The organism is Pseudoduganella aquatica (assembly GCF_020865585.1).
Taxonomy (GTDB): Bacteria; Pseudomonadota; Gammaproteobacteria; order Burkholderiales; family Burkholderiaceae_D; genus Rugamonas; species Rugamonas aquatica_A.
The window spans coordinates 5301579-5416921 of the sequence record NZ_CP086370.1 but is presented as its reverse complement, the minus strand read 5'-3'; the positions used below and the strand labels follow the sequence as shown (position 1 = coordinate 5416921).

At 64.1% G+C, this 115343-nt stretch carries 96 protein-coding genes and 5 rRNA genes (2 of these 101 cut by a window edge); 72 read left to right on the top strand and 29 right to left on the bottom strand.

The features are described 5' to 3' along the window. On the bottom strand, window positions 1–88 hold the beginning of the coding sequence (gene lexA, locus KT882_RS24190; RefSeq protein ID WP_161072657.1) for a transcriptional repressor LexA. Its footprint begins 569 nt before the window's first position; the window shows 88 of its 657 coding nt (coding positions 1–88); it begins with the start codon at window positions 86–88; its stop codon lies off the left edge, out of view. A 98-nt stretch (window positions 89–186) separates the two neighbouring features. Next, on the bottom strand, window positions 187–1227 hold the full coding sequence (locus KT882_RS24185) for an RpnC/YadD family protein (RefSeq protein WP_228893503.1): 1041 nt from the start codon (window positions 1225–1227) through the stop codon (window positions 187–189). A 163-nt stretch (window positions 1228–1390) separates the two neighbouring features. Here KT882_RS24185 and rpsF point away from each other — a divergent pair, with 163 nt between their 5' ends. The 9 genes from rpsF (at window position 1391) to KT882_RS24140 (ending at window position 7719) form a co-directional block, all read left to right on the top strand. Further along, window positions 1391–1768, top strand: coding sequence for a 30S ribosomal protein S6 (gene rpsF, locus KT882_RS24180; RefSeq protein WP_056394461.1), 378 nt, complete (start codon window positions 1391–1393; stop codon window positions 1766–1768). A gap of 31 nt (window positions 1769–1799) precedes the next feature. Next, window positions 1800–2102, top strand: a complete 303-nt coding sequence (gene priB / locus KT882_RS24175) for a primosomal replication protein N (protein ID WP_161072743.1) — start codon at window positions 1800–1802, stop codon at window positions 2100–2102. Between the two features lies 1 nt (window position 2103). Beyond that, on the top strand, window positions 2104–2394 hold the full coding sequence (rpsR, locus tag KT882_RS24170; protein WP_008450941.1) for a 30S ribosomal protein S18: 291 nt from the start codon (window positions 2104–2106) through the stop codon (window positions 2392–2394). 33 nt (window positions 2395–2427) lie between these two features. Further along, window positions 2428–2880, top strand: coding sequence for a 50S ribosomal protein L9 (gene rplI / locus KT882_RS24165; protein ID WP_161072656.1), 453 nt, complete (start codon window positions 2428–2430; stop codon window positions 2878–2880). Window positions 2881–2990: 110 nt separating this feature from the next. Beyond that, window positions 2991–4376, top strand: a complete 1386-nt coding sequence (locus KT882_RS24160; RefSeq protein WP_161072655.1) for a replicative DNA helicase — start codon at window positions 2991–2993, stop codon at window positions 4374–4376. Between the two features lie 99 nt (window positions 4377–4475). Further along, entirely contained in the window at window positions 4476–5102 is a 627-nt protein-coding gene (locus KT882_RS24155) for a DUF47 domain-containing protein (RefSeq protein WP_056394474.1), read from the top strand. 36 nt (window positions 5103–5138) lie between these two features. Then, window positions 5139–6152 carry an inorganic phosphate transporter gene (locus tag KT882_RS24150; protein ID WP_161072654.1) on the top strand — a complete coding sequence of 338 codons (1014 nt, stop codon included), beginning with the start codon at window positions 5139–5141 and terminating at the stop codon, window positions 6150–6152. Between the two features lie 59 nt (window positions 6153–6211). Next, window positions 6212–7252: a bile acid:sodium symporter family protein gene (locus KT882_RS24145; protein WP_228893502.1), complete on the top strand. Its 1041-nt coding sequence runs from the start codon at window positions 6212–6214 to the stop codon at window positions 7250–7252. After that, window positions 7252–7719 (top strand): GNAT family N-acetyltransferase, encoded by a 468-nt coding sequence (locus KT882_RS24140; protein ID WP_228893501.1) that lies wholly within the window; start codon window positions 7252–7254, stop codon window positions 7717–7719. The genes KT882_RS24145 and KT882_RS24140 overlap by 1 nt, the downstream gene beginning before the upstream one ends. Before the next feature lie 10 nt (window positions 7720–7729). Here the strand turns inward: KT882_RS24140 and KT882_RS24135 are convergent, their stop codons facing one another. Continuing rightward, on the bottom strand, window positions 7730–8623 hold the full coding sequence (locus tag KT882_RS24135; protein ID WP_161072651.1) for an MBL fold metallo-hydrolase: 894 nt from the start codon (window positions 8621–8623) through the stop codon (window positions 7730–7732). A 275-nt stretch (window positions 8624–8898) separates the two neighbouring features. Between KT882_RS24135 and KT882_RS24130 the strand changes: the two genes are divergently transcribed. The 8 genes from KT882_RS24130 to cueR all read left to right on the top strand — a co-directional run bounded on the left by KT882_RS24130 (window position 8899) and on the right by cueR (window position 24892). Beyond that, a complete protein-coding gene (locus KT882_RS24130) occupies window positions 8899–10557 on the top strand; it encodes an HD domain-containing phosphohydrolase (RefSeq protein ID WP_161072650.1) in 1659 nt (552 codons plus the stop codon). 3 nt (window positions 10558–10560) lie between these two features. Beyond that, a complete protein-coding gene (locus KT882_RS24125; RefSeq protein WP_161072649.1) occupies window positions 10561–12813 on the top strand; it encodes a CHASE2 domain-containing protein in 2253 nt (750 codons plus the stop codon). A gap of 125 nt (window positions 12814–12938) precedes the next feature. Further along, entirely contained in the window at window positions 12939–13991 is a 1053-nt protein-coding gene (locus KT882_RS24120; protein WP_228893500.1) for a ShlB/FhaC/HecB family hemolysin secretion/activation protein, read from the top strand. A gap of 33 nt (window positions 13992–14024) precedes the next feature. After that, window positions 14025–21209, top strand: coding sequence for a YDG domain-containing protein (locus tag KT882_RS24115; RefSeq protein WP_228893499.1), 7185 nt, complete (start codon window positions 14025–14027; stop codon window positions 21207–21209). 16 nt (window positions 21210–21225) lie between these two features. After that, entirely contained in the window at window positions 21226–21987 is a 762-nt protein-coding gene (locus KT882_RS24110; protein ID WP_161072647.1) for a FecR family protein, read from the top strand. 49 nt (window positions 21988–22036) lie between these two features. Beyond that, window positions 22037–23614 (top strand): ShlB/FhaC/HecB family hemolysin secretion/activation protein, encoded by a 1578-nt coding sequence (locus KT882_RS24105; protein ID WP_161072646.1) that lies wholly within the window; start codon window positions 22037–22039, stop codon window positions 23612–23614. A 45-nt stretch (window positions 23615–23659) separates the two neighbouring features. Beyond that, window positions 23660–24502 (top strand): FecR family protein, encoded by an 843-nt coding sequence (locus KT882_RS24100; RefSeq protein ID WP_228893498.1) that lies wholly within the window; start codon window positions 23660–23662, stop codon window positions 24500–24502. A gap of 3 nt (window positions 24503–24505) precedes the next feature. Next, complete coding sequence (gene cueR / locus KT882_RS24095; protein ID WP_161072645.1) at window positions 24506–24892, top strand: Cu(I)-responsive transcriptional regulator; 387 nt, start codon at window positions 24506–24508, stop codon at window positions 24890–24892. Here cueR and KT882_RS24090 read toward each other — a convergent pair. Then, on the bottom strand, window positions 24882–25643 hold the full coding sequence (locus tag KT882_RS24090) for a sulfite exporter TauE/SafE family protein (RefSeq protein WP_228893497.1): 762 nt from the start codon (window positions 25641–25643) through the stop codon (window positions 24882–24884). The two genes, cueR and KT882_RS24090, sit on opposite strands and share 11 nt — an antisense overlap. A gap of 121 nt (window positions 25644–25764) precedes the next feature. Between KT882_RS24090 and KT882_RS24085 the strand changes: the two genes are divergently transcribed. Continuing rightward, on the top strand, window positions 25765–26472 hold the full coding sequence (locus KT882_RS24085) for a glutathione S-transferase (RefSeq protein ID WP_161072643.1): 708 nt from the start codon (window positions 25765–25767) through the stop codon (window positions 26470–26472). 15 nt (window positions 26473–26487) lie between these two features. On the opposite strand, the gene KT882_RS24080 is transcribed toward KT882_RS24085, so the two are convergent. Beyond that, window positions 26488–26688, bottom strand: coding sequence for a heavy-metal-associated domain-containing protein (locus KT882_RS24080; RefSeq protein WP_161072642.1), 201 nt, complete (start codon window positions 26686–26688; stop codon window positions 26488–26490). 322 nt (window positions 26689–27010) lie between these two features. On the opposite strand from KT882_RS24080, the gene KT882_RS24075 reads away from it, so the two are divergent. From KT882_RS24075 to KT882_RS23975, 21 genes are all read left to right on the top strand, one after another. Continuing rightward, window positions 27011–27556, top strand: a complete 546-nt coding sequence (locus tag KT882_RS24075) for an FxDxF family PEP-CTERM protein (RefSeq protein ID WP_161072641.1) — start codon at window positions 27011–27013, stop codon at window positions 27554–27556. A 145-nt stretch (window positions 27557–27701) separates the two neighbouring features. After that, the gene (locus tag KT882_RS24070; RefSeq protein ID WP_228893496.1) at window positions 27702–28688 is read left to right on the top strand and encodes a TIGR03790 family protein; all 987 of its coding nucleotides are present in this window, start codon (window positions 27702–27704) and stop codon (window positions 28686–28688) included. Between the two features lie 135 nt (window positions 28689–28823). After that, a complete protein-coding gene (locus tag KT882_RS24065) occupies window positions 28824–31829 on the top strand; it encodes an ExeM/NucH family extracellular endonuclease (protein WP_228893495.1) in 3006 nt (1001 codons plus the stop codon). A gap of 9 nt (window positions 31830–31838) precedes the next feature. Further along, complete coding sequence (locus KT882_RS24060; RefSeq protein ID WP_161072638.1) at window positions 31839–32495, top strand: NF038129 family PEP-CTERM protein; 657 nt, start codon at window positions 31839–31841, stop codon at window positions 32493–32495. A 177-nt stretch (window positions 32496–32672) separates the two neighbouring features. Next, on the top strand, window positions 32673–33407 hold the full coding sequence (locus KT882_RS24055; RefSeq protein ID WP_161072637.1) for a winged helix-turn-helix domain-containing protein: 735 nt from the start codon (window positions 32673–32675) through the stop codon (window positions 33405–33407). A gap of 14 nt (window positions 33408–33421) precedes the next feature. Further along, on the top strand, window positions 33422–34225 hold the full coding sequence (locus tag KT882_RS24050; protein ID WP_161072636.1) for a LuxR C-terminal-related transcriptional regulator: 804 nt from the start codon (window positions 33422–33424) through the stop codon (window positions 34223–34225). A 58-nt stretch (window positions 34226–34283) separates the two neighbouring features. Beyond that, window positions 34284–34727, top strand: a complete 444-nt coding sequence (locus KT882_RS24045) for a hypothetical protein (RefSeq protein WP_161072635.1) — start codon at window positions 34284–34286, stop codon at window positions 34725–34727. Between the two features lie 257 nt (window positions 34728–34984). Continuing rightward, on the top strand, window positions 34985–35710 hold the full coding sequence (locus KT882_RS24040; protein ID WP_161072634.1) for an NF038120 family PEP-CTERM protein: 726 nt from the start codon (window positions 34985–34987) through the stop codon (window positions 35708–35710). A gap of 40 nt (window positions 35711–35750) precedes the next feature. Beyond that, window positions 35751–38930: a S8 family serine peptidase gene (locus tag KT882_RS24035; RefSeq protein ID WP_161072633.1), complete on the top strand. Its 3180-nt coding sequence runs from the start codon at window positions 35751–35753 to the stop codon at window positions 38928–38930. Window positions 38931–39075: 145 nt separating this feature from the next. After that, entirely contained in the window at window positions 39076–39519 is a 444-nt protein-coding gene (gspG, locus tag KT882_RS24030; protein ID WP_161072632.1) for a type II secretion system major pseudopilin GspG, read from the top strand. Between the two features lie 48 nt (window positions 39520–39567). Further along, window positions 39568–40764 carry a type II secretion system F family protein gene (locus KT882_RS24025; RefSeq protein WP_228893494.1) on the top strand — a complete coding sequence of 399 codons (1197 nt, stop codon included), beginning with the start codon at window positions 39568–39570 and terminating at the stop codon, window positions 40762–40764. After that, complete coding sequence (locus tag KT882_RS24020) at window positions 40764–42452, top strand: GspE/PulE family protein (protein ID WP_161072630.1); 1689 nt, start codon at window positions 40764–40766, stop codon at window positions 42450–42452. Before KT882_RS24025 ends, KT882_RS24020 begins: the two co-directional genes overlap by 1 nt. Beyond that, window positions 42445–43293: a hypothetical protein gene (locus KT882_RS24015; RefSeq protein WP_161072629.1), complete on the top strand. Its 849-nt coding sequence runs from the start codon at window positions 42445–42447 to the stop codon at window positions 43291–43293. Before KT882_RS24020 ends, KT882_RS24015 begins: the two co-directional genes overlap by 8 nt. Beyond that, window positions 43290–43883, top strand: a complete 594-nt coding sequence (locus KT882_RS24010) for a PilN domain-containing protein (RefSeq protein WP_161072628.1) — start codon at window positions 43290–43292, stop codon at window positions 43881–43883. The genes KT882_RS24015 and KT882_RS24010 overlap by 4 nt, the downstream gene beginning before the upstream one ends. Next, the gene (locus KT882_RS24005; protein ID WP_228893493.1) at window positions 43880–44485 is read left to right on the top strand and encodes a hypothetical protein; all 606 of its coding nucleotides are present in this window, start codon (window positions 43880–43882) and stop codon (window positions 44483–44485) included. The genes KT882_RS24010 and KT882_RS24005 overlap by 4 nt, the downstream gene beginning before the upstream one ends. Then, window positions 44482–45060 carry a hypothetical protein gene (locus KT882_RS24000; RefSeq protein WP_161075716.1) on the top strand — a complete coding sequence of 193 codons (579 nt, stop codon included), beginning with the start codon at window positions 44482–44484 and terminating at the stop codon, window positions 45058–45060. The genes KT882_RS24005 and KT882_RS24000 overlap by 4 nt, the downstream gene beginning before the upstream one ends. Beyond that, window positions 45060–47072: a secretin N-terminal domain-containing protein gene (locus KT882_RS23995; protein ID WP_161075715.1), complete on the top strand. Its 2013-nt coding sequence runs from the start codon at window positions 45060–45062 to the stop codon at window positions 47070–47072. Before KT882_RS24000 ends, KT882_RS23995 begins: the two co-directional genes overlap by 1 nt. After that, window positions 47069–47545 carry a type II secretion system protein gene (locus KT882_RS23990; RefSeq protein ID WP_161075714.1) on the top strand — a complete coding sequence of 159 codons (477 nt, stop codon included), beginning with the start codon at window positions 47069–47071 and terminating at the stop codon, window positions 47543–47545. Before KT882_RS23995 ends, KT882_RS23990 begins: the two co-directional genes overlap by 4 nt. Beyond that, a complete protein-coding gene (locus KT882_RS23985; RefSeq protein ID WP_161075713.1) occupies window positions 47539–47925 on the top strand; it encodes a type II secretion system protein in 387 nt (128 codons plus the stop codon). The genes KT882_RS23990 and KT882_RS23985 overlap by 7 nt, the downstream gene beginning before the upstream one ends. Next, window positions 47891–48631 (top strand): type II secretion system protein, encoded by a 741-nt coding sequence (locus KT882_RS23980; protein ID WP_228893492.1) that lies wholly within the window; start codon window positions 47891–47893, stop codon window positions 48629–48631. The genes KT882_RS23985 and KT882_RS23980 overlap by 35 nt, the downstream gene beginning before the upstream one ends. A gap of 218 nt (window positions 48632–48849) precedes the next feature. Then, the gene (locus KT882_RS23975; RefSeq protein WP_161074875.1) at window positions 48850–49338 is read left to right on the top strand and encodes an FxDxF family PEP-CTERM protein; all 489 of its coding nucleotides are present in this window, start codon (window positions 48850–48852) and stop codon (window positions 49336–49338) included. 53 nt (window positions 49339–49391) lie between these two features. Here the strand turns inward: KT882_RS23975 and murJ are convergent, their stop codons facing one another. Next, on the bottom strand, window positions 49392–50942 hold the full coding sequence (gene murJ / locus KT882_RS23970; RefSeq protein ID WP_161074876.1) for a murein biosynthesis integral membrane protein MurJ: 1551 nt from the start codon (window positions 50940–50942) through the stop codon (window positions 49392–49394). Window positions 50943–51227: 285 nt separating this feature from the next. Here murJ and rpsT point away from each other — a divergent pair, with 285 nt between their 5' ends. Both rpsT and KT882_RS23960 read left to right on the top strand, forming a co-directional pair. Further along, on the top strand, window positions 51228–51494 hold the full coding sequence (gene rpsT, locus KT882_RS23965; RefSeq protein WP_161074877.1) for a 30S ribosomal protein S20: 267 nt from the start codon (window positions 51228–51230) through the stop codon (window positions 51492–51494). A gap of 112 nt (window positions 51495–51606) precedes the next feature. Next, entirely contained in the window at window positions 51607–51909 is a 303-nt protein-coding gene (locus KT882_RS23960) for a hypothetical protein (protein WP_228893491.1), read from the top strand. 118 nt (window positions 51910–52027) lie between these two features. On the opposite strand, the gene KT882_RS23955 is transcribed toward KT882_RS23960, so the two are convergent. Continuing rightward, window positions 52028–52591 carry a pseudouridine synthase gene (locus KT882_RS23955; protein WP_161074879.1) on the bottom strand — a complete coding sequence of 188 codons (564 nt, stop codon included), beginning with the start codon at window positions 52589–52591 and terminating at the stop codon, window positions 52028–52030. Between the two features lie 101 nt (window positions 52592–52692). Between KT882_RS23955 and icd the strand changes: the two genes are divergently transcribed. The 3 genes from icd to KT882_RS23940 all read left to right on the top strand — a co-directional run bounded on the left by icd (window position 52693) and on the right by KT882_RS23940 (window position 54974). After that, window positions 52693–53946 carry an NADP-dependent isocitrate dehydrogenase gene (gene icd, locus KT882_RS23950; RefSeq protein ID WP_161074880.1) on the top strand — a complete coding sequence of 418 codons (1254 nt, stop codon included), beginning with the start codon at window positions 52693–52695 and terminating at the stop codon, window positions 53944–53946. A gap of 117 nt (window positions 53947–54063) precedes the next feature. Continuing rightward, window positions 54064–54270: a type II toxin-antitoxin system MqsA family antitoxin gene (locus KT882_RS23945; protein WP_161074881.1), complete on the top strand. Its 207-nt coding sequence runs from the start codon at window positions 54064–54066 to the stop codon at window positions 54268–54270. Between the two features lie 77 nt (window positions 54271–54347). Then, window positions 54348–54974: a PEP-CTERM sorting domain-containing protein gene (locus KT882_RS23940; RefSeq protein WP_228893490.1), complete on the top strand. Its 627-nt coding sequence runs from the start codon at window positions 54348–54350 to the stop codon at window positions 54972–54974. A 45-nt stretch (window positions 54975–55019) separates the two neighbouring features. On the opposite strand, the gene KT882_RS30945 is transcribed toward KT882_RS23940, so the two are convergent. Continuing rightward, window positions 55020–55418: an STY0301 family protein gene (locus KT882_RS30945; protein ID WP_407682023.1), complete on the bottom strand. Its 399-nt coding sequence runs from the start codon at window positions 55416–55418 to the stop codon at window positions 55020–55022. A 194-nt stretch (window positions 55419–55612) separates the two neighbouring features. Next, window positions 55613–55816 (bottom strand): transcription antiterminator/RNA stability regulator CspE, encoded by a 204-nt coding sequence (cspE, locus tag KT882_RS23935; RefSeq protein WP_019921881.1) that lies wholly within the window; start codon window positions 55814–55816, stop codon window positions 55613–55615. 333 nt (window positions 55817–56149) lie between these two features. Here cspE and clpS point away from each other — a divergent pair, with 333 nt between their 5' ends. Continuing rightward, the gene (gene clpS, locus KT882_RS23930) at window positions 56150–56452 is read left to right on the top strand and encodes an ATP-dependent Clp protease adapter ClpS (protein WP_161074917.1); all 303 of its coding nucleotides are present in this window, start codon (window positions 56150–56152) and stop codon (window positions 56450–56452) included. After that, window positions 56449–58752: an ATP-dependent Clp protease ATP-binding subunit ClpA gene (gene clpA / locus KT882_RS23925; RefSeq protein WP_161074883.1), complete on the top strand. Its 2304-nt coding sequence runs from the start codon at window positions 56449–56451 to the stop codon at window positions 58750–58752. The genes clpS and clpA overlap by 4 nt, the downstream gene beginning before the upstream one ends. A gap of 46 nt (window positions 58753–58798) precedes the next feature. Here clpA and KT882_RS23920 read toward each other — a convergent pair whose 3' ends face one another. Genes KT882_RS23920 through KT882_RS23905 form a run of 4 tightly spaced genes read right to left on the bottom strand, consistent with a single transcriptional unit; the run spans window position 58799 to window position 62086 of the window. Beyond that, on the bottom strand, window positions 58799–59485 hold the full coding sequence (locus KT882_RS23920; protein ID WP_228893489.1) for an alpha/beta fold hydrolase: 687 nt from the start codon (window positions 59483–59485) through the stop codon (window positions 58799–58801). After that, entirely contained in the window at window positions 59482–60189 is a 708-nt protein-coding gene (locus tag KT882_RS23915; protein ID WP_161074885.1) for a LytR/AlgR family response regulator transcription factor, read from the bottom strand. Before KT882_RS23915 ends, KT882_RS23920 begins: the two co-directional genes overlap by 4 nt. After that, window positions 60189–61226, bottom strand: a complete 1038-nt coding sequence (locus KT882_RS23910) for a sensor histidine kinase (protein ID WP_161074886.1) — start codon at window positions 61224–61226, stop codon at window positions 60189–60191. Before KT882_RS23910 ends, KT882_RS23915 begins: the two co-directional genes overlap by 1 nt. A gap of 5 nt (window positions 61227–61231) precedes the next feature. After that, a complete protein-coding gene (locus tag KT882_RS23905) occupies window positions 61232–62086 on the bottom strand; it encodes an alpha/beta fold hydrolase (protein WP_161074887.1) in 855 nt (284 codons plus the stop codon). A gap of 166 nt (window positions 62087–62252) precedes the next feature. Here KT882_RS23905 and KT882_RS23900 point away from each other — a divergent pair, with 166 nt between their 5' ends. After that, on the top strand, window positions 62253–65612 hold the full coding sequence (locus KT882_RS23900) for a S41 family peptidase (RefSeq protein WP_228893488.1): 3360 nt from the start codon (window positions 62253–62255) through the stop codon (window positions 65610–65612). Here KT882_RS23900 and KT882_RS23895 read toward each other — a convergent pair whose 3' ends face one another. Further along, window positions 65613–66077 carry a DUF6328 family protein gene (locus KT882_RS23895; RefSeq protein WP_228893487.1) on the bottom strand — a complete coding sequence of 155 codons (465 nt, stop codon included), beginning with the start codon at window positions 66075–66077 and terminating at the stop codon, window positions 65613–65615. A 156-nt stretch (window positions 66078–66233) separates the two neighbouring features. Then, a complete protein-coding gene (gene prpR, locus KT882_RS23890; protein WP_161074888.1) occupies window positions 66234–67892 on the bottom strand; it encodes a propionate catabolism operon regulatory protein PrpR in 1659 nt (552 codons plus the stop codon). A gap of 161 nt (window positions 67893–68053) precedes the next feature. Here prpR and prpB point away from each other — a divergent pair, with 161 nt between their 5' ends. From prpB to KT882_RS23865, 5 genes are all read left to right on the top strand, one after another. Continuing rightward, window positions 68054–68941, top strand: a complete 888-nt coding sequence (prpB, locus tag KT882_RS23885) for a methylisocitrate lyase (protein WP_228893486.1) — start codon at window positions 68054–68056, stop codon at window positions 68939–68941. Between the two features lie 120 nt (window positions 68942–69061). Beyond that, window positions 69062–70213, top strand: coding sequence for a bifunctional 2-methylcitrate synthase/citrate synthase (gene prpC / locus KT882_RS23880; RefSeq protein ID WP_161074890.1), 1152 nt, complete (start codon window positions 69062–69064; stop codon window positions 70211–70213). Next, window positions 70213–72807, top strand: coding sequence for a Fe/S-dependent 2-methylisocitrate dehydratase AcnD (gene acnD, locus KT882_RS23875; RefSeq protein WP_161074891.1), 2595 nt, complete (start codon window positions 70213–70215; stop codon window positions 72805–72807). The genes prpC and acnD overlap by 1 nt, the downstream gene beginning before the upstream one ends. 121 nt (window positions 72808–72928) lie before the next feature. Beyond that, window positions 72929–74119, top strand: a complete 1191-nt coding sequence (gene prpF / locus KT882_RS23870; protein WP_228893485.1) for a 2-methylaconitate cis-trans isomerase PrpF — start codon at window positions 72929–72931, stop codon at window positions 74117–74119. Between the two features lie 170 nt (window positions 74120–74289). Beyond that, window positions 74290–77598, top strand: coding sequence for a bifunctional diguanylate cyclase/phosphodiesterase (locus KT882_RS23865; protein WP_228893484.1), 3309 nt, complete (start codon window positions 74290–74292; stop codon window positions 77596–77598). Here KT882_RS23865 and xth read toward each other — a convergent pair. Both xth and KT882_RS23855 read right to left on the bottom strand, forming a co-directional pair. Next, on the bottom strand, window positions 77595–78362 hold the full coding sequence (xth, locus tag KT882_RS23860; protein ID WP_228893483.1) for an exodeoxyribonuclease III: 768 nt from the start codon (window positions 78360–78362) through the stop codon (window positions 77595–77597). The genes KT882_RS23865 and xth overlap by 4 nt on opposite strands. A 39-nt stretch (window positions 78363–78401) precedes the next feature. Next, window positions 78402–79307: a LysR family transcriptional regulator gene (locus KT882_RS23855; protein ID WP_161074895.1), complete on the bottom strand. Its 906-nt coding sequence runs from the start codon at window positions 79305–79307 to the stop codon at window positions 78402–78404. A gap of 129 nt (window positions 79308–79436) precedes the next feature. Between KT882_RS23855 and KT882_RS23850 the strand changes: the two genes are divergently transcribed. The 4 genes from KT882_RS23850 (at window position 79437) to KT882_RS23835 (ending at window position 81742) form a co-directional block, all read left to right on the top strand. Beyond that, entirely contained in the window at window positions 79437–80117 is a 681-nt protein-coding gene (locus tag KT882_RS23850; protein WP_228893482.1) for a type 1 glutamine amidotransferase domain-containing protein, read from the top strand. Continuing rightward, window positions 80114–80413 carry a putative quinol monooxygenase gene (locus KT882_RS23845; protein WP_228893481.1) on the top strand — a complete coding sequence of 100 codons (300 nt, stop codon included), beginning with the start codon at window positions 80114–80116 and terminating at the stop codon, window positions 80411–80413. Before KT882_RS23850 ends, KT882_RS23845 begins: the two co-directional genes overlap by 4 nt. Window positions 80414–80805: 392 nt before the next feature. Continuing rightward, window positions 80806–81219 carry a hypothetical protein gene (locus tag KT882_RS23840; protein WP_161074898.1) on the top strand — a complete coding sequence of 138 codons (414 nt, stop codon included), beginning with the start codon at window positions 80806–80808 and terminating at the stop codon, window positions 81217–81219. Between the two features lie 79 nt (window positions 81220–81298). After that, a complete protein-coding gene (locus KT882_RS23835; protein WP_161074899.1) occupies window positions 81299–81742 on the top strand; it encodes a hypothetical protein in 444 nt (147 codons plus the stop codon). 34 nt (window positions 81743–81776) lie between these two features. On the opposite strand, the gene KT882_RS23830 is transcribed toward KT882_RS23835, so the two are convergent. Further along, the gene (locus KT882_RS23830; RefSeq protein WP_161074900.1) at window positions 81777–83270 is read right to left on the bottom strand and encodes a leucyl aminopeptidase; all 1494 of its coding nucleotides are present in this window, start codon (window positions 83268–83270) and stop codon (window positions 81777–81779) included. A 60-nt stretch (window positions 83271–83330) separates the two neighbouring features. On the opposite strand from KT882_RS23830, the gene lptF reads away from it, so the two are divergent. Genes lptF through KT882_RS23815 form a run of 3 tightly spaced genes read left to right on the top strand, consistent with a single transcriptional unit; the run spans window position 83331 to window position 86034 of the window. Further along, entirely contained in the window at window positions 83331–84467 is a 1137-nt protein-coding gene (gene lptF, locus KT882_RS23825; RefSeq protein ID WP_228893480.1) for an LPS export ABC transporter permease LptF, read from the top strand. Next, the gene (gene lptG / locus KT882_RS23820) at window positions 84464–85633 is read left to right on the top strand and encodes an LPS export ABC transporter permease LptG (protein ID WP_161074902.1); all 1170 of its coding nucleotides are present in this window, start codon (window positions 84464–84466) and stop codon (window positions 85631–85633) included. Before lptF ends, lptG begins: the two co-directional genes overlap by 4 nt. An 11-nt stretch (window positions 85634–85644) precedes the next feature. Next, complete coding sequence (locus KT882_RS23815; RefSeq protein ID WP_161074903.1) at window positions 85645–86034, top strand: sirohydrochlorin chelatase; 390 nt, start codon at window positions 85645–85647, stop codon at window positions 86032–86034. Between the two features lie 3 nt (window positions 86035–86037). Here the strand turns inward: KT882_RS23815 and KT882_RS23810 are convergent, their stop codons facing one another. The 8 genes from KT882_RS23810 to KT882_RS23775 form a co-directional block, all read right to left on the bottom strand. After that, window positions 86038–86778: a hypothetical protein gene (locus KT882_RS23810; protein WP_161074904.1), complete on the bottom strand. Its 741-nt coding sequence runs from the start codon at window positions 86776–86778 to the stop codon at window positions 86038–86040. A gap of 52 nt (window positions 86779–86830) precedes the next feature. Continuing rightward, window positions 86831–88885 carry a M13 family metallopeptidase gene (locus tag KT882_RS23805; RefSeq protein ID WP_161074905.1) on the bottom strand — a complete coding sequence of 685 codons (2055 nt, stop codon included), beginning with the start codon at window positions 88883–88885 and terminating at the stop codon, window positions 86831–86833. A gap of 171 nt (window positions 88886–89056) precedes the next feature. Then, window positions 89057–89791 (bottom strand): uroporphyrinogen-III C-methyltransferase, encoded by a 735-nt coding sequence (gene cobA / locus KT882_RS23800; RefSeq protein ID WP_228893479.1) that lies wholly within the window; start codon window positions 89789–89791, stop codon window positions 89057–89059. A 3-nt stretch (window positions 89792–89794) separates the two neighbouring features. After that, the gene (locus KT882_RS23795) at window positions 89795–91102 is read right to left on the bottom strand and encodes a sulfate adenylyltransferase subunit 1 (RefSeq protein WP_161074907.1); all 1308 of its coding nucleotides are present in this window, start codon (window positions 91100–91102) and stop codon (window positions 89795–89797) included. Beyond that, entirely contained in the window at window positions 91102–92049 is a 948-nt protein-coding gene (gene cysD, locus KT882_RS23790; RefSeq protein ID WP_161074908.1) for a sulfate adenylyltransferase subunit CysD, read from the bottom strand. Before cysD ends, KT882_RS23795 begins: the two co-directional genes overlap by 1 nt. Before the next feature lie 126 nt (window positions 92050–92175). Then, window positions 92176–92892: a phosphoadenylyl-sulfate reductase gene (locus KT882_RS23785; protein WP_161074909.1), complete on the bottom strand. Its 717-nt coding sequence runs from the start codon at window positions 92890–92892 to the stop codon at window positions 92176–92178. Window positions 92893–92907: 15 nt separating this feature from the next. After that, entirely contained in the window at window positions 92908–93495 is a 588-nt protein-coding gene (locus tag KT882_RS23780; protein ID WP_228893478.1) for a DUF934 domain-containing protein, read from the bottom strand. Beyond that, window positions 93488–95179 carry a nitrite/sulfite reductase gene (locus KT882_RS23775; protein WP_161074911.1) on the bottom strand — a complete coding sequence of 564 codons (1692 nt, stop codon included), beginning with the start codon at window positions 95177–95179 and terminating at the stop codon, window positions 93488–93490. Before KT882_RS23775 ends, KT882_RS23780 begins: the two co-directional genes overlap by 8 nt. 176 nt (window positions 95180–95355) lie before the next feature. On the opposite strand from KT882_RS23775, the gene KT882_RS23770 reads away from it, so the two are divergent. The 3 genes from KT882_RS23770 (at window position 95356) to KT882_RS23760 (ending at window position 98247) form a co-directional block, all read left to right on the top strand. Then, window positions 95356–96297 carry a CysB family HTH-type transcriptional regulator gene (locus KT882_RS23770; protein WP_161074912.1) on the top strand — a complete coding sequence of 314 codons (942 nt, stop codon included), beginning with the start codon at window positions 95356–95358 and terminating at the stop codon, window positions 96295–96297. Window positions 96298–96304: 7 nt separating this feature from the next. Continuing rightward, complete coding sequence (locus KT882_RS23765) at window positions 96305–96955, top strand: class I SAM-dependent methyltransferase (protein WP_161074913.1); 651 nt, start codon at window positions 96305–96307, stop codon at window positions 96953–96955. Between the two features lie 203 nt (window positions 96956–97158). After that, the gene (locus KT882_RS23760) at window positions 97159–98247 is read left to right on the top strand and encodes a porin (RefSeq protein ID WP_228893477.1); all 1089 of its coding nucleotides are present in this window, start codon (window positions 97159–97161) and stop codon (window positions 98245–98247) included. 43 nt (window positions 98248–98290) lie between these two features. Here the strand turns inward: KT882_RS23760 and KT882_RS23755 are convergent, their stop codons facing one another. From KT882_RS23755 to KT882_RS23745, 3 genes are all read right to left on the bottom strand, one after another. After that, a complete protein-coding gene (locus KT882_RS23755; RefSeq protein WP_321170292.1) occupies window positions 98291–99061 on the bottom strand; it encodes a sensor histidine kinase in 771 nt (256 codons plus the stop codon). Between the two features lie 100 nt (window positions 99062–99161). Next, entirely contained in the window at window positions 99162–99935 is a 774-nt protein-coding gene (locus KT882_RS23750; RefSeq protein WP_228893476.1) for a LytR/AlgR family response regulator transcription factor, read from the bottom strand. Window positions 99936–100011: 76 nt separating this feature from the next. Further along, window positions 100012–101379 (bottom strand): sensor histidine kinase, encoded by a 1368-nt coding sequence (locus tag KT882_RS23745; RefSeq protein WP_161074916.1) that lies wholly within the window; start codon window positions 101377–101379, stop codon window positions 100012–100014. A gap of 457 nt (window positions 101380–101836) precedes the next feature. Here KT882_RS23745 and KT882_RS23740 point away from each other — a divergent pair. From KT882_RS23740 to KT882_RS23695, 10 genes are all read left to right on the top strand, one after another. Further along, window positions 101837–103367 (top strand): 16S ribosomal RNA (locus KT882_RS23740). Between the two features lie 200 nt (window positions 103368–103567). Further along, window positions 103568–106442 (top strand): 23S ribosomal RNA (locus KT882_RS23735). Window positions 106443–106579: 137 nt separating this feature from the next. Continuing rightward, window positions 106580–106692: ribosomal RNA gene (rrf, locus tag KT882_RS23730) — 5S ribosomal RNA — on the top strand. The 16S, 23S and 5S rRNA genes sit together here, the layout of an rRNA operon. 63 nt (window positions 106693–106755) lie before the next feature. Then, on the top strand, window positions 106756–107787 hold the full coding sequence (locus KT882_RS23725) for a LacI family DNA-binding transcriptional regulator (protein ID WP_228893475.1): 1032 nt from the start codon (window positions 106756–106758) through the stop codon (window positions 107785–107787). A gap of 160 nt (window positions 107788–107947) precedes the next feature. Further along, complete coding sequence (locus tag KT882_RS23720) at window positions 107948–108670, top strand: MFS transporter (RefSeq protein ID WP_228893474.1); 723 nt, start codon at window positions 107948–107950, stop codon at window positions 108668–108670. A 12-nt stretch (window positions 108671–108682) separates the two neighbouring features. Next, window positions 108683–109663 (top strand): carbohydrate kinase family protein, encoded by a 981-nt coding sequence (locus KT882_RS23715; RefSeq protein WP_161075676.1) that lies wholly within the window; start codon window positions 108683–108685, stop codon window positions 109661–109663. Further along, window positions 109660–110856 (top strand): AGE family epimerase/isomerase, encoded by a 1197-nt coding sequence (locus tag KT882_RS23710; RefSeq protein ID WP_228893473.1) that lies wholly within the window; start codon window positions 109660–109662, stop codon window positions 110854–110856. The genes KT882_RS23715 and KT882_RS23710 overlap by 4 nt, the downstream gene beginning before the upstream one ends. Before the next feature lie 64 nt (window positions 110857–110920). Continuing rightward, window positions 110921–112801, top strand: coding sequence for a DUF4214 domain-containing protein (locus KT882_RS23705; protein WP_228893472.1), 1881 nt, complete (start codon window positions 110921–110923; stop codon window positions 112799–112801). A 328-nt stretch (window positions 112802–113129) separates the two neighbouring features. Continuing rightward, window positions 113130–114660, top strand: a 16S ribosomal RNA gene (locus KT882_RS23700). A gap of 200 nt (window positions 114661–114860) precedes the next feature. Next, window positions 114861–115343 (top strand): 23S ribosomal RNA (locus tag KT882_RS23695); it runs 2390 nt beyond the window's last position.

Sequence of the window (115343 nt, the reverse complement as noted above, 5' to 3'; positions counted from 1 at the left end):
CGGCGCGGGTGGGAGGGAAGCCGGTATTGTCGATGGCATCCTTGATCAGATTGAGAATTTGTTCCTGGCGTGCGGTGAGCTTGATCATGGTGCGTTAGCTCTGAGAGCTGTGGATATAGACAGACTGTATTTTTGTACAGTGCGCGAGCTAATGCAAGGGATTTTGTTGATATGTGCGAAATATTTTCATGCAATCGGCCCGATGACCTCCTCCAGCGAGCCTGCCTGCAGTATTTTGTCTTCCCAAGTATTCAATTCTTCCGGTTTGGCGTGGGAGATGCGCAGTTCGGCACTGGCGGAAAGTGGCCCGAAACGCAGCTGCAGCAGCTTGCGCACCACGGCGCGCCGGCCTTCCTCGCGGCCTTCCTCCCGACCCTCCTGCAAACCCACCTCCCGACCCTCCTGCAAACCCACCTCCCGGCCTTCCTGCAAACCCACTTCTCTGCCTTCCTCCAAGCCTTCTTTGCGGGCCCGGTCTTTGGCCATGCGTATCATAAGGTTCTCGAACGGCATTTCCTTGCTCCTGTTGAGTTCGTCAATCCGCACGGCCAGCTGGTCTTGCAAGTCGCCGGGGATCTTCATCATCCAGTCTAGTACATTGAAAAGATCGAGTATGCGTTGCGGGTCCCAATGCCGCGCATACATTAATGAGGTCAGCATTGCCTTGGATTCGAAGCGTTTCCTGGGCTCGTGGCGGGTGCGCAGCGTCATCAGGTGGGCGGCGGTCAGCAGGGCGAAAGCGTTGTTGCTGGCCAGTAGCCGGTCCAGATGCGGCCAGAAGTCCAGCAATTTGACTGTGGGGAAATATATGGCGGCTTCGCAGCCGAACAGTTCGCATTGGAAGCAGTCCGGCCGCCAAGAGGGGGACGGGTCGGCCAGTACCACCAGCGTCGCGATCGGGCAGCGGAAACGGTCGTAGAGGCGGTAGTAGTAGGTAAAGATGCGTTCGGCGAAGTCTTTTTCCCTGGCGCGCTGGATCGCCAGGTGCAGGTAGAGCAGCCTGGCATCGCCGTCCTTGCCGGTGACGCGCACCAGTTTGTCTATCCTGCGCTTGCCGAGCCTGGCGTCGCGCACCACCTGGGCCAGCTCCTGGTCAAGGAAGCTGTAATCCCGGCGCCAGTCGATGGCGTCATGGACGCGCGGGAAGAAGAACGCCATGAATTCGCGGAAATACGCCATCACGGCGTTTTTCCAGGGCGTGTCGTAGTCGTCGGTGGCTGGGCTCATGGGGTCAGCATGCCTGTCGCCGGGGCTGCCGGCCTTGCGCAAGCGCAAGCTGGGCGGCTGCTTGATTTTTCAGCGGAAAGGCGCTATAGTCGCGGGCTTACCTCTTCCCACACCCGTCTTGACGCCGGGGTGGGCTATATTCACAGTCCTTAAGGGAGTTTTCATGCGTCACTATGAAATCGTATTTATCGTCCATCCGGACCAAAGCGAGCAAGTGCCCGCGATGATCGAACGTTACAAAGCCAGCGTGACCTCGCGCGGCGGTAATGTACATCGCGTGGAAGATTGGGGCCGCCGTCAAATGGCTTACTCGATCCAGAAACTGGCTAAAGCACACTACATCTGCATGAACATCGAGTGCGACAACGAGACCCTGGTCGAGCTGGAAACCGCATTCAAATTCAATGATGCTGTTCTGCGTCACCTGACCGTGAAAATGAAGAAAGCGGAAACCGCTCCTTCGCCGATGATGAAATCGGTACAACGTGAAGACGCGGCCAAGAGCCATCGCGCCGAAGCCCAAGCAGCTGCAGCGGCCTAAGGGTCAAGTTTTTCATTGACCAGGAACTGAACTGAACCAGCTACAGGTAAACGCCCTCATCACCGAACGGGACACCATCAGGTACACCCCCGCCGGCATGCCGATCGTGACTGCAGTCTTGCAGCACAGCTCGCAGCAGATGGAGGCAGGCATCGCCCGTTTGACCGAATTCGAGATCCCCGCCCTGGCGGCAGGCGATCTGGCAAAACGGTTCAACGACGCGCCCCTGGGCGGCATTTATCAGTTCACAGGATTCCTGGCCAAGAAAAACCGCAATAGCAGAAGCCTGGTGTTTCACATCATTGATTTTAGTTTATTAGATACAGGAGCCTAAAATGGCATTCGGTAAAAAGTTCGACAAAAACAAGCTCAAGCTGAAAGAAAAGCGCAAGCAACAGAATCCTCTGTTCAAACGTAAGAAGTTCTGCCGCTTCACCGCCGCAAACGTAGAGCAAGTGGACTACAAAGACGTAGACACGCTGAAAGATTTCGTCCAGGAAAACGGCAAGATCATGCCAGCACGCCTGACCGGCACCAAGGCGCACTACCAGCGCCAAGTTGACACCGCAATCAAGCGCGCTCGTTATCTGGCCCTGCTGCCGTACACCGATCTGCACCACGCTTAATTAGCGCCGTCAGATTAGAAACTGGAGAGAACTATGCAAATCATTCTGTTGGAAAAAGTTGTTAACGTCGGCAACCTGGGCGACGTGGTTAAGGTCAAGGACGGCTACGCACGTAACTTCCTGATCCCGCAAAAGCTGGCCCGCCGCGCCACCACCGCCGCTGTTGCTGAATTCGAAGCAAAGCGCGCTGAACTGGAAAAAGCTGCCGCCATCAAGCTGGCCGCTGCCCAAGCCCAAGGCGAGAAACTGAACGGCATGACCGTGACCGTTTCGCAAAAAGCTGGTGTTGACGGCCGTCTGTTCGGTTCCGTGACCAACTTCGACATCGCTGAAGCCCTGACCAAAGCTGGTTTCGCTGTTGAAAAGGCTGCCGTGCGCATGCCTAACGGCCCGCTGAAAGTCACCGGCGAACACGCCGTGTCGGTATCGCTGCACACCGACGTCGTGGTTGACGTGACCGTTGCTGTGGTTGGCGAAGCTGCCTAAGTTTTTGTTGTAGAGAAATCTACGGCGAGACTGTTGTACATGTAAAAAAGCCGGGCTTGCCCGGCTTTTTTATTTTTTGCCCTTGCACCGAAGCAGGTATAATTCGCGCCATGAACACCCCCTCCGATCCACAGGTAGATTCGCTACGCATTCCGCCGCATTCCATCGAAGCAGAACAGTCCGTCATCGGCGGCCTGCTGCGCGACAATGCCGCGTTCGACCGTATCGCGGATTTCATGAATCCCGACGATTTCTACCGCTATGATCACCGCATCATCTTCGAACAGATCGTCCGCCTGATCAACGGCTCCAAGCCGGCCGACGTGCTGACCGTGTTCGAAGCGCTGTCCATGCTGGGCAAGGCGGACGAGGTGGGCGGCATGGCCTATCTGAACGCGATGGCGCAGAACACGCCCTCGGCCGCCAATATCCGGCGCTACGCCGAGATCGTGCGCGACCGCGGCATCCTGCGCCAGCTCATCACCGTGGCCGACGAGATTTCCGGCCAGGCCTTCAGCCCGCAGGGCAAAGAGGTCAAGCAGATGCTGGACGAGGCCGAGTCCAAGATTTTCGCCATCGCCGAGCAGGGCGCCCGCGGCGCCCAGGGCTGGCTGCCGGTGCAGCCGCTGCTGACCCAGGTGGTCGAGCGCATCGACGAGCTGTACAGCCGCGACAATTCCAGCGAAATCACCGGCGTGCCGACCGGCTTCATCGACCTGGACCGCATGACCTCCGGCCTGCAGCCGGGCGACCTGGTCATCGTGGCCGGCCGTCCGTCCATGGGCAAGACCGCGTTCTCGGTCAACATCGGCGAGAACGTGGCGGTCGACGCCGGCCTGCCGGTGGCCATCTTCTCCATGGAGATGGGCGGCACCCAGCTGGCCATGCGTATGCTGGGTTCGGTGGGCATGCTGGACCAGCACCGCCTGCGGACCGGTAAGCTGAATGATGAAGACTGGCCGCGCCTGACCAACGCCATCCAGAAAATGAACGACGCCCAGGTGTTCATCGACGAAACGCCGGCGCTGAATCCGATCGAGATGCGCGCCCGCGCGCGCCGCCTGTCGCGCCAGTGCGGCAAGCTGGGCCTGATCATCGTCGACTACCTGCAGCTGATGCAGGGCAGCAAGCCGGGCGACAACCGCGCCTCCGAGATTTCCGAGATCTCGCGCTCGCTCAAGGGCCTGGCGAAAGAGCTGCACTGTCCCGTCATCGCGCTGTCGCAGCTGAACCGTTCGCTGGAACAGCGGCCCAACAAGCGTCCCGTGATGTCCGACTTGCGCGAATCGGGCGCTATCGAGCAGGATGCCGACGTCATCATCTTCCTGTACCGGGACGAGGTGTACAACCCCGACTCACCCGAAAAAGGCACGGCCGAGATCATTATCGGCAAACAGCGTAACGGCCCGATCGGCGCAATACGTTTGACCTGGATGGGCATGTACACCAAGTTCGGCAACTACAGCGGCTCGCTGACGACCTACCAGGGCGACTAAGTTTTCGAATTTCGCACTACCCCCGCAGTACCCGCAATTTTCTGAGGCCGCCGCGTGGCGGCTGCCTGCAGTAACGATGATTCATGATTGGAGAATAATATGTTTGGACGCTTGATGCCCACCGAGGGCAAGTTTTTTGACCTGTTCAACCAGCACGCCGAGCTGTGCGTCAAAGGCGCCAAAGAAATGCTGGCCCTGATGACCAACTTCGACGACCTGGAAAACCGCGTGCACGCCATCGAAGGCATCGAGAAACAGGCCGACAAGATCACCTACGCCACGGTCGACCTGCTGCACAAGACCTTCATCACCCCGATCGACCGCGACGACATCCACAAGCTGATCACCAAGATGGACGACATCCTGGACCTGATGGAAGACGCCGGCCAGACCGTGTCGCTGTACGACCTGCACTCGGTCACGCCGGAAGCCAAGCGCCTGGCCGAACTGGTGCTGGCCTGCACCGAGAAGGTCAAGGACGCCGTGGCCCTGCTGCACAATATGGACAATTCGCGCCAGATCGTCGCCATCTGCGAAGAGATCGACCGCCTGGAATCGGACGCCGACCACGTGATGCGCGCCGCCATGTCCAAGCTGTTCCGCGACGAACCGGACGTGCGCAACCTGATCAAGATGAAGGCCATCTACGAAATCCTGGAAACGGTGACCGACCGTTGCGAAGACGTGGCCAACATCATCGAAGGCATCATCGTCGAAAACGCGTAATTGCCACCCTTCGCCACTACGAAAAAAGAATAATCCATGAATAGCGTACAAATGAGCATCTATGTGCTGGGAGTGCTGGTCTTCCTGGCGCTGGTGTTTGACTTCATGAACGGCTTCCACGACGCCGCCAACGCGATCGCCACCGTGGTCTCGACCGGCGTGCTCAAGCCGCAGACCGCCGTCGCCATGGCCGCCTGCTTCAACTTCGTCGCCATCTTCGTGTTCCACCAGCTGACCGTGGCCGCCACAGTGGGCAAGGGCACCATCGACCCCGGCGTGGTGGACCAGTACGTCATCTTCGGCGCGCTGATGGGCGCCATCGTCTGGAACCTGGTCACCTGGTACTACGGCATTCCGTCCTCGTCCTCGCACGCGCTGATCGGCGGCCTGGTGGGCGCGGCGGTGGCCAAGTCGGGCACCGGCGCGCTGATTTCCGCCGGCCTGATCAAGACCGTGGTGTTCATTGTGCTGTCGCCGCTGCTGGGCTTCCTGTTCGGTTCGCTGATGATGCTGCTGGTGTCCTGGATCTTCGTGCGCACCACGCCGCGCAAGGTCGACACCTGGTTCCGCCGCCTGCAGCTGGCCTCGGCCGCCGCCTACTCGCTGGGCCACGGCGGCAACGACGCGCAAAAAACCATCGGCATCATCTGGATGCTGCTGATCGCGGCCGGCTACTCCGCCGCCGGCGACACCTCGCCGCCGCTGTGGGTGATCGTCTCCTGCTACACGGCGATCAGTTTCGGCACGCTGTTCGGCGGCTGGCGCATCGTCAAGACCATGGGCCAGAAGATCACCAAGCTCAAACCGGTGGGCGGCTTCTGCGCCGAAACCGGCGGCGCCATCACCCTGTTCACCGCCACCGCCCTGGGCGTGCCGGTGTCCACCACCCACACCATCACCGGCGCCATCGTCGGCGTGGGCTCGGCCCAGAAGATGTCGGCCGTGCGCTGGGGCGTGGCGGGCAACATCGTGTGGGCCTGGATCTTCACCATCCCGGCCTCGGCCTTCGTGGCGGCGATCGCCTGGTGGGTCGGCAAGCACATCATGTAATTCATGCAATAAAAATGCAGTGCAAAGGGAGCTTCGGCTCCCTTTGTTACAATATGGGCATGTCTTCCATCCTCGCTTTCCTGCGCCGCCTGCGGCCCGACAATTTCACGCTGGCCCTGCTGTTCACCGTGGCCGTCGCCAGTCTCCTTCCCTGCACCGGCCGCGTGGCCGAAGCGTTCAGCGCCGTCACGGCGTTCGCCATCGGCGCGCTGTTTTTCCTGCATGGCGCCAAGCTGCCGCGCGAAGCCATCGTGGCCGGACTCACGCACTGGCGCCTGCACTTGCTGGTGCTGTGCTGCACCTTCGTGCTGTTCCCGCTGCTGGGCCTGCTGCTCAAGCCCCTGGCGCTGACGGTGCTGACGCCGGAGCTCTACCTCGGCGTGCTGTTCCTGTGCATGTTGCCATCCACCGTCCAATCGTCCATCGCCTTTACCGCCGTCGCGCGCGGCAATGTGGCTGCCGCCGTATGCAGCGCTTCCGCCTCCAATTTCCTGGGCATCTTCGCCACGCCGCTGCTGGTCAGCGCGCTGGTGGTGCACGGCCCTTCGGCCAAGCCGCCGCTGGACGCGGTCATGTCCATCGTGCTGCAGCTGCTGCTGCCTTTCGTGGCGGGGCAGCTGATGCGGCGCTGGATAGGCGCATGGGTGGACCGTCACAAACCGCTGCTGCGCTTTGTTGACCAGGGCTCCATCCTGCTGGTGGTGTACACCGCCTTCAGCCAGGCGGTGAGCGAAGGGCTGTGGCACAAGGTGGGCGTGCCGTCGCTGCTGGCGCTCGCGCTGCTGTGCTGCCTGCTGCTGGCCGTGGTGCTGATGCTGACCGGCTGGATCAGCCGCAGGCTTGGTTTCAGCAAGGAGGACGAGGTCACCGTGGTCTTCTGCGGCTCCAAGAAGAGTCTGGCCAGCGGCGTGCCCATGGCCAAGGTGCTGTTCGCCACGTCCTCGCTGGGCATGGTCATCCTGCCGCTGATGCTGTTCCACCAGATCCAGCTGATGGTGTGCGCGGTGCTGGCGCAGCGCTTTGCCGCCAGAGCTGAGGGAGCCCGTCAGGCCGGAGCGCAGGCGGCGCCGCAGGGCAGGGCGCAGGGCGGGTTGCAGTGATGCGCGCAGCCTGGCGCGTGGAAGCGGCCGATCCCGGTTCGCCCGACGCGGCGCAGCTGATGGCCGAGCTGTCGGCCGTGCTGGCGGCGCTCACCGGCGACAGCGGCCAGTCCTCCTTCGATCCCGATGATGTGCGCGGCCCGCAGGCCCGCTTCGCCGTGGCGCGCGGCAGGGACGGCGCGGCCGCCGGCTGCGGCGCCTTGCGGCCGCTGGAAGAGGGTGTTGCGGAGATCAAGCGCATGTACGCGCGGCCGGGGCATGCCGGCTGCGGCAGCGCTGTGCTGGCCTTCCTTGAAAGCGAGGCGGCTGCGCTGGGCTACGGCGCGCTGCGCCTGTCCGCGCGGCGCGTGAATGCCCGCGCCGTGGCGTTCTATGCGGCGCGCGGCTACGCGCTGATTCCCAATTTTGGCCGCTACGCAGCCAAACCGGAATCGCTGTGTTTTGAAAAGCGCCTGGAGCCGGCTTAGACATCGAGGCTTAAAGTTCGACTTCCAGCCCTTCGTAGGCCAGCACCACCTCCAGGCCTTCCGGCAGCGGGGCGCGGCGCGCCATCACTTCGGCGAACACCGCTTCCAGCTCGTCGTCGCTCCGGGTCGGTTCGTGGTGGGTGCAGTACAGCCGTTTGGCGCCGGCCTTGATGGCCATGTCGAAGGCCGAATCGAAGGTGCCGTGTCCCCAGCCCTGCTTGGCCGGGTATTCTTCGCGGGTATAGGAACAGTCGACGATGAGCGCCGTCACGCCGCGCACTTTGTCCTCCTGCGCGCGGGCGCGTTCCTGGATATGCTGCTGGTAGGCCGCGTACTCGGGGTGGTCTTCCGGGTAGATGTTGTAATGCGGTTCGTGGTCGCCGGTGAAGAACACCGATTTGCCGTTGCAGTCGATGCGGTAGCCCAAGTCGATCACCGGATGGTTCATGACCACGTTCGACACCACCGCGTCGCCCACTTCAATCGCCTCGTCCACCGCCAGCGTGCGGTATTCGATGGTGGCGTCCATCTGCGTTTCGCTGACCGGGAAATAGCTGTTCTGCAGCTGCACGCCCATCACATGCTCAATGCCGTTGCCGGTGTCCGGATCGGTGGTGCCGTGCAGGCGCACGCGGCTGCCCTTGATGAACAGCGGGGTGAAGAAGGGCAGGCCGTGGATATGGTCCCAGTGGCTATGGGTGATGAAGATATTCGCCTGCACCGGGGTTTTCTTCTGGGCGATCAGCGACTGCGCCAGCGCAAACAGGCCGGTGCCGCCGTCGATAATGATCAAGGTGTCGTCGTCGCTGCGCACCTCGATGCAGGTGGTGTTGCCGCCATAGCGCGCAGTGCGCGGACCGGGGGAGGGAATCGAGCCGCGCACCCCCCAAAATTTGAATTTCATGCTCTCTGCCTTTTAACTCCGCCCACTGGCGTTCCACACTGCCGCCCTTCTGTTGACTATTCAATATGAACCATGATTGAACAGGCAAGTGACGATCCCCCTCCGATGATAGCCTTTTTTTTATCGATTCTGGGCCAAAAGTTGCGAAATTGAGCGATGTGCGCGGCGCACGCCTGTTCGGCGGGGATTTCGGCGCATTTCCAATGTACAGCCGCTTGCACTGAGGCTACACTTCTAATCAATATCGTCTATGCACCAAAGATTGTAAAAACACCATGCAAGAGCTGAACCACATACAAATCGCGCAGCGGCTGGACCAGCTGACGGAACTGAGCGTGGCGCTCGGCGCCAGCCATGACACGGACCAGCTGCTCGAACGCATATTGATGGTGGCCAAGGGCATGACCCATGCGGACGGCGGCACGCTGTACCGCCCCAGCGCCGACGGCGCCAGCTTGTGCTTCCACATTTCCGTCAACGACACCCTGGGCATACGCCAGGGCGGCGCCAGCGGCGACAAGATCGACATTCCGGCCGTGCCCCTGTACGACGAGCAGGGCGACAAAAACCTGTCCTCGGTGGCGGCCTACTCGGCCAACTTCCGGCTCTCGGTGAATATCGAGGACGTGTACCAGGCCGACGTGTTCAACTTCTCCGGCATGCGTTCCTTCGACCAGCAGCGCGGCTACCATTCGCAGTCCTTCCTGACGGTGCCGATGACCGACCACGAAGGCGAGCTGGTGGGCGTGCTGCAGCTGGTCAACGCGAAAGATCCGGGCACCGGCGCCATCTGCGCCTTCTCGCCCACCGACCAGCGCTTTATCGAGGCGCTGGCCGCGCAGGCCGCCGTGGCGCTGACCAACCAGCGCCTGATCCAGCAGCTGGAAGACCTGCTGGAAGCGCTGGTCAACCTGATCAACATCGGCATCGACGAAAAATCGCCCTACACCGGCCGCCACTGCCAGTTCGTGCCCGAACTGACCATGATGCTGGCCGAGGCGGTGCACAACGCCGACAGCGGCCCGCTGGCCGACTTCCGCATGACCGACGGCGACCGCAAGGAACTGTGGCTGGCCGGCCTGCTGCACGACTGCGGCAAGATCACCACGCCGGTCCACGTGGTGGACAAGGGCACCAAGCTGGAAACCATTTTCGACCGCATCCACATGGTCAGCGCCCGCTTCGAAGTGCTGATGCGCGACGCCGAAATCCGCGCGCTGAAGGCCAAGCTGGCCGGCGGCGACCACGCCGCCATCGACGCGGCCCTGGCCGAGGAGCTGGCGCAGCTGGAGCGGGACCGCCAGTTCCTGCGCGTGGCCAATGTGGGCGGCGAGGGCATGAAGCCGGAAGACCAGGAGCGCGTGCGCCAGATCGCCGGCTACCGCTGGACCGGCCCGCGCGTGCAGAAGAAGGAGCCGGGCGCCGAGGAGCGGCCGTTCGTGCGCGAGGAGCAGGACTTCCTCACCGCCGAGGAGACCGAGAACCTGAACATCCGCTTCGGCACGCTGACCGAGCCGGAACGCAAGGAAATCAACAACCACATTTCGGTCACGATACGCATGCTGGAGTCGCTGCCGTGGCCCAAGCACCTGCAGAACGTGCCGGAATACGCCGGCGGCCACCACGAGCGCATGGACGGCAAGGGCTATCCGCGCGGGCTGACCAAGGACCAGATGTCGGTGCAGGCGCGCATCATGGCCATCGCCGATATTTTCGAGGCGCTGACCGCGCGCGACCGGCCGTATAAAAAAGGCAAGCCGCTGTCCGAGTCGCTGCGCATCCTGGGCAATTTCAGCCTGAACGGCCACATCGATCCGGACCTGTTCGACATCTTCATCCGCCAGAAGGTCTACCTGAACTTCGCGCACAAGAACGTGGACGAGCGCCAGCTGGACCATGTGGACGAGTCCAAGATCCCCGGCTACACCCCGTAGCCGATGGCCAGGCTATTGCAAAAATACGGCGCGCGCTGGCTGCTAGGGCTGCTGCTGTGCGCCGCCGCCATCCTGCACACGGCCAACGTGCTGCACGCGGACACGCTGGACCGCATGGATACCTTCGTCTCCGGCCTGCGCATGCGGCTGGAAACGCCGGTGCTCGACCCGCGCGTGGTGATTGTCGACATCGACGAGAAGAGCCTGGCCGAAGTGGGGCGCTTCCCGTGGAGCCGCAACGTGATGGCCAGGCTGGTCGAACAGCTCACCGTGAAATACGAAGTGGCGGCGGTCGGCTTCGACGTCTCCTTCCCCGAGCCGGACACCAGTTCCGGCTATGACGTGCTGAAACAGCTGGCCCAGGGCGAGCTGCAGCAAGTGCCCGGCCTGCAGGGCCAGCTGGCGCGCCTGCAGCCGCAGCTCGACTACGACGGCCTGCTGGCGCAGGCGCTGCAAGGCCAGCCGGTGGTGCTGGGCTACAACCTGTCCGGCAGCCAGGCCAAGGGCATGCTGCCGAAACCGGCGTTCACCGAGGAAGCGCTGAACGGCCGCACCGTGGACGCCTACAAGGTGGCCGGCTACGAGGCCAATATCGCGCGCCTGCAGTCGGCCGCGCTCAGCGCCGGCATCTTCACCGCCATGCCGGACCGCGACGGCGTGGTGCGTTCCACGCCGCTGCTGCAAAAGATCGGCCAGGGCTACTACCCAACGCTCTCGCTGGCCACCGCCGCCGTGGCGCTGCGGGCGCGCGCCATCAACCCCCTGTTCGAGGGCACGGTGGACACCTTGTCCGAGTCCCAACGCGCCAACGGCGGCCTGGAAGCCATCGGCCTGTTCCACGCGGAAGGCAATATCCGCATCCCGGTCGGCGAGGGGCTGACCACCACGGTGCAGTACCGCGGCCCCGGCGGCCCGCAGGGCGGCGGCTACCGCTACGTGTCGGCGGCCGACGTGCTGCGCGGCGCCGTGCCGGCCGAACAGCTGGCCGGCGCCATCGTGCTGGTGGGTACCACCGCGCCCGGCCTGAACGACTTGCGGGCCACCCCGGTCAACGCCCAGTATCCCGGGGTGGAAATCCACGCCAATATGATCAGCTCCATCCTGGACGGCAGCTTCAAGTTCCGGCCCGACTACGCTTCGCAGTTCGAGGCGGTGCAGCTGCTGGTGCTGGGCCTGCTCCTGGCGCTGCTGCTGCCGGTGCTGGCGCCGGCCTGGTCCATCCTGCTGGCGCTGCTGGCGGGCGGCGCGGCGGCGGCCTTCAATTTCTACCTGTACAGCGCGCACGACCTCGTGTTCAACGTCTCGTCCATGCTGGTGCTGGCGCTGGCGCTGTTCATCCTGAACGTGGCCTGGGGCTATTTCTTCGAAGTGCGGCGCGGCCGCGCGCTGGTGTCGCGCTTTGGCGAATACGTGGCGCCCGAACTGGTGGCCGAGATGGCCGAAAATCCGGAAAAGTACAATATGGACGGCGAAAGCCGCGAGCTGACCGTGATGTTCGTCGACGTGCGCGGCTTCACCACCATCTCTGAAGGCCTGACGCCGAAAGTCCTGCGCGAGTACATCAATCTCTACCTGACGGCGATGTCGACCGACATCCGCGACAGCCACCGCGGCACGCTGGACAAATACATAGGCGACGCGGTGATGGCCTTCTGGGGCGCGCCGGTGGCCTTCCCGGACCACGCCAGCCGGGGCGTGGCCACCGCACTGCTGATGCAGGCCAGCGCGCAGCGGCTGAACCAGGACTTCCTGCAGCGCGGCTGGCCGGAGCTGAAAATCGGCATCGGCCTGAACACCGGCCAGATGCACGTGGGCGACATGGGCTCGGAGATCCGCCGCGCCTATACCGTCATGGGCGACGCGGTCAACCTGGGGGCGCGGCTGGAAGGCATCACCAAGGTGTATGGCGTGGGCATCGCCGTGGGCGAGGTCACGCGCGCCGAAGCGCCGGAATTCGCCTACCGCGAGCTGGACCTGGTGCGCGTGAAGGGCAAGAACGAGCCGGTGGCCATTTTCGAGCCGCTGGCGCTGGACAGCGCGCTGGCGCAGCCGGCCCGGGACGAACTGGCGCGCTGGCACGCGGCGCTGGCCCTGGTGCGCAGCCAGCAGTGGGACGCGGCCCAGGCGGCGCTGGAGGCGCTGCAGGCCGGGGCGCCGCACGGCCTGTACCAACTGTATCTGGAGCGTGTGGCGCACCACCGGGCGCACCCGCCGGGCGCCGGCTGGGACGGCGTAACGACTTTCGATACCAAGTAAAAACGACAAAAAGTATCTGTGCGGAAATGCATCAAAGCCGCGAAAAATGCGGACGCCAGCCGTATTTCGGACTAAACTGAGAGAAACATCCATTTCTTTCAAGTCAAGTCCTGGCGGAGGCCATCATGCGATGCCGCGTCGTGCAACTGCTGGCTGGAGCGGCCTTCGCCGCCGCTCCCGGCGCGGCTGTTTGCGGCGGCCAGGAAGCGGAAAAGCCCGCCCTGTCCGGAACCGTGACCCTGGATAACAGCGGGGCGGCTGGGAAGAATGGCGCGGACGGCCGCTTGCGCGGCGGCGTGCGCATCGACTACAGCCTGCCGGCGTCCACGCCGGGTGCCACGCTGGACTTGTACGGCGGCTACAACCAGGCCGAATTTGTTTCGCAAGACCGTGCCTGGCAAGACCGGACCTGGCAGGAGGGCGGCAAGGGCGCCATGCTGGGGGCGCGCTACAGCCAGCTGCTGTCCAAGAGCGACAGCCATGAGGGGCGCTTGAACCTGGGCGCCGGCATCAAGGCCTTCCGCGCCGACGGCGGACAGCAGGACGGCGAAGCGGGCGGCGGCGTGACGGTCCATCCGCTGAGCCTGAATTACAGCGGCAACTGGCTGTTCGACAAGGGCGAGCTGAACGGCTCGGTGACGGTGCTGCACAACCTGGCCGGCGGCGCGCGCGGCGGGCAGGACGATTTCAGCCGGGCGCGGCCCGGCGCGGACGCCCGCTACAGCATCGTGCGGCTGGCGGCCAGCCTGACCCGGCAGCTGCCGCGCGATTTCCAGATGCGCGCCGCCGTGAACGGGCAGTACACGCGCGACGCGCTGGTGGCGGGGGAGCAGATCGGCATCGGCGGCGGCGCCCGGGTGCGTGGTTTTAGCGCCCGCGACCTGGCAAATGACAGCGGACTGACCGCCAATGTCGAGCTATACTCGCCGCAGTTGTGCGGCGATTCGCGCTGGCAATGCCGCGCACTGGTGTTTTATGACAAGGGGCTGATCAAGCGCAACCTCGAACAGGGAGGCGAGCTGCGCACGAAATCGATCGGCAGCGTGGGCGTGGGCCTGCGCGTCAATATCTCCCGCGATGTGGATGTACAGCTGGACTACGGCCATGTGCTGCGCTCCAGCCAGATGCCGTCACAAGATAAAAATCGCCTGCACGTCAGGGTAGACCTGAGCTGGTGACACGCTAAAAATATGCACAATGAGGTAAGTACGATGATGACAGGTCCGGTTCCCCAAGGCATGCGGCGCAAGCTGCTCGCGGTGTTGGTTGCAGCTTGCTACGGCTCCGCTTACGGCAACCCCAGCACACCGCAGGTCGTCGCCGGCCAGGCCACCTTCCTCCAGCAAGGCAATTTGTACTCGATTACGAATACGCCGAACACCATCATCAACTGGCAGAACTTCTCGATCAATCCCAACGAGATCACACGCTTTATCCAGCAGAGCGGCGACAGCAAGGTGCTGAACCGCATCGTCGGCCAGGATCCCAGCAAAATCCTCGGCTCGCTGCAGTCGAACGGCAAGGTCTATCTGATCAACCCGAACGGCATATTGTTCGGCAAGGACGCGCGGGTCGACGTCAACGGCCTGGTGGCCTCCAGTCTGGCCATCAGCAATAGCGACTTCCTGGCCGGCAAAAACCACTTCGGCGGCGCCGGCGCCGGCAAGGTCATCAATCAGGGCAGCATCACCACCCCGTCCGGCGGCCAGGTCTACCTGATCGGCTCCGGCGTGGAGAACAGCGGCGTGATCACCTCGCCGCAGGGCGAAGTGGTGCTGGCGGCGGGCAATAGCGTGCAGCTGGTGGACTCGGCCAACCCGGACGTGCACGTGGTGGTGTCGGCCCCGGCCGACCAGGCGCTGAACCTGGGCCAGGTGCTGGCGGCGGGCGGCAAGGTGGGCATCTACGGCGCGCTGGTGAACCAGCGCGGCCGCATCAACGCGGACAGCGCGACGGTGGGCGAGAACGGCAAGATCGTGCTCAAGGCCGGCGGCGCCAACAGCACCACCATGCTGGAGGCGGGCAGCCAGACCAGCGCCACCAACAGCGCCGGCAAGGGCGGTGAGATCCAGCTGCTGGGCGAGCGCGTGGGACTGAGCGGCAACGCGGCGGTGGACGCCAGCGGCGCGGCCGGCGGCGGCAGCGTGCTGATCGGCGGCGACTACCAGGGACAGAACGCGGCGGTGCCGCATGCCCGGCAGACTTATATCGGCGCGGACGCCAGCGTGCGCGCCGACGCCACCGTGCGCGGCGACGGCGGCAAGATCATCGCCTGGAGCGACGGCGCCACCCGCGTGTTCGGCCAGCTGTCCGCGCGCGGCGGCGCGCAGGGCGGCGACGGCGGCCTGGTGGAAACCTCGGGCCACTACCTCGACATGCAGGGCAAGGTCGATACCCGCGCCCAGGCGCCGGGCGGCAAGAGCGGCACGCTGCTGCTCGATCCGACCGACATCTACATCGCCGACAACGCGCTGGCGGCCTTCTACGGCGGCGGCATGCCGCTCACCGCGCCGCCGCTGCTGCAGGACCTCACCGGCAAGATTTTTGAAATCGCCAGCGTGGCGCACGAGTCGCTGCTGACCACCAGCGCGCTGCAAGCGCTGCTGGACACCACGGATGTGACCGTGCGCACCACCAATAGCAGCGGAACCGGCGACGGTTCCATCCACGTCATCAATGCGGTGGGCTGGACCAGTGCCAGCAGCCTGACGCTGCAGGCCGACAAGGACATCTTCCTGAAAGCCGGCATCTCCGCGCCCAATGCGGCGTTGAACCTGAATGCCGGCGCCGGGCGCATCGTGCAGACCACCAGCCCGGTCGACGGCCTGACGGCGAAGAGCCTGAGCGCCCTCGCGGCCGGCGACATTACGCTGGACAATACGGGCAACGGCGTGTCCGGCGCCACGACGCTGAACTCCACCTCGAGCACCGGCAATATCACGCTGAGCGGCCAGAGCTTCAAGCTGGGCAACAGCAGCGCCGGCGGCAATCTGACGGTCAGCGCGGCGAATGGCGACCTGGCCGTGACCGGCACCGTCACGGCGGGCGGCGCCGTGGCCCTTTCCACGCTGGCCGGCGCCGGCCACCGCATCACCAACAGCGGCGGCGTCACCTCCGGCGCCAGCATCGAGCTGAACAGCGACAAGATGACGCTGGCCGGCGGCACGCTGACGGCGCCGTCGGTGCTGCTGAAGTCGGGCAATGCCATCAACCTTGGCGCCACCACCAGCACGGCCGGCACGCTGGAGCTGAGCACGGCCGACCTGGCCTCGGTGACGGCCAACGAGCTGCAAGTGACGGTCACGGGCGGCGAAAAAGATATTCTGGTCAGCGCGTCGCTGGCATTTGGCAAGCAGCTCGCGCTGACGGCCACGCACGACATCACGCTGGGCGCGGCGGTCGCCACTGGCGGACTGACGCTGAGCGCATCGCGTGATATCGCTGCCACCGGCAGCGTCGCGGTCGACGGCACCTTCAACCTGGTGCAGGGCAGCTGGAGCCAAAATGCCAACACGCTGCCGGCCTTCAGCGCCAAGGACTTCCGCCTGAGCGGCGGCACCTTCCTGCGCGGCTACGGTACCGGCGACTCAGGCTATATGCTGTCCGATGTATACGGCCTGCAGGGCGTGGCCACGCTGGGATCCAGCCTGGCCTTTACGCTGGGTGGCAATATCGACGCCACCGGCACCTCGCTGTGGAACGGCGGCGCCGGCTTCAAGCCCATAGGCAATAGCGACTATGCCTATAGCGGCATTTTCGACGGCTATGGCAAGACCATCACCGGTTTGGTCATCAACCGCCCCGAAATTAACAACGTGGGCCTGTTCAGCCACCTGGGCAGCGGCAGCACCGTCCGCGATCTGGTATTGCAGGGCGCCTCGGTAACGGGGGCCGCCAATGTCGGCGCGCTGGCGGGCAATTCCGGCGGCACCGTCCGCAACGTGGTGTTGCAGGGCGGCTCGGTCACGGGCACGGAGAATGTCGGCGCGCTGGCGGGCTATAATTCCGGCATTGCCATCGAAAAAGTGGCCAGTTCCGCCAGCGTGAGCGGCATCCGCAATGCGGGCGGCCTGGTTGGCAACACTACTGGCAACATCACCGAATCCAGCGCCACCGGTGCCGTGACCGGCCGCCATGCGGCCATGGACGCCAATAGCATCGGCGGACTGGTGGGTCTCAACAGCGGCGCCATTACAAAATCCTTCGCCACCGGCGCCGTGGACACCATAGGCCAGGGCTACGCCGGCGGCCTGGTGGGCACCAATAGCGGCACTGTAACCAGCTCCTACGCCAGCGGCGCGGTGGCCACCATCGGTGAAATCGTCGGGGGCCTGGTGGGCGACAACTACGGCACCATAGCGCGCTCCTACGCCACCGGCAATGTGGCCGCCGGGCGCAATGTGGGCGGCCTGGTGGGACGCAACGGCTATGACGGCCAATCCGCCGCCAGCCTCAGCAATGTCTACGCCAGCGGCAACGTCAGCCACCGGGGCAGCAGCACGGACTTTGTGCATAACAACGCCGGCGGCCTGCTGGGCGAATTCGCCGCCGGCGCCATCACCAATGCCTATGCCACCGGCCAGGTGGACGGCAGCGGGTTCGGCACCGGCGTCAATGGCCTGGTCGGCTTTACCAACGGCTCCCAGGTGGTGCACGGCTATTACGACACCACCAAGGCTGGCCGCAGCACGGACGCCGCAGGCGGCATCGGGCTGACCACGGCGCAGACCAAGCTGCAGAGCAGCTTCGAGGACTTCTTCACCGGAGATGTCTGGCGCATCTATGACGGCTATACTACGCCGCTGCTGAAAGATTTCCTGACGCCTGTCACCGTGACTGTCACCGGCAGCAATGCCAGCGCGGTGTACGGCAACGTGCTGCCGACCTACACCGGCACGCCCACCTACGACGGCCTGCTCAACGGCGACTCGCTGAGCGGCACCCTGGGCTGGGGAGCGGCGAAGAACGTCGGCACCTACAGCACCGGCGGCCTGTATTCGACCGCCTACGACATCACCTACGCGGCCGGCGCGCCGACGCTGGCAATCACGCGGCGCGAGCTGACGGCGACCATAGGCGGCAGCAAGGTCTACGATGGCACCACCACCTTCAGCAATGCCAGCGCCACGCTATCTGGCGTGGCATATGACGATGTCGTATCGGCCAGTGTATCGGCCAGCTACGCCGACAAGAACGCCGGCACCGGCAAGGCCCTCAGCGGCGTCGAGCTGCACCTGAACGAGTCGGCCGCGAGCAACAACTATACGCTCAAGACTACCTACAACAGCGACGCCGAAATCACGCGCGCGGCGCTGAGCGTCGGCGGCATCAGTGGTGTGAACCGTGTCTATAACGGCACCACGGCCGCCACGGTCAACGCCGCCGGCGACTGGTCTGTCCACGGGCTGTCGGGCGATACCGTCACGGCGGCGCTGGCCGGCGGCTACACCTTCAGCGACAAGAATGTGGGCGTGGAAAAATCCATCCGCGTGCCGCTCACGCTGAGCGGTACCGATGCGGGCAACTACCTGCCGTACACCACCACCTACGCCAACATTAGCGCCGCGCCGCTCAGCATCAGCGGATTGACCGGCGTGAACCGGGTCTACGACGGCACCAATAACGCCACCGTGGGCAACGCCACCTTCAGCGGCGTGTTCGGCAGCGATGTGGTAACGCTGGGCACGGTGCATGCCTATTTCACCGGCGGCAAGAACGTGGGCAGCAACAAGGCGATTGCCTTCGAAGGCCTGGCGTCGCTGGGCGGCGCCGACGGCGCCAACTATCAGGTGACCGGCGCCATGCCGGGCAATGTCAGCGCGAGCATTACGCCGGCCACGCTGACCGTGAACGGCATCACGGCGCAAAACCGGGCCTACAACGGCGGCACCGGCGTCACCCTGAACGTGGGCGAGGGCGGAAACCTGAGCGGCGTGATCCTGGGCGACAATGTATTGCTGAACTCGTCCAGCATGAGCGGCAGCTTTGCGGACCGCAACGTCGGCAACGGCAAAACGGTGACGGTGTCGGGCCTGTCGCTGGACCCCAGCGCTGACTCCGGCAACTACGTGCTGGCGGCGCCCACACTGACGGCCAACATCACGCAGCTGGGCAAGGCCATCTGGACCGGCAGCGCGGGCAACAATCTGTGGAGCGACGCCAGCAACTGGGCCGGCGGCGCGGTGCCGACGGCCAGCAATGTGATTGCCGCCGAACTGAGCGCCTATGGCGGCGCCGTGATCTACGACGGCGGCGCGACCACGCTGAACAGCCTGACTTCCGTGCACGGGCAGGGCTTGACCATGAGGGACGGCGCGCTGACGCTGGGCGTGACGAGTGGCGATACGTCCAGCTTGTCCGGCGGCGCCCTCAGCCTGACCAGCGGTAGCCTGAACCTGGTCGGCAGCCTGACCAGCGGCAGCTACGCGCAAACCGGCGGCACGCTCAACGGCGGCAGCAGCGGCCGGCTGACGACCAATACCTTCAACCAGAGCGGTGGCACGATCAGCGGCCTGACGGGGCTCACCGTGAATTCGCAGTACGCGCAGAGCGGCGGCAGCATCGCCATTCCCGGCACCGTGACGATCCATCACTACACCGGCAACCTGGTGGTGGGATCGATTTCGGCGCTCGAGTCGATCGCGCTGTACACGGGCGAGGGCGGGGGCGGCATCAGCCAGAACGGCGCGCTGAACACCGGTACCCTGACGGTATCGTCGCAGGGCGGCGTGACGCTCAACAACAGCGGCAACCATGTGCTGCACTTCAGCGGCAGCAATAGCGGCGGCAGCGGCATCAGTCTGTACAACACCTTGAGCGGCGAAGAGCAGCTCGCGGTGGGACCGCTGAGCACCACTGCCGGCAGTCTGCTGATCGACAACGTGGGCGGCATTTACACCGCCGGCACGCTGTCAGCGGGCGGCGGCGCGATCTTCCTGACGGCCCATAGCCCGATCACCATCAGCGACACGCTGGTGGCCGACAGCATCAGCCTGTCGGCCAGCACCGGGATTTCCCTGACGCAGGACGCCAATCTCCAGGCCAACCATAATATTTCCATGGTGGCCGGCACCGGCATCGCCCTGGCCGGCATGCTGAACAGCAGTCATGGCAGCATCAACCTGCAGGCGCAGACGGGCAGTATCACGGCGGATCCCGATATGCACATCACCGGCGCCGGCGCGGTCCGGTTGACCGCACCGCATGGTTCGATCTCGGCGCCGAGCGGCATCTTCCAGGGCGGTAGCCAGCCTGTCCTGACCGACAGCGCGGCTGCGGCTGCGGCCGCTGCCAAAGCGGCAGCGGAAGCGGCAGCCCAGGCCGCAGCGGAGGCGGCAGCCAAGGCGGCAGCGGAGGCGGCGGCCAAGGCGGCGGCGGAGAAAGCGGCGGCGGAAGCCGCAGCCAAGGCCGCAGCAGAGAAGGCGGCGGCGGAGGCGGCGGCCAAGGCAGCGGCAGAGGAAGCGGCAGCCAAGGCGGCGGCGGAAGCGGCGGCCAAAGCGGCAGCCGAGGAAGCGGCAGCCAAGGCGGCGGCGGAGAAGGCGGCAGCGGAAGCGGCGGCCAAGGCTGCGGCGGAGAAGGCGGCAGCGGAAGCGGCGGCCAAGGCGGCGGCGGAGAAAGCGGCGGCGGAAGCGGCGGCCAAGGCTGCGGCGGAGAAGGCGGCGGCGGAAGCGGCGGCCAAGGCGGCAGCGGAGAAGGCGGCAGCGGAAGCGGCAGCCAAGGCGGCAGCGGAGAAGGCGGCAGCGGAAGCGGCAGCCAAGGCGGCGGCGGAAGCCGCAGCGAAGGCAGCGGCAGAGGCGGCGGCCAAGGCGGCAGCGGAAGAAGCGGCAGCCAAGGCCGCAGCGGAAGAAGCGGCAGCCAAGGCAGCAGCGGAAGCGGCGGCGAAAGCGGCAGCCGATGCGGCAGCCAAGGCGGCGGCGGACGCGGCAGCGAAAGCGGCAGCCGACGCGGCGGCCAAGGCGGCGGCGGACGCGGCAGCGAAAGCGGCAGCCGACGCGGCGGCCAAGGCAGCAGCGGACGCGGCAGCGAAAGCGGCAGCCGATGCGGCAGCCAAGGCGGCGGCGGAGGCGGCAGCGAAGGCAGCCGCCGACGCGGCCGCAGCCAAGCAGGCCGCCGACGCGGCCGCAGCGGCAGCGCAGAACGATTCGACCGCGCCGGTGGGCCAGGCGCTCAATTCCACCGTCAACATCATCAACACCGCCGCCGGCACGCCGGGCAAGCAGGCCGGTTCTACCCCCGACGGCGCCGGCGCGGGCAGCGCTGGCTCCAGCAGCGCCGCCAGCAGCCAGCCTGCGGACACCAAGAAGGATGATGGCAAGAAGGAGGACAGCAAGGACAGCGGCGCCACCGGCCTCAGCGCGGTGAAAACCGAGCCGACCAAGAAGATGTACTGCAATTAAGACCATGGCCGTCCGCATGCCGCTTTCTTGCCGCCCCGCCAGCCGTCTCGCCCGCCGCCGCGTCCTTGCGGCCGGCTTGCTGCTGTCCGCCCTTGCGGCCCTGCCTGGCGCGGCGCTGGCCGCACCGGTGGCGGCCACGGTGGTGCAGCTGAGCGGCGCCATGCTGGCGCGGAAGCCGGACGGCAGCGTCAAGCCGCTGGCGCTGCGCTCCGAAGTGGAAAGCGGCGACACCCTGCTGACCCAGGCCGGCGCCTACGCGCAGCTGCGCTTTATCGACAACAGCGAAGTCATCATGAAGCCGTCCACCACCTTGCAGGTGGAGCAGTTCGCTTTTGCGCGCGGCAAGCAGGCCGACGACCAGGCCAGCTTCCAGCTGCTGAAGGGCGGCATGCGCTCGGTCAGCGGCCTGCTGGGCCAGCGCAGCAAGGAAAAATTCCTGATCCGCACGCCCAGCGCCAACATCGGCATCCGCGGCACCACCTTCATCCTGGAGTTCGTGGAGGCGGGCGCCGCGCCTGAGCAGGCCGCGCCGCCGTCGGGCAGCATGATTCCGCCCGCGCCGCCGCCGGCCGGCGGCTTGCCGCCCGGCTTGCACGTCTATGTCAGCGACGGGGGCATCTCCGTGACCAACCAGGCCGGTGTGGGGCAGTACGATCCCGGCCAGTTCGGCTACATCAAGGACCTGACCACCAAGCCGGTGAAAATGACCGCCAACCCCGGTATCCAGTTCAGTCCGCCCGCGTCGTTCTCGCCGCCGCCGCCCGCCGATGCTTACTGAGAATCCGATTGAAATACCTACGCAGCATCAGAAAAAACCAAGAGCCAATATGACATTGAAACTAGCGCGCTTTTTTGCAGGCAGTGTGCTTGCCGCCGCCGTGACCTCAGCCTGGGCAGCCGAGCCCGATGCCGTGATTCGTTTTGAAATCAGCCGTTTCGAGGTGACGGGCAACACTCTGCTGCCCGCCGCCGAGGTGGCCGGCCTGGTGGCCAACTACACCGGCAAGCAGCGCGACTTTGGCGACGTGCAGCGGGCGCTGGAAGCGCTGGAGGCGGCCTACCAGGCGCGCGGCTACAACGTGGTGACGGTGGAGCTGCCGGAGCAGGAACTGGACCGCGGCGTGGTGCGCCTGAACGTGGTGGAGACCAGGATAGGCCGCGTCAAGGTGAAGGGCAACCAGCATTTCGACGAAGCCAATATCCGCCGCAGCCTGCCTGCGCTGCAAGAGGGCAAGACGCCGAATCTGACCGAGGTGTCCGGCAATCTGCGCCTGGCCAATGAAAATCCGGCCAAGAAAGTGAACCTGAAGCTGCAGAGCAGCGATACCGACGGCGAAGTCGATGCGTCGCTGGAAACCACGGACGAGAACCCCTGGAAGGCCATGCTCAACGCCGACAACACCGGCACCGGGCAGACCGGCAAGACCCACCTGGGCTTCGTGCTGCAGCATGCCAATCTGTGGGGCCGCGACCATGTGGCCAGCCTGCAGTACACCACCACGGCCGAGAAGCCCGGCGCGGTGAAAGTGTACGGCGTGGGCTACCACATTCCCCTGTACAGCCTGAACGACTCGCTGGACTTCTTCGGCAGCTACTCCAACGTCGACTCCGGCACCGTGTCGGCCGGCATTCTCGACCTGGCGGTCAGCGGCAAGGGCGCCGTGTTCGGCACCCGCTACACGCACGGCCTGGCCAAGCGCGGCAACTACGAGTCGCGCCTGGTCTACGGGGTGGATTACAAGGCCTTCAAGAACAGCGTGCTGGCGCTGGGGACCAACTTCGGCAACGACGTCACGGTCCATCCGCTGAGTGTGAACTATGTCGGCAACTGGAGCAGCGGCGGCACCGAGCTGGGCGGCTCGGTCACGCTGGTGCACAACGTGGCCGGCGGCTCGCGCGGCAGCCAGGAAGACTTCACCCTCAGCCGCGCCGGCGCCAAGGCGGCTTACAACCTGCTGCGCCTGTCGGGCAGCTACAGCCGCAGCCTGCCGCAGGACTGGCAGCTGCGCGCCATCGTCAACGGCCAGCTGACGGCGGACGCGCTGATCCCGGGCGAGCAGTTCGGCGCCGGCGGCGCCGGTTCCGTGCGCGGCTTCAGCGAACGCGAGGTATCGAACGACAGCGGCCTGAGCGCCAATCTGGAGCTGTACACGCCGGATCTGTGCAAGAACGAGCGCTGGCAGTGCCGCGCGCTGGCCTTCTACGACGCCGCCTACGCCAAGCGCAACCACGGGCTGCCCGGCGAGCCCGGCAGCAGCAGCATAGGCAGCACGGGCCTGGGCCTGCGCGTGGCCATGGGCGCCTACGTCAACCTGCAACTGGACTACGGCCATGTGCTGCAGGCCGGGGACACCGGGCACAGCGGCGGCAACCGCCTGCACGTCCGGCTGGGCTTGTCTTACTGAGCGTGATGCACTTGCGCGCCTTACACGAAGAATCGGGAATACAAAATGAGTCTGCCTAAAAAACTGTCTGCAACAAAAGCCATGCTGGCGCTGCTGCTGTGGTGCAGCTGCACCCTGGCCCTGGCGGCGCAAGTGGCCGGCACCGTGGTGCAGCTGAGCGGCCCGCTGCTGGCGCGCAAGGCCAGCGGCGCGGTCAAGATCCTGTCGCTCAAGTCCGAGGTGGAGAGCGGCGACACGCTGGTCACCGAGAAGAACACCTACGCCATGGTGCGCTTCATCGACAACAGCGAGATGACGCTCAAGCCGGCCACCACCATGAAGATCGACAGCTACGCTTTCGACAACGCCAAGCCGGACGGCGACGCCGCCAATTTCAGCCTGGTGAAGGGCGGCCTGCGTTCCGTAACCGGCCTGCTGGGCAAGCGCAACAAGGAAAAGTTCGAGCTGAAAACGCCGAGCGCCACGATCGGCATCCGCGGCACCACCTTCCTGGCCGAATACGTTCCGCCCGACGAAGAGCGCGCCCTGGCTTCGCTTCAGGCCTGGCTCAATGCCAGCACCGCCGCGCTGGGCGACAGCGTGATGCCGGTCGCGCCGCTGCAGCTGGCGCAAGGGCCGCTGGTGCTGCCCACACCCGGCACCCAGCGGGCGCCGGGTCTGTATGTGCAGGTGCTCGATGGCCTGATCCACGTCACCAACCCGGCCGGCACGGCAAACTTCTCCGCCGGCCAGTTCGGCTATACGCCGAACTTCAAGCAGCCGCCGGTCATTTTGCCTGTGAATCCCGGCATCCCGTTCACGCCGCCGCCTGCTTTCAATTCGTCGACGCCGACCAGCAGCACCGGCCCGCAGGGCAAATCGAACACGATAGACTGCGAGGTTCGTTAAGCGATGAATATCGGCCAGGCTGCGCAGGCATCGGGTGTGAGCGCCAAGATGATACGCTACTATGAAAGCATAGGCCTGGTCAGCGAGAGCCGGCGCAGCGAGGCCGGCTACCGCATCTACGGCGAAAAGGATCTGCACGCGCTGCGTTTCATCAAGCGCGCCCGCAAACTGGGCTTCGCGCTGGAACAGATACGCGGCCTGCTGTCGCTATGGCAGGACAGCGCGCGCGCCAGCGCGGACGTGAAGAAAATAGCGCTGTCCCACGTGGACGAACTGAATCAGCGCATCCGCGAGCTGACCGAAATGCGCGACACGCTGGCCACGCTGGCGTCCTGCTGCCACGGAGACCAGCGCCCCGACTGCCCCATCCTGCAAACGCTCAGCGAATAAACATCCACACGGTCAGCGCCGCGCCGACCGCCACCACGAAGCCGCGCATCAGCCGTTCCGGCATGCGGTGGATCAGCCACGAGCCGCACAAGCCGCCCGCAATGCCGCCCGCGCACAGCGCCAGCGCGGCGGGCCAGCTGATCATGCCCGAGAACGCGAAGATGGCCGCCGCCGACGCGTTCATCGCCATCGCCAGCATGTTCTTGGTGGCCGTGGCCATGCGGATCTGCTGGCCGGCGATGGTCAGCGCGGCCAGCATCAGGAAGCCGATGCCGCCGCCGAAATAGCCGCCGTACACCGCGATGCAGCTTTGCACCGCCACCAGCGCGCCGGTGGGCATGCCGGCCACCGCGTGCAGCGGCTGGCTGCGGAAACTGCCCCAGGCGAACACCGAGGTGGCGAACAGCACCAGCCACGGCACCAGCTTGGAGAAGAACACCGGCGGCGTGACCATCAGCAGGATGGCGCCGATGACGCCGCCGCCCACGCTGATGGCGAACAGCTGCTCGAACGACAGCCCGCCCACGCCGCCCACCAGCTTGCGGCCGGCGATGGCGGACGTGGTCTGGCTGGGGAACATGGCGATGGTGGACGTCATATTCGCCGCCACGGGGTTCAGGCCGGCCAGCAGCAGGGTGGGGAAGGTGATGAAGGAGCCGCCGCCCGCGAGGGCGTTCTGCACCCCCGCAAACAGGCCGGCGGCGGCGATCAGCAGGACGGTGTGGAGTTCGAGTGGGGGGACGGGGGACATGCGGGGATTATAACGGCGTTGCTGCAACGCTGTCCCGCAGGCTGATGCGGCACCTGCCGATTCAGGCTTTGCCTTTATACTATCCGCGAGACCTCAAACCGCCAACGAGATGGAGCAGGCGATGGTGTATGAACTGTACTACTGGCCCACTATCCAGGGGCGCGGCGAATTCGTGCGGCTGGCGCTGGAGGAGGCGGGCGCCGCCTACAGGGACGTGGCGCGCGGCAAGGGCGGCATGAAGCCCACGGAGGCCGCCATCGATCCGCACGAGGAAGTGCGCGCCGCGTTTGCGCCGCCGGTGCTGCGCGCGGGCGAGCTGCTGATTGGGCAGACCGCCAACATCCTGCTCTATCTGGGCCGCAAGCACGGCCTGGCGCCGCGCGCCGAAGCGGGCTGGCTGTGGGCGCACCAGCTGCAGCTCACCATCGCCGACATCGTCAACGAAGCGCATGACACGCACCATCCGGTGTCCACCAATCTGTACTACGAAGAGCAGAAGACGGAAGCGAAGAAGCGTGCCGCCGATTTCACCGCCGAGCGCATTCCCAAGTTCCTCGGCTACTTCGAGCACATCCTGCAAAACAACGGCGGCCGTCACATGGTGGGCAAGCGTCTGAGCTACGTGGACTTGTCGATCTTCCAGCTGATCGAGGGCCTGCGCTACGCCTTCCCGAAAGCGATGGCGAAGCTGGAGCCCGGCTGGCCCGGTTTGATGGTGCTGCACGGCATGGTCGCGGTGCGGCCCAACATTGCCGCCTACCTGGCATCGAAGCGGCGCATCCCCTTTAACGAAGACGGCATCTTCCGCCGCTACCCCGAGCTGGAATGAGGTGGGCCGTGCAGCTTACCGGGCCGCGCTGACCGGGAAGCCCGCGCCGGCGATGGCCGCCTTCACCGCTTCCAGCGCCGCGCTGGACTCCACTTTCACCTGCCCGGCGGCCAGGTCCACCGCCACGCTGGCCTGCGCATCGAGCGCCTTCACGGCCTTGGTCACGCTGGCCACGCAATGCCCGCAGCTCATCTCTTCCACTTTCAGCTGATACATATCGACCTCCTTGTTGTGATGTGCTTACTGTAACCCTTACCACGATGGGAAGGTCAAGCTTGGCGCTGCTTCCTCTATGGCTCGCGTTTTTGTAGGCCTGTTCCTACCCGCTGCGGACGGCGGCGCGGGAGGCCGCTAACTGCCGGGCTTGCCAGCCCGTGCAGCCTCAAAATTTACGTAAGACATTGTTTTTTAAAGGAAATTTTTACGTATTTCCTTGTTAATGTTTCGTTTTGATCATGCTAGGATGCCTGGGCAGTCTTGTGCGCACACGACAGCTTTCCTGCCTTTCATCCTTTTTTACGGGGGTATTATGATCAAAATGAAATCCATCGCAGTCGCGCTGGCCCTGGTCGGCGCCACTGCCGGCGCCAGCCTGGCGCACGCCGCCGACATCAGCCAGACCACCGCCGCCGCACTGACCGGCAACACGGCCCACTTCGGCCGCGACCTGACCGCCTACAGCGTGGGCGACCTGTTCACGGACCGCTTCACCTTCACCAGCGGCAACCTGAGCAACTTCGTCGGCGGCGTGATCTCGGTGTCGCCGGGCGCCGGTCCGCTCAAGAATATCGATATCACCGGCCTGAGCCTGTACAACGCGGCCGGCCTGGTGCTGGGCGGCAGCAACCACGGCAACGGCGCGGCCGATGTCTGGACCATCAATTCCATGGGTCCGCTGAGCGCCGGCAGCTACTACCTGCAAGTGAGCGGCACCGTGCTGTCGGCCAACGACGCCAGCTATGCCGGCCACCTGACCCTGGCGCCGGTGCCGGAGCCAGCCACCTACGGCATGATGCTGGGCGGCCTGGGCGTGCTGGGTTTCCTGGCGCGCCGCCGCAAGCAGCAGGCGGACTCTCAAGCCTGATGCCGCCAACGTGGCGTGGCGCCTGACGGCGCTATAATAAAAAACGGAGGCTGCGGCTTCCGTTTTTACGCCAGGAGATCCTATTTTCCGCTTACTCCGCTTATTCGCCGCGCTCGCGGCATTGTGCTGCTGCGCAGCCGCGTCCATGGCCAGTGCCGCCATCCTGCCGGCCCAGCTTGCCGTGGTGATCAATGACGACGACCCCAACAGCGTAGAGCTGGGCGAATACTACCGCCAGCAGCGCGGCATTCCAGCCGGGAACATGGTGCACGTGCGCATACCCGGCAAGCCGCGCAAGCTCGGCGCCGCGCAGTTCCGCCAGCTCAAGGAAGACATCGACGCCAGGCTGGGGCCGGAGATCCAGGCCGTGCTGATGGTGTGGACCGCGCCTTATGCGGTCGAATGCAACGGCATCACCGCCGCCTACACGCTGGGCCTGGACAGCGCACTGTGCGCCAAAACCTGCCAGCCGGGCAAACCCAGTGCCTATTTCAACGCCGCCGGGCCCGCCATGGCGCGGCCGTTCAGCGCGCTTGGCCTGCGCCTGGCCATGCTGCTGCCGGCCGATTCGGTGGAGCAGGGCAAGGCGCTGATAGGGCGTGGCGTGGCCAGCGGTTTCCGCGTGCCGGCCGCCGGCGCCTACTACCTGGAGACCAGCGAAGCGCAGCGCAACAGCCGCGTGCCGTTCTATCCGCGCGCCGGTGTGCTGGCGCAGCGCAAGCTCACCATCCACCGGCAGAAGGCGGACGCGCTCGAAGGCGCGCGCGACATCATGCTGTACCAGACCGGCATGGCGAAGGTGGACAAGCTGGACACGCTGGCTTTCCTGCCCGGCGCCCTGGCCGACCATCTGACTTCCTTTGGCGGCGACCTGTACGGCGCCACGCAGATGAGCAGCCTGCGCTGGCTGGAGGCGGGCGCCACCGCCAGCTACGGCACCGTCAGCGAACCCTGCAACTACTGGCAGAAATTCCCCCATCCCACGGTGCTGCTGCGCCACTACCTGAACGGCGATACCGCCCTGGAAGCCTACTGGAAAAGCGTGTCCTGGCCGGCGCAGGGCGTGTTTATCGGCGAGCCGCTCGCCGCGCCTTATCGCCAACTGAGCGTTGCAACCGAGCGCCGCAACTGAGACATTTGTCGGATCGTTACAACTTTAGTCCGTTCGGACTAATGACGAGTCATCAATTTGTCATGTGATTATATTAATATGCGGATAGCAACTATAGAAATCATTTTGTTAACGCTTCCCACACCAGGACCGCATATGAAACCATCCGCCCCCGCCGCGCCAGGCCGCCTCACCGTGCTGGCCGCCTTGCTGGCCAGCCTGTCCGCTCCCGCTTTGGCCGATTCGGCCGTCGTCATCAGCCAGGTGTATGGCGCGGGCGGCAATGGCACCGGCTCCGGCGCCGCGCTGCTGAAACACGACTTCATCGAACTCTATAACCGCAGCAGCACGGCCGTGTCGCTCAACGGCTGGAGCGTGCAGTACGCGTCGGCCACCGGCAATAGCTGGGCCGTCACGCCGCTGACCAACGTCATGCTGCAGCCAGGCCAGTACTACATGGTCCAGGAAGCTGCGGGCGCGGGCGGCACCGCCACCACCGTGACGGCCGACAAGGTCGGCACGCTGGCGATGGCGGCGGGCGCCGGCAAGGTTGCGCTGAGCAACACCACCACCGCCTTCACCGTCGTCAATCCCAGCGGCGCGGCACTGGTCGACCTGGTTGGCTACGGCAGCACCGCCAATTTCTCCGAGGGCAACGCCCCGACCGGCACGCTGGGCAACCTGACCGCCGCGCTGCGCAAGGGCAACGGCTGCACCGACACCGACAACAACGGCGCCGACTTCGAAGTGCTGGCCCCGAATCCGCGCAACACCTCCGTGATCCTGGCTTGCGGCGCCACGGTGGTCAAGCCCATCGTCGCCACCTGCCCATCCACGTTGTCCGTCGCGCAAGGCTATAGCGGCAGCGTGCCGCTCAGCGCGACCGACGAGGACAGCATCGTTACCGGCGCCAGGATCTCGGCCGGCGCGCTGGCCGGCATCGGCCTGGACGGCTTCACCGCCGCCGGCGCGGTGGGCGGCACCGCCAACGTCAGCCTGAGCGCGGCGTCCAATCTGGGTGTGGGCAGCTACCCGGTCACCATCGAGTTCTCCAACGACGGCAACCAGTTCGCCACTTGCCCGGTGACCGTGAAGGTGACCGGCCTGGCCACCCCGACCAAGACCATTCCGCAAATCCAGGGCGCCAGCACCGGCGACACCCCTAGCCCCTACGCCAACACCGTCCAGACCGCCGAAGGCGTGGTGACGCTGAAGGTGTCCAACGGCTTCTTCATGCAGGATCCGGTCGGCGACAACGACGTCACCAGCTCGGACGGCATCTTCGTCTTCACCTCCACCGCGCCGACCGTGCAAGTGGGCCAGATCGCCCGCGTGACCGGCCTGGTGTACGAATACGTGCCGACCGGCGCCAAGCGCTCCTACACCGAGTTCAAGGACGTGAGCGCCGTGGTGCCGATGGGCGACGGCCCGGCCATCACCCCGGTCAACGTGGAACTGGGCGACAACCTGGCCCAGGTGGAAGGCATGCTGGTGCGCTTCAACCGTCCGCTGACGGTCAACCAGGCCGAGTTCCTCGGCGACCGCGGCGAGCTGACGCTGGCCAACGGCCGCCTGGAAGTGCCGACCAACCGCTACCCTGCGCGTTCGCCGGAAGCGCTTGCGCTGGCGGCGTCCAACGCGGCCGGCATGATCGTGCTGGACGACGGCCTGTTCGTCACGCCGCCCACCATCCCCTACATCGGCCAGGATGGCACCGTGCGCGTGGGCGACACCGTCACCGACCTGGTGGGCGTGATCGACTTCGGCGCCGCCGGCGGCAGCATCACCACCTTCAAGCTGCAGCCCGTGTCGCCGCCGGTGTTCTCGCGCACCAATCCGCGCGAAGATGCACCCGTGCTGGCCCCGGGTAACGTGAAAGTGGCCAGCGCCAACGTGCTGAACTTCTTCACCACCTTCACCAATGGCCGCAACGTGGAAGGCCAGACCACCTCGGGCTGCAAGGTCGGCAGCACCACCACCTTGAGCAACTGCCGCGGCGCCGACAACCTGGCGGAGTTCGAGCGCCAGCGCGACAAGATCGTGGCCGAACTGAAAGCCATCGACGCCGACGTCTACGGCCTGATGGAAATCCAGAACAATGGCGACTACGCGGTGACCTACCTCACCAACGCGCTGAATGCGGCCGTCGGCTCGCCGGTGTACGCCGTGGTGCCTGCGCCTGCCGCCACCGGCACCGACGCCATCCGCGTCGCCATGATCTACAAGCCATCCAGGCTGACGCTGGTGGGCGGCGCGCTGTCGGACGACGACAGCGTCAACAACCGTCCGCCAATGGCGCAGACCTTCCAGGCCAACAACGGCGAGAAGTTCTCGCTGGTGGTGAACCACCTGAAGTCGAAAGGCAGCTGCCCGTCCGGCACCGGCCTGGACGCCGACAAGGGCGACAGCCAGAGCTGCTGGAACAACACCCGCAAGCTGCAGGCAGCGCGCCTGGTGAACAGCTTCGTGCCGCAAGTGGTGGCCGCCGCCGGCGATCCGGACGTGCTGCTGATCGGCGACATGAACTCCTACGGCATGGAAGACCCGGTCTTCGTGATGACCAACGCGGGCTTCGTCAACCAGCTGGAGCGCTTTGTGCGTCCGCAAGGCATGCCGTACTCCTACGTGTTCGGCAGCAATAGCGGCTACCTGGACCACGCCCTGGCCAGCGCCTCGCTGAGCCCGCAAGTGGCCGGCGCCGCCGAATGGCACCTGAACGCCGACGAGCCGACCGTGATCGACTACAACACCGACGGCAAGCCGCAGGACCTGTACAACGCGCTGGCCTACCGCGCCTCGGACCATGATCCGGTGGTGGTGAGCCTGAACCTGCAGCCGAAGTTCGTCGACCTGGGCGCGAGCGTGAAGATGACGCAGATCTCCGCCATCTACAACCGCATGACGCAGAAATACGTCGGCAGCGTCAATGTGACCAACACCAGCGCCGCGCCGCTGAGCGGTCCCTTCATCGTCAAGCTGAACGCGCTGACCGCCGGCGTGACGCTGGACAATGCGAGCGGCACGCAAGATGGTGCGCCGTATGTCAACGTCGCCGGCGCGACACTGGCGCCGGGCGCCACCATGAACGTCCAGTTGATCTTCACCAATCCATCTCGCGGCGTGTTTGGCTACAGCCCGAAATTCTATAGCGGCACTTTCTAAGGAACCATCATGTACTTCAATTCTATGAGCACCTTCCTGCGCCGCGCGGCGCTGGCGCTGGCCCTGTGCGCGGGCTGCGGCGCGGCCTCGGCCGGCACCATCCACGTCACGATCAACACCAGCAATTTTGGTGAAGCCACCGGCTTTATCGACATGCAGTTCCTGGGCCAGGGCGGCGCGGTCGAGGCCACAGCCCTGGTGTCGAACATGGTGGGCTTCGATAGCAGCGCCTACAAGGAAGTGATGAACGTCACACAGCAGGCTGGCGGCTATCTGTTCAGCAATTTGCTGAGCAACGATCTGTTTCACGCGGTCGACTTCACTATCGGCCAGGTCAGCTTCGACATCACTTTTGGCGGCGCCATCGATCCTTTGACCACGGTCGCCTCCGTCTTTGCCGTGTCGGCGTACTCTCTGGACAACCGGGCGCTTGGCAATTATGACCCGGATACCGGCGTGCTCGCATCGTTCGTCTGGACGCCAGCCACCGTTCCCGGAGGAAGCGGCAGTATCGGCCAGGACAACAATGATCCCGGCGCGGTGGGTGTGGTGCCGGAACCGTCGGACTGGCTGCTGAGCGGCACCGGCCTGGCGCTGATGGCGCTGGTGCTGCGCCGCCGCGCCACGGCCGGCCTGCCCAAGCAGGGCATGGCACTGGCGGCTTGATAGTCTGTTGTTTCCGCGCACCGGCCGGTGCGCGCGCAAGCGCCTGAACCATGCGCGCCGCCCCCTCAAGGGCGGCGCGTTTTTCATAGGGAGAGCGAAAATTTAGTCGAAAATCCTATGAATCGCGCAATTAAATTGTATTAGTAAGCACTATCCGGGCTGATGCATAGTGGTTCCATGCCATCCCCCATCCTCATCATCGACTGCGATCCGCAGGTCCAGCAGCTGCTGGCGCTGAACCTGCGCCAGGCCGGCCACCAGCCGCTGTGCGCGCTGGACGCCGAAAGCGCGCTGTTGATGATGGAAACCGCCGCGCCCGCGCTGCTGCTGCTGGAATGGGATTTGCCCGGGCAATCCGGCCTGTCCCTGCTGCGCCGCCTGCGCGCGCAGCCGCGCACCGAGGATCTGCCCGTCATTATGCTGACCGCGCGCGCTGCCGAGGCCGACAAGATCATGGCCCTGGAGAGCGGCGCCGACGACTACATCACCAAGCCCTTCAGCCCGCGCGAAACGCTGGCCCGCATGCACGCCGTGCTGCGCCGCCAGGCGCACGCCGCGCTGCACGCTGGCGCACCAGACGGCGCCATGGCAGGCAAGGACGCGCTGCAGCTGGCCACGCTGCGGCTGGACGCCGCCGCCCAGCGCGTCGTCGCAGGCGGGCGCCAGCTCAGCCTCGGGCGGGTGGAGTTCCGCCTGCTGCATTTCCTGATGCGGCATCCGGAACGGGTGTACAGCCGCGCGCAATTGCTGGACCTGGTGTGGGGCGCGGACGCCTGCCTGGACGAACGCACCGTGGACACCCATGTCGGCCGCCTGCGCAGCGCCTTGCAGCCCAGCGGCTACCACGACCATATCGAAACCGTGCGCGGCAGCGGCTACCGTTTCACGGCCCGCGTCGCCGCCGTTGCCTGAGGCTCGCGCGCGCCATGGAGCACACGGTCATCCTGAGCAAGCTGGAACAGGAGTACCTGCTGGGCGCCATCGAAGCGTCGCTGTCGGTGCGCGAGCTGCGCAGCTATTTCCTATGGACGCAAGGCCAGCTGCAAGCGCTGCTGCCGCACCGCGTGATGGTCTGCATGCAGTTCGGTCCGGCGGGTGGTGCGCACGGTGGCTTGCTGCGCACGGAATGCCTGCACGGCACCGTGCTCGACCAGGCTGTGCTCGCGCAGCTGTGCGATCCCGCGCAAGGGCTGGCGCCGCGCCTTGCGCGCCACGCCGGCGCGCGTGCTGACGGGCAGGCCGCACCGGCCTTGCCGGCCGCTGTCGCCGCCGGTGCCGCCGGTGTCGCCGGTGCCGGCCCGTGGGCCGCGTTTGGCCCCGACCTGCTGCGTCTGGGCCTGGACAATGTCTTGCTGCACGGCAGCGGCGAGCTGCCTGGCGGCGGCACCTGTTTTGCGCTGTTCGGCATGCCCCAGCGCCCCGGTCCGCGCCAGGCGTATTTTCTCGAACTGCTGTTGCCCCATCTGCATTTCGCCTTGCTGCGCCTGGACGCCGCGCCCGCCGCCGCATTGCCCGAGCGCCCCGTCAGCCGGCGCGAAATGGAAATCCTGCACTGGGTCAGGGAAGGCAAGAGCAATACCGAAGTGGGGCAGATCCTCGGCATCAGCGGTCTTACCGTGAAAAACCATTTGCAGCGCATCTACAAAACGCTGGGCGTCAGCAACCGCACGCAGGCGGTGGCGCGCGGCATTGCGCTGCGGCTGCTGGACGGCGGCGCAGTGCGCGCTTGACGCGGCGGCCGCACAAGCACATGATGGATGATTCCTTCCTCGCCGGCGCCCACCGCCCATGTCCATGCGCCTGACCACGCTGCTTGTCCTTGCCGCCGCCGGCGCTTTGCTGGGCTGCGCCGCGCTGGCTGGCAGCAGCCAGGGCAGTGGCGCCGCCGCAGCCCAGCCGCCTGGCGGCACGGCGGCCCTGCCTGAGCTCCTGCAGCGCCTGCGCGCCATGGAGGCCGCCTCCACCTGTACCGCTTCCGCCGACTGCCATGCCTTGCCGGTTGGCGCGCGCCTGTGCGGCGGCCCGTCCGCCTGGCTGGCCATGTCTTCCGCGCAGATGGCCGCCGCCGCTCCGCTCGCGCAGCGCTACACCGCGCTGCGCAAGAGCGCCAACGAGGCTGCCGAGAAAGAGGGCATGGCCGCCACTTGTCAAGTTGTTCCGCAGCCTGCCGTGGGCTGTGTCGCCGGCTATTGCCGCACCCTTCCTGGCGGGCCGTCCGGCCGCGCCGACTGACCTTCCGATTGTCACGCCTCCCGCGTGAATTTGATTCACACGAGAAACATTTTTTGTCGAAAAATCTTACAGTTTAAGCTCCTTGCAACCATGCAAATGAATCAACTTCCTGATTCTTTTGAAAATATTTCATGGGCACGGTTAATGCTTTAAGAAACGGACTCAACTAGGGGAGTGGTTGAGGCCGGCAAGTTATCTATCCACAAGACAAGATAGCTTTCTAAAAACTAAGAAACCATTTATATCCAGGGGATTTCGTGGCTAAATTTACGACAAGCGGGACGAGCAAACTAATCAAAAAAGCGGCATGCGTTGCGGCGCTGGCAGCCAGCAGTTTTGCTCAAGCGGGAGTACTTAATTTTGAGAGCGGCTTTACCAATTCGCCCATCCTGTACGCGGGGCAAAACCAGTCAACCGGGGACTATTGGATCGAGACCTACGCCTACGGCGCCACCCTGGGCAGCGACTTGGCCGGTGTGATTGTCGATGGTTCCACCAACGAGCTGTGCGTTTCCGGCGGCTGCCCGACCAATAACAAAAGCAACTACTACACCGGCCTGAATGACGGCTATCTGTACTTTGGCCTGAACAGCGGCAGTAATTTCCACCTGAGCTCCCTGCAGGCCAGCTATGTCGGCGCAGACGGCACCAGCTTTCCCGCCACCGCCGGCGCGCTGCTGATCCAGGGCTTCAACGCCGCAGGCGTTGCCGTAGGCAACTCCCAGACCATCTTCCTGCCTGGCCCGACCGGCGGCGCTTTCAATTTCGCCAACTACAGCCTGTCGCCGCTGGCGGGCTATGAAGTCAACTTCGTGCGCATCTATGGCTACGGTTGCGACGCCACCGGCAGCTGCAGCCGCACCAATGGCATCGGCAACTTTGCACTCGACAACATCGTTACCGTCCCGGAACCCACCAGCATGGCCCTGTTCGGCCTGGGCCTGTTCGGCCTCGGCGCACTGCGCCGCCGCCGTTCGGCTTGAGCCTGTGCTGTTCCATTTTTAATCCATTCCGGGAAAAACCATGAACCTGAACCTGCGTCCAATTTCGCTGGCAGTGCTGGCACTGCTGTCCAGCCTGACCATTAACGCCGGCGCGCAAGAAGAGCGCCGCACCTACATCGTGCAGCTGGCGGACCAGCCCGCCGCCACCTACAACGGCGGCGTCAACGGCCTGGCTGCGACCCAGCCGGCCCCTGGCGAAGTGTTCGACTTCCGCGCGCCCAGCGTGCAGGAATACATCCGCTACCTGGGCGACCGCAAGACCGAAGTGCTGGCCAGCGTCGGCAACCCTGCCGTCATCGCCAACTATGACGTGGTGCTGAACGGCTTTGCCGTGCAGCTGACCGACGCCGAAGTGCTGGCGCTGAAAAACAATCCGGCCGTGGCCGACGTGCAGGCCGACGCCGTGCGCCGTGTCGACACCATCTCCACCGCGCGCTTCCTGGGCCTGAGCACGACCGGCGGCCTGTGGTCGAAATTCACCGGCGGCCAGCTGGTGAAGGGCGAGAACATGGTGATCGGCGTGGTCGACAGCGGCATCTGGCCGGAAAACCCGGCCTTCGCCGACCGCGTCGACGCCAACGGCAACCCGACCTTCGACGGCTCGGGCACGCTGGCCTACCTGAGCCCGCCCGCCAGCTTCAAAGGCGGCTGCCAGAGCGGCGAGGGCTTCGATGCCGGCCTGCATTGCAACAACAAGCTGATCGGCGCCAAGTACTTCAACGCCGGCTTCCTGGTGTCGTCCAACGGCCCGAAAAAGAACTGGAGCGAATTCTATTCGCCGCGTGACTCCAACATCGGCAGCAACGGCGTGTCCACCGGCCACGGCGGCCACGGCAGCCACACCGCGTCCACCGCGGCCGGCAACGACGGCGCCTTCGCCACCGTGAACGGCGTGCCGATGGGGCCGAGCACCGGCATGGCGCCGCGCGCCCGCATCGCCGCCTACAAAGTGTGCTGGACCTATGACGATCCGGCCGCCGAAGACGGCACGAACGCCAGCAACACCTGCTACAACACCGACTCGGTGCTGGCCATCGACGAGGCGGTCAAGGACGGCGTGAATGTCATCAACTACTCGATCAGCGGTTCCCAGACCTCGGTCAACGACCCCGTCGAGCAGGCCTTCTACCGCGCCTCGCTGGCCGGCGTGTTCGTGGCCGCCTCGGCCGGCAACAGCGGTCCGGCGCAAGCGGTGGCCCACGTCAGCCCGTGGCTGACCACGGTGGCCGCGTCCACCCACGACCGCAGCACGCAGGCGGAAGTGACCCTGGGCAGCGGCGCCAAGTACAGCGGCGCCTCGCTGAACGTGAACCCGCTCGGTTCGGCCCCGCTGATCCGCGCCGAAGACGCCGGCCTGGGCGGCGGCGCCGCCAGCCTGTGCTTCAGCGACGGCGCCGCTGCCGCCGCCTTGAGCCAGGTGAAGCTGGACCCGGCCAAGGTCGCCGGCAAGGTCGTCATCTGCACGCGCGGCGAGAATGCCCGTGTCGACAAGAGCCTGGCCGTGCTGCAGGCCGGCGGTGTGGGCATGGTCATGGCCGACAACGGCGGCGGCCTGGTCTCGGAAGCGCACTCGGTGCCGACGGTGCACGTGACGGCTGCCAATGGCGCCGACATCAAGGCCTACGCCCTGGCGCAAGGCGCCAGCGCCAGCGCCGCCATCAGCGCCTTCGCCATCAAGTCGGCGCCGGCGCCCATCATGGCCGGCTTCTCCTCGCGCGGCCCGAACGCCGGCGACAGCAATATGCTGAAACCGGACCTGACCGCGCCAGGCGTGGACGTGATCGCCAGCGTGACCGCCGCGCTGACCCCGGCCGAACACGCCGCCGTGGCCGCCGGTACGCTGGTGCCGCCAGCGGCCTACGCGTCCTACCAGGGCACGTCGATGTCCAGCCCGCACGTGGCCGGCCTGGGCCTGCTGATGCGCCAGCTGCATCCTGACTGGACCCCGGCCGCTATCAAGTCGGCGCTGATGACCACCGCCTACACCACCCTGAACGACGGCCTGGCCGGCGCGCAGAACGGCCTGCTGCCGTGGTCGCAAGGCGCCGGCCACGTCGACCCGAACAAGGCTGCCGATCCGGGCCTGGTGTACGACCTGAAAAAGCCTGACTACGTGGCTTACCAGTGCAAGGTGAACAAGGCCGCTGTGCAGCCGCAAAGCGATTGCACCCTGTACGGCACGCTGGACGAGACCTACAACCTGAACCTGCCTTCGATCACCATCGGCGGCGTGCAGAACAGCGTCACCGTGCGCCGTTCGGTGACCAATGTGGGCGGCGCCAGCGCCACCTACAACGCCACCGCCTCGGTGCCGGGCTTCAGCACGGTGGTCACGCCGGCCAGCCTGACGCTGGCGCCGGGCGAAACCGCCGCCTTCACCGTCAAGCTGACCACCACCAGCGCCGCCAACGGCGTGTGGAACTTCGGCACCCTGAGCTGGACCGACGGCACCCATGTGGTGCGCAGCCCGATCCAGGCCCGCACCGGCAAGTCCATCGCCGGCACCACGCAGCTGACCGGCGACAAGACTTCGGGTACCCGCATCTTCCCGATGAAAGCCACCTTCAATGGCCGCATGACCGCCCTCAAGGGCGGCCTGAAAGCGCCGACGCTGGGCGAAGCGGTCACGCTGGCCCCGGCGCCGATGAGCTCGGCGAACCTGAAGCTGGCTTGCGCGGCCGGCAACGACCTGCCGAACGTGAAGGTGTATAACGTGGCCATTCCTGCCGGCACGGTTGCAGCGCGCTTCGCACTGCGCGATGCGGATGTCGGCACCGCCGGCGACGACAACGACATGGGCCTGCTGACGCCGTCCGGCGCCTGGGTGTACTCGGGCAACGACGGCAGCAATGAGTCGGTGCAAGTGGCCGGTCCCGACGCAGGCAACTACAAGGTGTGCGTCGTGGCGTACGGCGGCGCTGCGGCGATGTCGCACAAGCTGCAGTCGACCGTGGTGACCACCTCCGACGTGGGCGGCAAGTTTACCGTGGTTCTGCCTGGCAAAGTGGTGGCCAACGTGGCGGCCAGCATTGTCGCCACCTGGTCCGGCCTGGCCAACGATACCTCCTACCTGGGCGGTATCCAGTTCCAGGATCTGAACGGCAACGTGCAGACCACCACCATCGTCAACGTCAATACCGGCACGGCCACCATCCCTGTGGCGGAAACGGAACGCACGCGCTCGAAACTGATCGACTAATTGTCACTCGGCAAGAGCGGTAAATCGCAGCCGCGCGGGCATGTCCCGCGCGGCTGTTTTTATTGCGGAAAACGTTGTCGAATGCTTAAACCCCGTGGTAGGCTAGGCGGATTCAGCCTATAGCAGTAAATAAGGAGTCGTTCGGATGCACGCAGCACAGCTACAAGGTAATAAAGCGCCGCGCCGCGCCGCCGGTTTCACCCTGCTGGAACTGCTGGTGGTGATCGTCATCATCGGCCTGCTGGCGGCCTATGTTGGCCCCAAATACTTCTCCCAGCTGGGCAAGTCGGAAGTCACCATCGCCAAGGCCCAGATCGAGGCCTTCGAAAAGTCGCTGGACACCTACCGCCTCGACGTGGGCCGCTATCCCAGCGCCGAGGAGGGCCTGGCCGCGCTGCTGGCCGCGCCCGCGTCGGCCGGCGCCAAGTGGAACGGTCCCTACCTGAAAAAAGGCGTGCCGCCCGACCCGTGGGGCAAGCCTTACCAGTACCGCGCGCCCGGCACCAAGGGCGAGTACGAGATCATTTCGCTGGGTAAGGATGGCCAGCCTGGCGGCACCGGCGAAGACGCCGATATTTCGTCCCAGTAAGCCCGACCTCGACAGCAATCCCAGCAACCCTCGGCAGCGGCTCATTCCATGCAGTTCGAAGTACGTACCTTGTCGCCGGAAATGGTGATCGGCCGCCAAGTGGTGGATGGCCGCGATGAAGCGGACGCGCGCCGCCAGGTGGAGGCGCGCGGCCTGTTCGTCAGCGCCATCGCGCCGGTGCGCGGCGGCCTCGGCCTGCCGGTGGGCAAGGGCCGGGGCAAGTCCCTGTCGCTGGTGCTGTTCAGCCAGGAATTGCTGGCGCTGCTCACGGCCGGCCTGGGCGTGGTGGAGGCGCTGGAGGCGCTGCTGGAAAAGGAAGCCAGCCCCGCCACGCGCGGCGTGCTGGAACGCCTGCTGGGCGGCCTGCGCGAAGGGCAGCGCTTTTCGGCCGTGCTGGCCGAGCAGCCGGAACTGTTCCCTCCGCTGTACGTGGGCATCGTCAAGGCCGCCGAAGGCACCAGCGACCTGCCGCGCGCGCTGTCGCGCTTCATCGACTACCAGCAGCGCATCGACACCGTGCGCGCCAAGATCGTCAGCGCCGCCATCTATCCGTCCATCCTGCTGCTGGTGGGCGGCGGCGTCAGCCTGTTCTTGATTTCCTATGTGGTGCCGCGCTTCGCCGAGGTCTACCAGGGCGCTGGCCGCAACCTGCCGTGGATGTCGCAGATGATGCTGGGCTGGGGCCAGTTCGCTTCCGCCCACACCACCGCCTTGCTGGGCGGCGTGGCGCTGGCGCTGGCCAGCCTGGTGTTCGGCCTGCGCCGCCTGATGGCCAACGGCGGCCTGCTGCGGCTGATGTCGCGCTTGCCGGGCATCGGCGAGCGGGTGCGCATCTACGAACTGTCGCGGCTCTACCTCACGCTGGGCATGCTGAGCGAAGGCGGCATCACCATCCTGCACGCCATCGACACGGTGCAGGGCATGGTGTCGCCCATGGTCAGGCAGGGCTTGCAGGCGGCGCGCGCGCATGTGGAGTCCGGCCTGCCGCTGTCGTCCGCGTTTGAAGCCAACGGCCTGACCACGCCGATCTCGCTGCGCATGCTGCGCGTGGGCGAACGCACCGGCGACATGGGCCCCATGCTGACCCAGTCGGCGGCTTTCTACGACGGCGAAATCAGCCGCTGGATAGACCGCTTCACCCGCACCTTCGAGCCGCTGCTGATGGCTTGCATCGGCCTGGTGGTGGGCGCCATCGTGGTGCTGCTCTACATGCCGATTTTCGACCTCGCTGGAGATATGTCGTGATGCCTGACTTTGCCGCCATCGACCATGCCATGCTGGTGCGCGCCCGCGCGCGCGCCGCGCTGAGCAAGCGCAGCCTGGTCGAGGAGCTGGAGGCGCTGACCGGCATCGAGCCGCGCCTGGCGGTGCGGGCGCTGGCCCAGCCCTTCGGCCTGGCCGTGCTGGAAACGGTGGACATGCTGGGCTACACGCCGGCCTTCGACCTGCTGCCGCTGTCGCAGGCCATGGCGCGCCGCTGCGTGCTGCTGCGCGCGCAGGACGGCATGCTGGTGGGCGTCATCGCCGACCCCTTCGACCTGGACCTGCAAACCTGGCTGGGCACGCAGGCGCGGGCCACGCCGCATGCGCCGCTGCACACCCGGCTGGCGCTGCAAGCGGACATCCAGGCCTATCTGTCCAAGCAGGAGGAATCGGCGCGCGCGGTGGACAGCCTGCTGCCCGGCGCCAGCGACGGCCGCCGCGACGGCAAGACCGCCGCCGTGCTGTCCTTCGCCTCCGTGTCCGAGGCGGCCAGCCCCGCCGTGCGCCTGGTGAACTCCACACTGTACGACGCGCTCAAGGCCGGCGCGTCCGACATCCACCTGGAGAGCACCGCCGGCGGCCTGGCCGTGAAATACCGCGTGGACGGCGTGCTCGACCACGCCACGGCGGTGAACGGCATCGAGGTGGCCGAGCAGATCATCTCGCGCCTGAAGGTGCTGGCCGAACTGGACATCTCCGAGCGCCGCATTCCGCAGGACGGCAGCTTCCGCGTGGAGTCGGGCGGGCGCGAGATCGACCTGCGCGTTTCCATCATGCCCAGCATCCACGGCGAGGACGCGGTGATACGTATCCTCGACAAGCGCGCCATGATAGAAGCCTACGGCTCGCTCACGCTGGAAGCGCTGGGCTTCGACGCGCCCTCGCTGGCCACGCTGCGCGTGCTGGCGCAGGAAGCCTACGGCATGCTGCTGGTGACCGGTCCCACGGGCTCGGGCAAAACCACCACGCTGTACGCCGCGCTCACCGAGATCCACAACGGCCGCGAAAAAATCATCACCATCGAAGACCCGGTGGAGTACCAGCTGCCCGGCATCCTGCAGATTCCGGTCAACGAGAAGAAGGGGCTGACCTTCGCCAAGGGCCTGCGCTCCATCCTGCGCCACGATCCGGACAAAATCATGGTGGGCGAAATCCGCGACCGCGAGACGGCGGAAATCGCCGTGCAGTCCGCGCTGACCGGCCACCTGGTGCTCACCACCGTGCACGCCAACAATGTGTTCGACGTGTTCGGCCGCTTCACCCACATGGGCATCGATCCTTACGCCTTCGTGTCCGCGCTGAACGGCATCTGGGCGCAGCGCCTGGTGCGCATCAACTGCCCGCACTGCGCGGCCGAATACACGCCCACGGAGCAGGAGCTGGCCAGCGTCAATCTGACCCGCGCCGACGTGTTCGACTACCGCTTCATGGAAGGCAAGGGCTGCGGCGACTGCCGGGGCACCGGCTACAAGGGACGCCGCTCGATCGCGGAAATCCTCACGCTGAACGACGAAATACGGGAACTGATCGTGGACAAGAAACCGATCCGCCAGATCAAGGCCGCCGCCTACGCAAACGGCACGCGCAGCCTGCGCCTGGCCGCGCTGGAACTGGTCAAGCGCGGCGGCACCACGCTGTCCGAAATCAAGCGGGTGACGCTGCATGCCTAAGTTCCTCGACAGATTGCCGGGACAGGCGCTGCGCATCGGCGTGTCGGGCTTCGCCGTGAGCTTGCTGAAGGTGAGCCGCTGGTTCGGTCCCAAGGCAGAGCTGCTGGCCGAACAGCCGTTCTCGCCCGAAGGCGTGGGCGCGCTGCACGCCCACCACGCGATCGGCGTTGCGCTGCGCGAGCTGCTGGCAGGGCAGGACGTGCAGGGCTGGCCCGCCAGCTTTGTGCTGGCCGATGAACTGGCGCGCGTATGGCAGGTCACGCCGCCCGCGCAGGCGGCGCGCCTGGCCGACCTGGAGGCGGCCGCCGCGCTGCGTTTCCACGGCCTGTACGGTGAACCTGCCGCCAACTGGAAGATCGTGGCGGACTGGGACGCGCGCCAGCCTTTCTTTGCCGCCGCCATGCCGCAGCCTTTGCTGGCCACGCTGGAGCAGGCCGCCGCCGAACACGGACTGGCCGTGGTGGAAGTGCAGCCGCATTTCGTCACCGCGTGGAACCGCTGGCAGGGCGCCGTGAAGACGGGCGCCTGGTTCGGCCAGGTGCACGACAATCTGCTGACGCTGGCCGTCCTGGACGGCAAGCGCCTGAACGCCATCCGCGCGCTGCCGGTGCCGCGCGGCGCCGACCAGTACTGGCTGGCGCAAACGCTGAAACGCGAAGCGCTGCTGGCCGGACTGGAAGCGCCGCAGCTGCTGCAGCTGTGCGGCCAGGTGCCGCCGCTGCTGGCCAAGCCGGCCGCCAACGCGGACCAGATCCCGTGCACCGTGCTGGGCGCGGCCTTGCCCGGCGAAGAAAAGTGGTCGCTGGCCAGCGTGCTGGCGGCGGGAGGGCTGGCGGCATGAGGAAAATGCGCATCGACTTCGCGCCGGCCGGCTGGCGCCGCGCGCTGTACCGCGCCCATCCCGCCGCGCTGGCCGGGTGCGCGCTGGGGCTGGCGCTGTGCGTGGGCGCAGCCGCGTACGGCTACCAGATGGCGCAGCAGCAGCGCGCCCGCGCCGAGCAGCTGGGCGAGCTGGAGCGGCAGCAGCGGCGCCAGGCGCAGCAGCTGCAACAACAGCAGCAGAAACAGCAGCGCCAGGGGCAGCAGGGAGGCGCCGCGCTGGCCGCCAAGGTGCAGATACCGGAAGCCCAGGCCAAGGCCATCAACGCGGCCGTGTTGCAGCTGAACCTGCCGTGGCGCGACATGCAGGAAGCCGTGGGCGAAGCCACGCCGGCCACGATTGCCTTGCTGGCGCTGGAGCCCGACCCGAACAAGCAAGTGCTGAAGATCAGCGCCGAAGCCAAGAATCCGGACGATATGATCGCCTACATAGAACAGCTCAAGCAGCAGGAGTTCTTCGTGAGCGCTGCGCTGGTGCGGCACGAGATCAACGACCTCGATCCGAACCGGCCGGTCCGCTTCCAGGTGGAAGCCCAGTGGGGAGCGCGATGAAGCCGGGCGCCGCCAAGATGCAGCCCGGGCAGCCGGGAACGGCGCAAGCCACGCTCAGCGTCTTGCTGCTGCGGGCGCGCCTGGCCGCTGCGCGCGCGGGAGCGGGCGCCTGCGTGGCCGCCGTGCTGTGTGTGGCGGGCGCCGCGGCGTGGGCCTGGCTGCTGCCGCGCGGCGCGGAGCAGAAGCTGGCGCTGGCCCGTCCCTTGCCGGTGCCGGCCACGCTGGCGGTGGCCGCGCCGCCGCCGTCCGCCAATGAAAACCTGGCGCTGTTCCACGAAACGCTGGGAGAAAAGCGCTACGCGGAGCAGCACGTGAAAGTGCTGTTCGCGCTGGCGGCGAAAGCGGGCCTGAGCCTGAACCAGGGCGAATACAAACCGGGCTACGACAAGGCCAGCCGCGTCAGCAGCTACCAGATCACGCTGCCGGTGAAGGGCAGCTACCAGGCGATCTGGCAGTTCGCCCTGGGCGCCTTGCGCGAGCTGCCCTTCGCCGCGCTGGACGACATCGGCTTCCGCCGCGAGAACATCGGCGACGCGCAGGTGGAAGCGCGCGTGCGCTTCACGCTCTACCTGAAGGACGGCGCCATGCTGGAGCAGCCATGAAGCCGCGCCATTTGCTGATGGCAGTGGCGCTGGCCGGCGCCGCCGCGCTGGTGGTTTTTGGCGACAAGACCCCGGCCGGCAGCGGCGTTGCCGAAGCCGTGGACCGCCGCCCGCAGCCTGCCGCGGCCCGGACCGCCGCGCCGGCTCTGCCAGCCACGGCGCCCGCCGCCCCCGCGCCTGCCGCCAATGACGCCAAACCCGCAGCGGCGGAGGTGCAGATTCTGCGCCTGCTGCCGCGCGGCGAACTGATAGGCGAATCCGGCGAGGGCAGTTTTGGCGGAGCCGGCGCCGTGTTCGGCAGCCAGAACTGGACCCCGCCGCCGCCGCCGCCGCAAGCCCCGCCGCCCCCTCCGCCGCCGCAAGCGCCGCCGCTGCCGTTCACCTACATCGGCAAGGCCGCCAGCGAAGGGGCCTGGGAGGTATTCCTGGCGCGCGGCGAAAAAACTTATGTGGTACGCGCGCAAATGGTGATCGACGGCGTCTACCGCGTCGACGCCGTCGCGCCGCCCATGCTCAAGCTTACCTATCTGCCGCTGAATCAATCCCAGCAGCTCAATATTGGAGTTCCCGACTAATGGCCCGCACATCCCACCGCAAGTTGAAAACCACGGCCATGGCCACGCTGGTGGCGCTGGCGCTGGCCGGTTGCGCAGGCGAGATGGCCTACCGCGACGGCCGCACCCTGGTCGAACAGAACAAGCCGGAAGAGGGCCTGGCCAAATTCCAGGAAGCCATCACGCAAGCGCCCAACAACGCGCAATTCCGCTCCGCCTACCTGCTCACGCGCGACCGCACCGCCGTGCGCTATCTGGACCAGGCCGAGCGCGACCTGGCCGACGGCCGCCGCGCCCCGGCGCAGCAAGCCTACCAGCGCGTGCTGGCCATCGACCCCATGAACGAGCGCGCACGCGCCGGGCTGCGCGCGGTGGAAACGGCCGAGCGGCTGGAAAAAATGGTGGCCTCCGCCGGCGAACTGGCCGCCAAAAAGGACTACGACGGCGCGCGGCAGAAGCTCAACGCGGTGCTGGCGGAAAAACCGGCCTACGAGGAGGCGCGCCTGATGCTGCGCGACGTGAACGACAAGAGCGCCCAGCCCACGGCCGAAGCGGGCCTGTCGAAAGCGTTCAAGCAGCCCATCAGCATCGAGTTCCGCGACGCGCCGCTCAAGCAGGTGTTCGAGATTATCGCGCGCCGCTCCGGCCTGAACTTCGTCTTCGACAAGGACGTGAAGACCGACCAGAAAGCCTCCATTTTCCTGAAGAACAGCACCGTGGAAGCGGCGGTCTACTATCTGCTGATGACCAACCAGCTCGAGCAGCAGGTCCTGGACGGCAACACCATTTTGATCTACCCCAACGTGGCGGCCAAGCTGAAGGAATACCAGGAGATGGTGGTGAAGACCTTCTTCCTGGCCAATGCGGAGGCCAAGTCGGTGGCCAACACGCTCAAGACCATCCTCAAATCGCGCGACGTGGTGGTGGATGAAAAACTGAACCTGCTGATCGTGCGCGACAACGCCGAGGCGATCCGCCTGGCCGAGCGCCTGGTGGCGCTGCAGGACGTGGCCGAGCCGGAGGTGATGCTGGAAGTGGAAATCCTGGAAGTGAAGCGCACGCGCCTGATGGAGCTGGGCGTGGCCTGGCCGACCAGCGTTACCCTCGGCCCGCTGATTTCGTCCGGCGGCACGGTGCTGACGATTAATGACCTGAACCACCTGAACCAGCGCAGCATAGGCGTGTCCGCGCTCAACGTGACCGGCAAGGCCAACAAGACCGACGGCGACAGCAACCTGCTGGCCAATCCGCGCATCCGCGTGCGCAACAAGGAAAAGGCCAAGATCCTGATCGGCGACAAGGTGCCGGTCATCACCACCACCATTTCGCCCGGCACCGGCGGCTTTGCCAGCGAGTCGGTCAGCTATGTGGACGTGGGTTTGACGCTGAACGCCGAGCCGACCATTTACCTGAACAACGAAGTGGCGATCCGCGTGTCGCTGGAGGTCAGCAACCTGGTCAGCCAGGTGGAGACCAAGTCCGGCACCAAGGCCTACCAGATCGGCACGCGCCAGGCCAGCACCATGCTGCAGCTGAAGGACGGCGAGAACCAGGTGCTGGCGGGCCTGATCAACAACGAGGACCGCAGCAACGGCAGCAAAGTGCCGCTGTTCGGCGACGTGCCCATCCTCGGCCGCCTGTTCGGCAGCACCACGGACGACAAGCAGAAGACCGAGATCGTGCTGTCCATCACCCCGCACCTGATCCGCAACGTGCAGCGCCCCGAGGCGGCCAACGCCGAATTCTCGGCCGGCACCGAGGGCAACTTCCGCCGCCGTCCGGACCCCGCCGTGCGCACGCCGGTGGCGCTGCCGCTAGGCGCTCCCAGCGCGCCCGCCGCGCCGGTGGTTCCGGCCGCGCCGCAGCTGCCGGCGCAGGGCGCGCAGCCGATGGCCATTCCCGCTCCCGGCCAGCCGCCAGTGGCGCAGCCTGCCGCGCCGGCCGGCGTGCCGCTATCCACGTCGCAGCCCGGCCCCGCGTCCAGCGTGGCGCAGCCCGAGCCAGCTGCCCCGGCGCAGCCGCCAGCAAAATGAATCTGCGGCGCCGCGGCTTCACGCTGATCGAACTGCTGGTGACGCTGGCCATCCTGGGCCTGCTCGGCACGCTGGTGGTGCCGGTGGCGCAGGTGACCATCCAGCGCCGCAACGAACAGGAGCTGCGCCGTTCGCTGAACGAGATCCGCCAGGCCATCGACGCCTACAAGCAGGCTTACGATGATGGCCGGGTGGCCAAGAGCACCATCAGCACCGGCTACCCCAAGAACCTGGAACTGCTGGTGGAGGGCGTGCAGGACCAGAAGAACCCCAAGCGCAGCAAGATCTACTTCCTGCGCCGCATTCCGCGCGACCCCTTCAGCGCCGAACCGGAGGCGTCCGATGCGCAGACCTGGGGCAAGCGCAGCTACGCCAGCGACGCCGACCAGCCGCGCGAAGGGGAGGACGTGTACGATGTCTACTCCCTCTCCGAAAAGACCGGCTTGAACGGCGTGGCCTACCGAAAATGGTAAACATGAACAAAGCCAGACAAGGATTCACGCTGATCGAGCTGCTCGTGGTGCTGGGCATTATCGCGCTGCTGCTCACGCTGGCCGTGCCGCGTTATTTCCCCAGCGTGGACAGCGCCAAGGAAACCATCCTGGCCGACAACCTGCGCAACACCCGCGCCACCATCGACCAGTACTACGGCGATACGGGCCGCTATCCGGACACGCTCGAGCAGCTGGTGGAGAAAAAATACCTGCGCGCCGCGCCTATCGACCCCATCACCGAAAGCAGCACCACCTGGATACTGGTGGCGCCGGAAGATGGCACCAAGGGCGGCGTGTCGGACCTGAAAAGCGGAGCGCCCGGCAATGACCGCCACGGCAAACCCTACGCGGACTGGTAGGCCGCCCCGGCGCGGCGCCGGCTTCAGCTCGGGCTTTACCTACATCAGCCTGGTCATCATGCTGGCCATCATGGCCCTGGTGTGCGCCAGCACGGTCAAGCTGGGCGCGGTGATGCAGCGCAGTGCCGCCGAGCGCGAGCTGCTCAATATAGGCGCCCAGTTCAGCGACGCGCTGCAAAGCTACGCCAAGGCCACGCCGCCCGGCCAGCCCACCCAGCCGCCCTCGCTGAAGGAGCTGCTGCTGGATCCGCGTTTCCCCGCCGTGCGGCGCCACCTGCGCAAAATCTTTGTCGATCCCATGACGGGCAAGGCGGAGTGGGGCATCAGCTATGTGGCGGGCACCACCGGCGTGGTGGCGGTGTACAGCCTGTCCACCGCCAAACCGGTCAAGATTGGCAATTTCCCGGCCCGCTTCCAGGGTTTTGAAGGCAAGCAGCGTATCTCGGACTGGAAATTTGTCAGCGCAGGGGATGCGCAGCCGCTGCCGGGCCAGCCCGGGGCCAAGCCGCCGCAGCCGGGGCAGCCCGGTACGCCGCCGCTGCCCGGCGCCACGCCGCCTGCCGGTGCGGAGCCGGGCGCCCCGCCGTCCATGCCGGCTGAACCGGCGCCGGAACCGCCGGCCGAGCCGGCCGAGCCCGCCGAGCCGCCGCCGCGGCCAGACGACACCAAGCCGGATCCCGATCCGCCGCCCGAACAGCAGCGATAAAACACCAGCCCGGATGCCCACGCAGACCGGGCTTTTTATTTACTGAAATATTGCTGTGCAACATAGTAAATATACTTGCATAAATTTCTTTATTGACGGAAATTAAATATAATCAAAAGAACAATGGTTTTGCCGTGTTTATGCTATATTGGTTTTCGCAGTCCCGAACTCTTTGGTTAGCTCATCAACCAATAAAATCAACTTTTTAAGGATAACCTATGAAATTGAAACTTATTGTTGCGAGCTTATTAGCCGCAGCTTCCCTGGGCGCCTCGGCGGCGGATCAACTGGTCATTCTGGATGATAACCCGCTGGCAAACAACTTCTTCCAATCCGTCAAATCCCCGGTCGATGATGTACTGTCCGGCGGCTCCGACGTAATCACTTTTGGCGGCCTGGCACCAGGCCTGTACGAGATCGTCGTGACGATCAGCGGCCAAAACCTGACCTTCGACGGCACCCTGTCGAACCTGAACGGCACCACCGGCAGCGTCTTCAGCGATGGCAAGCTGCGCTTCTTCGGCGTTGAACACAGCGGCGCCGCTCCATTCGTGCTGAGCTTGTTCGGCACGGGTGCTGCGGGCGCGAAATACAGCGGCGAAGTGAGCGTGACGGCGGTACCGGAACCAGCCACCTACGGCATGCTGATCGGCGGCCTGGGTATCCTGGCTTTCCTGGCTCGCCGTAAACAAGACTCTGACGCCTGAGGCGGGAACCAGCATTAAAAAACCCGCTCGCGAGCGGGTTTTGTTTTTTGGAATTACTTTGCGCGGCGCTTGAAGTCGCGGAAGCGGAAGCCCATTGCATATAATGCGAGGAAATAAATTGCCGCGCAAATAGTTATTATCAGAAATAATGTTCCAGCACGCAAGAATGGATGGTGGCCCATTGCCAGCCAGTCGACTTTTGCTGCACCGAACCATGCGGCCGCGCCCATCAGCCCCACCGCTACCAAGAGTTTCAAATAGAATTTCCCCCAGCCAGCTTTCGGCTGATAGACGCCGCGCTGGCGCAGGCCCCGGTACAGGAATGCCGCGTTGATGCAGGCCCCGAGTCCGATTGAAAGCGCCAGTCCCGCCACGGCGATGTAGGGAACAAACAACAGGTTCATCAGCTGCGTGGCGATCAGCACGCCGACCGCGATTTTCACCGGCGTGCGGATATCTTGCTTGGCGTAAAACGCCGGCGCCAGCGTTTTCACGAGGATGATGCCGATCAGGCCGGCGCTATAGGCCACCAGGGGCTGGGCCGACATGGTGGCCGCTTCGGCGGTGAATTTACCGTAGTGGAACAGGGTGCTGATCAGCGGCACCGCCAGCGCGGCCATGCCCACCGCCGCCGGCAGCGCCAGCAGGAAGGTCAGGCGCAGGCCCCAGTCCAGCAGGTCTGAATACTCCTCGTGGTCGGCGTCCGCATTGGCCTTGGCCAGGCTCGGCAGCAATATGGTGCCCAGCGCCACGCCCAGCATGGCGGTGGGGAATTCCATCAGGCGGTCGGCATAGGACAGCCAGGAGATGCTGCCCTCGGCCAGGCGCGAGGCGATGCTGGTGTTGATCATCAGGCTGATCTGCGCAGCCGACACGGCGAACACGGCCGGCCCCATCTTCTTCAGCACGCGGCGCACGCCGCCGTCGCGCAGGCCCACCAAGGGGTTCAGATACAGGCGCGGCAGCATGCCGATGCGTATCAGCGCCGGGACCTGGATCGCCACCTGCAAAATGCCGCCCACGAACACGGCGATGGCCATGGCGTAGATGGGCTGCTTTAAATAGGGCGCCAGGAACAGCGAGGCGGCGATAAAGCTCAGGTTCAGCAGCACCGGCGTGACGGCGGGGATTTTGAACTGGCGCCAGGTGTTCAATATGCCGCCGGCCAGCGCCACGAAGGACATGAAGGCGATATAGGGGAACATCAGCCGCGTCATCCAGACCGAGGCGTCGAAGGCTTCCGGCGTGGCGCGCAGGCCGGTGGCGATCAGGTAGACGAACAGCGGGGCGCCTATAATACCGATCGCGCTGACCAGCACCGTGGCCCACACCAAGGTGGTGGCCACATGGTCGGCCAGCTCCTTGCTGGCTTCCTGGCCGTGCTGGTTCTTGTACTCGGCCAGTATCGGCACGAAGGCCTGCGAGAACGCGCCTTCGGCAAACAGCCGGCGCAGCAGGTTGGGAATGCGGAAGGCGACGACGAAGGCGTCCGTGTAGGCGCCGGCGCCAAAGGCGCGCGCGAACAGGCTTTCGCGCAGCAGGCCGGTCACGCGGGACAGCATCGTCATGCTGGAGATGGCAGCGAGGGTTTTGAGCAGGTTCATGGGCGGCGATTATAGCGGGCGCATCCGCCGCACAGCATGAAGGGACCGTGAAATCGCCGTGAATTCGCTGCAAAAAGAGCAATTTGCGGCGCGCGCGGCGTTTTGGGAATTGCTCTACCGCCAAAAGCCCGCTATAATTTAAGGCTGTACAGATTTCAGTATCGCAGACACTAATGTTTTGCCAGCGTCCCTTGGCTTACATGGTTAGGCAGACAGACTGAACAAACACCTGTTTGGCAAACGCTATTGTTTGCAAACGAACTTTGACAACGATTAGGAACTACCATGGCAAATACCGCACAAGCGCGCAAACGCGCTCGTCAAGCAGTCAAGCAAAACGCTCACAACTCGTCGCAGCGTTCGACCCTGCGCACCGCTATCAAGGCAGTGCGTAAAGCGATCCAGGGCGGCGACAAAGCTGCTGCTACCGCAATCTTCCAGGCATCCGTGTCGACCATCGACAGCATCGCCGACAAGAAGATCATCCACAAAAACAAGGCAGCTCGCCATAAGAGCCGTCTGGCCGCTGCCCTGAAAGCACTGGCAGCCTAATTCCGCTGGCGGCGCTTGCGCCGCCGCGTAGTTGAGCAGGATGCAAAAACCCGCATGGCGCAAGCCATAGCGGGTTTTTGTACGTTGCGCGCCCGCAGGCGCGGCGCATTACTTGGATGCGGCCGATGCTGCGGAGGCGGCCGAAGCGGCAGCCGAAGCCGATGCTTTTTTGTGTTTTTTCGCTTTGGGCGCGGAAGCGGAGGCCGATGCAGATGCCGAAGCTGCAGGAGCGGACGCCATGGCCGATGCCGACGCCGAAGCGGGGGCTGCGGGAGCTGCGGCAAAAGCGGATGCGGCGAACAGGGATGCAACCAGAGCGGCGATAAGTTTGGACATGGCGATTTCCTTTAGCGGTTGGTGGAAAACACGGGATTCAAATGAATTTGCTTCACGAATCTGTTTCCTTAACGCATAGAAAAATCGCCAGTTGACATACGGCACATCAAATCGCGCAACTATTTTTGTTGCGCTGCATTAAGAAGGGCGGCTTTTCAGGGTGTGACGCCGGTGCCGCAGGTGCAGCATGGGCAGCCTCAGCGCGGCCGCAGATCCTTGGGCGACACTTCCATCCACTCGCCCGGCATCAGCGGATGGCTGGCCAGCGAGATGCCGCCGATGGCGCTGCGCACCAGGCGCAGCGTGGGGTGGCCGATGGCCGCCGTCATGCGCCGCACCTGGCGGTTCTTGCCTTCCTGCAGGGTGATGGCCAGCCAGGCCGTGGGCGCGTCGGCGCGGCTGCGGATGGGCGGATTGCGCGGCCACAGCCAGCCCGGCTCGGCAATGCGCACCGCCTGGCAGGGCTTGGTGGTGAAGTCGCCCAGGTCGAGCGGCGCCTGCAGGCGCGCCAGCGCGTCCGCGTCCGGCACGCCTTCCACCTGCACCAGGTAGACCTTGGCCTCCTTGCGGTCCGGGTGGGCGATCTCGTGCTGCAGCTTGCCGTCGTCGGTGAGCAGCAGCAGGCCTTCGCTGTCGGCGTCCAGCCGGCCGGCCGGATAAACATTGGGGATCTTGACATGGTCGGCCAGCGTTTCGCGGCCGTCCTGCGGCGAAAACTGGCACAATACCTGGAAGGGCTTATTGAATAAGATGAGCGGCATAGACGAATTGTACCGTGGCGCCCGGCAAAATACTGGTGCATAATGTGAAACACACGTCTTATGTCTTATAGAAGACTCGACCACACCACCCGGAGATCACGATGTTTCAACATATCAAAGTTCCCGCTGACGGCCAGAAGATCACCGTCAACGCCGATTTTTCCCTGAACGTGCCTGACTGCCCCATCATTCCTTACATTGAAGGCGACGGTACCGGCGTGGACATCAGCCCGGTCATGATCAAGGTGGTGGACGCGGCCGTGGCCAAGGCCTACGGCGGCAAGCGCAAGATCAGCTGGATGGAGATCTACGCGGGCGAGAAGTCGACCACCGTGTACGGCCCGGACGTGTGGCTGCCGGAAGAAACGCTGCAGGTGCTGAAGGACTATGTGGTCTCCATCAAGGGCCCGCTGACCACGCCGGTGGGCGGCGGCATCCGCTCGCTCAACGTGGCGCTGCGCCAGGAGCTGGACCTGTACGTCTGCCTGCGCCCGGTGCGCTACTTCAAGGGCGTGCCGTCGCCGGTGCGCGAGCCGGAGAAGACCGACATGGTGATCTTCCGCGAGAACTCGGAAGACATCTACGCCGGTATTGAATACCAGCAGGGTTCGGAAGGCGTGAAAAAGCTGATCGATTTCCTGGTCAAGGAAATGGGCGTGAAGAAGATCCGCTTCCCGGAAACCTCGGGCATCGGCATCAAGCCGGTATCGATCGAGGGCACCGAGCGCCTGGTGCGCAAGGCCATCCAGTACGCCATCGACAATGACAAGCCCTCCGTGACCATAGTCCACAAGGGCAACATCATGAAGTACACCGAAGGCGGCTTCCGCGACTGGGCCTACGCGCTGGCGCAGAAGGAATTCGGCGCCCAGCTGATCGACGGTGGCCCGTGGTGCAAGTTCAAGAATCCGAAGACCGGCCGCGAGATCACCATCAAGGACTCGATCGCCGACGCCTTCCTGCAGCAGATCCTGCTGCGCCCGGCGGAATACAGCGTGATCGCCACGCTGAACCTGAACGGCGACTACATCTCCGACGCGCTGGCCGCGCAAGTGGGCGGCATCGGCATCGCGCCGGGCGCCAACCTGTCGGACTCGGTGGCCATGTTCGAAGCCACCCACGGCACCGCGCCCAAGTACGCCGGCAAGGATTACGTGAACCCGGGTTCGCTGATCCTGTCGGCCGAAATGATGCTGCGCCACATGGGCTGGACCGAAGCGGCCGACCTGATCATCTCGTCCACCGAAAAATCCATCGCCTCGAAGAAAGTCACCTACGACTTCGCGCGCCTGATGGAAGGCGCAACCCAAGTCTCGTGCTCAGGGTTCGGCGATGTGATGATCGATAACATGTAATTTGCAAGCCAGTGCGGCATCGCTGCCACGCTGGTTTGCATGGCCCCGCACTGTTCGCCAGTGCGGGGCCTTTTTCATTGGTGTATGCTGATGCTCTCAGACAACAAAGGAATCCACATGCAGTGTCCATTTTGCGGCGAGGGCGCCCTGGTGCACCAGACCAAGGATATGCCTTACACCTACGAAGGCAAATCGACCGTGATCCCGGCCGTCACGGGGGACTTTTGCGGCGCCTGCGGGGAGTGCGTGTTCACCGACAAGGAAAGCAAGCGCATCGGCGACGCCATGCTGGCTTTCAACCGGCTAGTGAATAGCGGCGCTTAATAAACAGGCAATTTAGTTTCAATTATGTAATTTAAATGTATAATGGGAAAAATCAATTTCCCAAATACAAGGCTCCCATGTTCCGTTCCGTGTTGTTCCTGGCCTTCGCCAGTGCTTTCGCCACCAGCGCCCACGCCAACCTGATACAGAACGGCAGCTTCTCCAACTCCAACGTTGCCTATGGCAGCGCGCTGTACGCCAATGGTTTTACGCAGACTGTGGTATCGGCCCCCGGCTGGACCTTCAGCAACGGCAGCGGCATCATCGACCACGCGTGGGACAGCATGGCGAGCCAGGGCACGGTGGCCTTCCTGCAGAACTATAGCCCTTTGCACTGGGCCGATCCCATCCTGTCGCAAGCGTTCAGTTCGTCCGCCAGCAGCTTCCAGGTGAGCTTCCAGTTGTCGCAGCGCGGCGGCAACTACGAAAGCGTGAACGTCAAGCTGGACGGCAAGGCGCTGGCGCCGACGCTGCAGCCGGTGGGATCGGAATGGACCTCGTACACTTTTAACATTGCAGGCCTGACGGGCGGCACGCACACGCTGAGCTTCAATGGCATCAACCTGTCCAACGCAAGCGATTCGACGCTGTTCATCGACAACGTGAGCGTGCTGGCGACCACCGTGCCGGAACCGGCCAGCGCAGCCTTGCTGCTGACCGGCCTGGGCCTGGCCGGCCTGATCCGCCGCCGCCGTGCAAAGTGAACCCGACTCCAGCCAGCCTGTGCTTGGCGGCGAGGGTGACTGAGGTTATTTGCACTGGAAGCTGAATTTTCCAGTGCGTAACTCGTCTGTCGCCGTGCATAGCTTCGCTGGAGGAGGGACGTCCAGCCTCAGGTAACGCTCAGTACGGGCGTACAAGCAATCCACTTGATACCTGTAGGATGGCGCATCCGCATTGACTGGCCAAGTCTGGTGGATCTTCGCGTTCGATTTGCGCTCATCGGATGGCGCCATGATCGGAAGGCTGCTTGTCGCGTCTGCCGCCTGGCCCGCCGGGAAAGATAGAACGCGAACAGACTCCAGGCGGCTTGCTGGAATTCCCCATTTCGCGGGTGCACTGGCCGGGCAAGAGACCTGTTGCGCAAACCCTTGTTCCGCCGCCGCAGCCATTGCTGCCGTCATAAGCAATCGGCAGGTGATGTTCATTCGATCACCGAATAGAGTTCCGGTCGTTGCGCTACGCCGGCTGCGGGGAGGCCGAGCCGACGCACTGCCCATTTCCGACGACCGTCTTTTGATCGGCATAGGCACGTCAGCAACGCCGCGCCGGGTTGTACGCAGGGCAGGAACGAAAAAAAACCCCACGATTGCGGGGTTTCTCACTTCCGGACAGCTAACGCTTAGGTCGACTGGATGTTGGAAGCTTGCTTGCCTTTAGGGCCTTGGGTGACTTCGAACTGAACTTTTTGACCTTCTTTCAGGGTCTTGAAGCCGTTCATGTTGATCGCGGAGAAGTGTGCGAACAAATCCTCGCCGCCATCATCAGGAGTGATGAAGCCAAAGCCTTTGGAGTCATTGAACCACTTAACGGTACCAGTTGCCATAAAAAAAACTTTCAATAAAAACGAATCACACGAGCCATAAAAGCAAGAAGCTTCCTGCCCCCTCCTCGACGCCTCACTTCTTATCAACATGTACATTTCTGCACAAGTCGATATGGCATTGTTGGCGGAACAATTTTTAATGTCAAGCGCTTTCGGCGCGCTGTTGGTATTTTTCTTGCAACAGCAACATTGCTCAACAAAAAAGCAACTCTTGATTTTTCGGCGGTGGCCGCCATCTGCGCCAAGTCGGGAAAACGCGTAAGATGGAATACATGTGGATTTACCTCCATAAAGCACGTTGCAACAACACCGAAAGCATTAGAATATAAGCGTATGGCAACCAAGCATGACACCGAACAGCTGCTGGAACGGCAGACGCTAAAACCGCCTCCCCTGTACCAGGTGGCGTTGCTGAATGACGACTACACCCCGATGGAATTTGTCGTGGCCGTGATTCAGGAGTACTTCAACAAGGACCGTGAGACGGCCACCCAGATCATGCTCAGCGTGCACCGCTACGGCAAGGGCGTGTGCGGCGTCTTCTCGAAGGATATCGCGAGTACCAAAGTGGAGTTTGTATTAACGCATGCACGCAAGGCAGGCCACCCCCTGCAGTGTGTGATGGAGGAAGTATGATTGCGCAGGAACTGGAAGTAAGTTTGCACATGGCGTTTGTCGAAGCACGGCAGGCACGGCATGAATTCATCACGGTAGAGCATCTGCTGCTGGCGTTGCTGGACAACCCGTCTGCGGCCGAAGTGCTGCGTGCGTGCGCCGTCAACATCGAGGATTTGCGCAAAACCCTGACCAACTTCATCGGCGACAACACGCCGACCGTGCCTGGCACGGGCGAAGTGGATACCCAGCCGACGCTGGGCTTCCAGCGGGTGATCCAGCGCGCCATCATGCACGTGCAGTCCGCTTCCAACGGCAAGAAGGAAGTCACCGGCGCCAACGTGCTGGTGGCCATCTTCGGCGAGAAGGATTCGCACGCGGTCTACTACCTGCATCAGCAGGGCGTGACCCGCCTGGACGTGGTCAACTTCATTTCGCACGGCGTGCGCAAGGACCAGCAGTCGGACGCCGCCAAGGCCTCCGAAGGCGTGGAAGAGGGTGCCCCGGGCGCCGAGGGCCAGCAGAAGGAAAGCCCGCTCGACCAGTTCACGCAGAACCTGAACAAGGCCGCCGCCGACGGCAAGATCGATCCGCTGATCGGCCGCGAAGAGGAAGTGGACCGCGTGATCCAGATCCTGTGCCGCCGCCGCAAGAACAATCCGCTGCTGGTGGGCGAAGCCGGCGTGGGCAAGACCGCCATCGCCGAAGGCCTGGCTTACCGCATCACGCAGAACGACGTGCCGGAAATCCTGCAGAACGCCGTGGTCTACTCGCTGGACATGGGCGCGCTGCTGGCCGGCACCAAGTACCGCGGCGACTTCGAGCAGCGCCTGAAGGCCGTGCTCAAGCAGCTCAAGGATAACCCGAACGGCATCCTGTTCATCGACGAGATCCACACCATCATTGGTGCGGGGTCGGCCTCGGGCGGCACGCTGGACGCGTCCAACCTGCTGAAACCAGCCTTGGCCAACGGCCAGCTGAAATGCGTGGGCGCGACCACCTACACGGAATTCCGTGGCGTGTTCGAGAAGGACCACGCGCTGAGCCGCCGCTTCCAGAAAGTGGACGTGAACGAGCCTACCGTCGAACAGACCGTGCAGATCCTGCGCGGCCTGAAGTCGCGCTTCGAGGAACACCACGGCGTGAAGTACTCCGCGTCCGCGCTGTCCACCGCAGCCGAACTGGCGGCCCGCTTCATCAACGACCGCCACCTGCCGGACAAGGCCATCGACGTGATCGACGAAGCCGGCGCAGCGCAGCGCATCCTGCCGAAGTCCAAGCAGAAGAAAACCATCGGCAAGACCGAGATCGAGGAGATCATCTCCAAGATCGCGCGCATCCCGCCGCAGACCGTCAACCAGGACGACCGCAGCAAGCTGCAAACCATCGACCGCGACCTGCGCAACGTGGTGTTCGGCCAGGATCCTGCCATCGACGCGCTGTCGTCCGCCATCAAGATGGCGCGCGCCGGCCTGGGCAAGACCGACAAGCCGATCGGCTCCTTCCTGTTCTCCGGTCCCACCGGCGTGGGCAAGACCGAGGTGGCCAAGCAGCTCGCCTTCATCCTGGGCATTGAGCTGATCCGCTTCGACATGTCCGAATACATGGAGCGCCACGCCGTGTCGCGCCTGATCGGCGCGCCGCCGGGCTACGTTGGTTTCGACCAGGGCGGCCTGCTGACCGAAGCGATCACCAAGAAGCCGCACGCGGTGCTGCTGCTGGACGAGATCGAGAAAGCGCATCCGGACATCTTCAACATCCTGCTGCAGGTGATGGACCATGGCACGCTGACCGACAACAACGGACGCAAGGCCGACTTCCGCAACGTGATCATCATCATGACCACGAACGCGGGCGCCGAGAGCCTGCAGAAGACGTCGATCGGCTTCACCACCACCAAGCAGGCGGGCGACGAGATGGCCGACATCAAGCGCATGTTCACGCCTGAGTTCCGCAACCGTATCGACGCCACCATCAGCTTCCGCGCGCTGGACGAGGAAATCATCCTGCGCGTGGTGGACAAGTTCCTGATGCAGCTGGAAGAGCAGCTGCACGAGAAGAAAGTGGAAGCCGTGTTCACCGAGGCGCTGCGCAAGTTCCTCGGCAAGAAAGGCTTCGACCCGCTGATGGGCGCGCGCCCTATGTCGCGCCTGATCCAGGACATGATACGCAAGGCGCTGGCCGACGAGCTGCTGTTCGGCCGCCTGGTGTCCGGTGGCCGCGTGACGGTGGATCTGGACGAGAAAGACCAGGTCAAGCTGGAGTTCCCCGAGTCGGACGCGGCGCCCAGCCAGCCGCCCGAAACGGTGGAAGTCGAGTAAAAACCAAACCCGCCTCCGAGGCGGGTTTTTTATTTCGTAGGGCGGGTTAGCGCGAGCGCGTAACCCGCCGCATCAGCGCCGCCAGCGGCCCCGGCTGTTCCAGCGGTATCAAATGCCCCGAGTCCTCAACCACCTCCAGCACCGCACCCGGGATGCCGTCGCGCAGCTCCACCGCCTGGTCCGGCGAACGCAACTGGTCCTGCGCCGCAGCGACCACCAAGGTAGGGCATGCAATCTCCCCCAGCCGTTCCAGATCGCCGCGCTCCAGCAGCGACTGGCGCAAAAACACATCCCGCCCCAGCCGCTCGCCCATGGCGCGCACGCGCGCAATCAGCCCGGCGTTGCCCGCCAGGCCAGGATGCAGCGAAGTGACGATGGCGCCCTTGCTCAGCCCCCTGAACGGCCCCGGCGGCGTCGCCAGTGCCGCCTTCGCGCGCTGCTCACGCGTTGCCTGCGAGTCCGGGCGCGCTGACGTCGCGATCAAGATCAGCGACGCCACGCGCTGCGGCGCCAGCCGCGCCATTTCCCGCGCAATGTAGCCGCCCATGGAGAATCCAGCCAGCACAAAGCGCGGCGGACACGCGTCCAGCACATGGCGCGCCATTTCCTCCACCGTGCCGCCTTCGCGCAGACTGCCGTGGATAATGGGATAGTCCGCGTCCAACAGCGGCAGCACCTCATCCCACAGGGTTTCGTCCAGCATATAGCCGGGTATCAGAACAAGAGGGGTCATAAGTCGGCAAGGGTTCTGAATTGCGCGGCCCGGCGGCGCGAGACTTCCACCGCCGGGCCGTCTTGCAGCGCCAGATCCAGGCCGCCTGCATCGTTGGGCGCCACGCTGCGCACCAGGTCCAGGTTGACGATGTGGCGGCGGCTGGCGCGGAAGAAGCGCTGCGGGTCGAGCTTTTCCTCCAGCTCCTTCAGCGTGCGCAGCATCAGCGGCTGCTGGCTGCCGAAGTACACCCGTGTGTAATTCCCTTCGGACTCGAACAGGCGGATGTCATGCAGGCCGATGAACCAGCAGCGTTCGCCGTCCTTGATGAAGAGTTTTTGCGGCGCTGGGCGGGGCAGGGCGCCAGTGGCAGGCTGGCGCCGCTGCGCCGCGCGGGCCAGTGCCGCAGCCATGCGCACGGGCTGGATCGGCTTCTGCAGATAATCCAGCGCGTTCACTTCAAAAGCCTGCAGCGCGTAGTGGTCAAAGGCGGTGGTGAAGATCACGTCCGGCACGCTGTCGAGCGAGGCCAGCAGATCAAAGCCGCTGCCGCCCGGCATTTGCACGTCGAGCAGCAGCAGGTCCGGCTGCAGGGCGGCGATCTGCGTCAGCGCATCCGCCGCGCTGGCCGCCTCGCCGACGATCTCCATGTCCGGGTGCGCCGCCAGCAGGCGCCGCAGCTCGGCGCGCGCCAGGCGCTCGTCGTCCACCAGCAGCACGCGCATCAGGCAGCCTCCGGCAAGGTCAGCGTGGCGCGCACCCAGCCGCCGGTTTCCGCCAGCTCCAGGCTGGCCTCCGGTCCCACCGCCAGCTTGAGCCGCTTGCGCGCATTGTTCAGTCCCACTTGCGTGGAGCTGCTGAACTGCCGCAGCGCGCCCGTGTTGGCAATCTCGATGCGCACGCCGCCTGCATCGCGCCGCGCGCTGATGGTGATGTCGCTGCCTGTGACGCTGCTCTCCACGCCATATTTCACCGCGTTTTCCACCAGCGTTTGCAGCGCCATCGGCGGCACCTGCACCGTCTCCGTACCCGCCTCGATATGCAGGCTGGCGCGCAGCCGCTCCTCGAAGCGGATCTGCTCGATCGCCAGGTAGGCTTGCACCGCCTCCAGCTCCGCCGCCAGCGGCACCGTGCTGCTCTGTCCGGACTGCAGCGCATAGCGCATCAGGCTCGCCAGCTGGTCTATCATCTGCGCCGCCGCGTCGTGGTCCTCGTAGATCAGGCCGCGCACGCTGTTCAGGCTATTGAAGAAGAAATGCGGATTGACCTGCGCCTGCAAGGCGCGTAGCTCCGCGTCCTTGGCGCTTATCTCCAGCCGCAGCGCCTCCGCTTCGAAGCGCGCCGCGCGGCCGATGGCTTTCACCATCAGATAGAAGCCGGTCCAGCTGGCGAACACCAGCGTCCAGAAGATGAGCGCCATCGGCAGGAAGCCGAAGCTGTCGAACCGCGCGTCCTGCAGCAGCACCAGGCCCAGCACCACGCTGGCGGCCTGCAGCGGCGGCAGCGCCAGTGCCGGCACGGCCCACATCTGCCAGCGCAAGCGCGGCGTGTGCCAGCCCTTGCGCTTGAACAGACTGCGCCATCCATGCGACAGCAGAAGGCCGCTGGCGGCGGTCCACACCGTGGTGAGCGCCACGCCGTCCAGCTGCAGCGCGGAGCGGTACATGGCCAGCATGAACATCAGGATGCCGAACCAGCCGCCTAGCTGCAGTATCCAGTACCAATGCAGGCGGGCGAGCCAGGGGCGGGTGGAATGGTCCATTGCGCTTATTTCAGAAATTGGTCGATGCGAGCATACATCCAATCAGGATCGTCGTACATGATGAAATGGCGCGCCGTGTCGGCCAGTTCGACCTGCACGCCCGGCAGTTGCTGGTACTGGCTTTTGAACATGGCTTCCACCGCGCTGCGTGGCAGGAAGCTCTTGTACGCGGCCCAGCTGCCCAGCACCAGCGTGGGCGCCTGGATGCGCGCCAGTTCCTGCCGCAAGTCTTGCGACAGCATCTGATAAATCGAGGTGGCCATGGTCTTGCGGTCCGACTGCAGGCTCCAGCCGGCCACGCGTTCGGCATCCGCTTCACCGCTGACCAATGTGCCGGCGGTGCGGCGCTGCTGCGCGGCGAAGGAGGCCGGGTCGGTGCCGAGCAGGCGGTCGCGCATCTGCGCCGCCATGGCCTCCAGCTGCTCGGAAGTCACGTTCGGCAGCTGGGTGGCGCCCAGCGCGGGCAGGGCGTCCACCACCACCACGCGGCCCACCTGCGCCGGATGGTCGGCCGCCATCTTCAGCGCCAGGAAGCCCCCCATGCTGTGGCCGATCAGCAGCGGGCGCGCCAGTTTGTTTTCGCTGATGTAGGCGGACAGCTGCTGCTCCACCGCCGGCAGCAGCGGCGCGTCAATGGCGGGCGCGCCCGCGAAGCCGGCCAGCGTCAGCACATGGCACTGGCGGCTGGCGCAGAAGCGCTGCACAGTGCCGTCCCAGACTTCGCCGGGGGAGGCCAGGCCAGGAATCAGGATGACTGGCGCGCCGGCGCCCGTTACCTTGACGTTGAAGGCGGAAGGGGCGGCTGCGGCTGCGCTGAATGCGCCGGCGAGCAGGATGCTGCAGATCAGGCGTTTGAACATGGTGTGGCTCCTGGGGGGGTTGCGATGAAAACCATGCTATCGGTGCGCCGCCTGCCCGGCCACCGCCTTTGGATGAACGGCAAAAATTGAGGATGAACGGCGCCGCAAGCTGGTGTATATTTGCCAACCAGGTATTGCCATGATCCCCTCACCGAGCGAGCCAGATTTGAAACTACCACGCCTGAAGTCCCCCCTTGCCCCGCTGGCCGCCGCCTGCGCCATGCTGATCTCCCAAACCGCCGCCGCGCTGCCGAACACCAGCGACACGCGCATGCTGAGCGAGCCCGCAGTCTCTGCGCGCCACATCGCCTTTATGTACGCGGGCGACCTGTGGCTGGCGAATCTGGACGGCAGCGCGCCGCGCCGCATGACTTCGGACCTGGGCGAGAAATCCAACCCGGTGTTTTCGCCGGACGGCAAACTGGTGGCTTACACCGCACAGCTGGACGGCAATGCGGACGTGTATGTGCTGCCGGTGGAAGGCGGCGTGCCCAAGCGTTTGACCTACCATCCCGGCCAGGACATCGTGCAAGGCTTTGCGCCCGACGGCAAATCGGTGCTGTTCACGTCGCCGCGCGCGGCCTTCAACAACCGCTTCCGCAAATTGTTCACCGTGCCTGTGACCGGCGGCGTGGAGACCGAACTGGAAATTCCGAACGCGGCGCGCGCCGCCTACTCGCCGGATGGCAAGCGCGTGGCATACAACCCATTCTCTCCAGCCTTCCTGCAATGGAAACGCTATCGCGGCGGCACCAACTCCGTCCTGTGGCTGTACAGCTTCGGCGACAAGTCGGTGGAGAAAATCCCGCAGCCTGCCACGCACGCCAACGACGTGGACCCGGTCTGGATAGGCGACACCGTCTACTTCCGCTCGGACCGCAGCGGCGAATTCAACCTGCACGCCTACGACCTGAAAACCAAGGCCGTGCGCCAGATCACCAACCACCGCGACTTCCCGGTGCTGAATATCTCCGCGTCGGGCAACACGCTGGTGTACGAGCAGGCCGGCTATCTGCACACGCTGGGCCTCGGCAACCAGGCCAATGCGCAAGCCCGCAAGCTCACCGTGGGTGTGAGCACGGACCTGGGCCTGACTCGCGAGCGCTGGGTGCGCGGCGCGCGCTACATCCGCAACGCGTCCATTTCGCCGTCCGGCGCGCGCGTGGCCTACGAGTTCCGGGGCGAGATCGTCACCATCCCCGCCGACAAGGGCGATGTGCGCAACCTCACGCAGACCTCTTCCGCGCACGAGCGCAACCCGGCCTGGTCGCCGGACGGCCGCTCGGTGGCCTATATTTCGGACGAATCCGGCGAATACGAACTGCACATCCGCGCCCAGGACGGCAAAGGCGCGCCCAAGAAACTCAAGCTCACCGGCGCAGGCTACTACGACAACCTGGTATGGTCGCCCGACTGCAAGAAGATCGCCTACACCGACAACGCCTGGACCCTGTACGTGCTGGACATCGCCACCGGCACGACGAAGAAGGTGGCCTCCGAGCCGCTGTATGGCGTGAACAAAACGCTGCGCGCCGCGTGGGCGCCGGACTCGCGCTGGATCGCCTACGCGCTCAATTCGATGAGCTACACGCGCAGCGTCTACATCTACTCGCTGGAGCAGAACAAATCGCATGCGGTGACGGATGGCCTGTCGGACGTGGCCAATCCCGTGTTCGACAAGAGCGGCAAGTATCTGTACTTCTTCGCCTCCACCAACGCCGGCCCGAGCAACAACTGGTTCTCGCAGCAGAACGAGGACAACCAGGTCACGCGCACCATCTGGATGGCGGTGCTGCGGCGCGACCTGCCTTCGCCGCTGATCAAGGAAAGCGACGAGGAGAAGGGCGCACCGGCTGCGAAAGAACCGGAGAAGAAGGACGCCGCCAAGACCGCCAAGGCCGAACCCGAGGCGGCCGAAGCAGCCAAGGCCGATCCCAAGATCGACCCCAAGACCGGCCGCGACGACCCGAATGTGGCGCTGGCCGTGGTCGCTCCCATCAGCATAGACTTCGACGGCATCGACACCCGCATCATCGACCTGCCCGTCCCCGCTGCGAAAATCTCCGACCTGGATGTGGGCGCCGCCGGGCAGATCTTCTTCGTGCGCGACGCGGACGGCAAGAAGGCCATTCAGCGTTTCGACCTGAAGGACAGGAAAACCGAGACCCTGGTGGCGGAATCGGACGGCTACGACATTTCCGCCGACGGCAAGAAGCTGCTCTACGTGTTCAAGGACAACTGGGCCATGGGTTCGGCCACCGGCAAGCTGCTGCCGCCGGGCGAAGGCCGCATCAAGGTCGACAGCATCGAAGTGAAAGCCGAGCCGCGCGCCGAGTGGACGCAAATCTTCAACGAAGCCTGGCGCATCAACCGCGACTTCTTCTACGACCCCGGCATGCACGGCGTGGACTGGAACAAGATGCGCGCCAAATACGCCGCTTTCCTGCCCGACTTGTCCAGCCGCGCTGACCTGAACCGGCTGATACAGTGGATGTGCAGCGAACTGGCGGTGGGCCACCATCGCGGCGGCGGGGGCGACAACTTTATCGAAAGCCGCGCCGTGCCGGGCGGCCTGCTGGGCGCGGACTACGAGATCGCCAATGGCCATTACCGCTTCAAGAAAGTGTACGGTGGCCTGAACTGGAATCCCTCGCTGCGCGCGCCGCTTACCGAACCGGGCCTGAACGTGAAGGCGGGAGAGTACCTGCTGGCGGTGGAAAGCCGTCCGCTGCTGCCGCCCACCAATCTGTACAGCGCGTTTGAAAACACCGCCAACAAGGCCATCGACATTACCGTCGGTCCCAACGCGGACGGCAGCAAGTCGCGCACCATCACCGTGGTTCCCGTGCCCAGCGAGGACGCGCTGCGCAACCGCGACTGGGTGGAGGGGAATATCCGCAAAGTCAACGCCGCCACCAACGGCCGCGTGGCCTATGTCTACGTGCCCAACACGGCGGGCCTGGGCCACACCTACTTCAAGCGCTACTTCTTCCCGCAGGCCGACAAGGATGCCGTCATCATCGACGAGCGCTTCAACGGCGGCGGCAGCGTGGCGGACTACTACATCGAGATCCTGCAGAAAAAAGAGATCGCCTGGTGGACCATGCGCTACGGCGCGGACATGAAGACGCCGTCCGCCTCCATCCAGGGCCCGCGCGCCATGCTGATCGACGAGACGGCCGGTTCCGGCGGCGACCTGCTGCCGTGGATGTTCCGCAAAAACCAAATGGGGCCGCTGATCGGCAAGCGCACCTGGGGCGGCCTGGTGGGCATCCTCGGCTTCCCGGTGCTGATGGACGGCGGCACGATCACGGCGCCCAACCTGGCGTTCTGGACGCGCGACGGCGGCTGGGGCGTGGAGAACGAGGGCGTGGCGCCGGACATCGAAGTGGAGCAGACGCCGGCCGAAGTGATCGCGGGCCGCGACCCGCAGCTGGAGAAGGCGATCGAGGTGATCAAGGCGGAACTGGCGAAGAATCCGCCGGTGCGGCCTGTGCGTCCGGCCTTCCCGGACAAGAGCAAGTAATCAGCCGGTGCGGCCGAGTTTGCGCCGCATCAGCTGCGGGTAGCCGAACCACATGGTAATCAGCAGCGCAAAGGCGCCGCCCCCGCCGCATGCGGCGAGGGTGGTGTCGCCTGTCACCATTTGCAGCACCACGAACACGTCGAGCGAGATGGCTGCCGCCAAGGGCGCCAGCGCATAGCAGATGCAGCGCGACGACAGTGCGATGGCGCGCTGCGAAATATGGAAAGGTTCGGCCTGGCGATGGTAGGCGGCCGGCATCATGACGAGGGCGATCGCCACCACCACCAGCGCCAGTGCGGCGACGTGGCAGTCCTGCACCAGCATGGGCAGCTGCTTGAACGGCTCGTTGAAGACGGCGATGGTCTGGAAGCCGAACAGGGCCTGCACGCCGGGCAGCACCATGCGCGCCTCCTCGATCACCCGGCCCATTTGCTCTTTCAGCGACTCCTTTTCCACCTGATCCATAGCGCTCCCCCGATCAGCCGATTGTAGCGGTGGCGCTGGGCAGGGGGCGCGCAGTTTGGCGGGTTACGCGCTTTGCGCTAACCCGCCCTACGCAGCGACGAATCTCGCGTCCATCGTAGGGCGGGTTAGCGGAGCGTAACCCGCCGGACAAGCGTGCTAACCACCCTGTTCGCCGCGCAAGCGGCGCCACAGCGTGGTGCGGCTGATGCCCAGGTAATCCGCAGCGGCGTCGCGGCGGCCGCCGAAGCGCGCCAGCACGGCGCTGGCGCTTTCCCGGCCGCTGGCGCCGTCCTGCGCGGCGGCCGCCATCGATGCGGCAGGCAGCGTTCCCTGCACTGCAACCATGCTGGCGCTGCTTTGCAGCTCCGGCGCCACGCCAAGCACAAAGCCCGGCGTGAGCGCCTGCAGCGGCTCGGCTGCCAGGAACAGCGCCAGCCGCTCGGTCAGGTTGCGCAGCTCGCGCACATTGCCGGGCCAGCCGTAGCCCAGCAGTAGCGGGGCGCAGGCGTTGATCTCGGCATGCAGGTTGGGGTGCGGCCGCGCGCCCAGCGCCGCCAGCGCATTCTTCAGCGACCACTCGGCCAGCGGCACGATATCCTCGCGCCGCTCGCGCAGCGGCGGCAGCGCCAGGCGCAGCACCGCCAGCCGGTAGAACAGGTCGGCCCGGAAGCGTCCCTCGCGCACGCGCTGCTCCAGGTCGCAGTGCGTGGCGCTGATGATGCGCACATTGATGGCGACCGGCCGCGTGCCGCCCACCCGCACCACTTCCCGTTCCTCCAGCACCCGCAGCAAGCGCGTTTGCAGCGCCAGGGGCATTTCGCCTATCTCGTCCAGGAACAGCGTGCCACGGTTGGCCGCTTCGAACAGGCCGGCGTGCCCCCCGCGCCGCGCGCCGGTGAACGCGCCTTCCTCGTGTCCGAACAGCTCGGACTCGAGCAGCGATTCGGCGATGGCGCCGCAGTTGACCGCCACAAATGGCCGGCTGGCGCCCAGGCTGCGCGGCGCCTCGCGGTGGATTGCCTGCGCCACCAGCTCCTTGCCGCAGCCGGTCTCGCCCTGGATCAGCACCGTGGCTGGCGACTTCGCGTACAGCACCACGGCCTGCCGCATCTTCTCCATGGCGGCCGAATCGCCGCGCAAATCGTTCAGGCCGTGCCGCGCGCGCAGCGTGTCCGCCACCACGCCCAGGCGGCTGCGCGCGCGGTTCGATTCGAGCTGGGTCAGGCGCGCCATCTCCAGCGCGTCGTCGAAGGCGCGCCGTATCGATGCGGCGGAGTAGACGAACACCGCCGTCAGCCCGGCTTCTTCGGCCAGGTCGGTAATCAGCCCGGCGCCGACGATGGCGCGCACGCCGGAGGCTTTCAGCTCGTTGATCTGCGCCCGCGCGTCCTCCTCGGTGGCGTAGGTGCGCTGCTCCACGCCGAAGCCGAAGGTGGCGGCGAATTCGGACAGCTCGGGCATCTTCTCCTGGTAGGTGACGACGGCGATGCGCTCGGACACGCGCCGCGCCCGCGCCAGCGCCTGCATCACGTCGAAGCCGCTCGCCTTGGCGATCACCACCGGCACCGACAGGCGGCCCTTCAGATAGGCAGCGTTGGAGCCGGCCGCGATCACCGCGTCGCAGCGCTCGGTGGCCATGCGCTCGCGGATGTGGCGCGCCGCCTCGTCGAAGCCCAGGTTGATCGGCTCGATGGTGGCCAGGTTGTCGTATTCGAGCGTGATGTCGCGGAAGAGTTCGGACAGGCGCGATACGGCCACCGTCCAGATGACGGGTTTGTCGGCCGGGTCGAAGGGGGGCGGGGCGGATGGGCGCATGTTTCAATTATAGGCCACGTTTCGCAACTTAATGTTTCAGTGTTTCAAAATGAAACGCGCGAACAGCAGCACCATAGTGCCAAGTGCTTGATTTTGCTATGTTTCACCGGCTGGCACGGCGCTTGCAATAGTGGCTGCAACCTAACTTGAAAGGGCATCACATGAGCCAATACTCCGCAGGCGCCGCGTTCCGCAAAGCCGTCCAGGAAGAATCCCCGCTGCAGGTCGTCGGCGCCATCAACGCCAACCACGCCCTGCTGGCGAAGCGCGCCGGATTCAAGGCCATCTACCTGTCCGGCGGCGGCGTCGCGGCCGGCTCGCTGGGCCTGCCCGACCTGGGCATCTCCAGCCTGGACGACGTGCTGACCGACGTGCGCCGCATTACCGACGTGTGCGACCTGCCGCTGCTGGTGGACGTGGACACCGGCTTCGGCGCCTCCGCCTTCAACGTGGCGCGCACCGTCAAGTCCATGATCAAGTTCGGCGCCGCCGCCATGCACATCGAAGACCAGGTGGGCGCCAAGCGCTGCGGCCATCGTCCGGGCAAGGAGATCGTCACCAAGGCTGAAATGGTGGACCGCATCAAGGCCGCGGTGGACGCCCGTACCGACGAAAACTTCGTCATCATGGCGCGCACCGACGCGCTGGCCGTGGAAGGGCTGGACGCCGCCATCGAACGCGCCGTGGCCTGCGTGGAAGCCGGCGCCGACATGATCTTCCCGGAAGCGATGATCTCGCTGGACATGTACAAGCAGTTCGCCAAGGCGGTGGGCGTGCCCATCCTGGCCAATATCACCGAATTCGGTTCCACCCCGCTGTTCACCGTGGACGAGCTGCGCACCGCCGACGTGGGCCTGGTGCTGTATCCGCTGTCCGCTTTCCGCGCCATGAACAAGGCCGCTGAAAACGTCTACGGCGCCATCCGCCGCGACGGCACGCAGCAGAACGTGCTCGACACCATGCAGACCCGCGCCGAACTGTACGACCGCATCAACTACCACGACTTCGAGCAGAAGCTCGACGCGCTGTTCGCCGCGCAAAAGAAATAATCCGCGTCCGGCGGGTTACGGCGCGCTGCGCCTAACCCGCCCTACGTCATCAGCGCAAATTATCGTAGGGCGGGTTAGGCCGCAGGCCGTAACCCGCCAAGCATTCAAGGAGACCCCAAAATGACCGAACAAGCCCCAACCTTCAAGCCCAAGAAATCCGTCGCCCTGTCCGGCGTCACCGCCGGCAATACCGCACTGTGCTCCGTCGGCAAGACCGGCAACGACCTGCACTACCGCGGCTACGACATCCTGGACGTGGCCACCACCAGCGAGTTCGAAGAAATCGCCTTCCTGCTGGTGCACGGCAAGCTGCCGACCCAGTCGGAACTGAACGCCTACAAGACCAAGCTGAAATCGCTGCGCGGCCTGCCGCAAGCCGTGAAGTCGGCGCTGGAAGCGCTGCCCGCGTCGGCCCACCCGATGGACGTGATGCGCACCGGCGTATCCGTGCTGGGCTGCGTGCTGCCGGAGAAGGACGACCACAATGTGCCGGGCGCGCGCGACATCGCCGACCGCCTGATGGCTTCCTTCGGCTCCATGCTGCTGTACTGGTACCACTACAGCCATAACGGCAAGCGCATTGAAGTGGAAACCGACGACGACTCCATCGGCGGCCACTTCCTGCACCTGCTGCATGGCGAGAAGCCTTGCGAATCGTGGGTGAAAGCCATGCACGTGTCGCTGATCCTGTATGCGGAGCACGAGTTCAATGCATCGACCTTCACCAGCCGCGTCATCGCCGGCACGGGTTCGGACATCCATTCCGCCATCACCGGCGCCATCGGCGCGTTGCGCGGCCCGAAACACGGCGGCGCCAACGAATTCGCCTTCGAGATCCAGAAGCGCTACGAGAACGCCGACGAAGCTGAAGCGGACATCCGCAAGCGCGTGGAAAACAAGGAAGTGGTGATCGGCTTCGGCCATCCTGTGTACACTATCTCCGACCCTCGCAACGTGGTCATCAAGGAAGTGGCGCGCAAGCTGTCCGAGGAAGCCGGTTCCACCAAGATGTTCGACATCGCCGAGCGCCTGGAATCGGTCATGTGGGAAATCAAGAAGATGTTCCCCAACCTGGACTGGTTCTCGGCCGTGTCCTACCACATGATGGGCGTGCCGACCGCCATGTTCACGCCGCTGTTCGTCATCTCGCGCACCTCCGGCTGGGCTGCCCACATTATCGAACAGCGCATCGACAACAAGATCATCCGCCCGAGCGCAAATTACGTCGGCCCGGACGACCTGAAGTTCATGCCGATCAAGGACCGCAAATAATGAATACGCTACACCGCAAAGCCCTTCCGGGCACCAAGCTCGATTTCTTCGACGCGCGCGCCGCAGTCGACGCGATCCAGCCGGGCGCATACGACAAGCTGCCCTACACCTCGCGCGTGCTGGCCGAAAACCTGGTGCGCCGCTGCGAGCCCGCCACGCTGAACGCCTCGCTGTCCCAGCTCATCGAGCGCAAGCGCGACCTGGACTTCCCATGGTTCCCTGCGCGCGTGGTCTGCCACGACATCCTGGGCCAGACCGCGCTGGTGGACCTGGCCGGCCTGCGCGACGCCATCGCCCTGCAAGGCGGCGACCCTGCGCTGGTCAATCCCGTGGTGCCGACCCAACTGGTGGTGGACCACTCGCTGGCGGTGGAATGCGGCGGCTTTGATCCGGACGCCTTCGACAAGAACCGCGCCATTGAAGACCGCCGCAACGAAGACCGCTTCGACTTCATCAACTGGACCAAGAAGGCGTTCAAGAACGTCGACGTGATCCCGCCGGGTAACGGCATCCTGCACCAGATCAACCTTGAGCGCATGTCGCCGGTGGTGCAGGTGCAGAACGGCGTGGCCTATCCGGATACGCTGGTGGGCACCGACTCGCACACGCCGATGGTGGACGCGCTGGGCGTGATCGCCATCGGCGTGGGCGGCCTGGAAGCGGAAAGCGTGATGCTGGGCCGCGCATCGTGGATGCGTTTGCCGGACATTATCGGCGTGGAGCTGACCGGCAAGCCGCAGCCCGGCATCACCGCCACCGACACGGTGCTGGCGCTGACCGAATTCCTGCGCAAGGAAAAAGTGGTGTCGTCCTACCTGGAGTTCTTCGGCGAGGGCGCTTCGCACCTCACGCTGGGCGACCGCGCCACCATCTCCAACATGGCGCCGGAATTCGGCTCCACCGCCGCCATGTTCTACATCGACGAGCAGACCATCAAGTACCTCAAGCTCACCGGCCGCGACGCCGCGCTGGTGGACCTGGTGGAGGTATATGCCAAGGAAACCGGCCTGTGGGCAGATGAGCTGAAGCACGCCGAATATGAACGCGTGATCCGCTTCGACCTCTCGACCGTGGTGCGCAACATTGCCGGCCCGTCCAATCCGCACAAGCGCGTGCCGACCTCCGAGCTGGCCGCGCGCGGCATCTCGGGCGTGGTGGAAAACGAACCTGGCCTGATGCCCGACGGCGCCGTCATCATCGCCGCCATCACCAGCTGCACCAACACCAACAACCCGCGCAATATGATCGCCGCCGGCCTGCTGGCGCGCAACGCAAACAAGCTGGGGCTGACCCGCAAGCCGTGGGTGAAAAGCTCGCTGGCGCCAGGCTCCAAGGCCGTGACCCTGTACCTGGAAGAAGCGCACCTGATGCCCGAGCTGGAGCAGCTGGGCTTCGGCGTGGTGGCTTACGCCTGCACCACGTGCAACGGCATGTCCGGCGCGCTGGACCCGGTGATCCAGAAGGAAGTGATCGACCGCGACCTGTACGCCACCGCCGTCCTGTCCGGCAACCGCAACTTCGACGGCCGCATCCACCCTTACGCCAAGCAGGCCTTCCTGGCCTCGCCTCCGCTGGTGGTGGCCTACGCCATCGCGGGCACCATCCGTTTCGATATCGAGAAGGACGTGCTGGGCGTGAGCGCGGACGGCAAGGAGATCCGCCTGGCCGACATCTGGCCTAGCGACGAGGATATCGACGCGCTGGTTGCTGCCAGCGTGAAGCCGGAGCACTTCCACAAGGTCTACATTCCCATGTTCGCCAAGCAGGAAGACGACGGCATCAAAGTGAGCCCGCTTTACGACTGGCGCCCGCAGACCACCTACATCCGCCGTCCGCCGTACTGGGAAGGCGCGCTGGCCGGCGCGCGCACGCTGTCGGGCATGCGTCCGCTGGCCGTCCTGGGCGACAACATCACCACCGACCACCTGTCGCCATCGAACGCCATCATGATGGACAGCGCGGCCGGCGAGTACCTGCACAAAATGGGCTTGCCGGAGGAGGACTTCAACTCCTACGCCACCCACCGCGGCGACCACCTGACCGCGCAGCGCGCCACCTTCGCCAACCCCACGCTGAAGAACGAGATGGTGCTGGAAGACGGCAAGGTGAAAGCCGGTTCGCTGGCGCGTGTTGAGCCGGAAGGCAAGGTCACGCGCATGTGGGAAGCCATCGAGACCTATATGGAGCGCAAGCAGCCGCTGATCATCATCGCCGGTGCGGACTACGGCCAGGGTTCCTCGCGCGACTGGGCCGCCAAGGGCGTGCGCCTGGCCGGCGTGGAAGCCATCGCGGCCGAAGGCTTCGAGCGCATCCACCGCACCAACCTGGTGGGCATGGGCGTGCTGCCGCTGGAGTTCATGCCGGGCGTGAACCGCCTGACCCTGGGCATAGACGGCACCGAGACCTACGACGTGCTAGGCGAGCGCACCCCGCGCGCCACGCTGACGCTGGTGATCACGCGCAGGAACGGCGAGCAGCTCAACGTTCCCGTCATCTGCCGCCTGGACACCGCCGAGGAAGTTTCGATCTACGAAGCGGGCGGCGTGCTGCAGCGCTTCGCGCAGGACTTCCTCGAATCCGCAAAGGCCGCATAAGTGCTGGCGGGTTAAGCGCTTCGCGCTAACCCGCCCTACGAAATCCCGGAGGCGTTCCGGTATCACGTAGGGCGGGTTAGGCCGAAGGCCGTAAGCCGCCATTTCACCAGGACCAAAAAATATGGCACACCAAACTCAAATCAAAATCCCCGCCACCTATATGCGCGGCGGCACCAGCAAGGGCGTGTTCTTCCGGCTGCAGGACTTGCCGGCGGCCGCGCAAGTGCCGGGCAAGGCGCGCGACGCCTTGCTGCTGCGCGTGATCGGCAGCCCGGACCCTTACGGCAAGCAGATCGACGGCATGGGCGGCGCCACCTCCAGCACCAGCAAGACGGTCATCCTGTCCAAGTCCGCCAGGGCGGAGCATGACGTGGACTACCTCTTCGGCCAGGTCGCTATCGACAAGGCCTTCGTGGACTGGAGCGGCAACTGCGGCAACCTGTCCGCCGCCGTTGGCGCTTTCGCCATCAGCGGCGGCCTGGTGGACGCGGACCGCGTGCCGCGCGACGGCGTGGCCGTGGTGCGCATCTGGCAGGCCAACATCGCCAAGACCATCATCGCCCACATCCCCATGTCCAATGGCGAAGTGCAGGAAACCGGCGACTTCGAACTGGACGGCGTGACCTTCCCGGCCGCCGAAGTGCAGCTCGAATTCATGGACCCGGCGGCGGACGAGGAGGGCGCCGGAGGCTCGATGTTCCCGACCGGGAACCTGGTCGACGAGCTGGAGGTGCCCGGCGTGGGCACCTTCAAGGCCACGATGATCAACGCCGGCATTCCCACCATCTTCGTCAACGCGGAAGACATCGGCTACACCGGCACCGAGCTGCAGGACGCCATCAATGGCGACGCCAAGGCGCTGGCCCGCTTTGAAACCATACGCGCGCACGGCGCGCTGCGCATGGGCCTGATCAAGCATATCGACGAAGCGGCGCAGCGGCAGCACACCCCCAAGGTGGCCTTCGTGGCGCCGCCGGCCGGCTACACCTCGTCCAGCGGCAAGCAGGTCGCGGCGGGCGACATCGACCTGCTGGTGCGCGCGCTCTCGATGGGCAAGCTGCACCACGCCATGATGGGCACCGCTGCGGTGGCCATCGGCACGGCGGCGGCGGTGCCGGGCACGCTGGTCAACCTGGCCGCCGGCGGCGGAGCACGCAGCGCGGTGCGCTTCGGCCATCCGTCCGGCACGCTGCGGGTGGGTGCCGAGGCGGCCCGGGTGGACGGCGAATGGAGCGTCACCAAGGCCATCATGAGCCGCAGCGCGCGGGTGCTGATGGAGGGCTGGGTCCGGGTGCCGGGCGACGCTTTCTAGCCTGTCACTGTCCTTGCTTTGTTGTAACTATGCCCGCTATACGCGGGCATAGCCGCTTTTAGAGGCCGCTGTCGGCGTGCGCGGTGGCGGACCCGCACGTTGTGGTTTATGATCTGCCAACTACGCTGCCACAGGAGACCGGCACGTTACTAAAAGGTGCCCAGGTGTACATGAGTCGTGTTCCACCCCATCCGGATTCCGTGGCCGAAGCCTTGCAGCTGATCGGCCTGCCAGCGTGCGCATGCGGCGGCGACGGGCTGGTGCTCGCCTCCAGCCCGGAACTGGACGAACTGCTGGGCTTCGCCGCCCGTGGCCGTCCGGTGGCTGACGTGTTCGCGCGCCACGCGCGCAGCGACAGCATGGCGCGGCTGGACGCCGCCATGGGCGGCAAGGCCGGCGCTGGCGCTGCGGACAGCGCCGACGCCAAGGCGGCGCGGCAATGGGACAGCTGCCTGGCCCACGCCACCGGCCAGTACATCCCGGTGCAGGCCACGCTCAAGCCCCTGCCCGGCGAAGGCCCGGCGGCCGGCGCCATCGTGGTGTTCCACGACACCAGCGGCTTCCAGCGCGACCAGCGCGCGCTGCGCAAGACCTTGCTGGAACAGCAGGCCATCCTGGAAAACGCGGCGGTCGGCATCATCTTCGGCAAGTCGGGCTCCATCATCGAGTGCAATATCCGCGCGGCCGAAATGTTCGGCTATGCGCGCGACGAGTTGGAAGGCGCCAGCGGCAATATCCTGTACGGCAGCGACGAAATCCGCCAGGGCGTGGCCGATCAGTCGCGCCCCTTGCTGACGCAGGGGCAGTCCTACAAGACCGAAATCCAGCTGCGCCGCAAGGACGGCACGCTGTTCTGGGGCCGCCTGTATGGCCGTTCGCTCGACCCGTCCGACATCGCCGAGGGCACGGTCTGGATCGTGGAGGACATCAGCGAGCAGCGCGCAGCCGAGGAAAGCATGCGCCAGCTGCTGATGGAGCAGAACGCCATTCTCGACAATGCCTCGGTCGGCATCCTGTTCACCAAGGCGCAGACCCTGTTGAACTGCAATCCGCGCATGGCCGAAATGTTCGGCTACACGCGCGAGGAAATGTACGGACGCCCGGCGGTGGAAGTATTCCCCTCGCCGCAGGCCTACGCCGAATTCGGCATGGAGGCCGGCCCCTTGCTGGGCAGCGGCCAGCCCTTCGAGAAGAAGGAATTCCAGTTCAAGCGCAAGGACGGCAGCCTGCTGTGGTGCCGCGTGCGGGCACAGGCCATCAGCCACGAGCGCAGCGATGGCGGCACCATCTGGATCATGGAAGACATTACGCAGTCGCGCCAGACGCAGATGGAAGTCGAAGCCATCATGACGAACGCGTCGATCAGCATCCTGTTCACCAAGAACCGCATCATCACGCGCTACAACCGCGGCTTTGCGGAGATGTTCCGCTACGAAGGCGACGAGGGCCTGGGCCTGACCGGCATGTCGCTGTATCCGTCGCAGGCCGCCTACGAGCGCCTGGGCGCGGCCGCCACGCCCTTCCTCATGGTGGGCAAGCCCTTCCAGACCGAAGTGGAAATGCGGCGCAAGGACAACACCACCTTCTGGGCCCAGCTGATCGCCTACGTGGTGAATCCGGACGACCCCAGCCAGGGCACCATCTGGATCGCCGAAGACCGCACCGAACAGAAGCTGGCCGAGGAATCGCTGCGCAACGCGCTGCTGGAAAACCAGGCGATACTGGACAGCGCGGTGCTGGGCATCTCGGTGTGCGAGGGCGGCTACAACCTGCGCTGCAACACCAAGATGGAAGAACTGTTCGGCTACGCGCCGGGCGAAATGAACAACCTGAGCGTGCAGGCCTTCTACGCCGACATCGAGTCCTGGGACATGGCGCGCAAGCAGACCGCGCGCGACTTCCTCTCCGGCCACGTCAACACCTCCGAATACCAGCTGGTGCGCAAGGACGGCAGCCGCTTCTGGGCGCGCCTGTCCGGCCGGCCCTTCGACATGGCGCAGCCGCACGGCCGCTCGGTATGGCTGGTGGACGACATCACCGCGCGCCGCGCCGACGCCGAAGCGGTGCGCCAGGCGCGCGACGAACTGGAAGTGCGGGTGCTGGAACGCACCGCCGAACTGGCCGGCGCCAACGCCCAGCTGCAAGGCGAGATCGTCGAACGGCGCCAGGCCGAGGCGCGCGTGCACCACATGGCCTACCACGACACCCTGACCGGCCTGCCCAACCGCGCGCTGCTGGCCGACCGCCTGGACCGCGCCATGCTCTCCGCGCAGCGCTCCGAGCGGCGCCTGGCTGTGATGTTCCTGGACCTGGACCGCTTCAAGACCATCAACGACTCGCTGGGCCACCTGACCGGCGACCAGCTGCTCAAGGAAGTGGCCAGCCGCCTGTGCCGCGCCGTGCGCGCCAGCGACACCGTGGCCCGCCTGGGCGGCGATGAATTCGTGGTGCTGGTGCCGGGCATACGCTCGATCGAAGAAGCGAGCCGGGTGGCCGAGAAAATCATCGAATCGCTGGCTGTGCCTTTCCCGCTGGAAGGGCGCATGCTGCACATCACGCCGTCCATCGGCATCTGCGTCTACCCGGACGACGGCGAGGACGTGGAAACGCTGATGCGCCACGCCGACGGCGCCATGTACCACGCCAAGGCGTCCGGCCGCAACAACTACCAGTTCTTCACGCCGAAGATGAACGTGTCGGCGGCGCAGCGCTTCGAGCTGGAAAACAGCCTGCGCAGCGCGCTGTCGCTGGGCCAGTTCGAACTGCATTTCCAGCCCATCATGGACATCGCCACGCGCCGCGTGCACGCCATGGAGGTGCTGCTGCGCTGGCGCCGTCCCGGCCAGGGGCTGGTGATGCCGGACAGCTTTATCCCGCTGATCGAAGAGAACGGCATGATCGTGCCGATAGGCGAGTGGGTGATGCGCAGCGCCTGCGAGCAGAGCATGGAGTGGCTCAGGATGGGCCTGCAGCCGGTGCCGCTGGCCGTGAATTTGTCGCCGCGCCAGTTCATGCACCGCGGCCTGGTGGAATCGATCCGCCGCATCCTGGACGAAACCGGCATAGACCCGTCCATGATCGAGTTTGAAATCACCGAGACGGCGCTGATGCAGCACGGCGAGCACACCATGGAAATCCTGGGGCAGATCAACGCCATGGGCATCCGGCTGTCGATCGACGATTTCGGCACCGGCTATTCCAGCCTGGCTTACCTGAAGCGCTTCCCGGTCAGGAAGATCAAGATCGACCGCGCCTTCATCAAGGAGCTGGAGGAGAGCGCGGAGGACCGCGCCATCGTGGCGGCCATCATCGCGCTATCGGACAGCCTGCAGATGCCGGTGGTGGCTGAAGGCGTGGAAACGGAAGGGCAGTTCGCCCTGCTGCAGCGCCAGGGCTGCCGCTATGCGCAAGGCTATCTGTTCTCGCAGCCGGTCCCCCACGCCAACGCCCAGCACATGCTGGACCGGAAAACGGTTTAATCGCTGAGCGTGGCGATCACCGGCGCGTGGTCCGAAGGCTGTTCCCACTTGCGCGGCGCACGGTCCACCACGCAAGCCGTGCAGCGCGCGGCCAGCGGCGGCGACAGCAGCACATGGTCGATGCGCACGCCCTTGTTCTTCTGGAAGCCCAGCATGCGGTAATCCCACCAGCTGAAGGTCTTCTCGGCCTGTTCGAACAGGCGGAAGGAATCCGTCAGGCCCAGCGCGAACAGCGCCTGCAGCGCGGCGCGCTCCGGCTCCGAGCACAGCACCTGTCCGGCCCACGCCACCGGATCATGCACGTCGCGGTCGTCCGGCGCGATGTTGTAGTCGCCCAGCACGGCCAGGTTGGGGTGCTGCGCCGCTTCCAGTTCCAGCCAGTGGCGGAACGACGCCAGCCAGCCCAGCTTGTATTCATACTTGTCCGTGCCCACCGCCTGGCCGTTCGGCACATAGGCGCACACCACGCGCACGCCGGCCGTGGTGACGGCCAGGATGCGCTGCTGCGCGTCCTCGTAATGCGGATTGTTGACCACTACGTCCGTCATCGGCTGCTTGGACAGGATGGCCACGCCGTTGTAGGTCTTCTGGCCGCTGAACACCACGTGGTAGCCGGCCGCCTCGATGGCGGCGGTAGGGAACTTATCGTCGGTCAGCTTGGTCTCTTGGATGCACAGCACATCGACCGGATTTTCCTCCAGCCATTTGAGCACGTGGGGCAGGCGGACGTTCAGCGAGTTGACGTTCCAGGTTGCGAGTTTCATGGCGTTTGTCTTTCTTCGTAAATCAAGTTTTCACGCATTCTAACCGAATGCCTCGCCGCGTTCCGCATCGAGCAGGAAGTCCCGCAGCAGCTGGGCGCTGGGGCCGATGCGCTGGGCGTGGACCAGGTAGATTTCCAGCGGCGCGGTCTCCACTTCCGGCAGCACATGCACCAACTCGCCCGACGCGATCAGCGCGGCCGCGTCGTAGGCGGGCAGGCGCGCCATGCCTTCGCCGGCCAGCACGAAAGCCAGCCGCGCCGCCGCGCTGTCGGTCACCACGTCGCCCCGGATGGGGATCAGGATCTCCTGCCCGCCGGCGCGCGCGGCCAGGCTGCGCTGGCTGGGCGGGTAGGCGATCCAGCGGTGTGATCCCAGCTCGGCCACGGTGGCTGGCGCGCGGTGGCGGCGCAGGTAGGCGGGCGAGGCGCACAGCATGGTCTGTTCGCGCAGCAGGCGGCGCGCGATGAGCGCGGAATCGGCCAGCGGCCCGGCGCGCACGGCCAGCTCTATGCCGTGCTGCACCAGATCCACATTGGCGTCGCTCATGGCCACGTGCAGGCGGATGGCCGGATAGCGCCGCCGGAACTCGAGCAGCGCCGGCAGGATGCGCTTGTTGCCGAAGTGGTGGGAGCAGGTGATGCGGACCTCGCCGCGCGGTTCGGCGCGCAGCAGCTCCATGCCGCGTATGCCGTCCTGCGCCTCGTCGAGCAGGCGTTCGCAATGCACGCGGAAGGCTTCGCCGGCCGGCGTGAGGCTGAAGCTGCGCGTGCTGCGCTGGGCCAGCGGCACGCCCAGCTTGGCTTCCAGCGCGCGAATGTGGTGGCTGACGACGGCGCGGGTCAGCCCCAGCGCGCGGGCGCCGGCGGCGAAGCTGCCGCTGCGCACCACGGTCGCAAACACCGCCATGGCGCGCAGCTCGTCGAGTATGGGGGAGTGGTCTTTCATTTCAAAGATTGTATCAAATTGTTTGACATTGAGTCATGCTGGCAGTATCTACCCGATATCCTTGCGCGCTCCTATAGTTAGCTCATGCCCCGGAACACTGGGATTTCTTGCAGACTGAAGGAGATTGCCATGAGTGTGAAACATGTACTGTTTATTTTGACAAATGCCGCTGAAATCGGCCCGAACAAACGCGCTACGGGATATTTCTTCCCTGAAGTCGCCCACCCGGTGGAAGTATTCGAGCATGCGGGTGTTGCGGTGGAATACGCGTCGCCGCTGGGCGGCACCCCTCCGCATGACGGCTACGACGAGAACGATCCGGCGCAGCGCGCCTTCCTCGGCAGCCCGGCCATGCGCCGCATGGCGCACAGCCGCAAGCTGTCCGAAGTCGATGTGGCCAACTACGACGCCATCTTCTTCCCCGGCGGCCTGGGTCCCATGGCGGACATCGCCACCGACCCGGACGTGAAGCGCGCCGTGGCGCGTGCCTGGGATGCGGGCAAGATCGTGGCCGCCGTCTGCCACGGCCCCGCCGCCTTGCTGGGTGTGACGCTGGCGGATGGCACGCCGCTGCTGCGCGGCCGCCAGCTGACTTCCTTCTCGAACGAGGAGGAAGCGGGCTACGCCGAGGCCGACGTGCCCTTCAAGCTGGAGGATGCGCTGCGTGAAGAAGGCGCCGCGTACTCGGCGGCGGCAGTGTGGCAGGAGAAGGTGGTGGTCGACGGGCGCTTGCTGACCGGCCAGAATCCGGCCTCGGGCGCGCCGCTGGCGCAAGCCATCGTCGCCGCGCTGAACGGAGCGCAGCAATGAGCGCGGCCGGCCACATCACCGTCGCCGCCCGCTGGCAGGTGAAGGAGGGCGCTTTCAGCGAAGTGCTCGCCATCGTTGCCGAATTGCGTCCGCTGTCGCTGGGCGAGCCGGGCTGCCTGGGCTACGAGGTGTACCAGGGCGTGGACGCGCCGAACAGCCTGCTGCTGTTCGAGCGCTACCGCGACGAGGCCGCGCTCGACGCCCACAAGCAGTCCGCCCACTACCAAAACCTGGTGGCGGGGCGCATCCTGCCCCTGCTTGAGGACCGGCGGGTGGAATTTTTCAGCGCGAAGTAAGTCCAAGCCCGCTAGCGTCCTAGCGGGCTTTTTCTATTGTGTTGGCGGAAATCTTACAAAGCTGCATCATATAGCCTGGCAAAAAAGCCGGCCGGAAACCGTACCGGAAATGGAACTATTGATAGGCAAGCTGTTTGCAAAATGTAACAATCTGAAAAATAATTGCCGATAGTGCTTCATTGTTATCAAATTGGTACTAATATTCCATAAACGGCTGCCGAAAACAGAAATATACTTAAAGAACTCGGGATGACACTGAATTTTCCACACAGCAACACTTTTGATGCAAAAAAAGTTAGAATATCGTTGGAACGCATCAATAAATGGTACTATTGGGAAATAGTTGTTGTTTAAACAGTGAGATATGCGCGAAGCATTTGTAAAGGACTGAAATGCGATCTGCATTTGAAGCATGGGCGCAACGCGATGGCCACATTGTGCGCCGCCGCGAAGACAAGCCAGAAGAATACCTGGTATTCGAAACGCAACGCCGCTGGGTGATTTGGCAGGCGGCGCTGGAGCACGGCAAAACGCCGGCGGGGCGAAAGACGGCAGCGCAGAAGGAAGCAGCTGCCGCCGAGAAAGCCGCCGCTGCGCGTTCGCCGGGCCTGCAGCGCGCGCCGGCCTTGAGCCAGGACGACGCTGTGGTTCGCAACCAGGTGCTCAATGAGGTACTGGACGCGTTTTCACGGCTGAATGGCGAATCGGGCATGGAAGACATACTCCAGGTGATACAGAGCCTGAAGCAGCCTGCCAAACCGCAAGCCATCGAGCGTGCAATGGACAGCAAGGCCATCGAGCGCTAACAGCCGCCGATACGGCTTGCAGCGGGCAGCGCCTGACGGCGCCGCCCCGGATAGTTGCCGCCTTGCCTAAAGGACTCATATGTCCCGCCCAGCCTTGTTTGCCGCTGCTGCCGCCCTGACGTTGGTGGCCGGCTGCGGCACTCTGACCGAATCCCCGACCCAGCAAGTGCTGGTGCAGACCGTGCTCGACCACCGCGAAGTGGCGGGCGTGGGCTGCATCCTGTACAACGACGCGGGCAAATGGTTTGTCACCACGCCTGCGCGCGTGGAAATCCGCAAGAGCTCCGGCCAGCTGCGGGTGGACTGCCGCCTGGAGCGCGCCGCCTGGGCTTTCGAGAAAATCAATTCCAGGGAAAACGGTACGCTGTGGGGCAATGTGGCCCTGACGGCAGGCGTGGGCATCGTGGTCGACCGCAACACGGGGCAGGGATTCGACTATCCCGCCGTGCTGACGGTGGAGATGAAGCGTTTCGATGCGGGAGACGGGCGCGCGCCGCCGGATGCGGGACGCGCGGTGTACTGAGCAAAAAAAACGGGCCTTGCGGCCCGTTTGTTATTTATACCCTGTTGATCAGGAAGTTCGTCAGCAGCGGCACCGGACGGCCGGTGGCGCCCTTGGCGCCGCCCGACTTCCAGGCGGTGCCGGCGATGTCCAGGTGGGCCCAGTTGTACTTGCGGGTGAAGTTCTCCAGGAAGGCGGCCGCCGTGCACGACGCGCCGCCCGGCGAGCCGATGTTGGCCAGGTCGGCGAAGTTGGACTTCAGCTGCTCGTTGTACTGTTCGCCGATCGGCAGGCGCCAGGCGGTGTCGCCGGTGGCCTTGCCCGCTGCCAGCAGCTCGGCCGCCAGCGCGTTGTGGGCGTCGTCGTCGCGCGTGAACAGGCCGCTGTTGTGGTGGCCCAGGGCCACGATGCAGGCGCCGGTCAGGGTGGCGATGTCGATCACGGCGGCCGGGTTGAAGCGCTCGGCGTAGGTCAGGGCGTCGCACAGCACCAGGCGGCCTTCGGCGTCGGTGTTCAGGATCTCGATGGTCAGGCCGTTCATGGAGCTGACGATGTCGCCCGGCTTGGTGGCGCGGCCGGAAGGCATGTTCTCGCAGGCGGCGATCACGCCGATCACGTTCGATTTCAGGCCCATTTCGCCGATGGCGCGGAAGGTGCCCAGTACCGAGGCTGCGCCGCACATGTCGTACTTCATCTCGTCCATGCCGGGACCGGCCTTGATCGAAATGCCGCCGGTGTCGAAGGTGATGCCTTTACCGACCAGTACCACCGGCGCGTCCTTGGCCTTGCCGCCTTTGTGCTTCAGCACGATGAACTTGGGCGGCTGCTCGCTGCCGTTGGTCACGGACAGGAAGCTGCCCATCTTCAGCGCTTCGAGCTGCTTGCGGTCCAGGATCTCGACGTCGAAGCCGAAGTCCTTGGCCAGCTTCTTGGCGGTGTTGGCCAGGTAGGTCGGGGTGCAGACGTTGGCCGACAGGTTGCCCAGGTCCTTGGTCAGTTCCATGCCGTTGGCGATGGCGACCGCTTGCGACAGCGCCAGCTTGTTGGCGGCGTTGTTGGCCACGGCCAGCGCCACTTTCTTCACGCCGGCAGGGGCCGGGTCTTTCTTGCTTTTCTGGCTGTCGGTGCGGTAGATGCTCTCGCGGCCGGCCTGCACCACGGTGCGGATGGCCCACGCCGCGTCGCGCTCTTTCACTTCTTCCATTGGTAGTGCGATAATGGCGTCCGCCGCGCCCAGGGTGGAAAACACCTTGATCGCAGCTTGCACGCCGGAGGCGAAGCTTTTCTCGCCGGCCGCTTCATCGGCGCCCAGGCCGACCAGCAGCACGCGTTCGGCGGCGGCGCCTTTCAGGCCGCGCAGCAGCAGCGAGGTGCCCGCTTTGCCGGTGATGTCGCCGGACTTCAGCGCAGCCGTGATTTCGCCGGCGCTGTCGAGGGCCTTGGCGGCTGGCGACAGCTTCTTGTTTTCGAATACCGCGACGGCGATGCAGCCGGTTTTGGCGGACGCAATGGTGTTTTTTGCGTCGAATGCTTTTATGCTAAAGTCCATTAGATTTCTCCGTGTAGGCTTGGTTCTTACTTAACTTGACGACCGAATTATAAACTTCGAATGATTTTTCAACGTGCCCTTCAGCGCGAGCTGGCCAGTGCCGCCGGGGCAACCTTCACGGTGCTGTTCTCCCTTATCGTCACCTGGACCCTGATCACCATCCTCGGCAGAGCCGCGGGCGGCAAGGTCGCATCGAGCGACGTGGTCGCGCTGATTGCGTTCGCAGCCCTGAATTATCTGCCAACTGTCCTGATACTCACCAGCTTTATTTCTGTGCTGATGGTGGTGACCCGCAGCTACCGCGATTCCGAGATGGTGGTGTGGTTCGCCTCCGGCCTGAGTCTGGCGCGCTGGCTGCGCCCCGTGCTGACCTTTATCCTGCCCATCGTGCTGCTGATCGGGGTGCTCAGTTTCTACGCCACGCCCTGGGCCAAGCAGAAAAGCGGCGAGTACGCCGAGCGTTTCCAGAAGCGCGAAGACCTGCAGCAGGTCTCGCCCGGCCAGTTCCGCGAGTCGGCCTCGGCCAACCGCATCTTCTTTGTTGAGGGCGTGTCCGGCCAGAGCGCCGTGGTGCACAACGTCTTCGTCAACACCGTCGACGAAAAAGGCACGGCCACCGTGGTGGCCAAGGAAGGCGTGGTCACCACCACGCCCGAGGGCGACCGCTTCCTGGTGCTGAAGAACGGCCGCCGCTACCAGGGCACGCCCGGCAGCGCCGACGTGCAGACCATGGAGTTTGAACGCTACAGCATGCGCGTGGCCAGCAAGTCGCAGGAGCTGGGCGGTCCGCAAGGCGTGGACGCCATGCCGAGCGCGGAACTGTTCAAGGGCACCGGCCCCATTATCCACGGCGAAATCCTGTGGCGCGTTGCGCTGCCGATCACCGGCCTGCTGCTGCCGCTGCTGGCCATACCGCTCGGCTTCGTCAATCCGCGCGCGGGCAGTTCGACCAACCTGATCGTGGCCGTGCTGGTCTTCTTCAGCTACATCAACCTGGTGAAGGTGCTCGAAGCGAGCGTGCGCCAGGGCCGCCTGAAATTCGCGCTGTCGTGGTGGCCGCTGCACGTGGGCCTGGCCGTGCTGGTGGCGCTGCTGTTCATCTGGCGCCAGAACGTGAACCATCGTTATCATCCGCTCGTGCTGTGGGCCGCCATCAAGCGCGGCAAGCAGCCGGCCAGGGAAGCATCCGTCAAATGAGTATCCTGCAACGCTATTTCGCCTCCTCGATCGCGCAGGCGGTGGCCTTTGTGCTGCTCGCGCTGCTCGCCCTGCTGGCCTTCCTGGACCTGACCGGCGAGCTGCCGTCCGTGGGCAAGAACGGCTACAGCCTGCAGCACGCGCTGCTGTACGTGGTCATCATGGTGCCGGAGCAGATCTATCGCGTGCTGCCGGTGGCCACGCTGATCGGCACCATCTACACCATGGCGCAATTCGCCTCGTCGTCCGAATTCACCATCATGCGCGCGGCCGGCATGTCCACCCGCATGGCGATCGGCATGCTGTTCAAGATAGGCCTGGTGATCGTGGCGGTGACTTTTATCGTCGGCGAGCTGATCGTGCCGCGCACTTCGCCGCTGGCGGACAAGGTGCGCCTGACGGCGCAGGGCGCCACGGTGTCGGCCGAGTTCCGCTCAGGCCTGTGGACGAAGGACATCATCAAGAGCGACGGCCTGACCGGCGAAGTGCTGGGCTCGCGCTTTTTCAATGTGCGCGAAGCGCGGCCGGACGGCCAGCTGCTGGACGTGAAGCTCTACGAATTCGACAACAGCTTCCGCCTGCGCGCGCTGATCCAGGCCAAGCGCGCCAACTTCCAGGGCAAGAGCGTCTGGCGGCTATATGACGTGACCGAGAGCCGTTTCAGCAATCCGGCCCTGCTGGTGGCTGGCGCGGCGGCCACGGTGCAGAACCACTTTGCGCAGGAAACCAGCCGGATCGAGGTGGTGAAGCTGGAATCGCGCGACCTGGTGTCCGAGATCACGCCGAAAATCCTGACCGTGTCGCGCAGCGATCCAGGACGCATGACGGCCAATGAACTGGTGGTCTACACCCGCCACCTGCAGGAGAACAAGCAGGAAACCAAGGTGTTCAAGGTCGCGTTCTGGAAGAAGCTGATCGATCCGCTGGCCGTGTTCGTGCTGATGGCGCTTGCGCTGCCGTTCGCCTACCTGCACGCGCGCAGCGGCGGTGTGAGCCTGAAAGTCTTCGTCGGCATCATGATAGGCGTGAGCTTCCTGCTGGTGAACACCCTGTTCTCGCACGTGGGCATGCTGAGCACCTGGCCTCCCTTCCTCACGGCGGCGGCCCCCAGCGTGCTGTATCTGCTGCTGGCCATGGGTGCGCTGTGGTGGGTGGAGCGTCACTGATGGATACAGCCATGAACAAAAAAGCACTCATCCTGTTTGCGCACGGCGCCCGCGCCGCCAGCTGGGCGGAGCCGTTCGAGCGCCTGCGCGGCATCACGCAAGCCCGTTTGGCGGACGTGGACGTGTCGCTGGCCTTCCTGGAATTGATGTCGCCGCGCCTGCCGGAGCGGGTGGCCGAGCTGGCCGCCGCCGGGGTGGCGGAAGTGGCGGTGGTGCCGGTGTTTCTCGGCCAGGGCGGCCATGTGCTGCGCGATCTGCCGCTGATGCTCGATGAGCTGCGCGCCGCCTACCCGGCGATCCGCTTCAGCGTGGCCGAAGCGGTGGGGGAAAACCCGGCTGTGCTGAACGCCATTGCCGATTACTGCATTGGCACGGTCGCCGGCGCGCCGCCGGGCGGCTAGGCCTTACTCCTCGCCTTCGGCTTCGGACTGGGCGGCCATGGCCGCCAGCGTGGAGCCGGGCTGCTCAAGCTCGCGCTGGATAATGGCGCGCAGGCCGTCCGAACGGATCGCGTCCAGCGCCAGTTTCTGCATATTGTCCGCTTCGCCGTCTTCTTCCAGGCCGTTCAGCACGGCCAGCACCAGGCGCACCTCCTTCGCATAGTTCAGCACATAGGCCAGCAGCGTGGGCGCGGCCGATGCCGGCTGGTTGGCCAGCGCGTCGGCGCCGTCGTTCAGGCGCGCGGCCAGCGCCTCGATGCGGCCGGACGGCGAAGGCAGGAATCGGCGCGCCAGCTGGAAGTCGTTGCACTTCACCAGCGCGGTCATGGCCAGTTCGGCGCATTGTTCAGCCAGGGCGGAGTCGACTTCATCGAGTTTCAGGAACAGCGCATGGGTGGCGCCCACTTCGCGCAGCGCCTCGTTGATGGCGGCCACTTCGCGGAAGCGCTCCACGGTGGCGGCGCCCAGCAGCATGCGCGACGATTCGCGGTCGCGGATGCTTTTCAGGGCCGCCAGGGCCGGCGGGAAGGCGTCGGCCAGGTAGATCCAGTCGCGCAGGGCGAAGGACAGGCGCACGCCGCGCCAATCCGGCGACACCTCCAGCGCATGGTCATGCAGCCAGAGGTGGTCCTTCAGCGCGTCCTGGTAACGGCCTGCGAGACGGGCTTCGCGGGCGCGTTCAAATACTTCATTCGGCTGCTGCATATCACCTCCTTGGAAATCGAAGGCGATATTCTAACAGGCGCAGCCTGATGCTTCACCAGACCCGGCAGAGCTTCTCCTTGGGCTTGACCATGGCCTGGCCGGGTTTGCAGGAGAAGGCCTTGGCGAATTCCGGCATATTGACCACCAGGCCGTTGATGCGGTATTTGCCCGGCGAATGCGGATTGGTGAGCGCATTCACGCGCAGCCGCTCGGGGCGCTCGTTCTCGCAGGTCCATTGCGCCGTACCGACGAAGAAGCGCTGTTCGGGCGTCAGGCCGTCGCGGTTTTCCAGCACCTTGCCGGCGATTTCGGTTTTCCACGCCATCCAGGCCAGCACCAGGCCGCCCAGGTCGGCCGCGTCCTCGCCCAGCGTCAGCTTGCTGTTGATCTTGATGTCGTCCACGATGGTGTACTGCGCGTACTGGTCCACGATGCACTGCGCGCGCTGCGTGAAGGCCTTGGCGTCCTGCTTGCCCCACCAGTCCTTCAGGTTGCCCTTGGCGTCGAACTGGCGGCCTTCGTCGTCGAAGCCGTGTATCAGCTCATGGCCTATGGTGCCGCCTGTGTTGCCGTAGTTGGGCGCATCGTCCATTTTGGAATCGAACAGTGGCGGCTGCAGCACGCCCGCAGGGAAGTTAATGTCGTTCATCTGCGGGTTGTAATAGGCGTTCACGGTGGGCGGCGTCATGCCCCATTCCGAGCGGTCCAGCGGCTTGCCTATCTTGTCGAGCTGGCGCCGTACTTCGAAGGCGGTGCCGCGCACCACGTTGCCCGCAAAGTCGCCGCGCGAGACGCTGTAGGCGCTGTAGTCGCGCCAGTTATCCGGGTAGCCGATCTTGTTGGCCACCGCGTGCAGCTTCTCGCGCGCCTTTTCCTTGGTGGGCTCGCTCATCCAGGTCAGCGCGTTGATGTCCTGCTCCATGGCGGCCTCGATCTGGCGCGTCATGTGCAGCGTCTTTTCCTTCAGCTCCGGGCTGAAGGCGCGGCTGACGAACTCCTGGCCCAGCGCCTCGCCCAGCTGCTGGTCCACCAGCTGCACGCAGCGCTTCCAGCGCGGCTTCTGCTCGGGCGTGCCCAGCAGGGTCTTGTGATAGAAGGCGAAGTTCTCGGCCACAAAGTCCTGTGACAGGAAGGGCGCCATCGCGCGCGTGGTGTGCCAGCGCAGATAGGTCTTGATGTCGTCCAGGCTCAGCTGCTTCAGACTCTTGTTCAGCGCGCGCAGGTAGGCCGGCTCGGTGGCGTTGAAGCTGTTCACGCCTTCCATGCCCACCGCTTGCAGATAGTCCTTCCAGCTGAAGGCCGGCGTCATGGACTGCAGGCCTTTGAGGTCGGTCTTGTGGAACAGTTTGTAGGGGTCGCGCTGGTCCACGCGGGACAGCGAGGCTTGGGCCAGCACGGTTTCGAATTTCAGGATGGCGGCGGCGGCCCGTTTGGCCGCCTGCGGCGTGTCGCCCGCCAGTTCCAGCGAGCGGGCGATATGGGCGGCGTAGTCTGCCCGCATCTTCTTCGATTTGGCGTCGTTCTTCAGGTAGTAGTCGCGGTCGGGCAGGCCGGCGTCGGCGGTGGTGGCGAAGGCGATCACCTGGGTGGAGTCGCCCAGGTCCTGGTTGGACGAGAAGCCGAACAGCATGCTGTTGGCAATGCTGGTGTGCAGCTTGGCCAGCACGCGCGGCAGGTCCTGCTTGGACGCCATGCCGGCGATCAGCGCCAGGTATTCCTGCAGCGGCGCCGCGCCGCGTTCATTGACGGTTTTCTCGTCCATGCAGGCGGCGAAGTAGTCGCCTATTTTTTGCTGGGAGGCGGTGCGGACGCCGTCCTGCGCCGGCTGGGCGGCCAGCGTGGCCAGGATGCCCCACAGGAAGCGCTGGTTGTCCTGCGCGGCCTTGCCGTACACGCTCCACGCGCTCTGGTCGGCGGGGATGGGGTTGTTCTTCATCCAGCCGCCGCAGCTGTACTGGTAGAAGTCTTCGCACGGGTCCACGGTCTTGTCCATGGCCGTCACGTCCAGGCCTGGCGTGTAGGGCAGGGAGGGCAGCGGCGCGTCGGACGATTGGGCGTAGGCGGTGCTGGCGCTGAGGGCCAGCAGCAAGGGGGCGAATTTGCGCATGTGGTGCTCCGTGAGTCGAAGCAGCTATTCTACGGCGGTAATTATTGAAATGGCAATCGCGGCGGCGCTGGCGGGTTACGGCGCGAGCGCCTAACCCGCCCTACGCAAGGGGCAACGGGGCGAGCCGCAATGCGTAGGGCGGGTTAGGCGGAACGCCGTAACCCGCCGTGCTCAGTCGGCGGCTTGATGCGGACGGCGGGCCATGGCGTGGCCGAGCATGACGAGCACCGGTCCGTGCGTCGGCTCCAGTCCGTGCGCCAGCGTGTCCAGCGTGAGGCGCAGGATGCGCTGGTCGGCGCGGCTGACGTTTTCAATCACGACCACCGGCGTCTCCGGCAAGCGCCCTTGCTCCAGCAGGCGCTGCGCGGTGATGATGGCTTCGCGTCCGCCCATGTACTGCACCAGCGTGTCGCTGTCGGGCATGTCCACGTCGGCCGGGTGTTCGGGCGCGGTGCTGGAGGTGAAGAAGGCCACGCTGCGTGACACGCCGCGCTTGGTCAGCGGCTGCTTGGTGGCCGCCGCCGCCGCCACGGCGGTGGTAATGCCGGGCACCACTTCCACTTCAATTCCCGCTTCCTCCAGCGCGCGCAGCTCCTCGTCGGCGCGGCCGAACAGCATGGGATCGCCGCCCTTGAGGCGCACCACCAGCGCGTAGCGGCTGGCGCATTCCACCAGCTGCGCGTTGATGGCCTGCTGCGCGGTGGAGCGCTGGCCCGAGCGCTTGCCGACCGAAATCTTCTCGGCCTGCGGGCACAGTTCCAGCATCTCCGGCGTTACCAGCGCATCGTGCAGCACCACGTCCGCCTGCTGCAGCAGGCGCGCGCCGCGCAGGGTGATGAGATCCTGCGCGCCGGGACCTGCGCCTATCAGGTAGACCTTGCCGTAGCTAGTAACAGGCGCGGACATCGATCAGGCCAGGCGTATCATGCCGGCCGCCACGGTCTGGTGGGTGACTTCATCGATCAGGATGAAAGCGCCCGTCGCGCGGCTGTCGGTATAGTCGTCGGCCGCCAGCGGCTGCTGCACGGTCAGCGCAATGCGCGCCACGTCGTTCAGCTTCAGCACTTCCGCGCTGCTGCGTTCCTGGGTGTTGATGTCCAGCAGCGACTCGATCTTGGTGATCTTGGCGGCGGTCTGCTTGGTGCCGTGCTTGATCCAGTACTTGCGGCGCAGGTCCAGCGCGTCTTCCGACAGCCAGCACACGTCCGCGCTCAGGGTCTTCAGCAGCGTGGCAGGCTGCTCGCTGCTGGCGAGCAGGTCGCCGCGCGAGATGTCCAGGTATTCGTTCAGCAGCAGCGTGACCGATTGGCCGGCCGACGCCGACTGGTGCGAGCCTTCCAGCGTCAGGATGTCTTTCACCGTGGCGGCCTGGCCCGAAGGCTGCACCACCAGCTTGTCGCCCACCTTCACATTGCCCGCTTCGATGCGGCCCATGTAGCCGCGGAAGTCGTTCGCTTCGTGGCCGTTGTGGCGCGCCACCAGCTGCACCGGGAAGCGGAACGGCGCGTGGTGGGCTTCGTCGTACACCGACAGCGATTCCAGCAGCTCGATCAGCGTCGGGCCCTTATACCAGGGCATGTTCTCGCCCGCGTCCACCACGTTGTCGCCGCTCAGGGCCGACAGCGGGATAGGCGTGATGTCTTTCAGGCCCAGGGACTGCGCGAATTCCTGGTAGGCCTTGATGATGCGGTCATAGATCGCCTGGTCGTAGTTCACCAGGTCCATCTTGTTCACGGCCACCACCACGTGCTCGATCTGCAGCAGGTGGGCGATGGTGGAGTGGCGCTTGGTCTGGATCAGCAAGTCCACGCCGCCGTCTTCGCGCAGCTTCACTTTCGACACGTCGATCAGGATGATGACGGCGTCGGCGGTGGAGGCGCCGGTGACCATGTTGCGGGTGTACTGCTCGTGGCCCGGGGTGTCGGCGATGATGAATTTGCGCTTGGGCGTGGCGAAGTAGCGGTAGGCCACGTCGATGGTGATGCCTTGCTCGCGTTCCGCTTCCAGGCCGTCCGTCAGCAGCGACAGGTCGATGGTGTCGCCCACGGTGCGCTTGTTCTTGGCGCGCGACACGGCGGCCAGCTGGTCGGCGAAGATGCCTTTGCTGTCGAACAGCAGGCGGCCGATCAGCGTGCTCTTGCCGTCGTCCACGGAGCCGGCGGTGATAAAGCGCAGCAGGCTGGCCTGGTTGTCGGTGTTGTCTATGCGTGCGTTCATCAGAAGTAACCTGCTTTCTTGCGTTTTTCCATGGAGGCTTCGGAGGTCTGGTCGTCCATCCGGGTAGCGCCGCGTTCAGTGATCTGGGTGATGGCCGTTTCGGCGATGATCGCTTCCACCGTTTCCGCGTCCGAGGACACGGGGCAGGTGCAGGAGATGTCGCCCACGGTGCGGAAGCGCACCACTTGGGTTTCCACCGCTTCGCCTTCGCGCGCCGGGGTCAAATCGGTCAGCGGCACCAGCAGGCCGTTGCGCGGGATCACCTGGCGCTCGTGCGCGAAGTAGATCGGCGGCAGCGCCAGTTTTTCGCGGGCGATGTACTGCCACACATCGAGTTCGGTCCAGTTCGAGATCGGGAACACGCGCATGTTTTCGCCTGGATGGACGCGGGTGTTATACAGGTCCCACAGTTCCGGGCGCTGCGCCTTCGGATCCCATTGGCCGAATTCGTCGCGGAAGGAGAAGATGCGCTCTTTCGCGCGGGCCTTCTCTTCGTCGCGGCGGGCGCCGCCGATGCAGGCGTCGAAGCCGTGTTCGGCGATGGTTTCCAGCAGCGTGACCGCCTGCGCGGCATTGCGCGAGTCGGTCTGCGGATTACGCAGGCGCACCGTGCCCTTCTTGATCGAGTCTTCCACCGAGCCCACGATCAGGCGTTCGCCCAGTTCGGCCACGCGCTGGTCGCGGAAGTCGATCACTTCCTGGAAGTTGTGCCCGGTGTCGATGTGCACCAGCGGGAAGGGGAATTTGCCGGGACGGAAAGCCTTTTCGGCCAGGCGCAGCAGCACCACGGAGTCCTTGCCGCCGGAGAACAGCAGGGCAGGGTTGCTGCACTCGGCTGCCACTTCGCGCAGGATGTGGATGGCTTCCGACTCCAGCGTGTCGAGGTGGCGCGCGTTCACGGCGCTCAGGCCTATCGTCGAGGCGTAACGGTCAACTACAGTGTTCATGGCTTTGCCTATTCTATTGTGTCTGTTGGTGCTTGGCGGGTTACGCGCAAGCGCTAACCCGCCCTACGGTGCAGCGGTGTCCGGTGAGTAGGGCGGGTTAGCGCGGAGCGCGTAACCCGCCGGCATTCACGCGGCCACGGGTTTGATGCGTATCAGCTTGCCGTCTACCACGTGCAGGCCGCATTCCTTCGACTCCGGGTTCTCCCACCACCAGCGGCCGGCGCGCACATCCTCGCCCGGCTCGATGGCGCGCGTGCAGGGCTCGCAGCCTATCGAGGGGAAACCCTTGTCGTGCAAGGCGTTGTACGGCACGCCGTTGCCGCGCAGGTAGTCCCACACGTCCTGCTCGGACCAGTCGGCCAGCGGATTGAACTTGGTCATGAAGTGCGCCGGATCGTCTTCCTCCACCATCAGCGAGGTGCGGGTGGCGGCCTGCGCGCGGCGCTGGCCGGTGACCCAGGCCTTGTTGCCGGCCAGGGCGCGGCCCAGCGGCTCCACCTTGCGGATGCGGCAGCACTCCTTGCGCATGTCCACGCTGTCGTAGAAGGCGTTCAGGCCGTTCTGCGCCACGTAGGCCTCCACCGCCTCGGGCTGCGGGCGGTACAGCGCGATCTCGTAGCCGTAGTTTTCCTTCACCTTGTCCAGCATGGCCAGGGTTTCCGCGTGCAGGCGGCCGGTCTCCAGCGAGAAGATGGCGATAGGCAGCTTGGCCTTCAAAATCAGGTCGGTCAGCACCATGTCTTCGGCGGCCAGGCTGGAGGCGAACACCGCTGGCGTGAAATCACGCGCGATGCGCTCCAGCGTCTGCTGCGTGGACTGGATCAGGGCATTGAGCTCGCTCATGGCTGGCGCTCCGATTCAGATGCCGTAGCCGGCGTCGCCGCCGTTGGCTACATTGGCCGACGGCGCGGCGCGGACGGCGCGGCGGAACAGCGGCACCTTCTGGTCCACGGACGCCTGGTAGGTCTCCGAGAAGTCCGACAGGCCCTTGAGCGCATCGTGGATGCTGCGGTCGGCGCGCACGTCGTAGGCGTTGAAGCCCACGCGCTGCATGGAGAACAGCTGGTCGCGCAGCACGTCGCCGATGGCGCGCAGCTCGCCGGCGTAGGCCAGGCGGGTGCGCAGGTTGTAGGCGATGGAGTAGCCGCGGCCGTCGGTGAATTTGGGGAAGTCCACCGCCACCAAGGCGAAGGCGTCCAGCTGGCCTTTCAGCGTTTCAGGACGCTCGTCCGGGCCGAACCACACGCCGATCTCGCCGGCGGCGCGGCGCGCGGCCAGTGCCTCGGCCTGCGCCAGCCAGGTGGCCAGCGGCACGATCACCTTGCCGGCCGGGAGGGCCAGCGCGGCCACGTCTTCGGCGCTAGGCGCTTCGCCTGCGGCGCGCAGTACGGTCCAGTCGTCGCCGACAACTTCACGGCCTTTGATAATCAGCTTTTGTTCAGACATATTCATCTTCTCCAACCAGGCGGCCCGCATCGACGATAGGCGTGGCGTATACAAATTCCTTGAACGGCGCAACGCCGATGCGCTGCGTGGTGTCGACGAAGCGTTCGCCTTCCACGCGTTCGCGCACATACACTTGCAGCAGGCGGCCGATCACTTCCGGCATTTGCAGCGCGGAGAACGACGGTCCGATGATCTTGCCGATGGCCGAGTGGTTGCCCTGCGCGCCGCCGATCGACACCTGGTACCATTCGCTGCCGTCCTTGTCCACGCCCAGGATGCCGATGTTGCCGACGTGGTGGTGGCCGCAGGCGTTGATGCAGCCCGAGATATTCAGTTCGATGTCGCCGATGTCATGCTGGAAGTCCAGGCTGTCGAAGCGCTCGGCGATGGCCGAAGCGATCGGGATCGACTTGGCGTTGGCCAGGGCGCAGAAGTCGCCGCCCGGGCAGCAGATCATGTCGTTCAGCAGGCCGATGTTGGGCGTGGCCAGTCCGTGCGCCTTGGCTTCCTGCCACAGCGCGAACAACTGGGTCTGTTCCACGTCCGCCAGCACGATGTTCTGCTCGTGCGTCACGCGCAGTTCGCCGAAGCTGTAGCGGTCCGACAGGTCGGCCATGAAGTCCATCTGCTCGGCGGTGGCGTCGCCCGGCGGCACGCCGGTTTTCTTCAGCGACAGCACCACGGAAGCGTAGCCCGGCTGCTTGTGCGGCTTGACATTGCGCTTGAGCCAGTTGGCGAAGGCCTTGTTGTCCGCCTGCGCGGCCAGCGGGTCGATCGCTTCCAGCTGCTTGTACGGGTGAGGCTGGAAGTAGGCGATCACGCGCTCCATTTCCTCCAGCGTCAGCGTTTCTTCGCTGTTCTTCAGGTCTTCCCACTCGGCTTCCACCTGGCGCGCGAATTCTTCCGCGCCGATGGCTTTCAGCAGGATCTTGATGCGGGCCTTGTACTTGTTGTCGCGGCGGCCGTGCAGGTTGTAGACGCGCATGATGGCTTCCACATAGGTCAGCAGGTGTTCGCGCGGCAGGAACTCGCGGATCACGCTGCCCAGGATGGGGGTGCGGCCCATGCCGCCGCCGACCATGACCTTGAAGCCGATTTCGTTCTGCTCGTTGTACACCACGGTCAGGCCGATGTCGTGCACGGCGATGGCGGCGCGGTCTTCCACGGCGCCGTTGACGGCAACCTTGAACTTGCGCGGCAGGGCGATGAATTCAGGGTGGAAGGTGGACCACTGGCGCAGGATCTCGCAGTAGGGGCGCGGATCGATGATCTCGTCCGCCGCCACGCCGGCGAATTCGTCGGTGGTGGTGTTGCGGATGCAGTTGCCCGAGGTCTGGATGGCGTGCATTTCCACCGACGCCAGGTCGGTCAGGATGTCGGGCGACTGTTCCAGCTCGATCCAGTTGAACTGGATGTTCTGGCGGGTGGTGAAGTGGCCGTAGCCCCGGTCGTACTTGCGCGCGATGTGGGCGAACATGCGCATCTGCTTGCTGGCCAGCATGCCATACGGCACGGCGATGCGCAGCATATAGGCATGGCGCTGGTAGTACAGGCCATTCTGCAAACGCAGGGGCAGGAATTCCGCTTCGGTCAGCTCATCGGCCAGACGGCGGCGCACCTGGTCGCGGTACTGCGCGATGCGTTCGCGGACGATGAGGTGGTCGTATTGATCGTATTGATACATATCATTCCTAAAAAAATCGCTTGCCGGCGGGGCTGGCTCTTTCAAAGTATCCCAAACTGGCGCTAATGGTAATAAACTTCATCTTTATTCCAAACGACTTAGTCTTTATTTGCTTATATACGTATTGGGTATAAGCATGAGCGTAAAATACGGTTAGACCGACCCTGAGAACAACAATGAATCTTCATCAATTGCGTTTCGTCCGAGAAGCAGTACGCCAGAACTACAACCTGACCGACGCCGCCAAGGCCTTGTTCACCTCCCAGCCCGGGGTGTCCAAGGCCATTATCGAACTGGAGGAAGAGCTCGGGGTGGACATTTTCACGCGGCACGGCAAGCGCATCCGGGGCCTGACCGAGCCGGGCCGGCTGGTGCTGTCCTCGGTCGAACTGATCATGCAGGAGATCGACAGCCTCAAGCGCATCGGCAAGGAGTACGCGGCGCAGGACAGCGGCAGCTTCACCATCGCCACCACCCACACCCAGGCGCGCTACACGTTGCCCAAGGTGGTGCAGGCTTTTATGCTGAAGTTCCCCAAGGTGCGCTTGTCATTATTGCAAGGCAATCCGCGCCAGATCGCCGAGATGGTGCAGCGCGACCAGGCCGACCTGGCGATCGCCACCGAATCGATCGCCGGAGTTGACAATCTGATCACCTTGCCGTGCTACCAATGGGAGCATGTGGTGGTGGTGCCGCCCGACCATCCGCTGCTGAAATCGAAGTCCGTCACGCTGGAGGAGATTGCCGCATTCCCGCTCATCACCTATGATGGCGCCTTCGCCGGCCGCAGCAAGATCGACCACGCGTTCTCGCTGCGCGGCCTGAAGCCGGACGTGCTGCTGGAAGCCATCGACGCGGACGTGATCAAGACCTACGTCGAGCTGGGCATGGGCATAGGCATTATTGCCGGCATGGCCTTCGATCCCGAGCGCGACCGCAGCCTGCGCGCCATCCCGGCCGGCCACCTGTTCGGCATGAACGTGTCGCGCGTGGCGGTCAAGCAGGGCGCCTATTTGCGCAGCTATATCTATACCTTCATCGAACTGCTGGCCCCCACGCTCAACCGCAAGTTGATCGAGCAGGCCATGAACGGTGAAAAAGACACTTACGAGTTGTAAACTGACTATGAAGACCCAAGAACAATACTACGCGGCCGTCGCCGCCACCTACGACCTGCAATACGAGCGTCCCGAGGTGGAAGAAGACCTGGAAGAACTGCACGAAGCGCTGTCCGAGCTGCTGCGCGGCCATAAAGTGCTGGAACTGGCCTGCGGCAGCGGCTACTGGACCGAGGTGATTTCGGACGTGGCCGACTCGGTGCGCGCCATCGACAACAGCCCGCAGATGCTGGCGGCGGCGCGCGAGCGCGGCCTGGACGAGGATTTCGTGCAGTTCACCGAAGCGGACGCCTTCAAGCTGCCGGAAGACATCGCCCCCGGCCAGTTCACGGCCTGCTTCGCCGCCGGCTGGTGGTCGCAAGTGCCGCGTTCGGCGCAGGACAAATACCTGGCCCATCTGCGCGCCAAGCTGGGCAAGGACGTGCTGCTGGTGCTACTCGACAGCAACTACGTCGACGGCTACAGCGCCCCCATCGCGCGCACCGACCTGGACGGCAACACCTTCCACATCCTCACCGACACCAAGGGCGAGCGCTACGACGTGGCGCAAAGCTACCCGTCCGACAGCTGGCTGCGCAAGCGCCTTTCGATCGCCGCCAAGGAAGTGCGCGTCGAACGCCTGGAACACTACTGGCTCGCCACCTGCCGCCTGAAGTAACCCCGCCGCCCAACAAAATGGGGTCAGGGTTGATTACGCGGTTCACATGCGGACTATGTAATTAACCCTGACCCCTTTGTTTTTTGGCGTTTGTTGGGAAAGAACAACAATTGTTGATGTCATATTGTTGAAGCATTTGTTAGGCAAGATTCGTCCCGTCAAGTTTCAAGCGACGCTTTCCTCAACAAACAATGGATCAACAAGTGAAAAAACTTACTCTGGCAGCACTGGTAATCGGCGCCTTCTCGGCAAGCGCACAAGCGCAATCCAACGTGACCATCTACGGTCTGGTGGACGCGGGCCTGGTGAAAGAAAGCGGCGGCGTGGCCGGTAGCGTGACCAAAGTCACCAGCGGCATCGGCGGCCAGTCGCGCCTCGGCTTCCGCGGCGTGGAAGACCTGGGCAACGGCCTGTCGGCTGTGTTCGCCCTGGAAAGCGGCATCAAGGTGGACGACGGCGCGCTCGACAACAGCACCAGCACCCTGTTCAACCGCCAGGCCTACGTTGGCCTGAAGAGCAAGGAACTGGGTTCCTTCACCCTGGGCCGCCAGTACACCATGCTGTACAACGCCATGAGCCAGGTCGCCGACCCATTCGGCGCGGGCTACGCCGGTTCGATCAAGAACCTGTTCGCCACCGCCGGCGCCAACACCCGCGTCAGCAACGCCATGGTGTACGCGTCGCCAGTCGTGAACGGTTTCTCGGGCGAGCTGCTGTACGCGCTGGGCGAACAGGCTGGCGACAGCACCGCCGGCCGCCAGATCGGTTTCGGCCTGAACTACGCCCAAGGCCCGCTGAACGCGCGCCTGGTGTACAACAACCGCAACCAGGACACCGCCGCCGTCGGCACCACCCCTGCCAAGAAGCAGGACGAAGCCAAGAACACCCTGCTGGCCGTGAACTATGACTTCACCGTGGTCAAAGCCTTCTTCGCCTACGCCACCGACAAGGGCCTGAACAGCTCGCCTATCCCGGTCGCCAACGCTTTCGGCTACAAGACCGCACCGAAGCCAAGCACCGACGCGCGCAACATCCTGATCGGCGTTTCCGTACCTGCAGGCCCAGGCAATGTGCTGGCTTCCTACACCAGCAAGGATGACAAGACCGTCAACAACCAGGACGCCACCCAGTGGGCCCTGGGCTACATCTACCCGCTGTCGAAGCGTACCAGCACCTACGTTGCTTACGCCAAGATCAAGAACAAGAACGGCGCCGGCTACACCGTTGGCAACAACAACGAAGCCGGTACTGGCGACAAAGCCTTCAACGTGGGCATCCGCCACTCGTTCTAAGCTGGTCTTGCTGGCATGAAAGGGCGCCCTGCGGGGCGCCTTTTTAATTGCCGGGCAGCGGCAGCTCGATCACGATGCGGGTGCCGCCGTCGCCGCTGCTGTCGCGGCCCTGGATGTCGATGGCGCCGTCCAGCGCCCACACGCGCTCGCGCATGCCCAGCAGGCCAAAGGAGTGCGCCTTGTTAAGATCGGCTGAGGAGATGCCGCGCCCGTTGTCTTCTATGGTCAGGTCCAGCCGGTCGTCCTGCCGTTGCAGCGTGATCCACACATGGTCGGCGCCGGCGTGGCGCGACACATTGGTCAGCGATTCCTGCACGATGCGGAACACGGCGGTACTGTAGCGGTCGTCCAGCACCAGTTCCTGCTCGTGCGCGTCGAGCTGGCAGGCAATGCCGTGGCGCTGGGTAAATTCCTGGCGCAGCGTTTGCAGTGCATAGTACAGGCCGCCCTCGTCGAGCGCGTGCGGCCGCAGATCGGCGGCGATGCGGCGCAGCGAGGTGATGGCGCGCTGCAGCAGCTTGTCCATCGAGCGCATCTGGCGCACCGCCTGCGGGGTGGCGGGGCCTTGCTGCTGCAACAGGCTCAGGTCGACGCGCAGCGTGGCCAGCAGCTGGCCCAGATCGTCGTGCAGCTCGCGCGCGATGTGGGTGCGCTCTTCTTCGCGTATGGCTTGCAGGGCGGCGGATAGTTCGCGCAGCTGCTCGTAGGAGCTGGCGCTGTCGGTGGCGCGCCGGCCGGCCGCCTGGCCGTCGCGGCGCGTGCCGTGGCCTGCGGGCTTGGACTGCGGCGGTGCGGGTTTGTCGGGAGTATTCATGTGCGCCCCTCGGTGACCGGGGCGCCGGAGAGCCGGCCCCACGCTCACACAATAGGGCAGCCGCCACGCCGGACTTTGATCTGGCGCAGGGCGGCGTGGATTACATCTGCTTGAACAAGTGCAGGAAGCTGCGCGAGACTTCCAGCTTGTCGGAGCGGTCCTTGATCAGCACCAGATGGCGGCCCCGGATGTCGCGGGTCACGCCTTCGATGGCGTTCACGTTGACCAGGGTGGCGCGGTGGATTTGCCAGAACAGGTCGGGATCGAGCTCGTCGGCCAGGTCGCGCACCGGCTTGCGTATCAGCGCCTCGTACTTGGCGGTCTGCACGCAGGTGTATTTTTCGTCCGAGCGGAAGAACAGGATTTCCTCCACCGGTATCATGCGCAAGTCCTGGCCGATGCTGGCCTGTATCCATTGCAGATAGGTCTTTTTCGGCGCCGCGATCTTTTCGGCCAGCTGCGACAGCATGGCCGTCACGCTGGCGTTCACGTCCGCACCGCCGGCGCCGGACGGCGCGCTCAGACGGTGCTTCAGGCGCTCCACGGTAATTTGCAGGCGCTCGGGTTCGGCTGGTTTCAGCACGTAGTCCACTGCGCCGCGCTCGAAGGCCTCCACCGCGTGCACGTCGTAGGCGGTCACGAACACCACATTGCTCTTGTTGCCGATGGCGGCGGCCGCTTCCATGCCGGTCTTGCCCGGCATGCGGATATCCAGGAAGGCGAAGTCGGGCTTGAGCTGGTCCACCAGCTCAATCGCTTCTTCGCCATTCTTCGCTTCGCCGATGATGTCGAGTTCCGGCCATACCTGGCCCAGGCGCATGCGCAGCTGGTCGCGCATCAGTCTTTCATCATCGGCAAGAATTGCTGTTGGCATTTTTAATAATCATGTTAAAAGTGAGTACTAATTATTCAACGAATCGGCGGCGTGCGCAATCGATTACTGGCGCAGCCTATTTGGCGGCCAGCGCGTAAGGCACTTCTATCGTGGCGATTACGCCGCTGGGCTGATTGGGCTCGATGTTCAGCGCCCCCTGGCTGCCGTGCAGCAGCTTCAGGCGTTCGCGGATGTTGCTCAGGCCCAGGCCGGTGCCGTCGCTGGGCTTGGCGCCGAAGCCCAGGCCGTCGTCGGCCACAATCACGCGCAGCTTGTTGTGCGCCACCTCGGCGCGCACTTGCAGCGTGCCGCCCTCGGGCTTCCCTTCCAGGCCGTGCTTGATGGCGTTCTCCACCATCGATTGCAGCATCATGGGCGGGAAGGCGGCGGTGCGCAGGCCGTCAGGCACGTCGAAGTCGATGATCAGGCGCTCTTCCATGCGCATCTTCAGCAGCGCAAGATAGGCCGCCACCATGTCGGCCTCGCGGCCCAGGTTGGTGATCAGATTGCTGTCGCGCATTTGGGGCAGGACGGCGCGCAGGTATTTAATCAGGCTGCGCTGCATGGCCGACGCGCGCGGCGGGTCGGTTTCAATCAGGTGCTCAACCGAGGCCAGGGTGTTGAACAGGAAGTGCGGCTCGACCTGGGCCTGCATCATCTGCATCTTTGCTTCGCTCAGCTGGCGCTGCATGGATTCGCGCTCTGCTGCGGCATTGGCGGACTGGGTTTGCGCCTCGGCGCGTTTTTTGCCGCCCATCAGCGCCTTGGTGGCGAACAGGGCCAGCACCAGCAGCGACACGAAGCTCTTGAACCAGGTCGATGCCTGCTTGTGGTAGCGCGACACCTTCTGTTCGGCCGCGTCGTCCACGGCTTCTTCAATGGCATTGGACAGTTCTTCGCCGATTTGCGGCGGCAGTTCGATATGGACTTCCTCGCCGGGGAGGGAGGGGGCGGCCGGCGCAGCGGGGGCGCGCGCAGCCCGGCCGGCGCGGCCGGCGCTGTCTGCTTTGCCGGCTACGGCCGGTGCTGCGGGCGCGGCAGGGGCGGCGGGGGCTGCAGGCGCCTCGGCTGGCGCCGCCGGTGCAGCTGGTTCGGGCAGGGCTGGCGCTGCGGCTTCGGCTTCATCCGTGTTGCTGGGCGGCGCGTCCTTGCGGATCTTGCCGCCGCGCGGATTGAAGTGGATGCCGCTGTCGTCGATCAATATATTAGTGTCGCTGCCGGGACGGGCGCGCTTGCGCTCCTTGGTCACTACATACTCCTCGTCCGGCCGCGAGGAGAACAGCTCGTCCTGCAGAATGGATCCGGCGATCAGGGCCAGTGCCGCAAACAGGAAGAACTTCCACCACGACAGCTGGGTGACCCAGGTTGCGGTCGTATCGAAACCTTTGTGCAGCCAGGCCAGTATGGTCTTCAGCGTGTCTTGTACTTTGGGTTGAGGAAACATGTAATGCTTTCAATTTCATGAATGGTGCAACTGTACGCAATACGGCCGCGATCCGCCACGGGCTTGCGACAGTCTGCATAAAACGGCGTCTGGAAGGGAATAGGGACTGCCCGGGCGGCGGCCCTTGCGCGCGGGGCGGGGTTCGGTTATAGTTCTGTCCCCGCGCTGCTGAGCATACGCAGCGCAGGGGAGTAGGAAAATGAGGGGTTGACGGTTTAAACGAAACGCCTCATAATCTCATCTCTCTGCTGCTGAACAAAACGCTTCAGCAACAACGCAGAATTCTTTAAAAATTTACAATCGATAAGTGTGGGCGTTTGATGATGAGGCCCGCAGCGCAAGCTGCGAAACTCAAATTATTTAAACGCTCAACGAAAAACAAACGTGACCTTCGAAAGAAGGAATCGTCAGTTATTTTGAAGGGCGACCAAGTCAGCAATGACTTTAAACAGAGATTGAACTGAAGAGTTTGATCCTGGCTCAGATTGAACGCTGGCGGCATGCTTTACACATGCAAGTCGAACGGTAACAGGGAGCTTGCTCCGCTGACGAGTGGCGAACGGGTGAGTAATATATCGGAACGTACCCAAGAGTGGGGGATAACGTAGCGAAAGTTACGCTAATACCGCATACGATCTAAGGATGAAAGCAGGGGACCGCAAGGCCTTGTGCTCCTGGAGCGGCCGATATCTGATTAGCTAGTTGGTAGGGTAAAGGCCTACCAAGGCATCGATCAGTAGCTGGTCTGAGAGGACGACCAGCCACACTGGAACTGAGACACGGTCCAGACTCCTACGGGAGGCAGCAGTGGGGAATTTTGGACAATGGGCGCAAGCCTGATCCAGCAATGCCGCGTGAGTGAAGAAGGCCTTCGGGTTGTAAAGCTCTTTTGTCAGGGAAGAAACGGTTTCGGCTAATATCCGGAGCTAATGACGGTACCTGAAGAATAAGCACCGGCTAACTACGTGCCAGCAGCCGCGGTAATACGTAGGGTGCAAGCGTTAATCGGAATTACTGGGCGTAAAGCGTGCGCAGGCGGTTTTGTAAGTCTGTCGTGAAATCCCCGGGCTCAACCTGGGAATGGCGATGGAGACTGCAAGGCTAGAATCTGGCAGAGGGGGGTAGAATTCCACGTGTAGCAGTGAAATGCGTAGAGATGTGGAGGAACACCGATGGCGAAGGCAGCCCCCTGGGTCAAGATTGACGCTCATGCACGAAAGCGTGGGGAGCAAACAGGATTAGATACCCTGGTAGTCCACGCCCTAAACGATGTCTACTAGTTGTCGGGTCTTAATTGACTTGGTAACGCAGCTAACGCGTGAAGTAGACCGCCTGGGGAGTACGGTCGCAAGATTAAAACTCAAAGGAATTGACGGGGACCCGCACAAGCGGTGGATGATGTGGATTAATTCGATGCAACGCGAAAAACCTTACCTACCCTTGACATGGAAGGAATCCCCGAGAGATTGGGGAGTGCTCGAAAGAGAACCTTCACACAGGTGCTGCATGGCTGTCGTCAGCTCGTGTCGTGAGATGTTGGGTTAAGTCCCGCAACGAGCGCAACCCTTGTCATTAGTTGCTACGAAAGGGCACTCTAATGAGACTGCCGGTGACAAACCGGAGGAAGGTGGGGATGACGTCAAGTCCTCATGGCCCTTATGGGTAGGGCTTCACACGTCATACAATGGTACATACAGAGGGCCGCCAACCCGCGAGGGGGAGCTAATCCCAGAAAGTGTATCGTAGTCCGGATTGTAGTCTGCAACTCGACTGCATGAAGTTGGAATCGCTAGTAATCGCGGATCAGCATGTCGCGGTGAATACGTTCCCGGGTCTTGTACACACCGCCCGTCACACCATGGGAGCGGGTTTTACCAGAAGTAGGTAGCTTAACCGCAAGGAGGGCGCTTACCACGGTAGGATTCGTGACTGGGGTGAAGTCGTAACAAGGTAGCCGTATCGGAAGGTGCGGCTGGATCACCTCCTTTCTAGAGTAGGCACCACGCCAAGCGCTCACACTTATCGATTGTTTCGTTCTTTAAAAATTTGGAAGAAGTAAAGATTTATTATTTTCGTTTGATCGCAAGATTGAACGAGGGTAGTGATTGTATGTATCAACAAACGCAATAACGTAGTACTTCTTGCTTTGTAACGGTTCTTTGTTAGTCGCAAGGAATCAATGTTATAGGGACAAGTGAATAAGTGCACATGGTGGATGCCTTGGCGATTACAGGCGATGAAGGACGTAGAAGTCTGCGATAAGCCTCGGGGAGCTGACAAACAAGCTTTGATCCGAGGATTTCCGAATGGGGAAACCCGGCCTTATAGGTCATTGCATGCTGAATACATAGGCATGCAAAGCGAACGCGGCGAACTGAAACATCTAAGTAGCTGCAGGAAAATAAATCAACCGAGATTCCCAAAGTAGTGGCGAGCGAAATGGGATGAGCCTGCATGATTTAGCATGACGCATAGTGGAACCACCTGGAAATGTGGGCCATAGCGGGTGATAGCCCCGTACACGAAATGCGACGTGTGGAACTAAGTATGCGACAAGTAGGGCGGGACACGAGAAATCCTGTCTGAATATGGGGGGACCATCCTCCAAGGCTAAATACTCGTAATCGACCGATAGTGAACCAGTACCGTGAGGGAAAGGCGAAAAGAACCCCGGGAGGGGAGTGAAATAGATCCTGAAACCGTGTGCATACAAACAGTAGGAGCGGACTTGTTCCGTGACTGCGTACCTTTTGTATAATGGGTCAGCGACTTACATTCAGTGGCAAGGTTAACCAGATTGGGGAGCCGTAGAGAAATCGAGTCCGAACAGGGCGCCAGTCGCTGGGTGTAGACCCGAAACCAAGTGATCTACCCATGGCCAGGTTGAAGGTGCGGTAACACGCACTGGAGGACCGAACCCACTAATGTTGAAAAATTAGGGGATGAGCTGTGGGTAGGGGTGAAAGGCTAAACAAACTTGGAAATAGCTGGTTCTCTCCGAAAACTATTTAGGTAGTGCCTCAAGTATCACCATCGGGGGTAGAGCACTGTTATGGCTAGGGGGTCATCGCGACTTACCAAACCATTGCAAACTCCGAATACCGATGAGTGCGAGCTTGGGAGACAGACGTCGGGTGCTAACGTCCGGCGTCAAGAGGGAAACAACCCAGACCGCCAGCTAAGGTCCCAAAGATTGGCTAAGTGGAAAACGAAGTGGGAAGGCTAAAACAGTCAGGATGTTGGCTTAGAAGCAGCCATCATTTAAAGAAAGCGTAATAGCTCACTGATCGAGTCGTCCTGCGCGGAAGATGTAACGGGGCTAAGCCAGTCACCGAAGCTGCGGATATGCATTTATGCATATGGTAGGAGAGCGTTCTGTAAGCCTGCGAAGGTGTCTTGTAAAGGATGCTGGAGGTATCAGAAGTGCGAATGCTGACATGAGTAGCGATAATGGGGGTGAAAAGCCCCCACGCCGTAAGCCCAAGGTTTCCTGTTCAACGTTCATCGGAGCAGGGTGAGTCGGCCCCTAAGGCGAGGCAGAGATGCGTAGCTGATGGGAAGCAGGTTAATATTCCTGCACCGTCGTATGATGCGATGGGGGGACGGATCGCGGAAGGTTGTCTGACTGTTGGAATAGTCAGTTTCTGCTTCATAGAAGGCGCTTAGGCAAATCCGGGCGCGTAATTCAAGGGAGTGGGACGAGTGAACTTGTTCACGTAGCAATCGGAAGTGGTTCCAAGAAAAGCCTCTAAGCTTCAGTCATACGAGACCGTACCGCAAACCGACACAGGTGGGCGAGATGAGTATTCTAAGGCGCTTGAGAGAACTCGGGAGAAGGAACTCGGCAAATTGGTACCGTAACTTCGGGAAAAGGTACGCCCCGGTAGCTTGGCTGATTTACTTCAGTAGGGCGAAAGGGTTGCAATAAACTGGTGGCTGCGACTGTTTAATAAAAACACAGCACTCTGCAAACACGAAAGTGGACGTATAGGGTGTGACGCCTGCCCGGTGCTGGAAGATTAAATGATGGGGTGCAAGCTCTTGATTGAAGTCCCAGTAAACGGCGGCCGTAACTATAACGGTCCTAAGGTAGCGAAATTCCTTGTCGGGTAAGTTCCGACCTGCACGAATGGCGTAACGATGGCCACACTGTCTCCTCCCGAGACTCAGCGAAGTTGAAGTGTTTGTGATGATGCAATCTACCCGCGGCTAGACGGAAAGACCCCATGAACCTTTACTGTAGCTTTGCATTGGACTTTGAACCAATCTGTGTAGGATAGGTGGGAGGCTTTGAAGCGGGGACGCCAGTTCTCGTGGAGCCAACCTTGAAATACCACCCTGGTTTGTTTGAGGTTCTAACCTTGGTCCGTAATCCGGATCGGGGACAGTGCATGGTAGGCAGTTTGACTGGGGCGGTCTCCTCCTAAAGTGTAACGGAGGAGTTCGAAGGTACGCTAATTACGGTCGGACATCGTGATGATAGTGCAATGGCATAAGCGTGCTTAACTGCGAGACCGACAAGTCGAGCAGGTACGAAAGTAGGACATAGTGATCCGGTGGTTCTGTATGGAAGGGCCATCGCTCAACGGATAAAAGGTACTCTGGGGATAACAGGCTGATTCCTCCCAAGAGTTCATATCGACGGGGGAGTTTGGCACCTCGATGTCGGCTCATCACATCCTGGGGCTGTAGCCGGTCCCAAGGGTATGGCTGTTCGCCATTTAAAGTGGTACGTGAGCTGGGTTTAAAACGTCGTGAGACAGTTTGGTCCCTATCTGCCGTGGGCGTTGGAAATTTGAAGGGGGCTGCTCCTAGTACGAGAGGACCGGAGTGGACGAACCTCTGGTGTACCGGTTGTCACGCCAGTGGCATTGCCGGGTAGCTAAGTTCGGAAGAGATAACCGCTGAAAGCATCTAAGCGGGAAACTTGCCTTGAGATGAGATTTCCCGGAGCTTTAAGCTCCTTGAAGGGTCGTTCGAGACCAGGACGTTGATAGGCTGGGTGTGGAAGTGCAGTAATGCATTAAGCTAACCAGTACTAATTGCCCGTAAGGCTTGTCCCTATAACATTGATTGGTTATAGGCGAGAAGTGCGCATGTTGTGCGTATGTTGATACGCAATCGCTACTAATAAATCTGAATTCTTCCAAGTTTTAAAGCTGTTGCGGCGCCTTAGCGCTGCAAAGCTTACAAGTCAAAGCCTGATGACCATAGCAAATCGGTCCCACCCCTTCCCATCCCGAACAGGACCGTGAAACGATTTTGCGCCGATGATAGTGCTGCAACCAGTGTGAAAGTAGGTTATCGTCAGGCTAGTTATAAGCAAAACCCCCTCCGGTGATCCGGTGGGGGTTTTTTGCGTTTATGATGCCACCCATGTCCTCTAAAACCGTCTCCGCTTCCCGCGTCACGCTGGCCGATATCGCTGAAGGCTGCGGTGTATCCCGCGCCACCGTCTCCCTGGTGGTGCGCAACAGCCCGCTGGTGCATGCCGACACGCGCGCCAAGGTGGAGGCGGAATTCAAGCGCCAGGGCTATGTCTACAATCGCGGCGCCGCCAATCTGCGGCAGGGGCGTTCCTCGATAGTGGCCCTGGTGATCAACGATCTTTCCAATCCTTTCTTTGCGGAGTTTGCCGCCGGCGTGGACGAGGCGCTGGGCGAGGCGGGCTATGCGATGCTGCTGGGCAGCACGTCGGAATCGGTGGCGCGGCAGCAGGCTGTACTGTCGTCGCTGATGGAGCATCGTCCGGCCGGCATCATCCTGTCTCCCGCCGAAGGCAGCGAGGCAGGCGGCGTGGCCGGCGCGGTCGGCAGCGGCACGCCGATGCTGCTGTTCAACCGCGACATGGTCGGCTGCGGCTGGGATTTCCTGTCCATGGATAACCAGGCCGGCGCGCGCATGGCGACCGAGCATCTGCTGGCCCAGGGCCATCGCCGGATTGCCTTCTATGGCGGCTTCCAGGTCTCGAGCTCCTGCCGCCAGCGCCGGCTGGGCTATGCGGAAGCGATGGCGGCGGCCGGCATCGCGCCCGAGTCGCACTGGCTGATCGAGACCGCGCCAACCCGGCTGGAGGCCGCGCGCCAGGTGGCCGCGCTGTTTGCCAACGACCCGGCGCCTACCGCCGCCGTGGCTTACAACGACGCCGTCGCGCTCGGACTCATGCTGGGCCTGGCAGGCTGTGGCCGCCAGGCGGGGCGCGACTTCGCCGTCACTGGTTTCGATGATATTCCCGAAGCCGCCGTCAGCGTGCCGCCCCTCACCACGGTCGCCACCGATCCGCGCGAGCTGGGCCGGCAGGCCGCGCGCCGCCTGCTGGAGCGCATCGCCGAACCCGCCCAGGCCACCGCCGCCATTGTTGAGCCGGTGCGTCTGGCGGTGCGTCTGAGCAGCAGCCCACCCCTCTGATTCTTGCTAATTACTTGACACTGGATTTTGCCTAAACTATATTTAGATCGATCTAAATTTTAGCTAAAAAGAGTTGTTTCCCCGTCCAGCCCTGACAAAAGGCTTCTATCCATGCGTTCCAAACCAGCCAGCCCACGCGTCGCCCTCGCTGTGATAAGTGGTGGCGCACTACGGCTACCGCACCGGCATCTTCCTGGGCCTCGCCATTGCCGGCATCGGCGCGCTGATGTTCTATCCGGCCGCTGCCGAGAGCGAGGAGGCCGACAGCCTGACCTTCGGTGCCGCGCTGCGCCACCGCCATATGCGCCTGGGTGTGCTGGCCATCTTCCTCTACGTGGGCGCGGAAGTGGCGATCGGCAGCTTCCTGATCAACTACATTTCGCTGCCTCATATCGGCAATATGACGGTGGCCACGGCCGCCGTGTACGTGTCGCTGTACTGGGGCGGCGCCATGCTGGGCCGCTTCGCCGGCGCCGCGCTGCTGACCAAGGCCAATCCGCGCACGGTGCTGGGAGGCTGCGCCGTCGCCGCGAGCCTGCTGCTGCTGGCCGGCATGTTCAGCCACGGCTACGTGGCCGTGCTGGCCGTGGTGGCCATCGGCCTGTTCAACTCCGTGATGTTCCCGAATATCTTCACGCTGGGCATAGGCGGCATGGGCGTCCTGACCGGCAAGGCCTCCAGCCTGCAGATCATGGCCATCGTCGGCGGCGCCATTGTGCCGCTGCTGCAAGGCGTGCTGGCCGACCGCATCGGCGTGCAGCTGTCCTTCGTGCTGCCGCTGCTGTGCTACGCCTTTGTTGCCTACTACGGTTATCGCGGCTCGCGCCTGGACGGCGTGGAAAGCGCCGCCGGCGCGGCCCGTCCCCAATTTATCCCACACTGATCCAGGAACACCATGAGTAAGATAGTTTGTTTCGGCGAAGCGCTGATCGATTTCCTGTCCGTGCCGCCTGCCGCGCCTGGCGAGGCCGTACCCTTCCTGCGCAACGCGGGCGGTGCGCCCGCCAACGTGGCGGTGGCGCTGGCCGCGCTGGACATGCAGTCCGCTTTCGCTGGCATGCTGAGCGAAGACATGTTCGGCGATTTTCTGCACGAGAGCCTGCGCGCCGCCGGCGTCGACACGCGCTACATCGCCCGCACCAGCCGCGCCAACACGGCGCTGGCCTTTGTATCGCTGGACCGCAGCGGAGAGCGCAGCTTCAATTTCTATCGTCCGCCAGCGGCCGACCTGCTGTTCACCGAATCCGATTTCCAGGATGGCTGTTTCCACGGCCTGGCAGCCTTCCACGCCTGCTCCAACAGCCTGACCGAGGCGCCCATTGCCGAGGCCACGCTGGCCGGCATGCGCCGCGCAGCCACGGCCGGCGCGGTTGTCAGTTTCGACCTGAATCTGCGCCCGGCCCTGTGGCAGCGCGGCGAGGATCCGCTGCCGCGCCTGTGGCAGGCGCTGGCCCTGGCCGACCTGGTGAAACTGAGCAGCGAGGAACTTGAATACCTGGCGCTTTCCGAAGGGAGCGCCGATGCGGTGCGCGAGCGCTTGTGGCAAGGCCGCGTGCGCGTGCTGGTGGTGACCGACGGCCCGCAGCCGCTGGCCTGGCACACCCGCGCCGCCAGCGGCAAGGCAGCCGTTCCCGAAGTCCGTGCTGTGGACACCACCGGCGCGGGCGACGCTTTTGTGGCCGGCTTGCTGGCTGGCCTGGTGGAGCAGGGTGTCAAGCCGTCCGCGCTGGAGTCCTTCTTCCACGACGCCGCCGTGCGCGAGCCGGCCCTGCGTTTTGCCGCCGCCTGCGGCGCATTGGCGGTGACGCGGCGCGGCGCTTTCGCCGCCATGCCGCGCCGCGCCGACCTGCAACCTTACCTGGAGTTAGCCGCATGAGCACCGTTCCCGATTTCCGTTCCGTCGCTTTCCTGCGCCAGCACATTGCGCACACCATGGCCTTCTATCACCCGCGCGCCATCGATCCGGCCGGCGGTTTCTTCCATTACTTCCGTGACGACGGCACGGTCTACGACAGCGAGCACCGCCACCTGGTGAGCAGCACGCGCTTCGTGTTCAACTACGCGATGGCCGCGCGCGAATTCCAGCAGCCGGAATATCTGGACGCCGCGCGTTGGGGCCTGCGCTATCTGCGCGAAGTCCACCGCAACCATGAAAGCGGCGGCTACGCCTGGACCATACGCAACGGCGTGCCCGAGGACCGCAGCAACCAGTGCTACGGCGTCGCCTTCGTGCTGCTGGCCTATTCCACCGCGCTCAAGGCCGGTATCACCGAAGCCGCACCGTGGATAGACGAGACCTGGGACCTGCTGGAACTGCGCTACTGGGATGCGCAGGCCCGCCTGTATCGCGACGAAGCCAGCGCCGACTGGGTGTTCGGTCCGTATCGCGGCCAGAACGCCAATATGCATATGTGCGAAGCCATGATCGCCGCCTATGAAGCCACCGGCGGCGCGCGTTTCCTGGAACGCGCGCTGCTGCTGGCGCAACGCATGACGGTGGAGCAGGCCGAGCTTGCTGGCGGCCTGGTATGGGAGCACTACGACACCGACTGGCAGGTGGACTGGAAATACAACCTGGACGATCCCAAGCATCTGTTCCGTCCCTGGGGCTTCCAGCCCGGCCACCAGACCGAATGGGCCAAGCTGCTGATGCTGCTGGACCGCTACAGCGGCGCGGCCTGGCTCAAGCCTGTCGCCTGCCGCCTGTTCGAGCGCGCAGTTGAGCATTCCTGGGACGCTGAAAACGGCGGCCTGGCCTACGGCTTTGCGCCGGAAGGCAAGGTGTGCGACGACGATAAATACTTCTGGGTGCAGGCCGAATCGCTGGCCGCCGCGGCCCGCCTGGCCGACGGTACCGGCGACGGCCGCTACTGGGACTGGTACCAGCGGCTGTGGGCCTATTCGTGGGAGCACTTTGTGGACCACAAGCACGGTGCCTGGTACCGCATCCTGGACGTGCGCAACCGCAAATACAGCGACGAGAAAAGCCCCGCCGGCAAAACCGACTACCACACCATGGGCGCTTGCTACGACGTGCTGGCCGTGCTGCGCGGAGCAGGTCCAGATTAATACCGTTCACGCGGGATTGAAAAGTTGATAAGATGGCGGATTCTGTAAGATAGGAGCCGCCAAGTTGGCAATTCAACGCATATTGACGCTTGCCGTGTTGGCGGCTGCGCTGGCCGGGTGCGGCGCGGGTTCGGACGTCCAGACTGGGGAGTCTGCAGGCCAGCGCCAGTCCATGGCCGGACCGCCTGCAGCAGCGGCTGCTCCCATCGCGATGCCGGGCCTGCGCTCCGACTATAAAGTGGAGCGCGTCGCCGGTTCGGTGGATCTCACGCATATCGCGACGGCGCGCGTCACCCGCGTGGCCGCCGACGCCAGGGTCCAGTTCTCCGATTACACGCTGGCCATGGACGTGGACGGCAACGCCGGCAAGGTCTACCGCTTGTACCGCGCCGCGTTCAAGCGCACGCCGGACGTGCGGGGCTTGAGCTACTGGATACAGAAGATGGATCAGGGCGCTTCGCTGCTGACCATCTCCAACGGCTTCGCGGGCTCGACCGAGTTCAAGTCGCTCTACGGCGTCAATCCCACCAATAATGAGATCGTTACCCGCCTTTATCGCAACATCCTCAACCGCGATGGCGAAACCGCCGGCGTCCAATATTGGGTCAATATATTGAATCGCGGCACCAGCGTGGCCGAAGTACTGGCCGCGTTCAGCGACAGTCCGGAGAACCAGGCCGGCATGTTTGCCACGCTCAGCAATGGCATTGCCTACCGGGTGGACGGCGCCGCCTATGTGACCGTCGCCAACGCCGGCGCCAGCCGTAGCGGCGCGACGGGCGCAGCCTTGACGCTGGACGGCACCGAAAGCCTGGCGGGCGCGGGCAGCACGCTCAGCTACGCATGGACGGTGGTCGAACGTCCCGCAGGCAGCGCCGCAGTCCTGCGCAATGCCGATACGGCGCTGCCGTCGTTCACGCCTGACCGCTCCGGCAGCTATACCGTGACTCTGGCCGTCAGCGACGGCGTGAGCAGCAGCACTGCCTCGGCCACGCTCTCGGCATTCCCGCCGGCGCTGAGCTATGCGCCGCTGGAAGTGCGCTACAGCAAGGGGCTGGACAAGCTGGTCATCTCCGCCACGAATCCGAATGTCCTGAAGATAGCCGATCCTTTGGCCGAAACCACGCTGACCGTCAGTCTGCCGGCGGCGGTCAAGAATTTCAGCCTGAGTCCCAACGGCAAGCTGGCCATCGTGCTGCATGAAAGCGTGGCCAGCCTGGTTGACCTTGAACACGGCTTGCTGCTCAAGTCCTTCGCAACAGGCGGCTCACATACCGAGGCGTTGATAACCAACGCGGCGGTAGCCTATTTCATCGGCCAGACCGGCGGGCAGTGGGTGAGGCCGTCGGTGGTCTATTTCAATGCCCGCACCGGCGCGGAGATGACCTTGCCGGAAACCGTCTACATGGGCATGTTCTACGGTACGCAGTACGGCGTGTATGCGTCCACCAAGAACAAGGTCTTCCTGATGTCGCAAGGGCTGTCGCCGGCGGACATCAGTTATTTCACCATAGACCCGGCCACCAACGGCGTGATCGCCATGGGTGATTCGCCTTACCACGGCGACTACAATATGAGTACGCCGCTGTTCCTGTCGGAAAATGAGGACGTGTTGTTTTCCGCCAGCGGCAACTACTTCTACACCAGCAATCTCAAGTACGCGGGCACCTTCTCCACGCCGGTGCGCTGCCTGAGCAACTCGGCGGCGAAGGATGAAACCCTGGTGATCGCAGGCGGATCGGCCGGCTACCCCTCGAGCTACCGCCGGTTCACGGGTCCGCTGTTCTTCTCCGATGCCACGATAGATTTCCCGCTGATCGATGGCCTGCAGAGCTACGGCATCAAGATTTTTCACTCGTCCAGCGGCAAGCGCCTTGCCCTGGTGCAGACCGGGTCGGCGACGCCGAACGGCGCTGGCTTGAAATATTACACAATCGTCTTGTGAAGTGGCCCGGCCTTTGCTATAGTTCTGTCCCCGCGCTGCTGAACATACGCAGCGTAGGAAGAGTAGGAAAATGAGGGGTTGACGGTTTGAACGAAACGCCTCATAATCTCATCTCTCTGCTGCTGAACAAAACGCTTCAGCAACAACGCAGAATTCTTTAAAAATTTACAATCGATAAGTGTGGGCGTTTGATGATGAGGCCCGCAGCGCAAGCTGCGAAACTCAAATTATTTAAACGCTCAACGAAAAACAAACGTGACCTTCGAAAGAAGGAATCGTCAGTTATTTTGAAGAGCGACCACGTCGGCAACGACGTTAAACAGAGATTGAACTGAAGAGTTTGATCCTGGCTCAGATTGAACGCTGGCGGCATGCTTTACACATGCAAGTCGAACGGTAACAGGGAGCTTGCTCCGCTGACGAGTGGCGAACGGGTGAGTAATATATCGGAACGTACCCAAGAGTGGGGGATAACGTAGCGAAAGTTACGCTAATACCGCATACGATCTACGGATGAAAGCAGGGGACCGCAAGGCCTTGTGCTCCTGGAGCGGCCGATATCTGATTAGCTAGTTGGTAGGGTAAAGGCCTACCAAGGCATCGATCAGTAGCTGGTCTGAGAGGACGACCAGCCACACTGGAACTGAGACACGGTCCAGACTCCTACGGGAGGCAGCAGTGGGGAATTTTGGACAATGGGCGCAAGCCTGATCCAGCAATGCCGCGTGAGTGAAGAAGGCCTTCGGGTTGTAAAGCTCTTTTGTCAGGGAAGAAACGGTTTCGGCTAATATCCGGAGCTAATGACGGTACCTGAAGAATAAGCACCGGCTAACTACGTGCCAGCAGCCGCGGTAATACGTAGGGTGCAAGCGTTAATCGGAATTACTGGGCGTAAAGCGTGCGCAGGCGGTTTTGTAAGTCTGTCGTGAAATCCCCGGGCTCAACCTGGGAATGGCGATGGAGACTGCAAGGCTAGAATCTGGCAGAGGGGGGTAGAATTCCACGTGTAGCAGTGAAATGCGTAGAGATGTGGAGGAACACCGATGGCGAAGGCAGCCCCCTGGGTCAAGATTGACGCTCATGCACGAAAGCGTGGGGAGCAAACAGGATTAGATACCCTGGTAGTCCACGCCCTAAACGATGTCTACTAGTTGTCGGGTCTTAATTGACTTGGTAACGCAGCTAACGCGTGAAGTAGACCGCCTGGGGAGTACGGTCGCAAGATTAAAACTCAAAGGAATTGACGGGGACCCGCACAAGCGGTGGATGATGTGGATTAATTCGATGCAACGCGAAAAACCTTACCTACCCTTGACATGGAAGGAATCCCCGAGAGATTGGGGAGTGCTCGAAAGAGAACCTTCACACAGGTGCTGCATGGCTGTCGTCAGCTCGTGTCGTGAGATGTTGGGTTAAGTCCCGCAACGAGCGCAACCCTTGTCATTAGTTGCTACGAAAGGGCACTCTAATGAGACTGCCGGTGACAAACCGGAGGAAGGTGGGGATGACGTCAAGTCCTCATGGCCCTTATGGGTAGGGCTTCACACGTCATACAATGGTACATACAGAGGGCCGCCAACCCGCGAGGGGGAGCTAATCCCAGAAAGTGTATCGTAGTCCGGATTGTAGTCTGCAACTCGACTGCATGAAGTTGGAATCGCTAGTAATCGCGGATCAGCATGTCGCGGTGAATACGTTCCCGGGTCTTGTACACACCGCCCGTCACACCATGGGAGCGGGTTTTACCAGAAGTAGGTAGCTTAACCGCAAGGAGGGCGCTTACCACGGTAGGATTCGTGACTGGGGTGAAGTCGTAACAAGGTAGCCGTATCGGAAGGTGCGGCTGGATCACCTCCTTTCTAGAGTAGGCACCACGCCAAGCGCTCACACTTATCGATTGTTTCGTTCTTTAAAAATTTGGAAGAAGTAAAGATTTATTATTTTCGTTTGATCGCAAGATTGAACGAGGGTAGTGATTGTATGTATCAACAAACGCAACAACGTAGTACTTCTTGCTTTATGACGATTCTTTGTTAGTCGCAAGGAATCAATGTTATAGGGACAAGTGAATAAGTGCACATGGTGGATGCCTTGGCGATTACAGGCGATGAAGGACGTAGAAGTCTGCGATAAGCCTCGGGGAGCTGACAAACAAGCTTTGATCCGAGGATTTCCGAATGGGGAAACCCGGCCTTATAGGTCATTGCATGCTGAATACATAGGCATGCAAAGCGAACGCGGCGAACTGAAACATCTAAGTAGCTGCAGGAAAATAAATCAACCGAGATTCCCAAAGTAGTGGCGAGCGAAATGGGATGAGCCTGCATGATTTAGCATGACGCATAGTGGAACGCTCTGGAAATGGCGGCCATAGCGGGTGATAGCCCCGTACACGAAATGCGATGTGTGGAACTAAGTATGCGACAAGTAGGGCGGGACACGAGAAATCCTGTCTGAATATGGGGGGACCATCCTCCAAGGCTAAATACTCGTAATCGACCGATAGTGAACCAGTACCGTGAGGGAAAGGCGAAAAGAACCC

What these genes read in the sequence shown, in the direction of transcription:
- KT882_RS24115 (WP_228893499.1), top strand. Translation starts at nt 14,025, where the DNA reads ATGATGACAGGTCCGGTTCCCCAAGGCATGCGGCGCAAGCTGCTCGCG.
- KT882_RS24010 (WP_161072628.1), top strand. Translation starts at nt 43,290, where the DNA reads ATGAGGAAAATGCGCATCGACTTCGCGCCGGCCGGCTGGCGCCGCGCG.
- KT882_RS24110 (WP_161072647.1), top strand. Translation starts at nt 21,226, where the DNA reads ATGCCGCTTTCTTGCCGCCCCGCCAGCCGTCTCGCCCGCCGCCGCGTC.
- KT882_RS23710 (WP_228893473.1), top strand. Translation starts at nt 109,660, where the DNA reads ATGAGCACCGTTCCCGATTTCCGTTCCGTCGCTTTCCTGCGCCAGCAC.
- KT882_RS23805 (WP_161074905.1), bottom strand. Translation starts at nt 88,885, where the DNA reads ATGCGCAAATTCGCCCCCTTGCTGCTGGCCCTCAGCGCCAGCACCGCC.
- KT882_RS23835 (WP_161074899.1), top strand. Translation starts at nt 81,299, where the DNA reads ATGTCCCGCCCAGCCTTGTTTGCCGCTGCTGCCGCCCTGACGTTGGTG.
- KT882_RS30945 (WP_407682023.1), bottom strand. Translation starts at nt 55,418, where the DNA reads ATGAACATCACCTGCCGATTGCTTATGACGGCAGCAATGGCTGCGGCG.
- clpS (WP_161074917.1), top strand. Translation starts at nt 56,150, where the DNA reads ATGGCAACCAAGCATGACACCGAACAGCTGCTGGAACGGCAGACGCTA.
- cobA (WP_228893479.1), bottom strand. Translation starts at nt 89,791, where the DNA reads ATGTCCGCGCCTGTTACTAGCTACGGCAAGGTCTACCTGATAGGCGCA.
- KT882_RS23955 (WP_161074879.1), bottom strand. Translation starts at nt 52,591, where the DNA reads ATGCCGCTCATCTTATTCAATAAGCCCTTCCAGGTATTGTGCCAGTTT.
- KT882_RS23855 (WP_161074895.1), bottom strand. Translation starts at nt 79,307, where the DNA reads ATGAAAGACCACTCCCCCATACTCGACGAGCTGCGCGCCATGGCGGTG.
- KT882_RS23945 (WP_161074881.1), top strand. Translation starts at nt 54,064, where the DNA reads ATGCAGTGTCCATTTTGCGGCGAGGGCGCCCTGGTGCACCAGACCAAG.
- KT882_RS23725 (WP_228893475.1), top strand. Translation starts at nt 106,756, where the DNA reads ATGTCCTCTAAAACCGTCTCCGCTTCCCGCGTCACGCTGGCCGATATC.
- KT882_RS24080 (WP_161072642.1), bottom strand. Translation starts at nt 26,688, where the DNA reads ATGTATCAGCTGAAAGTGGAAGAGATGAGCTGCGGGCATTGCGTGGCC.
- prpB (WP_228893486.1), top strand. Translation starts at nt 68,054, where the DNA reads ATGAGCCAATACTCCGCAGGCGCCGCGTTCCGCAAAGCCGTCCAGGAA.
- rpsF (WP_056394461.1), top strand. Translation starts at nt 1,391, where the DNA reads ATGCGTCACTATGAAATCGTATTTATCGTCCATCCGGACCAAAGCGAG.
- acnD (WP_161074891.1), top strand. Translation starts at nt 70,213, where the DNA reads ATGAATACGCTACACCGCAAAGCCCTTCCGGGCACCAAGCTCGATTTC.
- KT882_RS24140 (WP_228893501.1), top strand. Translation starts at nt 7,252, where the DNA reads ATGCGCGCAGCCTGGCGCGTGGAAGCGGCCGATCCCGGTTCGCCCGAC.
- KT882_RS23745 (WP_161074916.1), bottom strand. Translation starts at nt 101,379, where the DNA reads ATGTTTCCTCAACCCAAAGTACAAGACACGCTGAAGACCATACTGGCC.
- KT882_RS24065 (WP_228893495.1), top strand. Translation starts at nt 28,824, where the DNA reads ATGAAACCATCCGCCCCCGCCGCGCCAGGCCGCCTCACCGTGCTGGCC.
- rpsR (WP_008450941.1), top strand. Translation starts at nt 2,104, where the DNA reads ATGGCATTCGGTAAAAAGTTCGACAAAAACAAGCTCAAGCTGAAAGAA.
- prpC (WP_161074890.1), top strand. Translation starts at nt 69,062, where the DNA reads ATGACCGAACAAGCCCCAACCTTCAAGCCCAAGAAATCCGTCGCCCTG.
- KT882_RS24035 (WP_161072633.1), top strand. Translation starts at nt 35,751, where the DNA reads ATGAACCTGAACCTGCGTCCAATTTCGCTGGCAGTGCTGGCACTGCTG.
- KT882_RS24155 (WP_056394474.1), top strand. Translation starts at nt 4,476, where the DNA reads ATGTTTGGACGCTTGATGCCCACCGAGGGCAAGTTTTTTGACCTGTTC.
- KT882_RS24090 (WP_228893497.1), bottom strand. Translation starts at nt 25,643, where the DNA reads ATGTCCCCCGTCCCCCCACTCGAACTCCACACCGTCCTGCTGATCGCC.
- gspG (WP_161072632.1), top strand. Translation starts at nt 39,076, where the DNA reads ATGCACGCAGCACAGCTACAAGGTAATAAAGCGCCGCGCCGCGCCGCC.
- KT882_RS24025 (WP_228893494.1), top strand. Translation starts at nt 39,568, where the DNA reads ATGCAGTTCGAAGTACGTACCTTGTCGCCGGAAATGGTGATCGGCCGC.
- KT882_RS23980 (WP_228893492.1), top strand. Translation starts at nt 47,891, where the DNA reads ATGACCGCCACGGCAAACCCTACGCGGACTGGTAGGCCGCCCCGGCGC.
- prpR (WP_161074888.1), bottom strand. Translation starts at nt 67,892, where the DNA reads ATGCGCCCATCCGCCCCGCCCCCCTTCGACCCGGCCGACAAACCCGTC.
- KT882_RS24125 (WP_161072649.1), top strand. Translation starts at nt 10,561, where the DNA reads ATGGCCAGGCTATTGCAAAAATACGGCGCGCGCTGGCTGCTAGGGCTG.
- cspE (WP_019921881.1), bottom strand. Translation starts at nt 55,816, where the DNA reads ATGGCAACTGGTACCGTTAAGTGGTTCAATGACTCCAAAGGCTTTGGC.
- cueR (WP_161072645.1), top strand. Translation starts at nt 24,506, where the DNA reads ATGAATATCGGCCAGGCTGCGCAGGCATCGGGTGTGAGCGCCAAGATG.
- KT882_RS24015 (WP_161072629.1), top strand. Translation starts at nt 42,445, where the DNA reads ATGCCTAAGTTCCTCGACAGATTGCCGGGACAGGCGCTGCGCATCGGC.
- rpsT (WP_161074877.1), top strand. Translation starts at nt 51,228, where the DNA reads ATGGCAAATACCGCACAAGCGCGCAAACGCGCTCGTCAAGCAGTCAAG.
- KT882_RS24005 (WP_228893493.1), top strand. Translation starts at nt 43,880, where the DNA reads ATGAAGCCGGGCGCCGCCAAGATGCAGCCCGGGCAGCCGGGAACGGCG.
- KT882_RS23975 (WP_161074875.1), top strand. Translation starts at nt 48,850, where the DNA reads ATGAAATTGAAACTTATTGTTGCGAGCTTATTAGCCGCAGCTTCCCTG.
- KT882_RS23910 (WP_161074886.1), bottom strand. Translation starts at nt 61,226, where the DNA reads ATGGACCATTCCACCCGCCCCTGGCTCGCCCGCCTGCATTGGTACTGG.
- KT882_RS23990 (WP_161075714.1), top strand. Translation starts at nt 47,069, where the DNA reads ATGAATCTGCGGCGCCGCGGCTTCACGCTGATCGAACTGCTGGTGACG.
- KT882_RS23755 (WP_321170292.1), bottom strand. Translation starts at nt 99,061, where the DNA reads ATGAATACTCCCGACAAACCCGCACCGCCGCAGTCCAAGCCCGCAGGC.
- KT882_RS24185 (WP_228893503.1), bottom strand. Translation starts at nt 1,227, where the DNA reads ATGAGCCCAGCCACCGACGACTACGACACGCCCTGGAAAAACGCCGTG.
- KT882_RS23770 (WP_161074912.1), top strand. Translation starts at nt 95,356, where the DNA reads ATGAATCTTCATCAATTGCGTTTCGTCCGAGAAGCAGTACGCCAGAAC.
- KT882_RS24160 (WP_161072655.1), top strand. Translation starts at nt 2,991, where the DNA reads ATGAACACCCCCTCCGATCCACAGGTAGATTCGCTACGCATTCCGCCG.
- KT882_RS24075 (WP_161072641.1), top strand. Translation starts at nt 27,011, where the DNA reads ATGAAATCCATCGCAGTCGCGCTGGCCCTGGTCGGCGCCACTGCCGGC.
- clpA (WP_161074883.1), top strand. Translation starts at nt 56,449, where the DNA reads ATGATTGCGCAGGAACTGGAAGTAAGTTTGCACATGGCGTTTGTCGAA.
- KT882_RS24000 (WP_161075716.1), top strand. Translation starts at nt 44,482, where the DNA reads ATGAAGCCGCGCCATTTGCTGATGGCAGTGGCGCTGGCCGGCGCCGCC.
- KT882_RS23795 (WP_161074907.1), bottom strand. Translation starts at nt 91,102, where the DNA reads ATGAACGCACGCATAGACAACACCGACAACCAGGCCAGCCTGCTGCGC.
- prpF (WP_228893485.1), top strand. Translation starts at nt 72,929, where the DNA reads ATGGCACACCAAACTCAAATCAAAATCCCCGCCACCTATATGCGCGGC.
- KT882_RS23715 (WP_161075676.1), top strand. Translation starts at nt 108,683, where the DNA reads ATGAGTAAGATAGTTTGTTTCGGCGAAGCGCTGATCGATTTCCTGTCC.
- KT882_RS24020 (WP_161072630.1), top strand. Translation starts at nt 40,764, where the DNA reads ATGCCTGACTTTGCCGCCATCGACCATGCCATGCTGGTGCGCGCCCGC.
- KT882_RS24085 (WP_161072643.1), top strand. Translation starts at nt 25,765, where the DNA reads ATGGTGTATGAACTGTACTACTGGCCCACTATCCAGGGGCGCGGCGAA.
- KT882_RS23810 (WP_161074904.1), bottom strand. Translation starts at nt 86,778, where the DNA reads ATGCAGCAGCCGAATGAAGTATTTGAACGCGCCCGCGAAGCCCGTCTC.
- KT882_RS23815 (WP_161074903.1), top strand. Translation starts at nt 85,645, where the DNA reads ATGAACAAAAAAGCACTCATCCTGTTTGCGCACGGCGCCCGCGCCGCC.
- xth (WP_228893483.1), bottom strand. Translation starts at nt 78,362, where the DNA reads ATGAAACTCGCAACCTGGAACGTCAACTCGCTGAACGTCCGCCTGCCC.
- KT882_RS23750 (WP_228893476.1), bottom strand. Translation starts at nt 99,935, where the DNA reads ATGCCAACAGCAATTCTTGCCGATGATGAAAGACTGATGCGCGACCAG.
- KT882_RS24135 (WP_161072651.1), bottom strand. Translation starts at nt 8,623, where the DNA reads ATGAAATTCAAATTTTGGGGGGTGCGCGGCTCGATTCCCTCCCCCGGT.
- KT882_RS24130 (WP_161072650.1), top strand. Translation starts at nt 8,899, where the DNA reads ATGCAAGAGCTGAACCACATACAAATCGCGCAGCGGCTGGACCAGCTG.
- cysD (WP_161074908.1), bottom strand. Translation starts at nt 92,049, where the DNA reads ATGAACACTGTAGTTGACCGTTACGCCTCGACGATAGGCCTGAGCGCC.
- icd (WP_161074880.1), top strand. Translation starts at nt 52,693, where the DNA reads ATGTTTCAACATATCAAAGTTCCCGCTGACGGCCAGAAGATCACCGTC.
- KT882_RS24060 (WP_161072638.1), top strand. Translation starts at nt 31,839, where the DNA reads ATGTACTTCAATTCTATGAGCACCTTCCTGCGCCGCGCGGCGCTGGCG.
- KT882_RS24050 (WP_161072636.1), top strand. Translation starts at nt 33,422, where the DNA reads ATGGAGCACACGGTCATCCTGAGCAAGCTGGAACAGGAGTACCTGCTG.
- KT882_RS23845 (WP_228893481.1), top strand. Translation starts at nt 80,114, where the DNA reads ATGAGCGCGGCCGGCCACATCACCGTCGCCGCCCGCTGGCAGGTGAAG.
- KT882_RS23905 (WP_161074887.1), bottom strand. Translation starts at nt 62,086, where the DNA reads ATGTTCAAACGCCTGATCTGCAGCATCCTGCTCGCCGGCGCATTCAGC.
- KT882_RS24145 (WP_228893502.1), top strand. Translation starts at nt 6,212, where the DNA reads ATGTCTTCCATCCTCGCTTTCCTGCGCCGCCTGCGGCCCGACAATTTC.
- KT882_RS23940 (WP_228893490.1), top strand. Translation starts at nt 54,348, where the DNA reads ATGTTCCGTTCCGTGTTGTTCCTGGCCTTCGCCAGTGCTTTCGCCACC.
- KT882_RS23840 (WP_161074898.1), top strand. Translation starts at nt 80,806, where the DNA reads ATGCGATCTGCATTTGAAGCATGGGCGCAACGCGATGGCCACATTGTG.
- KT882_RS23780 (WP_228893478.1), bottom strand. Translation starts at nt 93,495, where the DNA reads ATGTCTGAACAAAAGCTGATTATCAAAGGCCGTGAAGTTGTCGGCGAC.
- KT882_RS24150 (WP_161072654.1), top strand. Translation starts at nt 5,139, where the DNA reads ATGAATAGCGTACAAATGAGCATCTATGTGCTGGGAGTGCTGGTCTTC.
- KT882_RS24100 (WP_228893498.1), top strand. Translation starts at nt 23,660, where the DNA reads ATGAGTCTGCCTAAAAAACTGTCTGCAACAAAAGCCATGCTGGCGCTG.
- lptF (WP_228893480.1), top strand. Translation starts at nt 83,331, where the DNA reads ATGATTTTTCAACGTGCCCTTCAGCGCGAGCTGGCCAGTGCCGCCGGG.
- KT882_RS23895 (WP_228893487.1), bottom strand. Translation starts at nt 66,077, where the DNA reads ATGGATCAGGTGGAAAAGGAGTCGCTGAAAGAGCAAATGGGCCGGGTG.
- KT882_RS23915 (WP_161074885.1), bottom strand. Translation starts at nt 60,189, where the DNA reads ATGCGCGTGCTGCTGGTGGACGACGAGCGCCTGGCGCGCGCCGAGCTG.
- rplI (WP_161072656.1), top strand. Translation starts at nt 2,428, where the DNA reads ATGCAAATCATTCTGTTGGAAAAAGTTGTTAACGTCGGCAACCTGGGC.
- murJ (WP_161074876.1), bottom strand. Translation starts at nt 50,942, where the DNA reads ATGAACCTGCTCAAAACCCTCGCTGCCATCTCCAGCATGACGATGCTG.
- KT882_RS23830 (WP_161074900.1), bottom strand. Translation starts at nt 83,270, where the DNA reads ATGGACTTTAGCATAAAAGCATTCGACGCAAAAAACACCATTGCGTCC.
- KT882_RS23865 (WP_228893484.1), top strand. Translation starts at nt 74,290, where the DNA reads ATGAGTCGTGTTCCACCCCATCCGGATTCCGTGGCCGAAGCCTTGCAG.
- KT882_RS23920 (WP_228893489.1), bottom strand. Translation starts at nt 59,485, where the DNA reads ATGACCCCTCTTGTTCTGATACCCGGCTATATGCTGGACGAAACCCTG.
- KT882_RS24045 (WP_161072635.1), top strand. Translation starts at nt 34,284, where the DNA reads ATGTCCATGCGCCTGACCACGCTGCTTGTCCTTGCCGCCGCCGGCGCT.
- KT882_RS23785 (WP_161074909.1), bottom strand. Translation starts at nt 92,892, where the DNA reads ATGAGCGAGCTCAATGCCCTGATCCAGTCCACGCAGCAGACGCTGGAG.
- KT882_RS24055 (WP_161072637.1), top strand. Translation starts at nt 32,673, where the DNA reads ATGCCATCCCCCATCCTCATCATCGACTGCGATCCGCAGGTCCAGCAG.
- KT882_RS23995 (WP_161075715.1), top strand. Translation starts at nt 45,060, where the DNA reads ATGGCCCGCACATCCCACCGCAAGTTGAAAACCACGGCCATGGCCACG.
- KT882_RS23850 (WP_228893482.1), top strand. Translation starts at nt 79,437, where the DNA reads ATGAGTGTGAAACATGTACTGTTTATTTTGACAAATGCCGCTGAAATC.
- KT882_RS24070 (WP_228893496.1), top strand. Translation starts at nt 27,702, where the DNA reads ATGGCCAGTGCCGCCATCCTGCCGGCCCAGCTTGCCGTGGTGATCAAT.
- KT882_RS24120 (WP_228893500.1), top strand. Translation starts at nt 12,939, where the DNA reads ATGCGATGCCGCGTCGTGCAACTGCTGGCTGGAGCGGCCTTCGCCGCC.
- KT882_RS23765 (WP_161074913.1), top strand. Translation starts at nt 96,305, where the DNA reads ATGAAGACCCAAGAACAATACTACGCGGCCGTCGCCGCCACCTACGAC.
- lptG (WP_161074902.1), top strand. Translation starts at nt 84,464, where the DNA reads ATGAGTATCCTGCAACGCTATTTCGCCTCCTCGATCGCGCAGGCGGTG.
- KT882_RS23985 (WP_161075713.1), top strand. Translation starts at nt 47,539, where the DNA reads ATGGTAAACATGAACAAAGCCAGACAAGGATTCACGCTGATCGAGCTG.
- KT882_RS23775 (WP_161074911.1), bottom strand. Translation starts at nt 95,179, where the DNA reads ATGTATCAATACGATCAATACGACCACCTCATCGTCCGCGAACGCATC.
- KT882_RS24105 (WP_161072646.1), top strand. Translation starts at nt 22,037, where the DNA reads ATGACATTGAAACTAGCGCGCTTTTTTGCAGGCAGTGTGCTTGCCGCC.